Below are 93,086 nucleotides of genomic sequence, written 5' to 3' on the forward strand. Positions count from 1 at the left end.
AACGGCCACTACGCTTGAAATATAAGGCATGAAGTAGGCTACTTTAAAAAAGCTTTTGAAGTAAACCTGCTTGTCTATCAGAATCGCCAGTACCAACGAAATGATCAAGTACGCAGGAACGGTCAGCAGAAAAACAGCATTGTTGCGGAATGACTTCAAAAAAGTTGGATCATGAAATAATTTCTTGAAATTATCCAGTCCAGCCCATTCAAACCCACCGAAGCCCATTATGAAATTCCAATTGGAAAAGCTTAAAATGAACGTCGCAATGATTGGAATTAACACAAGTACTGTTACCCCGATCAACATTGGGCTTACGAATAGGAAGCCCGCTAATGTTTCTTTACGCTGCAAGCTGCTGCTGCGCTTTTTAGTAATCCGGTTTCCCGCTGAGTTAGCGGATGGATTGGAGTTCATATGTCATTCACCTCGACTTCCTTTATGTTGATTACATTATAATTAATAATGATGGTTCTTTTTTAACGCTATTTTGATCACATTATCAATTATTTTGACTTTTCCTAAAAAATTTAAGAAATTTGTGCCCCTTTAGCATTCCACACTTTACAGTAAAAATATTACCCCGGAGTCAATGATCGGACAAAAAAGAAGGGGTTGTCCCAAAGTAGCTTTAGCTACAAGGGAGCAACCCTATTGTTCTCCTAAAAAATATTTTATTAAAAGATCAGCTGGCACAGAGACTAGCCTTGCCCAATCGCCAGCCATTTGATGTCGATCGATGCTTTCTTCAACGAGTAGTAAGCAAGTGAAAGCCACCCGACCTCCAAGCTTGCTTAGGTAAGCCGCGAAGCATGAAGCCCAGAAAGCCCCGTTGTTCTTTAATTGACCAAGCACATTATCTACAATCAGAGGACGGACACCTGCTCGACCTCCATAGACGTGGGGTTGGACTGACCGCCATGCAATCCCGCAACGCTCCCCCGCGGGATTCGCGCGCGTTGGAAACTTCCTCGCTTGTGTTTGTAGTGAAGGTCCGCCGAGAAAGACAATAGATGGAAATCCTCACGTTAATTCGATCTGAATATCGTTTGAAATCAATCTAACTGGAAAAACTCACGCTAAAATAGCTGCTATGGATGATATCAGCCCAAGTACGTAGAATTAACATGAGAAATTCCAGTTATAGCGCTAGGAATGCTATTTTCGGAGTAATTAACATGACATTTTCCTTATATTTTGCTGGGAGAGGGGGAGCGCTTGGCTGCTATGCAATGCCGTAACCGAACCACGGACACGAACCAAAATTACGATTCCCGAATTTACGATCCCCAAATCACGATCCCGAATCACGATCCCCGCGATTAGCACGCGCGTTTGGAAAGGAACTCATCTCTTCATTTGACTAAGAATACCCAAGAAGGGGCTGACTTTCAAAAAGCTAAATCCTAGCGAGTGAATCCCATAGAATGTGCAAAAAAACCTCACAATAAAAATGCACCTCCTAGAATTTCATCGGATAAACTAGAAGTTTATTCCAATGTCTATTCTAAGAGGTGCACTCCAACTGTCAAAGTGGATATAAAGTCGATATGATTGATTCTTTTGTATCCCTATTTCAGATTAAGTAGTGAATGGGCTACTCCAAAATGGCTTTTGAGACAGCCCCCCTACTCCTTTACTATGCTATTGAGGTAGGTGCGCCAAACGGTGAGCTGTATCCACTAATTCCACTAAGAATGCGCTTTGCCTCCTCATCACTCATCGAACCGTATCTTTCCGCGGCATCTACAATTTTCGGGAATAGATGCACATCACCCGCGGTAGCAAATCCCGCTACACCTGGGAAGGATAATACGAAATGGACACAGGCGTCGATGATCTGCTGATTATCGAACGGCTCATACCAGGTTGCATAACCACGCTGTTGCTCTACTCCCCACGGCCCTTTGGCAATTGCTTTGATGACTCGCAAGGCAACATCTTGTTTGCCGGTTTCCTCGATTAATTGGTCAAAAGCCTCTCGGTAATCGGGAAGGGAATACAAGTAATAGTTCAAAGGCAGAAGCACAGTATCAAAGGAATAGCGACGCAGTGCTTCCAAATGTGTAGCTGGAGCTTGATGACCATGGCCTGTAATTCCGATTGCCTTCACGATGCCTTCTTCCTTTGCCTCCAGAACAGCTTCCAAAGCTCCGCCCTTTTCCGTGCATTTATCCAGTTCGTCCACTGTGCCAACAGAATGAAGCTGAAGCAAATCGATATGATCTACCTGTAGCAGCTCCAAAGAACGGTAAATTTGGGCTTTAGCTTTCTCCTTCGTACGTTCGCCTGTTTTGGTCGCAAGAAAAATATCATCTCGGACCTTCGGCATCCAGGGTCCCATTCTTAGCTCTGCGTCACCGTAGCTCGCTGCTGTATCAAAATGATTGACACCATGCTGCAAAGCATACGAGATGGAAGCATCCGCTTCCTCCTGTGTCACTTTGCCAAGACTGGCTGCACCAAACATAACGACCGATCTGGGATTGCCCAGACGTCCCATTCTTCGTTGTTCCATCTTACTTCCCCTCCTGCCAATTTTTCTTATAAAATAAATATAGGGCTACCTGGTAGAGCCTAAAGCGCTTCTCATACTAAGAATGTATTTGGATGTATCGAGCGGATTAACACCTCTGCGAGTCCTTGCTGCATCAACATCAGGAGGACATTCCCGGTAGCTGTCGAATCGGGCTGTATAGGTGCCTCGCCCACCAGTCAATGTGCTTAGTTTCACCGGGAACTCAAGTGAGCTTGCAACCGGGATAAGCCCTTCCACTGTAAATCTTTCGCCTGCTATAACAGGATAATCGAATACAGCTCGCATAAGGTTCAACTCGTTCAATATTTTACCGCTTACTTCTTGGGGAGCTGTAATTCTAAAATGAAGATAGGGTTCCAGCAGCGTTGTCCTTGTATGCGCCAGTCCATCCATAATTCCCATGGGTGTAGCCAGTACAAAGTCCAACGGATGGGTATGCCAAACATGATGCTGTCCCTCCACCAGCGTCACACGAAGATCTGTAACTTCCCAACCCTGCAAGCCCTGCATTAGTGCCTCAGGCACTCGCCTCGCCACCTCATTTTGGTAGCTGTACAGCAAATCCTCCGGCTTAACCTGGGAAGTATATTGAAGTCCGCTGCCGCGAGGGCCAGGCTCAATGTGAAACCGCAATATCGCCCAGCAAGGTTTGGGCATCGTATAAGCCACATATCCATAACCTGTGCCGGATGGAGTTTCTTTGTAAATCACACTTGGCGAGCCGAATTCAGCACGTAGACCGAAACGGCTATGTAGCTGATGGGTGAGAATTTCCAGCTGAATAGGCCCCATGATCTTGATATGCAGCTCCCGCTCCTGCTGATGCCACTGCAAATCCAGCAGCGGGTCCTCGTCAGCGAGCTCCTGCAAGGCAGCTACAAGCTGAGGGTACTCGGCATTGCTTGCCGGATGCACCTGCACGGTCAGCAGCGGAACTGTCAGCCTGTGCTCAGGAGGCACGGAAGCAGCGCTGCCGATAACATCTCCGATCCTCACTCGGCTTAGTCCGCAGACGGCCGCTATATCCCCGGCGTTCAGCACGCCGACATCTTCATAATGGCCTGCATGGATTTTACGAATTTGCGTCACTTTCTCATCCAGCTCTTGCGTAGTATTATGAATCATATCGCGATTCTGAATACGTCCGGCATACAATCGGACTAACGCTATTTTTCCCATTACTTTGTCACGCTCAAGCTTAAATACAACACCGGATAACGGATCTTCCACTTTACCCGATGGAGAAGGCAAGAAGGATAGCGCTGCATCCATCAGCTCCTTTATGCCAATCCCTTTGCTCGCCGCGGCAAACAAGACAGGATAAACCTTCGCTTGTTTTGCCAATCCGCATAGACGCTCATAAAGTACCTGCCGGGGAACCTCTTCCCCTTCTATATAATGCTTCATCAGCTGTTCATCATGTTCAGCGAGTTGCTCCAAAACGGAGTCATAATCCGATTGCTCTAATGAAGGTTCAGTCTCACTCTTTCCATTAAGCGAAAACTCCCACAAGCTGTTTACGCGGCTAAAGCTATCTTCCTCACCCGAATAGCACTGCACAGGAATGGCATTAGGAGTTAATACGGAACGGATTTCGTTAAGCACCCGCTGAGCCGAAGCGCCTGTCCGATCCATTTTGTTAATGACAATTAAGGTGGGAATCTGAAGAGTCCGCAAAGCATTCCATAGTGTTTCCGTATGAGCTTGAACCCCTTCTACAGCTGACACTATTAAGATGGCCCCATCCAGAACACGCAGAGACCTTTCCACCTCGGAGGAAAAATCAACATGACCCGGCGTATCTATTAAATTGACCTTGTAGCCCTTCCATTCGAATACTGTTGTCGCAGCCCGAACCGAAATGCCCCGTTCCCGCTCTACATCCAGCCAATCGGTCTGTGCCGTTCCCATATCAACTCTGCCCAGACTGCGGATTCGACCGCTTTCGTATAACATATGCTCGGTTGTTGTCGTCTTGCCGGCATCAACATGAGCAACGATGCCGATATTCCTCAGCTTCATTTCTCTTCGCTGCGGTCAGTCGCAGGTGGAGGCGTGATTGATAAAGAATCAATCTCTTTACGCCACTCAGGTGTCATATCGACCTGTAGGGCTGCAAGCGATGGCTCCAGCTGCTCCAGGCTGCGGGCTCCGATGATCGGTGCAGTCACACCTGGGTGAGACATAACCCACGCAATAGCTAAAGTTGCCGGATGCAGTTCACGTTCTGCGGCATATTCGGTAAAACGTTCCGCAACATCATAATACAGCTGCTCACCGTAACGTTTGCCGTACATCTCCTGCTCAACGAGCCTGCCTTGCGCCGGTCTTTTATCCTTGCCGTATTTCCCGCTTAGAAGCCCGCCACCTAATGGGCTGTAAGAAATAACGCCTATCTGCTCGGATTCAGCCAATGGCAAAATCTCCACTTCAGCCTGCCGCTTGACCAGGTTGTACATCGGCTGGATGCATTCGAAGCGAGCCAAGCCCGCTTTATCCGAAATACCCTGCGCCTTGGCGATTTGCCAGGCCGCCCAGTTGCTAACCGCCGGATACAATATTTTACCCTGCTGCTGTAAATCGTCCAAGGCTCGCAGTGTTTCTTCCATTGCTGTAGTGGAATCGAAGTTATGGATGAAATATAAGTCGAGCCTGTCCGTGCCCAGTCGTTTCAAGCTTTGTTCAACGGACAGCATAATATTGCGGCGCGACATCCCTCGGGCATTGATATCACTGCCCATTGCCATACTAACCTTCGAAGTGAGGACGATTTCATCACGGCAATCAGCAATACAGCGCCCGAGTATTTCCTCTGAACGTCCTCCCGCATATACATTGGCACAATCAAAGAAATTAATGCCTACCTCTCTGCATCTCCGAAACATTGCTCGCGAGGTTTCCTCGTCTGCGTTTCCTCCGAAAGACATCGTTCCGAAGCACAAGCTGGACACCTGAATGCCCGTTTTTCCTAATGTGCGGTATTTCATTTTCAATAATCCTCCCAAGAGTTTCGCTCTGCGAAACTGACATTATAATGATTAATTAGACAATTGCGGTGCTCCCGGCATTAATTGCATAAATTCGATTCGGTTGCCATCCGGGTCTTTAGCCCAGCATTGGTAGTTCGTATCCTTGCCCATTTTGGGCTCAACATCCAGAGTCACGCCGTTCGCTTTCAAATGATTGGCAATCTCATGAATATCATCTACCTCAAGGCATAAATGATTATAGCCTATAGGCTTCTGCACGGGCTCGACCTTATTCAACCCACCATAAAAGAGTTCAATAAATTGCCCTTCGCATACTTTAAGATATTGAATCCAAGGCTGATCATCCTTATCCTGCAGCTCGAACAATTTCTGAAAACCCAATATATTGCAGTAAAAATGCAAGGATTGTTCCATGTCCTCAACTGTAAGAGCAATATGTCCAAGTCGTTTTATCATATTATCTCCTCCTAAGGTTTCAGCGAAACCAGCATCGTAAGCCTTCGCGCGGTCTTTTTTTAAACAAAATCGATAACGTAAGCGTTCTCTCAGATTTGCTTGGATATAATTCACTTATTCGGCTTCCCTTTTCATTTTATAGAAAAATCTGTTGAAATATAAGGAGTGACTTAGTCTTTATTAAGTTACCTTGAGGTAAGGATGGCACTGAGGCGTTAGTAAGGCAATATATATTCAGTACTTAACAAACCTAAGAATGTTAATTATAATGAGCACTGAATCTATCATGTAACGAAAAATAGTTGGAGGTGCTTTAAAAATGAAATACCGTAAGCTTGGAAACAGCGGCTTAAAAGTCAGCGAAATCAGCTTGGGCAGCTGGATGACCTATGGAGGTTATGTTGAAGACGATAAGTCGGTTAAATCAATAGAGCAAGCCTATGACTTGGGAGTTAACTTTTTCGATACAGCTAATGTATATGAACGCGGGGAAGCCGAGCTCGTTATGGGTAAGGCATTAAGCGCCTATTCCAGAGATTCCTATGTACTGGCTACTAAAGTGTTCTGGCCTATGGGTGACGGTCCTAATGACCGGGGTCTTTCCCGTAAACATGTGATCGAGCAATGCCATGCCAGCTTGAAGCGTCTGAATACGGATTATGTAGACCTTTACTACTGCCACCGCTTCGATCCTGAGACACCGCTTGAAGAAACGCTCCGCGCCCTCGATGATCTTGTAACACAAGGCAAAGTCCTGTACGTTGGTGTTAGTGAGTGGACGGCTGCTCAGATGGTCGAAGCTCTCTCCATTGCGGATAAATATTTACTGGATCGTATCATTGTTAACCAACCGGTATATAACATGCTTAACCGCTATATTGAAAAAGAAGTCATCCCTACCGGCTTGTCCAAAGGGATTAGCCAGGTCGTATTCTCACCACTCGCTCAAGGTATTCTTACGGGAAAATACCGTGCAGGCGCCGGTGTGCCAGCCGACAGCCGGGCTGCAAGCAAAAGCTGGGGGGATGAGAAGCTTACCGAATCCACCTTGGCTAAGGTCGAGCAGCTGATTAAGATTGCCGATGAGCTGAATATTAAAGTTTCACAATTGGCTTTGGCCTGGATTCTGAGACAGCCGAATGTCGCGAGCGCATTGGTCGGCGCAAGCCGTCCGGAGCAGGTTATCGAGAACTGTGCAGCCTCCGGGATCGTGCTGTCCGAGGATGTAATCAACTCCATTGAAGGCATTTTGCAGAACTAGCTGCTGCCCCCAGACAATTCAAGCAAAGGGCGGCTAATCTCTGATTAGCCGCCCTTTACTGTACCCACTTCAACGTTTGCTTCTTGACTTTATTGCTGCCCGATTTGCTACTGAACGACTACCAGGCTTGCTGCCAGACTTGTAAGATGAACGGTTCTTCTGGTTTAAACGGACACTCGCCGTCGATACCTTCGCACCTCCGCCAAACATGCCAAACAATTTCATAATCGGTCCCATTTGCTGAAAAAGACGAATCATTTGGTTGGCTTTGCCCATCATGGATATAATTCCGTCAATCCCGCCGAAGCCGCCCAGTAAGGAAGCACCGGTATTTGGAGTTGCGGCTGCTGAAGCTTCCACGTTTTGTTCCGATTCAATCCGTCCTATCTGCATATCCTCATCCTCAATGAAATTCCTGCTTCCTCTTGACGGTCTTGCAGCGATATTTTTATAGCGCTTATAAGATTTGGCTGGAGCGTTGCCACTGCGTCCTTTGGTTACCGCTTTCCCAGGAGCACGTCCTCTTGATGAGCTTATAGAAGCCTGCTGTCCCCGCATCCGTTTCTTTTTGTCCATCGAGTTCCCTACCTTCTTCAAATGTTTTTCTGATACCTAATACAGGATACTTGTCTCTGCTATACTGTATATGTATGTAGAAGCCATATAAAAAGGTTGGGATACCCGACTAGTACCGATGAAATGTGTGTTTGTTTAGTTGTGATTACAGAATACCTAGCAATACCTAGCCTTATTTCAGCTCCAGCGTTGCGCGATACAGCAGCTGATCCCAGCTAACCTTCGCCCCCAACGTCTCCCCTGCAAAACGAAGTGGTATATACAAATGTCCATCCACGATGACAGGAGCCTGCTCAAGCTTGATCGCCCTGCCGTTTACAATGGCATCCGGTACATCTGGACGCAAAGTCAGCTCAGTTGTACCACGTTTGGCAGTTAATACACGTTCTTCGCCATCCCATTTGAAGTCGGCTCCAATTCGCTCGAAAATACCTCGAAACGGCACCATGGTCACATCCTGCTTAATAAAACCGCGATTTTCATTGACGAATTTTCCATTCACTACTACCTGAACCTGCGGATCATCGTAGCGCTTTACTATTAAGGCATTACTCAGCAATCTGCCAGGAGAGCGCTTCATCATCCCTTCGGCGTACAAGGCTGAGCTGGACCCCCCATCCATATTCATGGCCTCTACCATTCCAAGCTCCACCAGGGCTTGTGCCATATCTACAGCTGTTGCTGAGGATACGGTTCCCATAACCAGCCGCCCCTCCCCATTCACACCAACAAAACTGCGTGTATTAGCCGATCCCGTAATTTTAGGATCATCAAAGCCATCTCTTTCAAAATCTACATCGGCCTGTCCGTTCGTTACCAGCTTCGGACCTGCCCCAATAGCTGTTTCCCACGCTTCTGCAACGGGAACAGCATTCGAACCGCTGCCGTCAGCCACATAGGCTTCTATTTCAACTTGATCGCCCTCATGCAGATTAGGCAGCAAATTTTTATCATTATTTGGACTATGCCCAATATAGATTACATAACCATTCTCAGGAGCAGCGGCGGCACCCTCCGTCAATGACGTAATTCGTCCAGCTTCTATTACAGCCTTCATTCCGCCAGCTCTGTCTATCTGTTGTGCAAAATCACTTGTATAAGCGATAACTTGATCGGCATCATCACCGTAATAAGTATTTACTCCCCATGGATTAACTGTATACACGTTTTTGTTATGTTTTACCTTAAAGCTCAGCTTTGTTTGCATCTGATGAATTTGAGCCGTTTTATCCGTCTGGATACCTAGCGCCACGTTTTCTCCCGATCTCACAAAGCTCCCGGACTCGATCATCAAGCCGTTGGGATGTCTCTTGCTTTCATCCTGCTCATAAGCATCGAAAAATGTGCCGTTAACCCCTGCAACCGCATCACTGCGTTCAATCATTCCGGCAAAGCTTTCCACATAACCGATACCCGCTTCCGCCGTTATTGGCATAACCCGAATATACGGGTCCGACAAGTCAATGGTTGTCCACTGTACGGTAAATTTCTTACCGTTTGCTTGTACCGTAGTTGAGTCAAATACGACAGATTCGCTTGCCTGTGCAGAACTCCCTGTCCATGAGATCGCGAGCAATACAGCTGCACTAGCAGCCGTAATTACACTTTTCTTCCAATATATCATCTTGTCATCCCCGTTCAATCATTTATGAAATTTCAATAAACACCCCTGCTTATAATTGAAAAATAGAGCCTTTGAACAAAAAAAAGACTACGATATCGAATAGTCTTTTTGCTAATAAATTTGTACTGAGCTTCACCTTAGTGCGTATCTACCGTTTTTGCTCAGGCAGTGTTACCCAACCCGCATAAATAGAATAGTAGAAGAAGAACGCTGTAATTAGTCCAAGCACCAGCAATAAAAAACCGAGTTTAGTCTTCTTTTGAAAAAATGCCACGAGCGCTCCGCTAAAAAACGACCCCATCAAAATTAAAAACAAAATGAACAAAATAATCATGAAAGCTGCTGTCTCCTTTTTATCCATCTCCATCATATCAACAGTTAATACTTTACCATTTTTGCAGCTGAAAATCGAATACTAAGGCGCATTGCTTACCTAAATGTTACTAAGTCATATTAATTTCAGTACTTTTCTCGCAACTATGTTTTCCTTATACTGATTAGAGAAGCTGAATTTTGCAGCTATTGGGATTCAATGTGCCCAGCCTGCAGGATGACAGATTCAACCTACTAAAGGAGGTTCATAATGCCTTATCAAGCGAATTCAGAACGTTATCAATCAATGAAATATAACCGGAGCGGGCGATCAGGTGTGCAGCTGCCTGCAATATCATTGGGGCTGTGGCATAACTTTGGAGGCGTGGATACATATGAGAATGGAAGAGCAATGCTTAGAGCCGCATTTGATTTAGGCATTACACATTTCGATCTGGCCAACAATTACGGACCGCCACCGGGCTCAGCTGAAGAAATGTTCGGGTCGATGATGAAGTCGGATCTGGCTCCGTACCGCGATGAATTAATTATTTCCTCCAAAGCCGGATATCGGATGTGGGATGGACCTTATGGAGAATGGGGTTCGAAAAAGTATCTTATTGCTAGCCTGGATCAAAGCTTAAAACGCATGGGCCTTGATTACGTCGATATTTTCTACTCCCATCGTTTTGACCCTAATACTCCGTTGGAAGAAACAATGGGTGCTCTCGACCAAATCGTCCGCCAAGGAAAAGCTCTCTATGTCGGGATCTCCAGCTACACAGCCGAGCAAACGGAAGAAGCGGTTAAAATTTTGAACCGATTGGGTACTCCGCTGCTGATCCATCAGCCTGTTTACTCCATGCTGAACCGTTGGGTAGAGAACGGACTTCAAGACGTACTGCAGGAGCATGGCGTAGGAAGCATTGCATTTTGCCCACTGGCTCAGGGCTTGCTGACGAACAAATATTTAACGGGAATTCCGGCTGATTCCAGAGCCTCCAACCCTACCAGCTTCCTGAAAGAAAAAGATGTAACCGAAGATAAGATTGCGAAAATCCGCCAATTGAATGAGCTTGCCCAGCAACGGGGACAAAGCCTTGCTCAAATGTCACTCGCTTGGGTGCTGCGTGAAGGGCGAGTTACCTCCGCTTTAATTGGTGCGAGCCGCGTCAGTCAGATTGAAGAAAACGTAGCAGCTTTGGCCAACCTGGATTTCAGCAGTGAAGAGCTTGCCAAGATCGATGATATTTTAAAATAAGCACTCATAACAAAAAGCCAAGCTCGCAGTGTATGCAAACTTGGCTTTTTGTATTTTTTGAGGTCGCTCAGGAGCCTTGCCCAACTGTTTGAGCCCATGTATCAAACATCCTCTTTAATACGCCGTCCATCCAGCATCCGCAGTAATAACGGTACCATTAACAAAGCTCGAATCATCCGAAGCAAGAAATAATGCGACCTTGGCGATCTCTTCGGGTTCACCGGCTCTTGGGTTTAAGTTCATTCCGGCCATTGCTCTGCCCATGCCAAACTCATTTGGTTTATTAATGGAGGTGCTGATATTAGTATTTACTCCGCCTGGAGCAATAGCATTACAACGAACACCGAGCGTTGCATACTGAAATCCTACGTTCTTTGTTAATCCGACAACCGCGTGTTTGGCTGCCGTGTATGCCGCTCCTGCCCTTGAGCCCATCAAACCGCCGGCTGAAGCTATGTTAACTATGACTCCACTTCCTTTTGAAGTAAAGATGGGAAGAGCCTTGCGTATTGCTCTCATGGGGCCAGTTGTGTTAATGGCAAAAACTCTTTCCCAAAGCTCGTCTGTCAAGTCAGCGGCTGGAACAAAATTATCCATGATTCCTGCATTATTAACTAAAATATCTAGTGTGCCATAGGTGTTAACTGCCTTGTCAATTAAATTCTGAATGTCCCCTTCTTTTGCAACATTGGCTGCTACCCGCCATTGGATTTAATTTCTTCAACGACCGCATTAGCTGGATCTACATTAATATCGGATACAACAACTTTAGCTCCTTCTTGTGCGTAAAGAATAGCAATTGCTTTCCCCATACCTGAAGCTGCCCCTGTTACCACTGCAACCTTGCCTTGAAGTTTCATTCCAAACCCTCCAATTGATGATCACTGCTAAATGTTACACTAATTCAAGCTTTTTGCCATCTTTACTAGTTCTTCCTCTTCGAGCTCCCTGCCGAAAATGCTGATAAAGGTATCATTTTCTGTCCAGTCTAGCCTTATGAAACTATTCTCAGTTATTGAAGTGACGAGCAATGCTTTGGTTCCGCGGATAAATATTTCCTTACTCGACTCCGGCCCGAATGAACCTGTAGTCAGAACACCATTCTTGTGAAGCTTATAATAAGTTACCCTTAGTAAATGATTCTTATCATTCATATAAACGAGCATCGTATGATCCGTCTTGCTCTCTCCTTGGCGAATCCAAGCTAATCCCTCATCAAATGTATAACCACTTGGCAGATAGGCTGGAACATACATTTTAAAATCAGCGTAGTTCTTGACCTCCTGCTCTTTAAGCTTCAGTTCTGTTAATGTAATCGGTACCGCAACGGATTGATTAGGGGATGCCTCGCTCATTGAGGATGCAATAGATTTGGTCGAGGCTGAGACCAGTGATTCCGTGCCTGGTGCTATCGGCATAACCATTCCGAATATAAAGCCCCCGAATACAAGAGCTGTGATCATAAAACCTACCGAACCGAGACGCTCACTAAATAAACGCCGTTTTTTATGTCTATGTATTCGCTTTAAGACCTGCTCCCAAGCCTCAGGCAGAAGCAGCAGTGTTTCATTGGGATGAAGCGGCACTTGTTGCGAAGGCGTAAGCGTCGCAGCCAATGGTAGCTGCTTACTGATCCGCTGCAGCATAAGCTCTCTCAGCTTGACAACGATCTGCTCCTCATCCAGCAATCGAAAATAACGCCGGTGCTTGGCCGCCCATAAAAAAACGTCAACAGAACTGTTCTGAACAGCCGTTTTCTCCAATAAAGACAGCTCGTCTAGTTCAGAAAGCACTGCCATATAATGCTCAAACAACGTTTTTTGCACTATTACCGGCAATGAAAATACATTTCCTTTAAACAGCAGCATCCATTTCAGGTCCATGTTGCCTCCTATTGCTTGACCTTTAATCCTTCACCGATCTTATTCAATTCCTGCTCAGTCATAGCTGACCGAACAATAATATTGATATCTTGATTATTCCATTCCAGCTCCCCTCCACCCTTCACTGGGGCGGTAAAAGTGCGTATTCCATCCGGGCGATCCGCATTAGCGCTGAAGGATCGTTTGCGGAACAATATCTCCAGTTGTCCCTGATTATCTGCGCTTCCCTGGTAAACCAGCTTAACAGCGCTCGCCTTTGATTCCCCCAAGGTTATATGGACGGTCGCCTCTTGGAGTGTGTAGCCCGAAGGAATGTAAGCCGGAATGGGCATAGCAAACTGTGCTGCAGAAGCGGCCTCCTCCAGTGTAACCTTCACTCTGCGAAAAGCAGATTCATTCGGTAAATCGCGATTGTCCTCCAGCTTGGGAGGAGGGAGCATGTCGTCCGGTGGCGGAGGTGGCGTCTTGGCTCCTTCGGTAGACACATTCTCCGTGCTTCGGACGCTCACGTTAATGGTATTGTTCTTCGCTTTATAAACCATTTCAAACATAGGTCGAAACGCTTCCGTTGTATGCAATGTGCTGAACAGCATAGCTCCAGCGATCAACGAAGCGGCGCTAACCGAAGCCCACTTGGCTCTGCGAAGCCAGACTGCTTTGCGTTGCTCCTTCTGCAAACGTTGCTGCAGGGTACGCCAGGAAGCTGATGGATCAGCATTAAATTCAGTTGGTAAAGGCTCGCTATTTTCTGCGGCTTCGTCAAACAAACGCTCGAACTCCGCATCAAACTCTGACTTATTCATAGCTCATTCACCTTCCAATCATCCTGAAGTTTACGCTTGACTGCTTCTCTTGACCTGAATAATGTTTGGCGGATTTTCTCCTCCGAAACATCCAGCCGTTCAGCCATCTCCTTGTAGGAAAGCTGCTCGACCCAACGCATATGCAGCACTTGCCTGTATATAGGCTTCAATTGTTGTATGTAATGTACAATAGCTTCCTTCATTAGCTTGGCCTCCACCTCAGCTTCAGTTGAAGGATGGATAGTACTCATAAAAGATACGGCATTATCTATATAGACATCATCAGAAAGAAGTTCGTTCCGTTTATTATTATTTTTTCTTAAATAACTTATAGTTGCATTACGCGCGACCGTTCGCAGCCAGGCTATAATTCTTCCTTCTTCAACATCATGGGGGCTTTTTCGGATAAGATTTATAAATGTATCTTGAATAATATCCTCTGCAGCCGGGTGATCTCTAACTATATACATAATCTTAGGGTACACTAAGCGGTAAAATTGATCATATACTTGCTCCTGCAATATCGGGTCGAGGGACCTGATATCGCCGGTTAATAGAACTAAAATTGATTTTGACATAACTCCTCCGCAGCCGCATAAGCCGATTCCTTTATTTCCCAATGGATATTGCCCAAGCTCTATCTTACACTTTTTCATCCATTATTAGGAGATTAATCTCACATTTTGTATATTCAGCATTATTATTTAGAATGAATGGACTTAATGAAGGGTTGTCAATTAGTGGTTGAAAAAAGCGAGAAGCTGCAAGGAGGATCAAGGTACGGTTCATAGAATACCGAGGTTTAGGAGAGGTTTACGCGGTTTGCGCTTCGGCAACAAACCGCGTAAAGATCAGGCTTTTCTAAATACGAGGACTGCGTTGTGCCCCCCGAAGCCGAAGCCGTTGGAGATGGCCAACTGAATCGGAGAAGCTTCCGCCTTATTAGCGACAATATCCAAATCACATTCCGGGTCTGGGTTCTCGAAGTTAATCGTTGGCGGGATAATGCCCTCCATCAAGCTCTTCACTGTAATTACAGCCTCTAGCCCTCCGGCGGCACCGAACAAATGCCCTGTCGCTGATTTCGTAGCACTCACCTTCAACTGGTACGCATGTTCACCAAATACTCGTTTGATTCCCTTTACCTCTGCACGGTCACCAAGCGGAGTACCGGTTGCATGCACGTTGATATAATCGACTTCCTCCGGCTGTACGCCAGCATCCCTAAGCGCTTCCTTCATAGCCATAGAATTGCCTGTTCCTTCCGGATCAGGTGCTGTTATATGATAGGCATCCGCAGATTGCCCATAGCCAATAATCTCCGCGAGAATTGTAGCGCCTCTAGCACGAGCATGCTCCCACTCCTCCAGTACAAGTACCCCTGCCCCTTCTGACATCACAAATCCGTCACGATTCGCATCGAACGGCCGGCTAGCCTTCTGCGGCTCATCATTTCGTGTCGACATCGCCTTCATATTGCAGAAGCCTCCAAAAGACAGTTCATTCACCGGCGACTCCGCCCCACCGGCAATCATCGCATCTGCAGCGCCGCATCGGATAAGATGAAAGGCTTCTCCGATTGCATTATTTCCGGAAGCACAAGCATTAACAGGCGTTGTATTCGGCCCCTTTGCCCCTATTTGAATAGATAGCTGAGCCGATCCCATGTTAGCGATCATCATGGGGATAAGGAACGGACTGATGCGGCGTGCCCCTTTTTCCAGCATAGTTTTATGATTGTCGAGTGTGGTTTGAATTCCGCCAATCCCGGTTCCAATGGACACTCCTACGCGGAACGCATTTTGTTCCGTAATCTTTAAATCAGCATGAGTCAAAGCCTGCTTCCCCGCCGCTACAGCAAACTGTACAAAACGGTCCATATGCCGCAGCTCCTTGGGCTCGAAGTAATCCTCCGGATGAAAATCAGTAACAATGCCGGCTATTTGCGTAGCAAAAGAAGATGGGTCAAACACCTCAATGCGCGAGATTCCTGACTCCCCTTGAACCAGTCGGCTCCAGAAGGATGAAACATCCGATCCGAGGGGGGATATAACTCCTAAACCTGTAACAGCCACACGTCTTGACATATAGAAACAGCTCCTTATTAGAGGTTGTTCAAAAAGTCCAACTTTTGATCACGAAGTAAACTCAGGAAGCTTATTCGACATCGAATCTTGCGTTCACCCTCGAAGTCCGGTGCTCATGTAGGTTTTGCCTACACTCCGCTCCTCCTTCTTCAGGTTCTCGCAACCTTCTCGGTGCTGAAAAGTTGACTTATTGAACACTCATTATTAGTAAGATATTAAAGGCTCATTGATTTGCTGATCCAGTTGAAGCTTCAATAGCAAGCCCGCTTGTACAAGTCCTGCTCCAAATCCGTAGAGCAGCAATCGGTCTCCATTCTTTACTCTCCCATCCCGAATGCCCAAGTCAAGCGAAAGCGGAATCGTTGCAGCAGATGTATTGCCGAACTGCACGAGGCTGTAGAGGGTTCGCTCAATGGGAAACCCACTTCTCTCACATACAGGCTCAATAATTCGCAAGTTAGCGCTATGCGGAATAAACCAATCTACCTGATCCATGCTCCGTCCGCCTTTTTCAAGTAAAGCATTCATTCCATCCGGTACTGTGCGCACCGCCCACTTAAACACTTCCTTGCCATTTTGTACGAGCAGCTTAGAGTCCTTCAGTTCCACCTCATTGAGCTTGTTGGCAATGCCGGTGCGGTAAACATGGATACCTCCCTTGCCCTCCGTTCCCATATGAAAGGCCTCGAAGCTTGATTGCTCTGCATCCTGCTCCACTAATGCAGCACCGGCTCCATCCCCGAACAACACACAGGTTGTACGGTCTGTGTAATCTGTTATCTTCGAAATCGTATCCGCTCCGATAACCAGAATTTTGCGGTGCAGCCCTGATGCAATGAAGCTATGTGCCGTATGCAGCGCATAGGCAAAGCCGGCACAGGCTGCACTCAAATCAATAGCACCAGCAGCCGTCTGTATACCCAGACGGTCTTGTACAATAGCCGCAACACTTGGAAAAGGAAAATCCGGTGTGCTTGTGGCAACAATAATCAAATCAACATCGCTAACGGTCTTATTATATCTGTGCAGCAAATCTTGAACCGCCGCTACGCATAAATGACTGGTATATTCATCGGGTCTGCTAATTCTGCGCTCTCGAATTCCGGTTCGTTGTACGATCCATTCATCGCTTGTCTCCACCATGTCTTCGAGATCTTTATTTCGTAGTATGCGTTCCGGTACATAGGTGCCAATAGCTGTAATACGGGCATGTTGTAAGTACATGGATCAACGCTCCTTTGATTGTTATCTAGTATTAGTACCTAGTACTAATTATAATCAGTATAACTTCCTCAGCTTGTCCTTGTCAATCCGAAAAAACCGGCCCCCTGCACACATCATGTGCTGGGAGCCGGTTCTCTATTAGGGAATATGAATAATGCCATCAAGATCACTTATATCCGATTTATTGAGGAATAACGGCTTTCGTGACGATTTCCCATTCATGTATTTCGTAACCCCTTGCGCCGCTGGATACATAAGGGTCTTGTCTGACCGCTTCCACAACTTCATCCGTTGATTCCGCTATGTAAATAACCAATCCACCGGAACCGTCTGAAAACTTGCCACTAGCAAATATTTTGCCCTCATTACGACCCTTTTCAAGAAATTCAAGATGCTGGGGACGGAACTGCTGGCTTTTCTCAATATTAATGATAGGTAAAAAAACGGCATAATATTTCATCAGAAAATCCCTCCAAAATAAAAGTTTATTATTTAAGACAGCCTTATCCAGGATTATTCGGAGTCGAACAATCCCAGATAAGTACCATAGCCTTCCTTCTCAAGCTCATTCTTTGGTATAAAACGCAGCGCCGCAGAATTAATGCAATAACGCAGTCCTCCCGCTGACTTGGGACCATCATTAAAAACGTGGCCCAAATGCGAATCCGCCTCCCGGCTGCGCACTTCAGTCCGTATCATGAAATGGCTGAAATCCTGCTTATCCTTCACATTTGAAGATACCAACGGTTTGGTGAAGCTTGGCCAGCCGCAGCCGGAGTCGAATTTATCAAGTGAACTGAACAACGGCTCTCCTGATACGATATCCACATATATGCCTGCACCTTTATGATCCCAGAACTCATTTTGGAAAGGAGGTTCGGTTGCATTGTTTTGTGTCACTTCATATTGAATTGGGGTCAGCTTGCTTCTTAGCTTCTCTTTATCCTCTTCAGTATTCCAGTGAGCGGCTATGAAGCTATCACGACCTGAGCCTTTTCTGTACATCTTGTAATGCATCGTTTTTTTATGATGATAGCCCTGATGGTAGTCTTCTGCTTCGTAAAAGGGTCCCGCCTCAACGATTTCTGTCACAATAGGTTTGCTGAAACGTCCGCTTTGCTCCAATTTCTGCTTGGAAGCCTCCGCCAACTGCTTCTGCTCATCACTATGATAAAATATCGCTGTTCGATAGGAACGCCCGCGATCATGAAATTGTCCGCCTGCATCCGTCGGGTCGATTTGCTGCCAGAAAATATCGAGCAGCTTCTCATAAGAGAATAGCTGCGGATCATAAGTAATCTGCACCGCTTCCGCATGCCCTGTCATTTCCGAGCAAACCTGCTCATAAGTGGGATTTACAGTGCTTCCACCCGCATAACCCGAAACGACTCGCTGAATCCCTGGCATTTCCTCAAATGGAGAAACCATGCACCAAAAGCATCCTCCTGCAAACGTCGCTAGCTCGTAACTGCCCTTCTTTTCGGTCTCATCTTTCATCCGTATCCCTCCACCCTATAAGAAATAACTTGCCACTTCTTATCATAACAAGGTTTCAGACATTTTCCAAATGAGCTGCAAAAACCATACGAATGTAAAGATCTGCATATTTACTGCATCGAATGGAAAAATATAACCATACAAAATAAAAGTTTCAGGTGGATGTGAAATGGAAACGTCACTTAAGAAAATCAGTTTTTTGCAGGTCTGTATGATCCTTATGCTAATGAATGGACTTACGAATCATGTCATTGTGAACCCAATGCTACTGGATGCCTCCGGAAGAGACGCCTGGATTTCTGTTTTATTTACCGGGGCCTTATTTCTCCCATGGTGCGCTCTTCTTGTATGGTTCATGAAAAAATCTGGTCAGCAAAAGCTCCAGCCTTGGTTAGCTCGAAAAACAACTCCTATTGTGTCATGGATGATTGTAATTCCGATCTGTCTGCAGCTGTTTCTAATCGGATGTAGTACTGTCTTGCATAGCGCAACATGGACAATAACCAACTACTTGCCTTCCACTCCAAAGCTTATCTTGGTTATTACTTTATGTCTGGTTTGTTATTATTACGCCAAATCAGGCATTAGCATGATTGCCGTGAGCGCGGGAATCTTACTTCCAATCGTCGTTCTATTGGGTTATTTCGTTTCTTTCTCGAATTCCCCTCGTAAAGACTATACTCTTCTGCAGCCTGTTATGGAGCATGGATTACAGCCTGTTATTCACGGGATGCTCTATGCCGGAGGCGGATTTATCGAGATGTTCATGATCATCGCCATCCAGCATCGATTGAAATCCAACCTTCGCGCCTGGAAGCTCGTAATATTGGGGATTATCATGATTTATATTACTATTGGTCCGATTGTTGGCGGAATTACCGAATTTGGACAGGAGGAAGCGGCCAAGCAATTTGAATCCCCCTATGAGCAATGGCGGCTGGTCAAATTAGGCAATAATATCGAGCATGTCGATTTTTTATCCGAGTTCCAATGGCTTTCCGGTGCCGTTATTCGAATCAGCTTCGCCCAATTTCTACTTGCAGAATTATTGCCATTTCCAACTTCGAAGCAGCGAAACCGATTTATACTTTTCATCACTATCTGCTATGGCGTACTCTCTATGATCCCTATTGACAGTTATACCTTCTATTTATGGATGTATCGGTACTACATGCCCATTTCACTTGCGATTGGTTTCTTTTTATCCATCGTCTGCATCACTATCTCTTTATTTTCTAAGACCGTTAAGGGGGAAATTGCATGAATGGGAAGATGCTTGAACCCGTAGAGAGTTGGAATGAGCACAAGATAAGGGCTCTATTCCCTCATTCGGCGGATGTTCAAATCATAAGCTATCGGTTTGAGAATGATATCTCATCCGCTGAAGTCATTCTTTTATATAGCGAAGGATTATGCGAGACCAGTCAAATTGGAGAGGTCGTCCTTCCGGAGCTTGAGCATTTGTTTCGTCAAAACGGGTTTAAAGAACTGCTTCTAGACCGTACTTACGGCAGCTTGCCATTAATACCTCTGGAAGCTAACGCTACATCTGAACAAATATCCGAATTGATCTTTGAAGGGGATCTCCTGCTGCTGTTTCCTCCAACTAATGCTTTATACAAAATGTGCATTTGCAATCGTCCTCAGCGCACTCCGTGGGAATCGAGTACGGAGGTGTCCATCAAAGGACCGAAGGATGGATTTGTCGAGGATATTAGCGTCAATGTAGCTTTAATCCGCAAACGTCTTCGAAGCCCTTCCCTCTACTATGAAACCTACACACTAGGAAAACGGACCAAAACAAAGGTCGGTTTATTGTATTTTCAAGATATCATCGCTCCCGAAATATTGGAAAGAATCCAAAAGAAAATAAGCCAGCTTCAGATCGACGGACTGTTTAGCATCAACCAGCTCGAAGAGACGATTACCGATAACAAGTATTCTCTAATGCCATTGCTTGACTATACAGGCCGGCCAGATAAGGCGGTCAGCAGCTTGCTTGCCGGAAGATTCGTAATCATAGTTGACGGAAATCCGATGGTATTAATTGGTCCTGCTACCTTTTTGCTTATGCTGAAATCGCCTGAAGATCTATACTTTAGCTTCCAATATATTTCATTTGCCCGCTTTATTCGGATATTCAGCTTCTGTTTATCCATTCTCCTTCCCGGAGCTTGGGTAGCACTCTCTTCATTCCACCCGGATCAAATTCCATTCAGGCTTATGGCAACCATATCCTCGGCTCGTATTGGCCTTCCGTTTTCCGGGCAGCTTGAGTTGTTTATTTTATTGTTATTGTTAGAGATCTTTAGAGAAGCAGGCTTGCGTCTGCCGAATTCCCTGGGTCAAACCTTGACCGTTGTCGGCGGTTTAATAATAGGAGATGCGGCCATTCGAGCAGGCTTGGTTTCACCAAGTGTCGTTGTCGTTGGAGCAATAACGGCCGTCAGCGGGACAACGTTGGTCAGCCAATCGTTAAGCGCATCGGTTAGTGTTATTCGTCTTGTGCTTTTTTTCATTTCTTCGTTTCTTGGGATGTTTGGGCTCCTCCTGGGCATAGTGCTGTTAATTGGCTATATGAGCACTCTTCGCTCCCTGGGCGTGCCCTATCTGTCGCCAATATCACCACTTATTATTAAAGATTTGTGGGGAGCCATATTCCGGATTCCTTGGGGCAAAAATAAATCAAGACCACGTTCCTTGCACACCATAGATTCGGACCGACAAGGGGAAGATTAGTGTGAAATTATGGACTAAACTGATTCTCATTTGTATAACGCTCTTGCCTCTATCCGGATGCTGGGATTCCAAGTCTATTCAAAACTTGGCTTATGTAACGGCTCTTGGGCTCGATTTTAAGGATAACGAAGTTAAGGTCTATGTTCAGGTTTTAAACTTCTCGAATGTGGCCAAAAGTGAAAATTTTGAAATTGGTAAAAATGTGCCCGTGTGGATCGGCAGAGGGGTTGGCAAAACCATTACTGAAGCTATGACTTCAATCTATGCGACGTCACAATTAAAGGTTTACTGGGGACATGTCAAAGCTATCGTCTGCAGCGAAGAGATATTAAAACAGAAGGAGACGCTCCGTCAAGCCTATGACGCTATTAACCGTTACCGTGAGGTTCGTTATAACGTTTTGTTATATGGGACGAAACATCCTTTGACCGAAATCTTTACTCAAAAGTCCATATTTAAGCTTTCACCTTTGGATACAATATTGGATACCCCTGAGGATACTTTTTCACAAAGATCGTTTATTCCTCCTCAATATGGTTATAAGATTATTTCAGAAATCAATGAACTGGGCCGCACCCCCATGCTCCCATCTATCTCTGTAACCAAAGATGTTTGGAGTGAGGATGAAAAGGAAACACCGATGTTTCTAATAGACGGGGCCTACTTAATTAATGAACAACTGATTGCACATTGGTATTCTGAAGATGATCTCAAGGGAGTACGATGGCTGCAAAAAAAAATGAAACGATCCCTTATAAATATTCCTGATAATAAAAACCCGGATGCGTCTTTGATAATGGTTAAGCCCCATCATTCTATACAGTATTACTTCGAGAATAATGAATTGCGGTTTAAAGTAAACATTAAAGCTAGTGCGTATGTCGATGAAATGGTATCCAACATCACCGTGAATACGATGAAAAAACAAGCCGAAGCAGTTGTAAGCAATGAAGTCATTTCAACCTATCAAAAAGGACTCCCGCTTCAGATGGACACACTAAATTTGCTTGGAGAACTGTATAGAAAAGACTCGGGGAAATGGTTTGAATTGCAAAAGGAAAACAAGCTTGTACTAAAAAAAGAGACCTTGGGCAAGGTCGAGGTTCATGTGGATATTATGCATACCGGAAAATATAAAGGAAAAGTACATTCTTGAGCTTAATTAGTTAATTATCGGGTTTATCGTCCGAATGGGCGGGGAAGGAACGTGCAATATACAATACCGGCGTTCCTGCAACCGAAATGACAAACTTCAGCACATAGGTTGTCAATAGAATCTGCCACCACACATCAATTGGGAACACTCCGTAGAAGGCGATTGAACAGAATACCAGGGAATCAACAAATTGGCTGAGTCCTGTGCTTCCATTGATGCGCAGCCAAAACTGCCTGCGATCCGGGAACCTTCGTTTTAATGCACTGAATACATAAACATCGAGGAATTGACTGACCAGGTAGGCGCACACACTTCCAAGGGCAATTTGCGGTGCCAAGCCAAATATTTGCTTTAGAGCCTCCTGTGCCAGATCAGTCTCTTGAGGAATGAACACAAGCACCATCTGCATAATGATCGTTGAAGCGAATAAGCTGAAAAATCCAAACCAAACGGCTTGTTTCGCAGCCTTGGCCCCGTATTTTTCATTCAACAGGTCGGTCGTCATATAAATCGATGCATAGATCGAGTTCCCCAGCGTCATGACGATTCCGAAGATTTCGATCGTTTTGACAACCTGAATGTTAGCCAGCACGGTCGCAATACCTACCCAGGCATAGAGCCCCTTACGGCCAAAGAGCCGGTAACTGACTAGAAACAAAGCAAAATTGACGATGACGAATGCAAAACCCCATACTAAATTAAACATTGTAACTACTCCTTAGTTTTGATTACGCGGGAGGATTTCGAACCGCGACCGGCGACAGATTGGCCCGCCAGTTAAGCCGCTTCGGTATTTACGAAAAAAATACCGAAGCATTTATTTTATCACGCTATGTTAAATCCAGCAATGCACAGATTGATCCGTTACATCCAGCCACGCCTCACCATTAGATCCGCTGTAATTAATGCATGACATCTCTAATCTGAAGCCACCTGTGGGCATTTGCAGGCAGCACAGCTAGAAATATAGACGCAGCAACTAGAAGCAGCGGTAAGAAACGTTTTTTCATACAATCATCTCCCAAGGATATATTTGCACTCTGAGTCTCTGATTTTTGTAATTACTAATTAGTCGTTTCGATATACGCGTCCCCTTGGCATCTCCCGCTCGTGCAAGTCAGTACTAATCTCGCATCGTTCTGATTAGAGCTGTCCAATACAAAATCCGCAGTGATATTGTGAGCACTCGAATTGGGATAGCCAAATACAGTTAAAGGATTGGTAACGTGCCTCTGGCAATAATGTTCGAATATCCGTCTATAAGTTCCCAATTAATGTCTCCCCAATTACCTGTTGGTGCGCTATTATTAACACTTATATATACATGCGTTCCATAATGATGTCTGGATTCTACTTGCGAATTCTTAAGGTACTATCCACCAAACAGCTCTCCCTACAGCCCCCTTCACCTAAAAATGCTGAAAGAAGCAAATAAATTTCCGTCTCGCTCCTTTTCTAATTATGTAATTAACTGGAAACAAGGCCGATAATATCATGCTTGTATTTGACTTAATATAGGTGTATCCAACTCTACTTTCCTTGCTAAATCGACTGCCATAATATAGGAATTTTCTGATTTAAGAGGATAGCAATCGGGGTAATGAAATTAAATAAGGGCTTAACTTTAATGTAAAAGGCTCAACTCAAAATCAGTGCATAACCTCCTCCGACCATAAGCTTAAAAAAAACCTGCAAACATGCAGTTGTTTCTAACGAAATTGCTGTTAAGAGGAAAAAAGTGTAAAAGTACAGCAATTTTCACGGAAAATCGGTCCGGTTCAGTGAAGAATGAATAAAAGATGTATCTTTGCATGAATTTTAAGCATAATGCCAATGAAACGGTCAAAAGGATGTACAAATGCAGGTTTTTGGGGTGAGCAACGATAGGGGGCGCACATCGTATGAACAGCCGATCATCTATGAATAGAAAGCAAAGAACTGTAATAATCATCGCTGTCCTGATCGCCTTTGCGGGACTGGTCTCGATGATCCTATGGTCTCTTATGGTTCAAACTAAATGGCATCAAGCTGCGAGCGCTGAGGATTCATTTGCATTATCACTGGATAATGGTGATTTTGTTAGAGGCATTAAGCTAATCGGAGTCACTAGTGCAACGATGGATAAGAATCTGAAGCTGCTCATTGACGGGACGAAAATGCCAACTAAACCCGTTATGGAGCAAAATGCACTTCTTACACTCGAAATCAATGATATGGAAGCGGGAAACGGATACTTGAACAGCGTGTGGGTTAACGATAAATTAGTTCATACCTTCGAGACTAATGCCACTACTTTTACTAAGGTCACTATCCCAGTCCCAGCTCATTTACTGAAGTCCGGTAACAACAAAGTAACGTTTCGATCAGGCAGCTTAGCTTCACGGCAGGATGAAGCCGGGGAGCATGATGATTGGCGGTTTCGCGCCTTGAAATTCGAGCTGGGAGATGGAACGGTGCTGGACGATCCCAATTATAAAACCGCCACCACCTACACAGTCGGGGACGGTCAGGCTGGGGAGCCAACTAATTTATCGCTTTACAAAGATTTCAACTATACGATCAAAGACGAGAAATTCCGTACTTTTTTTTATTTATGGGATACTCAAGAGATATCGGATGGCAGCCATCAAATACAGCTTCTAGCCGACGGTCCCTCCGGTAAAAAAGCAAAAGCAGTGACGGTTCAAGTTGATAACACTTCTCCGACTCTGGAGATTATTACCCCAATAGAGGGCAGAACTTATAAAAATAAAGTCAATGTTAATGTGAAATCTACCGATGAAGGCTCTGGAAGCGGTCCCTTAGTAATTAAACTGGATGGGAAGCTGATTGAACTGCCTGCCGAGATCGACACTACCAAGCTTGCTGTCGGAGAACATAAGCTGGATGTCGCCGCCTCTGATAAAGCAGGCAATGAACGGGACAAATCGGTAACCTTTCGTGTATTGGATGAAAAGCCAAATCCGCCTGTATTGGCCGCTCCGGCAGATTTGAGTACAATTCCATCAAAGCAAACAGCACTTAGTGTACGTGTAAGCGATGCTACGGACGATCCTATGAAGGTATCATTCTATAAAGCAAAACGCTATGACCTGGCTCAGTTAGGCGGCATCCATGAGTCCTATGCCCATGCCGTCGATAGAGAACCTCCGTTAACCTTAATCCCTTCCGGAGAAACGGTTTTGACTCCGCAAGACCGAGAGCTCGTTGCTACTCGCGACGGCAAGTATTTATTAAATAACGATAAGGAGAATTTTCCTTACCACCGATTTTCGTTCAATGTCGGCAGCAGCTTGCCTAAGGATGCAGAAGCGGTATGGACGGGACATTCCCTCCCCGATCGTCTGGTAACAATGTACCTGTGGAATTATGAAAAAGCGGCCTGGGATGATCTCGATTCCAATAAAGGTACAGAGGATTTCACTCTGCATGGCAAGATTATCCCAGCTCATGTCAGAAACGAACGCGTAGAGGTACTAGTTCAAGATAGGATTCCTTCGACCGGTGACTATGATTTTGCATTTGTATGGATGACCGATACGCAGTACTATTCGGAGTCGTATCCGAAAATTTATGATTTAATGACCCAATGGGTCGTTGATAATTGGAAGGACAAGAAATTCAAATACCTCCTTCATACCGGCGATATTGTGAACAACTGGAACAGCAAAGCGGAATGGGAACGAGCCTCTGCGAGCATGAAAACGCTGGATGATGCGCATATACCGTACGGAGTTGTCGCAGGGAATCACGATGTTTATTATGACGTTGGCAACTACGATGAGTTTTGGAAGTATTTTGGCAGAGAGCGTTTTGTTAATCAACCGACCTTTGGAGGAGACTTGAACAATAATCGAGATCATTATGATTTAGTATCCGTTAACGGTCATGACTTTGTTATTGTATACCTCGGATGGCTGATCGATCAAAAAACATTTGATTGGGCAAACGGTGTATTACATAAATATTCTGACCGCAACGCGATCATTGCGACTCATGAATATTTAAAGCCAAGCAAAGCATATTACGGCCAAGGCAAAGGAGTTTGGGAGAAGCTTGTCGTTCCTAATTCCAATGTATTTATGGTATTAGGCGGCCACAATCCGGGTGCAGCTTATAATATTAAGAAGCTTGGCGACCGTACAGTTCTTGAAATGCTCAGCGACTACCAGAATGGACCCGAAGGCGGCCAAGGATTTATGAGGTTTCTACAGTTTGATTTAACAAATAACAAGCTGCTGGTCAATACGTACTCGCCTTATATAAAGAAGTGGAATTTTTTTAAACCAGATGAAGATGATTTCGTCCTGCCGCTTAATCTCAAGCCTATCGAAAAACAGGTCGCCACCGATTACATTGGTATATACGCCCGCACTAATGACCTAATAGGTCAAGTGGAGAATGTCCCAAGCGGCAGCTCAGTTACAGTAACTTACTACGGATTGCAGCCCGATCAACAATACGATTGGTATGCAGTCTCTCAAGATGAATTCGGAGGGCAAAGCAAATCTGAGGTATGGTCATTTCATACAAAGTAAAAGTAATCAACTGCAAGAAACACTAAAAGCGGAGGACTCGTCCTCCGCTTCTCAATCCCTTTTTGTTATGAAGATTTTTTTAAAAAATTATGTTTGAAGTGTATTACAAGATAGTGGAAATGAGCTCGGTCCATAATGATTTTAGCGTTTCCCAAGCGCTTTTCTGAGGTGCCTGAGCAATCGTTTGCCCGTTAGCAAGGGGCTCGGTTATTACAGCAGCAGTTACTGCTGGTTGCAGTATACTTGCATTCAGCTTGGAATCTTGAGATTTAATATCTGCGTTCGCGTCGGCCAGTGCTGCTGAATGCAAAGGAGTCGGGTTGATTCCCAGGTCAGCATAGGTGAGAAAATCTGTATAAACACCATGGACTCCCAAATCCATAAGCTGTTTCACTTCTGCTGTATCATTAATCGAATGCGCATAAGTAACAACTCCAGCTTTAGTTAGAGCCGCAATAAAACCATCGGTAACCCGTTCTGTCGGCATGGCTACCACTCGGATCCCATTATTTTTCACGAAATTAACAACTTCATCAGGTTCCATAGCGCTTAAATAGATCGAAAAAATGACATTTTTAAAAGGTACAATTTCCTTAACCGTCTCCATCATTTCCGGTGAATATATTTCCGGTATAACTCTATCGAGAATTGCGGGATCAACTTTGTTAGCCGTATCCCGGATTAAAGTAAACTGCTGCTTAACCAACTTCGGGTCCGTTTCCTTCGTATCCGTGATAAAATAAACATCAGGATGTTTGTTTAATATCCTGACTACATCATTGAACGAGAGCGGCGTATATTTTTCTAAAATTTTATAGCTTTTAAATTCTTTCAAGGTTAGAGGCTCATCCAGCTTATTCTCAGGAATATCCTGTTCGAATTTTTGCGCCAAATAGCCCATCCAATCATGACGCGCAGCTAGTTTGCCATCTTCGGTTAAGGATAAATCAATCTCGAACACACGTTGTCCTTTATCATAGTTTTGAGTAAATGCTTGTAAACTGTTGGTGTAATCAATACCGTCAATTCCACCTAATGCGTGGGCAATTAAAGGATATCGGGTCCATTCCGGGGGATCGGCTGCATAAGCGGTTGTCATTTTCCCCGGAAGCCATAAAGTTGCCGAGAGCAGAATGGATAAGCAGGCTATCAGTATGTTTCTCATCATCATCCTCACCTTTGTTTTTGGATTTGTTTTCTCTCTATGGATTGGTTTCATAATTGAATTACCCATAAAGTAGAAGAAACTACCACAAAAATTGGTGAAAGTTATGACTTTGCACAAACAAGCTGTAAATTGGACTTTGAGAATCGAATGTCATATAATAGGCACAATTTTAGGAGGTGATTATATTGGGTAATATAGTAAACATCCTATTAAATCGTCATAGTAGTCTTCCTGTGCTAGTTCTTGCTATAACTCTATTGGCAGGCTGCATGTCCAATACTCCGTTACCACAAACAGCTCCGCCATCAGGTGAAGCTCCCGCTCCAGGCACTGGAACCACTAGTCCGGGAACCCCCGGAGCTTCTGCTCCCGGAACCCATACAGCACCTGGCAGCGCACAGCCACCGGCAAATTCATCGGGACAGGCTGCGGATAAACCTTATCGATTTGTAGTTATGGGTGACAGCCGGGGATCCTCCACCGGAACTAACGAAACCACACTTCGCGCATTGATGGAAAAGGTAAAAAAGCTGTCTCCATTACCCGAATTTATTTTATTTACCGGTGATCAGGTGGTCGGCGGTTCGGATGTAGGAAAACAACTGGAGGATTGGAAAAATATTGTTGATGACTATTTCCCAATTACATCCCTGTATCCGGCACTAGGCAATCATGAGCATGATGAAGCTATATTCACGCAATCATTCCCTGCACTTCCTAAGGAGCAGCTCACTGGCTATGGCAAGACCGTATATGCTTTTGATTACGGCAATTCTCGGTTCATCACACTTAATTCCGACCGCACCAACGCGAAAAAGAAATATATTATCGATAAGGATCAGCTTGATTGGTTAGAAAAGCAGCTCAAAACAAGCGATAAAAAACATAATTTCGTTCAGTTTCATGTACCCGCCTATCCCATTGGCGCCCATCTAGGGAATTCATTAGACGGTGACCCGGCTTCCCGGGACGCCTTATGGTCTATTCTCGACAAGTATAAGGTTAGCGCTGTATTTGTAGGCCATGAGCATAATTACAACCGGCGAAAAGTGGACAGCAGCTTTGATGGAAGTGGCTATCAGTTTACAAACACCATTTATCAATTAACGGTTGGCGGTGCTGGAGCTCCCTTATATTCGGGTAATAAAGAAAATAAACAAGTCGTTGTAGGTCCAAAGGCTAGCTACCATTACATGGTCGTGGACGTAGATGGCGGCAAATCGACCTTTAGAGCGTATGATCTTCAGCAAAATGAGATCGACTCGTTTATCGTTGAGCGATAATTCTAGCGAAAGCTGAGCTTATGCTTACGAAGCAAGTTTTAGACAGAAAACTTTCAGGAGGCTAACTGCAAATGAAAAAAGGAGCTCCTTACCGTGATATGGCCATTGCTCAGGGGATGATCGCTATCCTCTTTTTCCTGCTCATCCCATTGGCAAATGCAATCGGCCCGGGAAGCCAACGTTTATCCGGCGTCCTGCATGGTCTTGGAGCATCGCTAACCTTATTAGTCGCAACCTATACTTGGCATGCTTACTATACCTACGCCAGAGGGAACAAGGCTGCTAGAGCTAAGCTGGAGTGGCGGCTGCTTACGACCAACCTGCTAACCTTGGCAACGATAATCGCTGGAAATTGGCTGTATATCGGATACCAGGCTCCTGAAGGAGCTTCGGAATGGTTTAAGCTACACGCTCCTATGGGCCATTGGGTTGTTATGGAATACAAAGAATTTGTCAGCCTCATGACCTTTCCTCTGGGAGTGGCTGCCAGTGTACTGATTCGGAGATTTTCAGAAGGCAGGAAGATGGATGAGATTCGATGGGTGGTCGGTATCTTACTGACCTTCATGTGGTTTTGCTTGTTTATCGGATTTACGTTCGGTCTTGTGTTGGCAAAATGGAAGCTGGCGTAAGGAGGTATGGTTTCGAAGGAGCTTAACTCTGTAAGCCGAATCTTCATGTATTAAGAACTGATGTAAGGAGGTCCATTATGGAAACGGAATATGAACAAGCAGAGTCACAGCAAATCAAGGAAACCCCTCAGAGAACGGAGACATCCAAGCAGCCCCGGTCTGGTGAAGCGGTTGCCGCGATGGCTGCAGTAGTTCTTGGCATGGCTGCGCTTACCGCAGCTCATTGGTGGAGTGCTGCCGATGCTCCTCATGCTAATCCAAAATTGCTGCAATGGGGCTCCTGGCTTCCGAATGGGCATCGAATCGGCCCCTTTGCAGGCAAACAAGCCGCAGCACTTGTTGTGTGGCTCACCAGCTGGCTTATACTGCTTCCACTATTGATGCGATTTGATTTCAAGCTTCGCAAGTGGACTTATGCATTTGCCACCATTATGCTGATTCTGCTTATACTCCTGTGGCCTCCTGTGTATCATGCATTGTTCGGCTGGCCCGCTTAATCAGCACTATTATTAGAGAAGGAGGCGATGGAGTGAAAAGTAAAGGCAGAGGAAGCATATCAGCCTTACCAATAACCATGCTATTCGTGTTAATGCTTGCATGCTTGACGGTTACACTTTTGATGTCCAAACCTCCTCTTACAGGGATTATGGAGCAGAGCTCGAATGTGAACCGTTCTCCAGCATGGACCATTGGATACTTGATCGGACAGCAGACTGTTAAAGAGCCGAGCCGTTTACAGCATCAGCTGGAGGCTCGTAAAGATATTATGTTTTGGGCGGGAGAGGCAAGTCTGGCAAGCGACACGTCAAACAACCAAGCCGCTAGAAAGCCTGCTCCGCGGTCATTTTTCCCAATATGGAATGAGGGTACCGCGGCTTTTAGAGACCAGTATGGGGATTTGTTCCCTCATATCCCGGAGGAACAGCTAAAGGGATATGGCAGAACCGCTTACTTCCTCGACTATGGCGAAGCCCGGTTCTGGTTTCTTAACGCCGCGAAGCTGGATGAGGAGCCATCGGCACAGCTCGATTGGCTGAAGCGAACCGCGGCGGAGAATCCCCAGCTGCACCGGATCGTGCTCCTCCAGAAGGAGCCGGTGCAGCCCGGGGTGTGGGATCGGCTCGCCGAGAGCGGCGCCGATCTCATGCTGATCGGCGCGCGGGTCTACGCGCCGGAAGCCACGGTAACCGCGCAGCCGCAGGCCGGTTACCACAGCTCCGCCCACCGCGGGTGGGCGGAGTGGACCGTGAGCAGCCCTTCGGGCGGGCTGCTCATCGTCCAAGGGCAGGGCAGCCGCCTCGAGGCTGCCCTGCCCTTGGACCCAGCCGGTCGCGCAGCGGACCGGCTCGAGCTTGATGCAGCCGCGCTGCGCCAGCCGGCTGCTGTGCAGGAGCGGGCGCCGATCAGCATCGGCGCCATGTGGCGGTACCATGCGGGTGGACCGGAGGTCCACGCCGAAGTACCGCCAGGGCTTGACCTGACCGGGGAAACCCCCGCCCGGTCAATGGAGCGGCTGCCGCGTCAGGACTGGCGCAGCCCTGAGTACAACGACGCTGGCTGGCGTTGGTCAGCCGCGCCATTCGGCCGCTCCTCGGACAGCGGCCGTAAGAACAACATTCGTACCCCGCTCTCTGCGGAGCTCCAATCGCCAGCGTACTACTTTCGCAAAAGCTTCATTCTGGATGAAGCTGAGGCTTCTGCAGCGATTAAAGAGTGGATAATGCATATTTCATTTGAAGACGGTTATATTGCCTATCTGAATGGAGTTGAAATTTCCCGAGATTCGATCCGTGAAGGGCTTGTCGACTACCGAACACTAGCTGTTCCCCATACTGGCGGATTATATGAAACCGTCTCCCTTGGCAACCACCGGAATCTGTTGGTGCAAGGCGTCAATACTTTAGCCGTAGAGGTTCACACCAGTCATCCGGACTCTCCAGAAATGTGGTTTGACCTAAGCTTATCCTACAAAAAATAAAGCCGCATTTCGACCATCCCGGTATGATAAGGAGAGGAGCAAAGCCCCATGAATAAGAAGGTGAATTTTATTCCGATAGCTCTGTTTCAAAGTTCACGGCATTTTATAAGTACAAGCTTTATATCCAAACGATGGCTGCCGCTTAGCTTATGCATCCTGCTTCCTCTCCTTTCCTTCTGTGTCGGATGCTCTAGCCAAACTAGTAATATACAAGAGCCTGAGCTTCTTGTGGCGCTTTCATTTGCTCCCCGGCATTTAATGATCGATAACCAAAATGATTTTGTTTGGACAAATGTCACCATTAAACTCAATGACAACTATACCTATCAAACCAATATGTTATCGCGCGGCCCTTCCAGCATTCCTCTATCTTCTTTCCATAATGAGCTAGGTGAGTCGTTTAATCCGGAAAAAACTCAACCCCATCATTTAATTCTCGAGGTACTTGAGGGCTTTAATGGGAAGCCAGGTCAGTTCAATTGGTAAATGGTAACAATTTGCTTAAATTACTATAAAGTTTCAATCAAGCGCATTGTCCTGGTTTATGAATGAGACTATACTATTGACATCAATCAAAACCAGAGCGTCTTCATGCATTTTTATAGGAGGATCTATTATGACAGTAGAAAGTAAAAGAAAAGAGCCATTCAGGTACATGCTAACGACTCCAACAGAATGCACATTTGAAATTATTCAGATTAATGGCTATCCCATCTCGGCGAAACCAGCTGAGGCTGCAATTATCGATCTAAGCAAGTCCGGCTGTAAGCTCTATACAAAATTGGACTTAAATGCTGAGAATAATCGGATTAAGCTGCTAGTTAATTTAGCCATTGATGGTCAAGCTATGAAATACCGTGGAACCATTCGCTGGCAAAAGCAAACCGAGCACTCCTTCCATTACGGAATTCAGTTGGAGTTAATCGATTCTGAAATAGACCAGATGCTTGCTGACATCAAAGTTTTGGCAACTCATAATAAAATAGAAGTCGTTTAACGATCTACGATCTATTCCTTCGATGCATTCAAAGACTCGCCTGTCAGCATCTTTATAAAAGCAAGCAGCGCTTGAGACATCCATTTCTTGGGATGTATAATAAGCTGGAGCTCGAACCGAAGAGCCTCATGAGCAAAGGGGACTATCGCAATACTTCCCCGATTCACTTCTTCTTGTGCCGCAATCAGCGGCATGAGTGCAATCCCCAGACCATTAGCAACGCATTGCTTGATCGCCTCCAAGCTACCCAACTCGAAGCCGATTCGAAATTGAATCCCATGATCCTTCAACAGCTTTTCAAAAATCCCCCTATAAATACAACTTTCTTCAGAAACGATTAATTCAATATCATCCAGATCTTGAATCCTCACATGAGCTTGTTTCGTCAGAGGGTGAGCAGGAGGTGCTATCAAGACCAAGGGCTCCTCACGTATTGAAATGCAATGAAGGGTCGGATCCGCAGGATAACGATCGAGCAGCAGCCCCACATCAAATTCTCCGTCCCTTACTTTAGTTAATAAGACGGACTCGCTTTCTGGAAGCAGTTGGACGGTCAATCCCACAATCTGTTGTTTCAACTGCTGCAAATAGCGCGGCAAATAATAGGCAGCTAACGAATCGATGGTACCGATAATGATCGAACCTCCGATTTGATTTGCAATTTGTTCCTTTGACTGATCATACAAATCGAGCATCTGCACAGCCAGCTTCAGAAGCTCTTCTCCAGGCGGGGTCAGCCGAAGCTGTCGACCATACCGCTCTATTAAAGACACACCATACTCCTTCTCCAGCTTCTGAATTTGCATGGTAATACTGGACTGCGCATAACCAAGCTCTTCAGCCGCCCTCGTAAAGCTCTGTCGCCTTGCAACCTCACGAAATGTACGCAGATAGGTCAAATCCATAGCTACTTGCACCTTCCCTTCACAGGTTGTTTACGACTGCTGTAATTCAGAAACATGCAGATTGTTCATTTAGCTGTAAGCCGCCCTTACTCATCATCAAAAATAATGATCATGCTCATCATTTATTATAGATAACTATGATGATTGAATCCATGCTAAAGTATCCATACACACTTAATGAATGGAGTTGGATGCAATGTTACAATCACATGAGCTTCGTGGAATTTATGTTCCTATCATAACACCTTTTAATGCTAATGGAGAGCTTGACCTGGAGTCCTTTGGATCGCTCGCCCAACATTTAATTACCGAAGGTATCCATGGTTTGGTTGTCAATGGAACCACTGGCGAATCGCCTGCTGTTGAATCGAACGAAGTACCTCTTCTAATAGCAACTGCACGTATGGCAGTTGACTCCACTCGACAAATTCCAATAGTAGTTGGTACAGGAACGAACAGCACAGCTTCTACCCTGCAAAAAACCGAACAAGCTGGGCTCCATGGAGCTGATGCTGCGCTAGTTGTTGTTCCCTACTACAGTCGACCCTCGCAGCAAGGAATTATTGAACATTTTCGCAGTCTGGCAGCTGCGGGCCTTCCGGTTATTATGTATGATGTTCCTCACCGTACTGGGGTTGTATTGGAGGTCAATACTGTACGGACTATAATGGAAATGGATCATATTATAGGCCTTAAGGACAGCACTGGCAGTATTAAATTGGTTTCGGAATTATCCCGGGTTGGATCAAAACCAGTTCTGTGCGGGGATGATGAGCATTTCTATGCGTCACTCTGCTGCGGGGCTCAAGGGGGTATGCTTGCTTCAGCCCATATAGGTACTGATCGATTTGTTCGATTGTATCAGCTTTTTATGGCAGGGCAGACGGGCGAAGCCAAGCTTCTGTTCGACGATCTGCTTCCATTAATCCGGCTCCTGTTCACTGAGCCCAATCCCGCACCGCTTAAATGGTTGCTTGCCCAACGGCTGCTAATAATGTCCGATGACTTGCGGCTTCCATTGACTCGCATAAGCACTCAGCTTCAGCAGCAGCTAGCTTCATTACAGACAAAATAAGTCGCATACATTAAACAGCTGCTTCTTCCAATTGTCGCAAGTCGCGTATATTAAACAGTTGCTTCTTCCAATTGCCGCAAGTTGCGTATATTAAACAGATGCTTCTTCCAATTGCCGCAAGTTGCGTATATTAAACAGATGCTTCTTCCAATTGCCGCAGCCTCTCCATAATCCTTCGCTTGCGGTAAAGCATTTTACCAGTCTCCGCTACCTGCTGAAGCGACTCTCGGTTGGAGTAAGCGCCAAATAGAGTTCCAGCTATGGGCACGAGCTGAAATAATTTCTTCATGCCGAAGCTGTCCCGGTAAGCGGAGACAACCTCGCGCCAGCCTTGAAGTTGGCTCATGACCTGGACAGAGATATCTTCGCTATCATATTCAGCCAGTTCTTCAAGAATTGCCTTTTTGCCTACAATGTCGGAAGAAGAGAACTGCAGGCACTTTATGATGAAGGTACGCTCTCTTGCATCCTTTGGATTGAAGCCGTAGCATATTGCCAATTCTTGCAATACCTTCAGTGACAGCCCCAACATGGCGGGTATGTCCGCTACTATAGTGAACAACCCGCCAAATCCGGTCGCCGCTCCTTGAACAGTTGCCATATTTGTTCGGCTTTCCCCTAGCTGGTCCGCTACTCGATCCATCACGCCAAGAGGCAACTCCTTGAGTTCCTTGATCTCTTCGGGTCCCTTGCCCTCTTTATATTCGTTGATCTTTTCAGGTCCCTTGATCTCCTCGTATACTTTGACCTCTTCGTATCCCTTGATCTTTTCGGGTTCCTTGATCTCTTTGTATCCCTTGATCTTTTCGGGTCCTTTGACCTCTTCGTATCCTTTGACCTTTTCAAGTCCCTGCAATTCTTTGATCTCCTCGGTCCAAGGTTCCGCTTGGCGAAATTCCCTTTGAAGCTTGTCCTGAATTGTCTTCTCAGACACAAGGTAATCTCCACCGGTTTGGATAAATCGACCTATTTCATTCAAAGCTAGCTCTATTTTGTCCTGAATTAATTTTGGTGTCCATTTATCCAACAAGACGAAGGGGAGCCGACCGAGTTTCTCCCAGAACCACAAATCTTTTTGTTCTTTTTCCCATCGAATAATAGTTTGAAGCTCCCGCAACAGCTGTTCTTTATTTTCCATTTATCTTTAATCCTCTCCTTTCCCCTTCCAATACGTAAGATTGGCGAAAAAAGGTTCAATTATTAAAACTTGCGTATATTTTGTTTTCTACATCAAAACAAGTAATTGATGCAATCAATCAGCGATCCTCTCCTTTTAGATCAAATCTAACTGGAAAAACTCCCGCTAATATAGCCCACATTACCTAAATATCTAACTTAACGGATAAAACTCCCGTTAATATCACCCTTTTGGGCAATTTCCCCACATACGCACTAAAATAGATGGACGATTTCCAGTTAAACTCCTTTCAAGGAAGAAAAGGGGAATATTAGCTCCAGAAATTCCAGTTAATATGTTAAACAGTGGATAGGAGCTTGCTTTTGGTTTTGACTTTGGTTTGACTTTGGTTTGACTTTGGTTTGACTTTGGTTTGACTTTGGTTTGACTTTGGTTTGACTTTGGTTTGACTTTGGTTTGACTTTGGTTTTTACTTGGATTTTCGCCTTACTCTCGACTTTGGTCCCTGTTTTCGCTTTGATTTCGGCATTGCTCCCTGTTTTCACTCTGGTCTCGGCATCGGTCTCAACTTTGACTTCGGCTTTGCTTCCGACTTTGGTCTCGTCTCTGCTCTCCCTTTTGCTTTAGGTTCTGGCCTTACCTTCGCTCTCGCCTTTGACCTCGCTTTGACCCTCGCCGCTCTCCTCTTCACTTTCCTCTCGGCCTTCCTCTCAGCCTTACTCTCAGCCTTCCTCTTTGCCTTCCTCGCAGCCTTCCTCTTAGCTTACCTCGTCACTTTTCTCGTCGCTTTCCTCTTCAGCTTCGTCTCAGCCTTCGTCCCACATTAATTTCACTTTAGAACCGTTTCAAGCAACTCCTACACCGGCAACTTGACAAGTTCAGGCTAACCGACTAACATCCCTTAATTGTTCAAGCCTTCCCGCTAGAATGAACATCAACATTTTTGCGGAAATATCGGAACCCCCATCGAAGTGCATATGGAACAATAAACAAAATAAATAAAATGCGGAACATTTGATAAGCAACGACTAACGAAACGTCAGCTCCGACAAGAGCAGCAGTAACCCCCATTTCCGTCATTCCGCCCGGGGACATGCCTAGAAATGCTGTCAACAACGACATAGGAAGGACTAGACTGAATGCATAGGATAGTCCTATGGAGAATCCGATTACAGCAACATTACCTAATACGGTATACGGCAGCAGTCGCCTCCAATTGCTAAGGCTGCTCAGTTTTATCCCCAGTCCCATGTATATGCCTAAGCTCCACTGGGCCAACAGTACAAATAAAGAAGGTAGATGCGGCGGCTCCAAGCCTGCGACTGTAAAAGTAGCAGCGGCCAAAATAGGCCCCAGGAAATAGGCTGTGGGGAAACGCAGCTTCACCGCTGCCCAACAGGCAACGGCCACGCCCATAAAAATCAGAAATGAGAATATGGGCCGGGAGAGCAATGCTTCACCCCAGCTCAGCAGGGAACCTATAAGTGTGTTCTCACTGCCTCCATTCGCAATGCTCCCTACCCCCGCACCTCCAGCACCAAGCCCATCAGCAAGTCCATGGACAGCGACAAAGGGGATCACAAATACTACCATAAGCAAGCGGATGGTTTGCATAAAAGCTACTACGGCTTTATCTGCCCCTTCGATTTCTTCGCTCAGCACTATCATCTGAGATAATCCTCCCGGTATACTGCCGATGGCACTGCTAGCCGGGCTCACTCCCGTTTGGCGGGCGGTAATAAAGGCAATACCCAAGCTGAAAGCTATCGTCAGCAACGTAGCTATAAACATGGATGGCAGCTGCGAGGAGATTTGCTTGGCACTGTTCAATGTAAAGGAGAGTCCCAAGCTGTAGCCAAGCAGCAGTAAGCCCCCATTGCGCAGCCTAATCGGCCAAACCAAACTTCGTCGTGTACAAACAGTCCATACCAGAACCGCCGCCAAGGGTCCAAGCATCCAGCTCAGCGGCACATGCAGAAGGGTAAAGAGCATCCCACCCGCAAAGGTGATGAGGACCGTTTCCAATATCCGTTTCATGTTGTATTCCTCTTTTCTTAGAACCTGCAATACGTTCATCGTATACTTTCTGTTATTATATCAAAACAAGGCCGTACAGCACATGAAAGTGTTGTACGGCCTCCTCTATGAACTCATTTAAGCTTTTCTCTAAAATTTCACGAGATCCGCAACCTGCACAGCTTGACCTGTACGAAGTGAACGGTTTCCTGCAATACCTGTAAGTATGGACATCGCACCATCTACATGAGATGCTGCACGGTTGAATCGATCTGGAGCTGGCTCACCGAATAAATCATTGAGCAATACCGGATCTCCGCCGCCATGGCCTCCCTTGCCTTCTTCTACCGTTACTTCATATGGCTTATCAAACAAAGGATGCACAAGAATTTTCTTCCCTGTTACCGCGCCTTCCAGACCTTGTTCGCCACCGGAGTTGACATAGGATTGCTCAACTACGTTCATTTCAATGCGGCCTTTAGTTCCGTTAAAACAAACACGGAAGCCTTCCCAAGGTGCATAAGCGTACAGATTGTAAGTTAGAAACGCATTGCTGCGGTATTTAACCATAACGCCCATTGTATCTTCAATATTGATGCCATCGCCGAATACGCTTTGGTCACGATAATAACCGTCTTCTTTTTCTGCATCCAAATACATAGCTTTCAGATTACCGTTATCCTCCAAGTGCAAAGCGAATGGATCGTTCTTAGCATATTCGCTGCCATGAGCACGGGAATAAAACTTCGTTTCTCCACGTTTCTCGGCATTCTCGCGGCCATAGAACATCAAGTCACCAAGAGCATACACAGTAGCAGGCTGAGTGCCTAACCAGAAGTTCACCAGATCGAAATGGTGAGTCGATTTATGAACCAGCAGACCGCCGCTGTTGCGTTTGTCGCGATGCCAACGACGGAAGTAATCCGCGCCATGCTTCGTATTTAACAGCCATTCAAAATGAACGGAGTTCACATCTCCGATAACTCCATCAGCGATAAGCTCGCGGATTTTCGTGTTATGTGGTGAATAACGGTAGTTAAATGTTACGCGCAGCTGGCGGCCTGTTCTTTTTACAGCATCCAATATTTCCTGGCATTTCACTTCGTCTACAGTCATCGGTTTTTCAGTAATGACATCGCAGCCAAGTTCCATTGCGCGAATAATATAAGTATGGTGAGTACGGTCAACGGTTGTGACAATTACGAAATCCGGCTTTGACTCTTCAATCATGCGGTCGAATTCTTCGGATTTGTAGGTAGGAAGAGGTCCAACACCATGTGCTCCCACTTTTTTATTGGCAAAATCCATACGAGTCTGGTTTACATCGCAAAATGCGACGAGCTCAGAAGTTTCTTTAAAATCCTTGGCAATGGCGGAGTAAAAAAAACTGGCACGGCCACCTGTACCAACGAGTGCATATCTTTTACGAGTTGACATCTATTCTTCCTCCCTTGTCTATGTTATTGTGATTATAGCGCAATAATTATAATAAAACAGCACTATAATTGCTTAAAAAATCTTTTTTTCAACATTTCTTGCAGTCAATATCTGCATAATCATTGGAGGAGCATTTCATGAAAGACAGCCATTCATCCAAGATGAAGCTTGCATTTTCCTCAGATCATGGACTTTTCCATCTGGATCATTCCATTCGCACAGGTCCTTATAATATGACTCAGAATCATTCGCATGACTCCTTTGAAATTTATTATATGCGTGCGGGAGAACGGTTTTATTTCATTAAAGACCGCTCCTATCATGTAAAAAGGGGGGATCTGGTGCTTATTCAGCCTAATGTTCTGCATAAAACAACCGAATCTTATTCCCCTAATCATGAACGGGTATTGATCAATTTCAAGACTGCGTTCGTTACGCGGATAAACAATGAAATTGCCCCGGATTTACTGCAAATATTCGAGGAAGGTCCAGTGCTCCATCCCGATGCCCGTGAATTAATTATTATAGAGTCGATCATGGACAAAATGCTGCGGGAGCAAAAGCAGGGCGAGCCGGATGCAGAGGGATATATAAAACTGCTGCTTGGAGAACTGATGCTGCTGATTAACCGGCATATTCGCCAGACTGACCGCAAAAGCAAAACCTCCGAGCATCCAACCACTTTGCACCGAAAAGTGTCCGATATGGTTGTCTTCATCAATGAGAACTACCGGGAGCCGCTGTCGTTAAAATCACTTGCAGAGCATTTTCATATCAGTCCGTTTTATTTGTGCCGCATCTATAAGGAGGTTACAGGCTTTACCGTTGTTGAATATGTCAATCAGGTGCGTGTGCAGGAAGCCCAGGTGCTTCTGAAAACAACTCGCAGCTCGGTAACCGACATTACGGAAAAGGTCGGCTTTGAGAGCAGCACGCACTTCGGGCGTATTTTCAAAACCTTATGCGGAATGTCTCCGCTGCAATATCGAAAATTGAATAAAACGTAATACCCGGATCTATTATCCTATGCTATTATTTAACCAAAAAGGGCCTTGAGCCAGCATTTTCATGCTGCTCCAGGCCCCTTTTTCACTTTAAACCAACTTACACTAATTGCTCCGGATTTAATTGCTCCAGCTCAGGAATGACAAACCTTCCATCCTTACGGATCAGAACGTCATCGAAATAAATTTCTCCGCCGCCGAATTCTGGCCGTTGAATAAGAACCATATCCCAATGCACAGAGGAACGGTTGCTGTTATCTGCATCCTCATACGCATTACCAGGAGTAAAGTGGATGCTGCCATCGATTTTTTCATCAAACAAAATATCTTTCATCGGCTGCTTGATGTACGGATTTACACCAATAGCAAATTCGCCAATGTAGCGAGAGCCCTCATCTGTATCCAATATCTCATTGATTTTCTTCGTATTATTGCTTGTTGCTTCGATGATTTTACCGTTCTCAAATTTCAGCATCACATTTTCAAACGAGGTTCCCGTATAAATGGTTGGTGTATTGTAGGTAATCACTCCATTTACGGAATTTTTAACTGGCGCCGTGAACACCTCTCCATCAGGAATATTATGTGCTCCTGCACATGGAATAGACGGAATGCCTTTGATCGAGAAGGTCAGATCTGTTCCTGGGGAAACCAGGCGAACTTTGTCCGTCCGGTCCATTAAGGAGACAAGCGACTCCATGGCTTTGGCCATTTTGCTATAATCAAGGTTGCATACTTGGAAATAAAAGTCCTCAAATGCTTCGGTGCTCGTATTGGCTAATTGAGCCATAGAAGGATTTGGATAACGCATAACGCACCATTTGGTGTGATTGACACGCTGATCAACGACCGGACGCTGATATTCCTTCACGTAGAGCTTCATTTGTTCCTCTGGCACATCGGAGGTTTCGGTAATGTTGTCTCCGCTGCGTACAGCTATGTAGGCCTGCATTTGCTTCATACGTTGAAGCTCCAGCCCCATAAGAGTCTGGTACTGCTCCTTTGTTCCGTTAAGCATTAAGCTGCGCGTCACAGCAGGGTTGCGCAGTTCAACAAATGGATGTCCACCTGCCGCATACACTTCTTCAATCAAGCATTTAGTCAGCTCCTGATCGGGCAGTCCAATCATCTCAAGCAGTATATTTTCACCAGGCTGTAAATTTACGGAATAACGAATCAAATTATTAGCCATAGTCTTGAGTCGCGGATCTCTCATTTCACTCATCTCTCCTTTATTCTTTTACTTCTATTCAATGTAACCAATTTTGCTAAAAACATCAAATCTGTTCGCCATGATGTGCTATGTAATAATTTCTTTACACAATAAAACAATCACCCTCAAAACCGAGGATGATTGTTCTGTATGGCCCCATATTCATTTACATGCAACGCTTCGAGCTTAACCTCCGTCGGATCAAATATTAATAGCTCCTCCGGCTGAAATGCATTCGTTATTTCCCGCTCCGCGCTCTCTGGTGAGTCCGAACCGTGAATAATATTATTGCCCTTATCTGTTGCAAAATCACCTCGAATGGTTCCAGCCGAAGCTTCAAGCGGATTGGTCTTTCCGATCATTAAACGGGACATAGCAACAACCCCTTTTCCCTGCCATACCATGGCAAACACAGGCCCGGATGTTATAAACTCAAGCAGCTCGCCATAAAAGGGCTTGTCTGTATGCTCCGCATAATGTGCTTCGGCCTGCGCCATTGTCATTCTCATCAGCTTGGCTCCAATCAGCTCGAAGCCTTTATCTTCAAATCGCTGAACCAATTTCCCTATCATTTTTCGCTGCACCGCGTCAGGCTTAAGCATTAAGAATGTTTTTTCCATTACCCTGCACACTCCATTCTGTCTTGTTATGATCTTGGTAACATTCCATTATTACCCAAAATATGCTTTCTCACTCCTAAGCCTTGCCTGCATAGCTAAAAAAATGTTTACTTATAGGCTCTCAGCAAGCTCCACAGACTCCTTCATATACAAAAAAGCTAAATCAGGCGCATCGCGGCAGCTGATTCAGCTTTCTTTATTTCACTATCATTGTCTTCAAGCAGCTGCTTCTGACACTTTTACAGAACGGCAGCCGGTGTTCCCACGCTTGTGCTTGAGCCTGATGTGCGGGATTGTCCCGCTCCTTTTTTCCCTTGCTGCAATTCATACATTTGATAATACTTGCCGCCTACCGCCATTAACTCATCATGGGTTCCTCGTTCTACAATCTCCCCGCGGTCAAGCACAAGAATTAGATCTGCACTCTTTATTGTCGATAATCGATGAGCGATCACAAAGGTTGTGCGGCCTTTTTTTACAATATCGAGCGCATCTTGAATGACCGCTTCTGTCTCGGTATCGATGTTCGAGGTCGCTTCATCGAGGATAAGAATCGCAGGGTCGAAGGCAAGCGCCCGAGCGAATGAAATCAGCTGGCGCTGTCCTGCGGAAAGCGTGCTGCCCTTCTCAATCACAGGCTCATCAATACCCTTAGGTAAATGGGACAGGGAACGGTCCGCTCCTACATCCCGCAATGCTTTCTCAATACGATCTCTTGTAATTGCCGGGTTGTTGAGCGACACATTAGAAGCAATTGTCCCGGTAAAGAGGAAAGGGTCCTGCAATACGATGCCCATATGGCTGCGCAGTGTTTGGCGAGGTATTCCTCGAATCTCCCTGCCGTCAATCGTGATGCTTCCCGAATCTACATCATAGAACCGGAAGATCAGGTTAAGAATCGAGCTCTTGCCTGAGCCTGTGTGTCCTACAAGTGCCACAGTCTGGCCTTGCCGCGCTTCAAACGATATTCCTTTCAATACAGGCTCACCGTCTTTATAAGAGAACGCGACGTTGTCAAACACAACATTCCCTTTGTAACGAGCCATTTTTTCATCGGAGACATCTTCACCCTCTTCGTCCATTAGAACGAATACACGTTCAGCGCTGACAAAGGCCTGCTCCATGTTCGGAAGCTGGTTGACGATATTAACGATCGGCTGAAACATGCGGTTTAAGAAATCAACGAACGCATAGAGTACTCCAAGGGAAACTCCTCCAACTACGGAGCCAAGCGATATGCCAGAAAAATACCAGATCAATGCGATAAATGCGATATTACGCAAAACGCCTACCAAGTTATGGGAAGTCAAAGAATTCAAATTCAACATTTTGTTCCGGTAATCGAAATACCGCTTATTGAATGCCTCGAATTCCTTCTCCTGCTTCTTCTCTCTGCGAAACGACTGAATAATCGGCATACCCTGAATGGATTCATTAATCATCCCGTTCATTTCCGATAAAGTTGAGCGAATGACCCGATTGTAATTAGCTGCGAATTTCCGGTATATGATGATCCATACCACTAATACGGGAATGATGAGCATACAAATGAGTGCTAAACGTATGTCGAGCAGAAACATAGCGCCGAGAATCGCAAAGATATACAATGTTCCCGAGAAGAAATTCGCAAGTACTGTCACGTACAGCTCCTTGATCGCTTCGGTATCGTTCGTGATCCGCGATACAACTTTACCGGCCGGCAAATTATCAAAATATCGTATCGGAAGTCGGTTTATATGAGCGAACACATCATCCCTCATCCTTTGAATAATACGATTGGCGGAAGCCTGAAGCCAATACCTCTGTCCATAGCTAAACAATGCCGATACTGCAATCAGTGCCAACGATATCAATGCCAGACGAATAACAGACCCAATTTCAGGTTCATAAAATGCAAACAATTGCTCTTTCATAAGCTGCTGTGCATTATATTTCGATACCGTATTATTCTTGGTTATCAACAACTCTAAGGCTCCGTCAGCCTTCAAATTTATTGAACGCTCCCCGTCCTCTTTAATGCCTCCGGGCACAAAGACGAAATCCCGCCCCACTTGAAGGACACGTGCTTCCTTCACCTGCTCGTTCGGCTGTATCCGGTCCCCCCGCTTCCAATAAGCTCCGTTGTAAGCAACACTGTCCACAGCACCAGCATTTACTTCATACCAAGGCTTCTCAATTCCAGCGATATGAACGTCTATAATTCGTTTCGCTATAAAAGGGCCGGTAAGCTCAGTCCCGATTGCAATGGCCAGCATCAGCAATGCCAGCAGAATAGTCTTTTTATAAATTAATGCATATTGCCATAAGCGTAATCCCGGACGCGCTCGCCTTACCGCTTCACGGTCTATTTCCAAATCCAATTCACCACTCATTAATGTTTCCTCCACCTTTCTACTCCAAGCTGTCCGAGCTATACAACAGCAAGCTTCCTTGCCTGCGTCTAAACTGGATTATGCGCCTTCTAACGTTGCTTCTGCCTGCTGCCGCTCCCACTGTTCCCGGTACCAACCGCCTTGAGCCAGCAATTCCTCATGGAATCCTTCCTCAACGATACGCCCTTCATCCATCACGACAATATGCTCAGCATGCCGTACTGCCGACAAACGATGTGAGACGATCAACGTTGTTTTACCAGCACGGGACCGCCGAATATTCGAGATGATTTCTGCTTCAGTCTTGGCATCCACTGCTGATAAAGCATCGTCAAGGATCAAGATTTGTGGATTGCCCAACAGCGCGCGGGCAATGGATACCCTCTGCTTCTGGCCGCCTGAGAGGGCAACTCCCTTCTCGCCTACAAGCGTTTCCAAGCCCTGCGGCAAAAACTCAAGATCTTTACGGAATGCAGAGCATTCAATAGCATCCTCCAATTGATCCTGGTCTCCGTCAGCTTTGGAAAATAATATATTTTCCCGAACGGTACGGGAGAACAGGAACGGATTTTGAGGCACATAGCCGATCCAGCCTTTCAAATCATCAAACGCAATATCCTGAAGCGGCTGTTCTGAGACGGATAACTGCCCTTCTCCTTTCGGATACTCGCGAAGCAGCTGCCTAATAAGCGTCGTTTTTCCACTGCCCGTTCGTCCAACAATGCCCAAAGTCTGACCTCGAAGCAAGTTAATCTTCAAATCACTTAAATTTTTAACTTCCGACGATGGATACTGGAAGGTAACTTGATTGAATTCAATCGAACCGGGTTCTGCCATCCGAATGGGATCAACCGACTCTTCCACATCTGCTTTATAAGATAGAGTTTCGTTTACCCTATCGAGCGACGCATTACCTCGCTGCATAATGTTAATGAGCTCACCAATCGCGAACATCGGCCAAATCAGCATCCCGAGATAAACGTTAAAAGTAACGAGCCCTCCAACCGTCAACTCATTGTGGAACACCAGATAGGCACCGTATACTAAACCCATAAGATAGCTTAAGCCGACAATAATCTTGACCGTAGGATCAAAGAGCGCATCAATTCTCGCTATTGCAATGTTCTTTCCTAATACATCAGAAGTCACATCTCCAAAATTACGTTCTGCTTCACGCTCTTGCACGAATGCACGAATAACACGGGTTCCGGATATCGTCTCAAGCACTCCGTCATTCATGACGCCAAAAGCGTCTTGAGCGGCTTTAAACCGCTTATGAATCCACCCTCCGTATATCTGCATCGTTATAGCCAGAATGGGCAATGGCAGTACTGCCGCCAATGTCAGCTTCCAGGATATGAGAAATCCCATAACACCTATTAAGGTCATGATCCATACTGTAGAGTCAACAAGAGTTAATATACCGAATCCGGCCGTCAACGAGACATCCTTTAAATCGTTAGTGGCACGCGCCATCAAGTCGCCTGTTCGGTTCTTTTCATAGAACGTTGGAGTCATTCGGAGAAGATGCCGCATCAACCGCGATCTTAACAGCCGCTCCACTACGAATGCACCGCCAAACAGACGATACATCCAAATATAAGTGATAAAATAAATGATTACAGCAAGCCCAGCTAATAGAAGAAGCGTGTTCGTAACCAGCCCCCAATCAAGTGCGCCTTGCTGAATGTAGTCGATCATGTCCCCAACGATCTTCGGCGGTATAACCTCTATCAACCCCGCAATAACGAGCAACGGGATCGCAATAGCATACCTTTTCCATTCTAATTTGAAAAACCAACCTAACTTCCCAAGCACTGAAAGCATAATCCTTTTCTCTCCTCTCTCTATGAACAAAAAAACACACGGCGCTACAGCTGTGTGCTTTTTCCTGTTACGGAACGTATAAAGCGCACGCCACGAATGAATCATGACCTGCGCTGTGGTTTCCATCTATGTAAGGCTGACGCTTTCCTCAATTAAGAAACGTCAACACATCCAATTACGGAAGCGGGAGGTCACATTATAGTTATGTTTGCTGAACAGACTAAAATTAGAGCTACGATGATCCATTCTTATTAGTGCTAACATAACGTAATCCCTCCTTCCAAATTCAAACCTTGATCTCAACACTAACAGAACTTTTCAATAAGGGGAATGGAAACTTTGAATATATATGATTATTCCCTCTTGATTAGACTACTTCGTCTTACTTCTTAATTTCAATAGTCGATGTACTCATTAATTCATCTGGAGTGATAACGCCCGATTTCAAATGGATCATTAGTTTAACTTGAACTTTGTAGGTTCCAGGTGGAACCTGACTTCCACGATTATCCAGCAGGTTCCATTCTTCGTTAAATGCAAGCTGCTCATCTATTTTCAAACCTCTTACTATGAGCGCCTCGGTAAATGCTTTATTATTCGACCACCTGTAAACCTCTGCATTATGCTCATCGTAAACAAAAATGTCATATTGTTGCCCGGAGCTGTGCGAAATCTCCAAGTCCTTCCCTGATACGTTTTGAATGGAGAAATCAAGTTTTACTTTTCCATTTTCTTCGAATGACTCCAATGATGTTTTGAAAAGCCCCGCTATCGGTGTTGATAGTTCAGCTTTCTTATTCATGATATCTTTTTCGATTATTGGATCGAGGCTCACTCCTTTTTCTACTTTTATTGGATGCAGCTGTTTGTTTTCATCAGGTTGCTTTTCTACTATCTTCAATTCTAATTTCGACTTCTCTATCGGGGGTTTGCCCGTATTAGGGTGCTGTACATCAGAAAAACCAAATAGTGGCATACATAAAAAAATTACCCCTAACAACAGCTCGTTCACCAAAATGCATCACCTCATAAGTTAGAACGAATTGAATATGAAAATTGTTCCAGTTATAAACATCCGCAGCAAAAAAAATAAATAAACTAAATAAGAATAGTAATATAAGTTTTAATTAACTGTAGTACTTGCACCGGAAATGGCATCTAATTTAGCATTGGGTAATGCTTCGATGAAAGCATTCAAAGCACTGCTGACAAATGAGTCCTTTCGAGTAATGAACTCCGTTTTTATGTGACTGATCGAATCGGGAATCGCATGCATGCGGATAATGCCTTCCTCCTCATGTTTGCGAATGACAGACTTGGGAAGTAGAGAAATACCGAGTCCTGCTGCTATGCCTCCGATAATTGCTTCAAGTGTACCGAACTCCATAATAAGCGGCTGTCTCAACCCGCTGAACTCCAGCCACCGCTCCAGAACATCCCGATAAGAACAGCCTGTGCTGAACACGAGGATCGGTCTAGTAAGAGCCACCTTCAGATCAACTACCGATGAGGCGGACGCTATTATAAGCTCTTCATCGAATACGGGAACGGACTGGAGCTCTGGGTGATCGCATTGGCATCCAATGAATGCCCCGTCCAGCTCGTAGTGGAGTACTTTCTCCATTAGAAATTGCGAATGCCCTGTCGTTAACGATAATTGTACATTCGGGTGCTGCTTGTAATACGAGGCAAGCAGCATAGGCAAGCGGACCGCTGCAGCTGTCTGCGTTGACCCGATCATGAGCGGACCGCTCGGATCGCTGCTTGAGGAAAGGGCTTGGGTCGCCTCGTCCAGCAAGCCGACTATTTTATCCGTGTATGCGAGCAGCATTTTGCCGCTAGATGATAATGTCATTCCCCTATTGTGGCGAAAAAAAAGCACGGAGCCCAGTTCCGATTCCAGCTGTTGAATCCTCGCAGTCACATTGGATTGGACATAGCCCAATCGTAAAGCAGCCTTTGTTATAGAGCCCTCGCGAGCAACCATTTGAAATACTCTCAGATCAGCGCTCTCCATAGTTATAGCCCTCCTTATTCTGTTCGCTCCATATATGAATTAATTCGGTAAAAGTTAGATATCACAAATTATGATAATCAATATCTCTAACAATCATTATACTTAATTCCAAACCTCCATTACAATCAAATCATCACGAATCAGCGGAGGTCTTCATCATGAGTAAATTCAAATATATCAGTCTTATAATACTGACTACCTTTCTAATGGGCATTGCATTTCCAGTCGGAAAAATCGGTATGTCTTATGCTCCTCCTTTCTTTCTGATGGGTATTCGCTTCATACTTGCAGGCGGTTTGCTCGCGATCATAGTAGCCAAGAAACCCCACCCCCGCAGTTGGAAGCAAGGGCTGCAAGCTGCTGTAGTGGGCTTGCTTCAATCCGCCGGGGTGATGGGCTGCGCTTACTACAGCATGCGATGGATAACATCGGGCGAATCCTCCATTATCACCTGTACGAACCCGTTGATTGTCATCGTGCTTGGAACACTGCTTACCGGTGCTGCTTACCGCAGACGCCAATGGCTCGGCGTGGCAGTAGGTTTTATCGGCGTTGTCTTCACCTTCGGCCTTCATATGAACATCCAGCCGGGCACGTTCATAAGCTTCGCAGGCGCCGTCTGCTTCGCTTCGGCCACTTTGCTTATTAAGCGATGGGGACCTGCATTTGATTTATCCGTGCTTGCTTCATATCAGATGTTTGTTGGGGGAGTCGCCTTGCTCATCATAAGTGCCTTTACAGAGCATCCATACTTTATCTTCACCGGCACTTCGGTAACCGTATTATTATTGCTTGTAATTATGTGTTCAATTGTTCAATTCACGGTCTGGTTCAACTTGCTGCGCAGTGGAGATCCCGCGAAAACGAGTGCCTTTCTGTTTTTGGTACCGCTGTTCGGTGTCTTTACAAGCTGGCTACTGCTAGGTGAGACGGTGGAATGGTATGTTGGAGTAGGCGGAGCATTCATATGCGCCGGTATTTTTCTAGTCAATTGGGAGGGTAAGGGAACCAAGGCGGAGAATATGAAAAATCAATTGGCCTAAAGGGGTAAGCCACAGGAGGTTGGTTGTATCTCAGTTTTTAGTGCTAACCAAAAAATCCGCTTCTCACAAGCGGATTTTTCCGATCATATTCCCTCTACTTTATGAAAACCATTTATCCAACTTCTATCTGATGCACTATAACTGACTGCTCCTTAAGCTGGGCCACAATGTCCGGATCGGTTTTCTCATCCGTAATAAGATGCCGTATTTCATCCCATGAAGCGACATGCGCCAAAGATTGCTGCCCGAATTTACTGTAATCAGCCAGTATATAGACTTCATCAGCGATACTGATCATTTTCTGTTTGACTAATGCTTGCAGCTCGTTGAACTCACTTAAGCCGCGCTGCACATGCAGTCCTTTGCAGGATAGAAACGCTTTATCGACATGATAGGTGCTAAGCGAACGTTCAGCTAACGGTCCCACATAAGAAAGCGAACGGGAAGACAACAGCCCGCCGGTGGAAATGACCTTAATCTTCTCTTTCCCGCTTAACTCCATAGCGACTTTGATCGAATTGGTCAGAACGGTTAGCGGCATATCCGGAAGCAACTGCGCCATGTACCAAGCCGAAGAACTGGCATCCAGAATAATGCGGTCATTCTCGTAAACTTGCATGACCGCTTCTTGGGCAATACGCCGCTTCTCATCCGCATTCGTTGTTTCCCGTTCCATGTAAGGTGTTTCCGCCTGAGCCGATTTCATGCTGATGGCTCCGCCATGGCTTCGCAGCAGCTTGCCTTCGCTTTCCAGCTTATCCAAATCACGCCGGATCGTTTCCTCCGTCACTTCGCATATAACGCTTAGCTCAGTTACCCGGATGCTGCCCCGTTCGTTAACAAGCTGTATGATTTTTTGCCATCTTTGCGCTACCAGCATTACAATCCCTCATTTGTATCAAATTACAGACTTATTCCTGAGCAACCGCTTCAAGAACCAATGACCTTTTGGAAGGTAAGGAAAGCTTGCTCCCAATCCTCATTTTGCTCCGGTTGGTACGTATCTACAGGAAATGAATGACGAATAATGTCCCTTGCTTCCTGAATACCGGAAATATGTCCTAGTGCCATATATTGTACAACAAGATTGCCTATTGCACTACCTTCGACTGGCCCCGCCCAAACCGGACGCCCAATTGCATTTGCTGTAAATTGGCATAAAAGTCGGTTATTAATTCCTCCGCCCACCATATGCAGCCCATTAAAGCGCTCCTTGCCTACCAAGCTCTCCGTGCGCTCCAGCACAACGCGATATTGCAGAGATAAGCTTTCCAGCACTATACGGATAATCTCTCCTGGTGTTTGTGGCACATATTGACCTGTACGGCTGCAATAGGCTTGGATCTGTTCTGGCATATGCACCGGGTTCAGAAATGCTGCATCGTCAGGATCTATGAACGCTGCGAAAGGTTTGGCCTGGTCTGCCAGCTCAACAAGCTGAGGAAAGGTTAATCCGAGACCTGCCTTATCCCAAGCTCGCTTACATTCCTGAACCAGCCACAGCCCCATAATATTACGAAGCAAGCGGAACGTACCGTTAACTCCGCCTTCATTGGTGAAATTCCAATCCAATGCCTGCTTCGTCAACACAGGCTCCTTCACCTCGGTACCGAGCAGCGACCAGGTGCCGCAGCTCAGATAGGCAAAATGCTCCTCGGACGCAGGAACAGCCGCGACAGCTGACGCCGTGTCATGCTCGCCCACGGCGATTACCGGTATTGCCGGTACGCCCAGCTCAGCGCATACCTCAGCGGATAGCGAGCCTGCGCTGGTGCCAGCCGCAACCGGAGGCAGCAGAATCGATGCCGGCAGCCTTAGCTGCTCCAGCAGCAAGGAGTCCCACTTGCCCGTACGAGCATTCAACAGCTGCGTCGTGGAGGCATTCGTGCCTTCGCTCAGCATGATGCCGGTCAAAAAGTACCGCAGCAGATCAGGAATCATCAGCAGCTTATCGGCTTGCTGAAGCTGCAGTGATTCATTCTTCTTTAAGGCATACAGCTGATAAATAGTATTGAACGGCAGAAACTGGATGCCTGTCGAGTCAAATAGTTCCTCACGGCTGATCAGCGTTTCGACCTCTTCCATCATGCCTTCGGTATGATGATCGCGGTAATGATACGGATTGCCGAGCAGTTGGCCCGAGGCATCGAGCAAGCCGAAATCGACCGCCCACGAGTCGATTGCCAAGCTTTCTACGGCATGATGCCCCGCATGCCCGGCCTTCACAATACCCTGCTTAATTTCGTGAAGCAGGCGCAAAATATCCCAGTGCAGGTGCTTGCCCACCTGCACCGGATCGTTCGGGAAGCGATGGATCTCCTCAACGGTAAGACGGCGGGGGGCACCCGCGCGGTCTTCACCGTCTCTCAGAGGCTCCAGCTTCCCAATAACTGCACGCCCGCTGCTCGCGCCCAGATCGAACGCGAGCACTGTCGCCGCATCGTTGCTGCTGCGGCTTACCAACTGGCTCCGCCTTTGCCGCGAGCCAGGATGCTTTCTCCATATCCGCTTTGCAGATATGCCTTCATCGGATCAGCAGGCACTCCTTGCTCTTCACGCAACGATACCAATAGTGGAGTCACGTCAATTTCATAAGCGGAACGAACTGCATTCTCAGCAGCCAGAACATCCTGACGTTCCTGTGCTTCGCGTACTTCTTCCAAATTCACTAGCAGCGCTTTCGCGTATTGAGTTTGAACATTTAACACTGAACGAAGCATAGCTGGAATTTTGGGCTCAATAGCGTGGCTTTGGTCGATCATATAAGCAATTTGTTCAGCTGTATGACGAATTCCCGCGTTCGGATCTGCCGCAGCTTCAAGAATTTGATAGAAAATAAGGAATAATTCATAAGGGTTAACTGAACCAACAATCAGATCATCATCGGCATATTTACGACTGTTAAAGTGGAAGCCGCCCAGCTTCTGTTCATCCAGCAAGTACGCTACAATATGCTCAACATTGGTACCTTGGGCATGGTGACCCGTATCGACCAATACTTGAGCTTGAGGCCCAAGCTTGTTAGCCATGTTGAAAGCCATTCCCCAATCAGCAAGATCGGTATGATAGAACGCAGGCTCGAAAAATTTGTATTCAATCAGCATCCGCATATTCGGATTCATGGCTTGATACATTTCTGACAGTGCTTCATGCATCCATGCTTTGCGTTTACGAATATCGGCTTGACCCGGATAGTTTGTACCATCTGCAAACCATAAGCTAAACGCATCTGAGCCAACAGTTTTGCCGATCTGTACGCATTCGAGCAGGTGATCCGTTGCTTTACGGCGGATAGCTGCATTAGAGTTAGTGACGCTGCCGAAAATATATTCATCCTCTTGGAACAAGTTCGGGTTAACGGCTCCAATTCTCACGCCAAGCGAATCCGCATGTTTCTTTAATTTGTCGTAATCATCAACCTTATCCCATGGAATATGAATAGCTACAGAAGGACAAATTCCTGTGTATTTATGAACCTGTGCCGCGTCTTCGAACTTTTCGAACGGATCACGGGGTACTCCAACCGCTTTGAATACTTTAAAACGAGTTCCTGAATCACCGTATCCCCAAGAAGGCGTTTCCACTTCAATGGTTTTCAGCTTCTTTTTCACTTGCTCAAGGTCGATCCCTCTATTTTTTTGCTGCTCTTCAAAAATCGCATAAGCGCGGTCCTGTAATGTCATGGCTAAGCTCCTCCTAATGGTCTGTTCCTGTATTCATCTTCCAAAAAAATGAAGTAAGTAAAGTATAAAAACATGTCCTAAGCGGATCCCACTAACCGAAGTAGCCTATAGCCGTCATTAACGCATTTGCTGGTTGTGTCGCATCCAAGCGGCTGTATTGAACAATAATCGGAACAGAGCTTTCCAGGCTGATGGCATAAGGCACTCCAACTGGAATAGTTTCCCCATTTTTGGATAGCAAGCTTGTGCGGATATGCCGAGTTCGTCGTCCTGGAACAGTCGCCAAAATATCTTCAATAGGCTCTCTGTCTTCAAAATAAATCGTAACCCGAATATCCGCATCCTCCGTTAAACAATTCAACACACAGATGGATTCATGGCTTTCCAACTCTCCACTGCTATGTGGAGGAATATAGGCGTCAGGAATGTACCAAGAAGTACGGCCTTTTGCATGAGAGCCTTCTACTGTCATTGTTCATTAGCCTCCTAATATATAGTTTCCTTATGCAAAAGATTGCGTATCCCACAGCATTCAAGCAATGGGATACGCCACCTTCTAGTAGTACCTTGCTCCGTTTCTTGCTGTTATCTAGTAAATGCCGCAGGAACGCCGCCATCCACGGTCATCATGCATCCCGTTGTTTTCTCTGCCTTGGAAGAAGCGAAGAATGCGATTGCGTCAGCAATGTCTTGAGGATAGATGTTCACAAGCAAAGTTGTTCTTTTACGATAGTACTCTTCAAGCTGATCCGGTTCGATATTGTAAGCAGCAGCTCTCTCATTACGCCAGCCTGAATTCCAAATTGCCGAGCCTTGCAGAATCGCATCCGGCAGTACGGAGTTAACACGAATTCCGAACTCCCCGCCTTCTGCAGCGATGCAGCGGGCCAAATGTACCTCAGCGGCTTTTGCAGTGCTGTACGCTGATGCATTCTTCCCTGCATAAATCGAGTTTTTGGAGCCTACAAACACCATATTACCGCCAATCGACTGCTGTTTCATAAGACGGAAGGCCTCTCTTGCAATCAGGAAATAACCAGTTGCAAGAACGTTCATGTTCAGGTTCCACTCTTTTAACGAGGTTTGGTCAAAAGGACTTGAGGTTGCCAAACCTGCATTGTTAACCACGATGTCTACGCCACCGTATGCCAATATGGATTGGCGGAATGCAGCAGCCACTTGCTCTTCATCCGTCACGTCAATCTTCACAGCTGTAACTCTTGCCTCACCGTACTGGGCATTCAACTCCTGAGCCAGCTTCTCGGCGCCTTCGATATTCAGATCCGCGATTACTACATGAGCGCCGTCCTTCAAAAATTGACGGCAAGTTGCGCTTCCGATACCGCCAGCGCCTCCTGTAATGAAAGCAACCTTACGTGAGAACTCAGCTTCGGCAGGCGCTAATGACAGCTTATACAGCTCCAGTGGCCAGTATTCCACATTGTACGACTCATTTTCGCTAAGTGAAACGAATTGCCCCAATGCCGTAGCCCCACGCATAACGGAGATTGCACGATGATATAATGCTCCGCTAACTTTGGACATAGACCAGCTTTTGCCTGTATTGATCATCCCTACGCCAGGAATAAGAATAACGCGTGGAGCTGATTCGAAGATTTGGTCGCCATCATTGCAATTGCGTTGGAAATAAGCTTGGTATTCCGCTTTGTAAGCTTCAACACCGCTTTTAACCGCTGCTGTCAATGCTGTCACATCTCCTGAAGCGGGGTCCCACTCCACGAACAAAGGCTTCATCTTTGTATGAACGAGATGATCCGGGCAAGCTGCTCCTACTTGAGACAAGCTCGCAGCATCCTTGCTGTTAACGAATTGCAACACATCTGCTGCGTCATCGTAAGTTAAAATCATCTTTTTCTCATTGCTTACAGCGCCACGAATGACCGGCATAATCTGAACAGCAATTTGTTGTCTTTCTTCAGCTGACAATGCTTGATACTTAGCTCCGCCGAACAACGTTTCCTCTTTCACTTTAGCTTCGATAAAGTCTTCTGCCTCTTGAATAACTGCTAGCGTTTTTAAGTAACTAGCTTCAGACGTATCGCCCCATGTAACAAGACCATGCTTCTCCATCAGCACTAGCTCCGCTTTCGGGTTAGCGAGAACGCCTTGTGCAATCATTCTAGACAAGCTGAATCCTGGGCGGATGTAAGGTACCCATACGAAACGGTCTCCATAAATTTCTTTGGCCAGCTCTTTACCGTTATCAGCACAACATAAGCTTATAATTGCATCTGGATGTGTATGGTCAACATGCTTGAATGGAAGAAATGCATGCAATAATGTTTCGATGGAAGCACGAGGATGCTTGCTATCAACCATGCAATGGCCCAAATAAGCTACCATTTCTTCATCACTCATTGTTTCTCTCTCAAATAAAGGACGAATATCCTCCAAATTCAAACCTGTGAAATTGCCTGCTTTCATTGTAGCCAAGTCAGAACCGCTGCCTTTAACATACATAACCTCGATTGATCTGCCGCGGAAATCTGTTATTGTTGTTTTCGTTGAAGTATTGCCCCCGCCCCAGTTCGCAACCGAACGGTCAGTTCCTAACAGATTAGAACGATAAACTAGCTCTTCAAGCCCCCCTGTCAGTTGTGAAGCTTTGCTGTTGTTCCATAAATTGGATGGCATTGTTTGATTTCCTCCCGAATAGTTTTGGTTAATATTGTTTTATGATAGATTCATCATATCATATGTCTGTTTATTTTTGTATATGTATTTTTATTTTTGTTTTTAGTCCGTATTCTGCGATATTTTTGTAGTATAATTTGCTTTGCTTCATTAAATTAACATTATAATATCCCCCTATTAAACTATCTCTATACAAGAACCTCCGGTTCATACTCATACTCTAATATAATATGAAAAGCTTCTAATCGAAGCCCTTTCGAGGAAGATACAAACGTGTCTTAGCGGTGGCTTTTCTTGCAATAATAGAAAGGTGAACCCCCGGTTCGAACTTATACTTTCTAAATATTATTAAAAAAAACTACGCAGTCCGCCTTACCAGCAGATTGCATAGCCTTTTTGATTACATCTATTTATTGAATCATTTTTCTCTTCTGTTATTAGGATGGTAATTGCATTTCATTAAAGAGCGGCTGCAAACTGCCGGCCAAACTCTTTACACTGCTCTTTCTCTTCATTAGAAGGAGTCAACTCAATTTTCAAGCCTTCGAGAACAACCTCAGCTCCCAATTCCTTTAGCTTAGAAACCAGAGTATCAACCGCTGCACCATATTCCGAATAGGAGGAATCGCATGAACCGAAAGCGGCCGATTTTTTATTAGTCAGATCTATATCATCCATCTCTTCATATAAATCAAGGAACTCATCGGGCAAGTCACCGTCTCCCCAAGTGTACGCACCTAATACAACGCCATCATATTCAGTCAGCTCAGATGCACTTGCGTCCATCGAAGACTTCAAAGTTATTTCATGACCAGCTTCACGAATTCCATCTGCAATCGCTTCTGCCATTTCTTCTGTATTGCCCGTCATACTTGCAAAAACTACTATTACGTTTGCCATCTTTTCCGCTCCTCTTAATGAATGATTATAATGTTGTGTTAAAACTCCATTTACAAACAAGGCAGATATTAAGAATGTATTCGATAACGATTCTCACTTTATTGATAATGATTATCAATTTCATTTGTTAATTTAATACATCTGCATGGGAATGTCAAGCTTCAATTAAAAAATAATAAAGATGTAGCTCATCATAGCCATGCTTCATCCAAGAAAGTCAATGAAATAGCGGAAGTATTATTCCTCTGTCACCTGAAAAGCTCAAAAAATAGAGAGACAACGGAACAGCTGATTCCGTTATCTCTCTATTTTTATACAAAGCTTGCCTATTCGCCCAACATAACGGAATTCCGCCTTCCGCTATCGCCTTATATTGGAGGCTGCAGATGGAATAGCGGAAATCTCCGTTCCGTTCAAACTGGCCGTTAGCTTATTCCATCCATTTCATTCAATTAGTCAAATAATTACTATTCCGAGTCTGTTGTTGATATATGCCCTTGGTTGTTTTGGATTAAGCTCACAACCTCATCATAATCTTTTTCATTAACCTGCACCGCTAAAACATAATGAAAACGCTCAAGCTCATCATCCTCACCATCTAGTGAAACTCCTAGTAAAGGTGCATACTCCCCACTGCTCTCCGCATAAACTATAGCTCCAGAACCGCCCGTTCCTGAAGGTGCGATGCCTGCGCCAAGCGGCACAACCAGCTCGCTGTTACCAGACATGCCATCTTCTTGAATCACTCCGATTTCCAGCATTTCAGTATCATACTTTTGCAGTAAGATTCTAACATCCTCTGCTTCATTCTCTGTCCGAAAGTAAGCTTGAATGGATTTTATCATAGTCAATCTCTCCTTTACCTGAAGTTTGGATACACCATCTTTTTACCCATAAAGGAGATCTTGAATACATATTTAAGCCTAATGTGAAAAAATTATAATAGATCTTCGCCTATTTAAACTATTATAAAATTATTCTTATACTATTATAGTTGTGTTTTGCAACAGGATCTTTTATAATCATCCTTACGACTAAAAATGGAGTGACATAACTTGACGTTAATTGACGTGGATCGACTACATACGCTAGGCCAATTTTTAAAAACAGCACGCACCAAGCTAAACCCTGACACCGCCGGCTTTACCGGAGGAGGACGCAGACGAACACCTGGACTTCGACGTGAAGAAGTCGCTCAGCTTGCAGATGTGAGCACCACCTGGTACACATGGTTGGAGCAAGGTCGCAATATCCAGGTATCTGCTCTTGTATTGGATCGAATTGCTACAGCACTTCAGTTAAGCACTGCCGATCGCAGCTATTTATTTACAATGGCTCTGAAGCAAACCTCCTCCATTTTTAATGAATCTCCGCCGGTCATTGATCCGACGCTGCAGCGTATTCTTGATTACTTATGCCCCTGTCCAGCCTTTATCGCTGACCGGAGATGCGATATCATCGGGTGGAATAAAGCTGCCAGTATAATTTTTGGAGACATAGGTCCTTTCAGCAGAGAGGATAGAAATATTGTGTGGCTTTCCTTTATGAAACCTGAAGTTCGGGAAATGGTTGTGAATTGGGAGGATTTTGCGAAGGATTTTCTTACGATATTCCGCAACTATCAAGGACAGTATCATGGCGATCCATGGTATGACGAGTTTATCCAGCATTGCGGTCAAATCAACCCCATGTTCAAACAGCTGTGGCAGAGAAGCGAGCTCCCGGCCGTCCCCAAAACATTGCGTGAGATCAATCACCCTAATGCCGGCAGCATGAGATTCGAACTCACTTCTTTTCAAGTTTATGCTCGTGCCGATCTGCGCTGCTGTGTGTACACTCCATTGCCGGACACTGAGACGGAAGCGAAGCTGGAGCAGCTGCTTACAGCGGTTAGTTAGCCTTATTCGGATTAACGTTGCACGGTTTAAGCTCGACCCGATATTAATTTTGTAACCATATTTGTTATTTGTTCAATTAACTTAAATAAAAACCAGTCCTACACTAATTAAAGTGTTAGGCTGGTTTTTTTCTTGCATTTCTTTGCAAAAAAGTTGACAAAGAGCCCCAATACGAATATGATCATTTTATCGAATTGAATGAATGATTCATTCATTTACATGAAGGAGGAGTTTTACAAGCATGATGACCGATTCCAAGGATCACCTTCGGGACGAACGAAGAGAACAGATCAAGCGGGCAGCGCTCAAAGTATTTGCACAACGCGGCTTGATAGGTACCAAGATGAACATGATAGCCAGAGAAGCGCAGATCAGTGACGGCCTCTCGTACCGTTATTTCAAATCTAAGGAAGAAATCCTTACTGAACTTATTAAGGAGGCTATTGAGGGCTCTAACGAAGCGTTTGCTCTTATCACGAATATGCCTGGATCGCCAATTGAAAAAGTTCGGACCTTAACCAATGAGATTTTGCAGGAGGATAATCATCACTTCATTCTGATGCAGCAGGTGATGTTAGCTGATGAGCTGCCGAATGAAGTTGTAGAGCTGCTTAAGACGCACGACTCCGCGGCGATGATCAATACGTTGACCGCCATAATCGCAAAGGGGCAGCATTCTGGAGAATTCGTTGAAGGCAATCCGAAAGAGCTTGCCATGTGGTATTTGACATCTCTCGTCGGCCTGATGAATATACAAAAGATAGATATTGAAGGCTACCAGCTGCCTGATGCCGATTTCATGATGCGCTTGATTGTGAAGCCTAATCCTATATAGAAAGCAGGTTTATACATGAAAAAGGACATGACGAACAAAACCTTAATCTTGATCGGGTTGCTGCTTGGCCTCGTCTTCTCGGAACTCGATCAAACAGCTGTCTCAACAGCATTACCTACAATTATCCGCGATCTGCACGGGTTGGCGCTCTTCGGCTGGGTAGCGGGAATTTATATGCTGTCAATCACAATCTTCATGCCAATCTTCGGCAAGCTGGCCGATCTCTATGGTCGCAAACGGATTTATCTGCTCTGTGTCGCGCTTTTCATAGCAGGCTCCATTCTATGCGGACTAGCGAACTCGATGACAACATTGCTTATAGGCAGAGGCATACAAGGGATCGGAGCCGGAGGACTTATGCCGCTCGCCATGATTATTATCGGAGACTCGTTCCCTCTCGAACAACGGGCGAAGGTACAGAGCTTGGTCGGCCCGATGCTGATTTTACCGCAGCTGCTAGGACCGACAGTAGGTGGTTATTTCGTCAGCCATATGAACTGGCACTGGATATTTCTGATCAACATCCCGGTAGGGCTGGTTGCAGCCTTTTTCGTCGCCAAAGGTCTGCGTGAATCCGTGAGTTCAGAGAAGAAGCAGATAGACTGGGCTGGAGCATGCACGCTCGTCCTCTCTATGCTGGCTTTACTTTTCGCGCCGGTGCTAATAGATGTAGCAGGCTATACATGGTCTTCTCCCGTCATAATCGCCTTGCTGGCATTATCAGGCGTATTGATCGCCCTGTTCATCCGCATCGAATCGAAGGCTGCAGATCCGATCATTCCGCTTCAGTTGTTCCGTAACCGCTCGGTTGTAGTTCTATCGCTTATCGTCTTCATAACGATGCTTGGAGTTATGGGAGGCATGTCCGGGTTTCCCTTCTTCGCTCAGAACGTGATGGGCATGACTCCTACTGCTTCCGGCTATCTGATGTTAGCCTTCATGGCAGGTGCGATCCCTGCGAGCATATTATGCGGATTCCTGATCACTAAGATTCCTTACAAGCATCTGTTTGTTTCTTCATTTGTCCTGCCCGTTGCCGGTTATCTGGTACTGTCTAGAATCGACGTGAGCACAACCGTACTGTATGTAATCATTGCATTCTTCATATTGGGATTGGGTATTGGCGTATTATTCGGTAGCGACAACCTGATCGTACAGGAAACGGTGGATAAGGAGCATACAGGGGTTGGTGTTGCCACCGTACAGCTGTTCCAATCGCTTGGTGCCACTCTTGGATTCAGCATCTTCGGCAGTCTGCTCTCCCGCAACATTCATAACGGTATCGACCAATTATCCGATCAGTTCCCAGCAGGAACATCGGACTCCATCATGAACGGGGGGATACCGGAAGGGATACCGGCAGACTTGCTGCTTCAGATCAAAACTGTATTCGCCGGAGCGTTCCAGCAAATGTTTATGATAGGAACACTTTTTGCCATTGCAGTATTTATTATATGCTGGTTCATGAAGAAGGAAGTGCTAACCCCTCAGCAGAACCCCACGCATACAGTTATGCCTGGTGAGACAGTATAAGTTATTCATACTAAGGATTACTTTCATTGAGTACATTCTGTCGTTACATGATGTTGTAATTGCGAATCGCGCCCTTTAAGAACGAATATGATGTCATCTCATTCGATTACCCGGGAAATAAGCAAATACGAATAAGAGGCTGTCCCAAAAAGGTATCAGTGAATGAATCAGTCCCAAACTATGTACAAAGACGCCTCCAAACCACCATGTAAGTGGAAATGGAAGCGTCTTTTTTGTAGGAAAATTCCCATCAGAGTGGGGGTTCTAAAATCCAAAAATGAGTCCTGCCGCTTTTTGGATGTGCTTAAGTGATGGGGCGAGAAGCGATGTTCAAAGGCTGCTTTCAATCTAGAGGAGACCATGATTTGTCGTGGCCGCTGCGGAAGGAAAGAAAATAGATGGAAATTGTAACGCTAATCCAGCATGGATATCGCCTGAAATCAATCTAACTGGAAAAACTAACTCTAATAGAGGTGAAATGGTGGATATCAGCCAAAATACGTAGAATTAGCATGAGGAATTCCAGCTATAAGACTTGGAATGCTATTTTCGGTGTAACTAACTTGACATTTTCCTGATAATTGCACGGAGTACGCCAGACTGCCATGCAATGCCGTAACCGAACCACGAACCACGAACCCGGCACCCGCGATATGTACGCGCTGGAAAGCGACCTCATCTTATTCATCACTAAGAATACACAAGAATATGCAAAAAAGCCTTCAACTATTAAAGTGGAATTGAGGGCTCTTTTGCAACCATCCATTCAGGATAAAATGGTGGAGGAGTTGTCCTCAAAATGACTTTTGGGACAGCCCCTTATACTGAATATGCAGCAGATCCACAGTCGCTGCCTTATTTATCTGCATCCCGGTTCCACAAATGCCTGAGCTCCTCACTCGTTTGCAGCAATTGTTCAAGCATGCCCTCGGCTTCCACACGTCCGTCCTTCAGCACGATGATATGGTCTGCATGCGTCAGCGCAGCCTTGCGGTGCGAGATCACCAGGCAGGTCGCCTTTCGATGCTCATAAAGGCGCTCCCACAGCTTGCGCTCGGTCTCGACGTCCAGTGCGCTGGACAAGTCATCAAACACGAGCAGCTCCGCATTGCGCACGAACATACGCGCCGCGGCTGTTCGCTGTGCTTGGCCGCCGGACAGCTTCACTCCACGCGGTCCGATGACCGTGTCCATGCCATGTTGCAGCATGGCAATATCGGGCTCCAGCACGGCAGCATATACCGCCGCCTCAAGCTGCGCTTTATCCTCCTTGAGGCCAAGCAGGATGTTATTTTGCAGCGTGTCGCTGTACAGTCGTGGCACCTGTGGAGTATAAGCGCTGTGCGGCGGAATGAAGAACTCTCCTGGCTGCTCAATCCTCTTCCCGTTCCAACGAATATCGCCTTGATCCATAGGCAGCAGCCCCAACAAGGTGCGGACCAGGGTTGTTTTACCCGAACCTATCCTCCCTGTAATAACTGTAAAAGAACCTTCCGGGATGCTTAGGTTTATCCTCTCGATGCCGCGTCCGGTTTCTGGATAACGATAGGACAGCTCCCGTACCTCCAGCAAGCTAAGGCTTCCGCCACGATCCGCAACATCGGATAGTACTTCTAATCCATTGCTCTTCGCCCACGGCTCATTAGCTTTTGCTCTCTGCCTTACAGCAGCTATTGACTGTTGCACCTCAGCTTGAGCACCAGCCGCCCCAACCTCATCCTCAGTCCGGCCAATTAATGGCTCATCTCTGCTCTGCCGCTTCTCGAAGCCTTCGTAAGCATCAGGCAACTTAGCATCCTTTCTTAAATATAACGGATGAGGTTCCGTTAATTTCTTTTCATCCGTCCCTTGCATTAATGAAGCTAATCGTTCTTTAGCTACCGTGCTTTGCTTAAAGTAGGTTAAAAATTTGCCGAAGTTTTGGATGAACTGCGTAACGAACGTTAAATAGTAGACGAATAAGGCAAAATCTCCGACAGTAAAGCTTCCGTCCCGCATAGACTGTGCAGCGAGCAGCAGTATAAAGCCCGTACCAATATTAACTGTATTGGAGAACACGGAGTCTAGTGATTGCGTCAGCAGCTTATCCTTCAGCATCGCTTGACGACGGTTATCGTTCAGCTTCCTGAACCGATCGATTACCCTGTCTTCAGCCCCGGCAACCTGAATGGATTGCACGCTGTTGAACATCTCGCTGATCGCCCCGGTCACCTGGCTAGTAGCCTCCCGGCTTGCGGCACGATACTTTTGCAGCCAAGTAGTTGACGCCTGAGCAATTGTCACAACTACTACAAGCGGCAAAAACACCCACACAGTCATCGTTGCATTAATTCCATATAAGATATAAAAGGAAACCGCAGCGAAGATTGTCATCCCAAAAGAGTCTACAGACCAGCTGACTGTCTCCTCCACCTGATCCACATCATCGCGAAAGTTGCTAATTGCTTCACCGGGCGAGCACGGAATTGCCTTCGCACCCGGTTCCTTAAGAATATGATTCAGCATATTTCTGCGTAACAGCGAACCGATACGGAAACGAAAGTTAACATCCGTAATAAACCCAAATAATATCATTATCACTCGTCCAAGGGCGGACGCAATTAGCAAAGCGATTAATGTCCACTCACTGAACTCATAAGCTGCGTTACCCGACAGCGTATCGAAAAATTGCTTAGTGATCCAACCCGGCACTATCGGAGCGAGGTAAATGAGAGACCATGCGACAGCATTTAGGACATACAAGCCTATACGGTAACGGGTTAATTTCAATAAGAACGCAAAGGTACTCATGCCAGCATCTCCTCCATTCCAACCTGAAGCATATGGCTGTAGCGGGAATGATTATCTGCCGCCAAGCGGGCTCTATCCCCGAATTCAATCATTCGTCCTTGTTCGAGAATGAGGATGTTGTCTGCCCTTTGTATCGTGGCCAACCTATGAGCAATTACAATACAGGTACGATTAACCAACAAGCGGCTGATCGCCTTCTCCATCTTTTGCTCGGTTGCCGGGTCCAAGCGGGAGGACGCTTCATCCAGAATAATCAAACCGGGATCGGATAGAAACACACGGGCAAATGATACAAGCTGCGCTTCCCCTGCGGATAATCCTCCCCCGCCCGATTCCAAGCGGCTATCAAGTCCTGCCGGCATAGAATGAAACCATTCCCCGAGCCCCAGTTCCTCAAGCACACCGATAATTTTCTGATCTTGAATATCTTCTTGAAAGAAGGTCAAATTATCCCGAACCGTCCCTTGGAAAATTTCTATATTTTGCGTAACCAGCCCTACTCGGTTCCTTAATTCCTGCAAAGTCGTATCTCGAATATCGACCCCTTCCAGATGGATCCCCCCCATGCGCGGATCATAAAAGCGCAGCAGCATTCGTGCTAGAGTTGTTTTTCCGCTACCGGTTCTTCCCAGCACGCCAAGCACCTTTCCGCGTTCCAAACGAAAATAAATATCCTGCAATGTGGTCAGTTCGTCTTCATAGCCGAATTCTACATGATTGAACTGTACGGACAGCGGACCGGCAGGAAGCGGTACACCGACTCCATCTCTTATCGCCGATTCCGTCTGCAGCAGCTCCCGTATCCTCACGATACTGGCATCCGCTTTCTGTAAATCCTCCATCTCTGTGCGGATCTTCTCAATCGGTTTAGCCATCAATTCCGTATAATAAAAGATCATGTACACGGTTCCAAGTGTGATTGCTCCTTGCTTCCACAGCACGGCGCTAATGGCAAACGCCACCGCGCTGCCGATCGTAAACACAACCAATGTTGTAATCCACATAGATGCCCAGCCAAGGAACGCTTTAATACGCAGTGGCAGCCATTCGCGGATTAATGAATAGAACCGGTGCATAACGTAGCCTGTTGCTCCGTTCGCCCGCGTATCTTCAGTCCCTTCCAAATGTTCGCCGAGAAAGCCATAGAAGCGCGAGCTCATCGCTCTCATATTCCCCCAATGGGGTACCGCAAATTGACGTATGTATTGGATAGCATAAATGGCAAAAATAACGAACAACGTCATGCTGATGCCAACAAGCCATCCTTCCCGGAACAATAAAACAAGCATTCCTGCAACCAATAGAAGATTGCTTAACAGAGAAACTACAAAGTTGGAGAAAAAGTTAGCCAGATTGTTAATATCGCCATCCACTTTTTCGATTATGGCGCCGGATGTATGCGATTTATGAAAGGTCATATCGAGCTTCATACAGTGAGCCGCCACATCGCCTCTTAGCCTGTTTGTCGCGACCCAACCTATGTTCTCGCCTATGTAGGTTGCAAGTACCGTTAAGCCCTGATGGATCAATGAAACTACAATAAACAGTCCTGCGGCATATAACAGAGGCTCATTGCTGTCCTGTGTTTTTGCTGTATCAATAAAATAACGAATAATTTGCGGGTTAATCAACTGCATGGCGATGCCAGAAACCAGAAGCACCGATAACCAAATGATGCTTTTGCGCTGAGGCCGCAAATAATTAGACAGCAGTCTTGTATATTCATTCAGCGGTATTTTGCGGTTCATGCTCTCACTCCTCCCTTGAAAAAAAGCGTATGGATGTAACTTTAGTGGATGCTGCAAGCCGCGTCAATGGATTTATTGGAATAAACCTATTATAATGAGATATTTTTCTAATATTCCACGTACTCGACTTATTATGACAATTCATGCTAAGCAACTTGATTTTTCAATAGAATTTAATAAGACATTATACCTAAATTTAGTCATTTAACAAAGTTTATAGTGAAATATTAGTAGATTTGATTTACACTATTTACAATACGATATTTACCTTCGCTTCTATGAATAGACATAAAGAACCATTTTTTACCTTTTTTCACTTCCTACTCATCGCACTTCTTTCCTACCACCATTCATAGCACCCTTATAGCTTTATACCATTAACAGTCCTATAGCACCGTTTAAATCAGTAATTAAAGATGAACCTGCTGGAAGGAGATACGGAAGTTGAAATGGCAAAAGTTATGGTTGTCGAGCAATACAAACCGATTCGTTGTTTATTAAGAACCGTTCTGACCTCTGTCGGACATGAGGTAGTAGTTGAGGTCTCTAACGGCCCCGATGTGCTATCGACCTTTCATTCCTTACTCCCGGATATCATCTCCATGGATATGCGTCTTCCTTCTATGGATTGTTTCGAACTGCTTAAACAAATTAAAAGCACAAATCCTAACACTCGTATCGTAGTCTACTCATCTGATATCCATTCCGCGGATGTCGAAATGGCTATTTCCTGTGGTGCCCATGTTGTATTTGATAAACCGTTTGATATCGATGATTACTTAAAACATTTCCAATGATAGTGTTTACATTTTCTATGTAATGCTTATACGACTCCGTGCTATAATAGGATCATTCATTCAAGAATGGGAGTCGAGTTCGTCTATGTGGTTCAAGAAATACCATCCTATGCGTATAACTACTTTGATTGCAGCCACCGTGCTATTATTATTTCTCGAGACGTCAGACTCCGGAATTGCGCCAATCCGTCCTGTAGAGCTTCAAACTACTCCTTTAACGGATTGGAGCAAGGAAGAGCTTTCCCGCAAGCCCAATGTAATTGTGGTACTTAGCGAAGCCTTTTGGGATCCTACTCAAATCGAAGGGCTCAAGTTTAGCCGTGATCCTATCCCTACCTTCCATGCACTTCAAAATAAATATACGAACGGTAAAATGCTATCGCCGCAATTTGGCGGTGGAACCGCTAATGTAGAGCTTGAGGTGCTGACCGGAAATTCCATGCGTTTTTTACCGGAAGACTCCATTGCTTATGAGACCGTTATAAAGCATGATGTTGACTCTCTGGCCAGTATTTTATCCCGTCAAGGGTATACATCAACAGCCATAACCCCATTTCACAACTGGTATTTTGACAGCTTGAATGTATATCGCCGTTTTGGCTTTACCCGTTACATTAGCATGGAATTTTTTAATCCGAATGAATTCGTGGGACCTTATATAGGCGATCATGCCGTAGCTAAACGAATCATTGAAGAAACCGAGCGAAGCCAAGGGCCTGATTTTATTTTTGCAAATACTATGGAAAATCATTACCACTACTGGTCGAACAAATTCAAACGAAATACCATCAATATAAAAGGCAATGTATCCGGCGAGGCCCTCGACATTTTGGAAACCTATGCGCAAGGAGCTAGCGGAGCCGATTCCATGCTTCAGGAGCTGGTTGAGCATTACAGCCAGGTCAAGGAGCCGACGATTATCGTCTTTTTTGGGGATCATCTGCCTTTTTTAGAGAACGATTATTATGTTTACAAGGAAACCAAGTATATTCAAAGTGAGGACGAGCCGGATTTTTTGCAAAAAACACATAATGTACCGCTGCTCATCTGGAATAACTATTTGCCTGAAGGAAAGGACAATTTATATATAAGCCCATCCTTTCTAAGCCCCTATATACTGGAATTGGCGAAGCTAAAAGGCAGCGATTACACCGATTTTCTGTCCAGGCTGTCGAAGCAAATCCCGATTATTCCGCCAAAGCCCTATTATGAAGCCATGCATATACGCGAATCCGATCTAACTGAGTACGAGCAATGGCAAAATAGGATACTAGCAGGAACAAATACCTCGGATTCCGAATATGACGGCTCTGATGAATTAGCTGAATTGAAGAAGCCATTGGCCGAAACCTTTACATTAGGCTATGGAGATCCGATCATTCAGTCCGTCTCGCCAGAGGTGCTTCTACGGCTGCAAACCGGAGAGAAGCTGATTGCTGATCTATTGAAAAAGACGATTACCATTAAAGGCGGCCGTTTCGGTATAGGCAGTGTAGTCTTTGCGAACGGCAAACCGCTGGAAACATCCTGGCAAACCGAGGAAAGCTTATCCGCTGTAATCCCTAAAGAACTGCTAAGGAAGCCGGGTAAGCTTGAGCTTCAGGTTCGAGTTATGGACGAGAAGGAAAATGTCCTTGCACAATCCAGGTCCGTTGAATTGCCCATAAAAGATAAACAGCCCTGAACGGACATATCGGCTTAGCGATATCCAGTCCTTCGGGGCTTTCCTTTTTTATAAGCTTAGCTTGAGTTATCTTTAAGTCGGATCCAAGGGCTGTGGCTGAGACAAGTGACCTTTACGAAAGCCTGCGGGGGTAATTCCCTTGCTTTCCCGGAATATGCGGGCAAATGTGTTATATGAACCATAGCCTGTTTCCATAGCAATTTCAAGCACACTCATTTCAGTGGATATCAAAAGTCCGCAGGCTTGGCGTATTCGCACATCATGGACGAAGGTCACAAAATTTTGGCCTAAAGCTCTTTTGAACAGCTCGCTTAAATAAGGCACACTAAACCCAAACCGTTCGGCCAATCCGCTTAATGTCAAATCATCCCTGTAATGGTTATGAATATATTGAATAACCTGCCAAACACTGCTTCTCGGCTTCTTTCTAACATATGCATGGGCTGCTGCTGCTTCCTGCAGGCCAGGCTGCATACTTCTTCTGAGCCGGTCAAAGCGAACGAGCACCTCGGTCAGCTTGGCTTTGATTAATGAGTTCCTCCATGGCTCCGCACCTGAATACTCCGCACTTAGCTCCTCTAATACCGATTGAAACCTCCGCTGCTCTTCGGAATCCTCAACTTGAACAAATGACGGTAAATTAGCTTCCGCTGAATTCCAATCTATTCCTGGCAGCTGCTCGGCGGGACTGTACAAATGAATGCCAAAATTGCAATTGAAAAGCTGCAGCGGCGAACCAGGATCTGAATGAATTTCATGGAACTGATATGGCATAACAAGAGTGAATGTTCCCGGAAGCATCAAATGCTTGACGCCATTAATAGTTTCAGAACCGCTGCCTTCAATAACATAGGAAAATTCCAAATAATCATGCCTGTGCGACTCAAAGCCATTGACCAGTTGATTGACTTTAATATGAAAAGGCAGCTCCGAATCCATATTAGGGTAATGAGTTAAGTACTTGGGAACGACGGCCATTTTATTTACTCCCCTTGCCAGCTGAAAAAGTGGGATATCCGCCATAAAAAATGGCATGTATTTTATACGCTTACATTTTACTATAAAATCAAATACCGCAACATACCTTAAATCATTTATTTTGGGAGGCCGTCATTACAATGAGCACAACGGATAAAATCAGACTTGGAATCATCGGAGCAGGCAACATCGGAAACGTTCACATGAATATTTTTAAACAGCTGCCCGAGGATACGGTAATCGTCGCAACAACGGATACCTACTTGCCTCTAGCAGAAAAACGTGCAGCTGAGCATGGAATTCCCAAGGTATATCCAACAGCCGATGAATTGATTGCCGATCCGGAAATCGACGCTGTTATCATCGGAGTTCCTAACCAATATCATGCTCCAATCGCTGTAAAAGCTTTGCAAGCAGGCAAGCATGTGCTGTTGGAGAAGCCAATGGCCATAGATGTACCGTCAGCTCGCGACATCGTACGGGCGCAGCGTGAAAGCGGTAAGGTTCTGATGATTCCTCATCAAATGCGATGGGAATGGCTTCCTCTGCAAGTGAAAGAGCAGATTGATAAAGGTGCACTGGGGCATATTTACAATGCCAAGGTAGGCTGGTTCCGCCGCAAAGGTATTCCAGGCTGGGGCACTTGGTTTACTCAACGTGATGAGTCCGGCGGCGGCCCGCTGATTGATATTGGCGTACATATGCTCGATCTCGGCTTCTTTTTCCTTGGCGACCGCAAGCCTGTGTCCGTATACGGCTCCACCTATGCCGAATTCGGCCCCAAAAAACGCGGCATCGGCACATGGGGCACACCGAATTGGAATGGTCGATTCGATGTTGAAGACTTAGCTACAGCGTTAATCAAAATGGATGATGGCAGCACGCTCTCCTTGGAAGTTAGCTGGGCCGTTCATATGGATACGGATAGCCAGCATTTCATCCATTTGATGGGCTCGGAGGGGGGAGCTTCGATCCGCGGTAATGAAGGCAAGCTGCTTACCGAGACATTCGAGCGTGCAACGGAGGTGTCGCTGACTAAGCCTTCTAATGATGAAGGAGGACGGATACGTGTAAGCCGCCACTTCATTGAATGTATCCGCGAAGGCAAACAGCCTACTACATCGGCATTAGCCGGCTTCACTAACAATTTGATCCTCGATGCCATTTACGAGTCCTCCCGTACGGGACATGAAGTTATTTTGGATTGGACTATTTAATATATTTTTCAACAACTTCTATAAGGAGGCTTGAACCAACCATGTTAAAAGGTCTTACAAGAGCTGGGCTCGGAAGCAATGTGGGCAATATCGAACAATTCATTGAAGCTGCGGCTGCGCACGGCTTTGTTGCTGTTGCGGCAAGCGGCCAGGAGCTGGAAGAATGGATTGCAGCTAAAGGAATAGAAGCTGTCCGCGGCTTTCTGCAAGAGCACGGCGTACAAATCGGCACTATCGGATTATCCGTACAGTGGCGCGAGACAGAGGAAGAATTCGTTCGCGGCCTTGCACGGCTTGCCAAAGACGCTGAGGCGGCGGCGGCTGTAGGATGCACAGCCTGCGTCACTTATGTGCTTCCTTCTACTGATCAGGATGCCGCACATTTTACCGTATTGGCTACTCGCCGTTTGCGTACTTGCGCACAAATATTGGCACCATACGGAATTCAATTTGGCCTTGAATTTGTAGGGCCACATCATCTTCGAACCCGATGGAAAAATCCGTTCATCTGGGGACTGCAGGAAACGCTGGATTGGATAGACGCCATCGGTGAAAGCAATGTTGGACTGCTGTTCGACAGCTATCATTGGTACACTAATGAGCTAGGTGTTGAAGATATACTTCGTCTAAAAGCAAGCCAGATCACTCTTGTGCACATCAACGATGCCCCAGACGTACCGGTAGCGGACGTTCTGGATAACAATCGCCTGTTTCCTGGAGAAGGAGTGATCGATCTGGCAGGCTTCCTTCGTGCGCTGAAGCAAATTGGCTATACCAGAGTTGTAGCACAAGAAATTCTTACGCCTAAGCCGCTTGAGCAACCAACAGAGGAGCTGCTGCAGCGTTCACGTGATGCATTCCGCAACGTATACGCTGCCGCTGGATTAGAGTAAGTAAGCAAAAACGACCATTTCTCGCAAAAGAGATGGTCGTTTTTATTCTTACCTTGCCCTTATTCCACTGCACCGACTGCCTGAAGCCATGCTTTGGCGATCAGAGCATGCCCTGCTGGAGATGGATGTACGCCATCTGGCGCCCAGAACGAGGCTGCAGCACGCGCCGATGCTTGAGCGAATAAGCCGTCCAAGCAAACCAGCCGGGCTCCGAATTCTCTGGCAAGCTCACGAACTACTGTAATTTTCGGATCCAGGTCCTCTCTCCACTGCTTGCGGTCCTCAGGAACCGGGAGAACAAACGGCTCGATAATTACCAGCTTGGCTTCAAGCTTGGCTGATTGTTTAAGAATGTCACGGTATACCTCTTCAAACTGCTCCGTAGAGGTCGGATCGTTTCGGTCATATCTTCTCCAAGTGTCGTTAATCCCTATATAAATGGAAACAACATTAGGCTTCAAATCAAGGCAATCCTCCTGCCAGCGTTTCTGCAAATCCTTCACCCGATTGCCGCTGATACCGCGGTTAACGAACTGTACCTGCTTCTCCGGATATAAGGCAGAGAATTGTGCCGCAGCCATCAGAGCATACCCCTTGCCTAGGTCATCCCCCTTGTCACGATTACGTCCTGCATCAGTAATGCTGTCTCCTTGAAATAATACTACGTCGCCTTCCTTAATCCAAGATTGCATACTAGTTACCCTCCCAAATATGTATAAGCTGCTCACATCCTTTTCCAGTTTAGCATAACAAGGAAAACCAGACAGCGGTTTTTCAGTAAAATTTATTAGCGATTTTATCAAGCTTAAGACTGCTGAATCGGTTGTACAATCACACCGCTGCTTTTTGAAATCCGGATGGCCATTAAAGCAGCAAATAAACATACAAAACCAGCGGCGATAAAAGGAAACGTATAGTTCCCCATCAGCTCTCTCAACAGACCTGCTCCATAAGCTGCGGTTGAAGCTCCGATCTGGTGGGCTACAACGATCCAACCGAAGATCATGCCGGCTTTTTCCTTACCGAACTCTTTCATCGCGAGCTTGACTGTAGGCGGTACTGTAGCAATCCAATCAAGACCGTAAAATACAGCGAACATCAAGAGCGCCATTGGACTGGAATCGAGAGCATACGGCAAGAAAAGCAAGGAAAGACCACGAAGCCCATAATACCAGAAAAGCAGCCAGCGACTGTCAAACCGATCCGATAACCATCCTGAAAGCGTAGTTCCAAATAGATCGAACAAGCCCATCAAAGCCAGTAATCCGGCTGCCATTACTTCGGGAATACCATAATCTCCACAGGCGGGAATAAGATGAGTGCCTATTAAACCATTCGTCGAGAACCCGCAGAAAAAAAAGGTACCAGCCAGCAGCCAGAAGGTTTTGTTCTTTAATGCTGAACCAAGCGCAAGAAGCGGTGTGAGAAACAAATTTCCTTTGAATTTATCAGGTTTGACAAGCTCCTTCGTCCCGTAAGGGGCAACACCAACATCATAAGGATGGTTTCTCATCCATACAGCCACGATAACGATCAGCAGAACCAGGATCGCAACAGCTGAATACACCGAGGTTCTCCAGCCGGCTTCTACTGTAATTTGGGCAAGCAATGGAAGAAACAGCAGCTGTCCTGTGGCAGCACTGGCTGTAAGCAAACCAATAACAAGCCCTTTCCTCTCAACAAACCAGTGATTGGTAACCGTTACGCCCAGTACGTTTGCCATCATTCCTGTTGCAAGTCCCGATACGACACCCCATAGTATTTCAAACTGCCATAAGGAGCTCATTAAAGGTGTGATTGAAAGGCTTAAGGCCAATACCGCCAATGAGGTGACCATCATCCTTCGTATACCGAATCTCTCCAGCAGTGCAGCGGAAAAAGGGCCCATTAACCCGTATAAAAATATTCCTGTCGAGATGACGGCCGATATGGACCCGCGATTCCAGCCATACTCTTTTTCAAAGGGCAGCATCAATATACTTGGCATAGAGCGAATTCCAGCGGATACTAGCAAGGTTACAAAAGCGATGAGCACAACCACCCATCCGTAATAAATTCGCGAAGATTTCATGCTGACTTGCATCTGGTGTTCACTCCATTTCTATTTCTTATTTTAGTTGTACATGCAAATGATGTTGAAAAAAAACTTACTTTCGCTCCAACTGCTCGCTTGTCGACTCCATATTCATAGACAGCTGTTCAGAAGCTTCCAAACCTAAAATAGCATTATATCTGCGATGCAAGCTTTTGGATGCGTTACGAATCGTCTCTTCCAGCTCTTGCCCTTTGGGAGTTGGATATACAAGTACAGTTTTCCCCTGAACCTTCCGTTCTACCAATTGCTTGCCTTCCAATTTATCAATAAATCGCGTCAGCGTTGAAGCTGCAATGTACAATTTCTCCGATAATTCCTTTTGTGTAATTCCGGGCGTTCCGTTCACAAGCCGAATAATGTAACCATACATAGGGGTTAATCCGGTTGCTGCAAATTCTTCTTCCGCCATCTTAGTAATGGCACGACTTAAGCGGTTTGCAGTAAAAAACAAACAATTGTGCAGGAAGCTGTCATCCACAGTAAAACCTCATTCCATTTTTAATTTATATTTTGTATGTACAACTAATATAGGTTGGAATTTGTTAGCTGTCAATAGAAAATCTGTTATATGCGTTAAAGAAACACGACCAGCCCTGCATTTTAAATCGAAATGAGTCGCGTTATGCAGTTTAGACATGATACACTAAAGAACAAATAACTATGAACTGCAAGGGGAATAAAATAATGAAGCTGGTATCATGGAATGTAAATGGTTTAAGAGCATGTGTCAACAAAGGGTTCAACGATTACTTCAAAGAAACAGGAGCGGATATATTCTGTATTCAGGAGACGAAGCTGCAGGAAGGACAAATTAGTCTCGAGCTGGACGAAGAATATAACCAATATTGGAACCACGCTCTTAAAAAGGGCTATTCCGGTACAGCTGTCTTTACTAAGATCAAGCCGCTTTCAGTGCGTTACGGCTTGGAGGAGGACCATGAGGAGGAAGGGCGAGTCATCACTTTAGAGTTTGATACCTTTTATTTGGTAAATGTTTATACCCCTAACGCCAGACGTGATTTGTCCAGACTTGATTTCAGATTAGAATGGGAGGACCGGTTTAGAAGCTACCTCCTTGACCTGGATACTCGTAAACCGGTAATTATTTGCGGTGATTTGAATGTTGCCCACCAAGAGATTGACCTTAAGAATCCCAAGTCCAACCGCAATAACTCAGGCTTTACCTTAGAAGAACGCGATAAGATGACACAACTGCTGGACGCAGGTTTTATCGATAGTTTCAGACATTTCTCACCGGATACGACAGATGCTTATACATGGTGGTCTTATATGCCTAAAGTGAGAGAGCGTAACGTCGGTTGGCGGATTGATTATTTCCTTGTGTCCGCCCGATTGGCTTCTTCATTAATCGATGCCGGGATTGACTGTGAAGTTATGGGCAGTGACCATTGCCCGGTTGTTTTGAATATCACTGAGTAAAATCGTTATTTAACACAGGCTGCCTCGGTTTTATACATAGACTTCTCTACAACCTCTCGGTACAATGGGCTTGAGCGACTCCCGAAATAGACAAGGGGATGCTGCGAATTCCATTAAAGGAGCGAAGCATTATGAGCACTGTCATCTGGACTCCAGCTTTTTTCGAGCATATTCGAACAAAATGTATGAAATACCATTGGGCTGCCGATGCACTCCAGCGATTTCGGGAGCCGAATGCGGAATTTGTAAAAAATGCGCCAGCAGACATCCCTCTCGTGGGAGGCGGCTGGAGCCATAATTACAGCTGCCCTCATGATGGCGCAAGGCTTGTACTTCAGGACAGGCAGCATCATCAATGCCCTGCTTGCGAGACGGTTTGGAGCGGCTCTCCCTGGGATGAAGTAGCCATTGCCAACGAGCACTGGCGCAATAGTATCCGCTGCCGTGATGCTGCGGTTTTATACGGAATCGAGGGTGATCTTGTTTGGGCCGATACCGCCCGCCATATTTTGCTTTATTATGCGCTTCATTATGAGCAGTACCCGCTTCATGATAAGCTTGGGGGCGCGGATCTATCGTCCGGGAAAGTGCAATGCCAGACTTTATCCGAGGCCAGCTGGCTGGCTCCGCTCGCTCAGGCCTTTGCTATCCTCAAGCACAATGGCGGACTCACTGCCGAAGAGCAAGATGAGATTGAATCCAGACTGCTCCGCCCTGCTCTTGATGTAATTGGAAATAACCCTAAAGAAAAATCCAACTGGCAGACTTATCATAACGCTGCCAAGGCGCTAGTTGCAGCTGCCTTAGGTGATAACGATCTCATGGCGGAAGTCGTAGACGACCCCGAAAATGGCTTCCTGTTTCAAATGGAGCATAGCCTTGCCGATGACGGCTTCTGGTACGAGGGATCATGGGGTTACCATTTCTATACCTTGGAAGCGCAAGTGATGATAGCTATCGCCGGTCTTTCTTTTGAAATGAAGCTATATGAACATCCCCGGTTTCAAAGGATGTTTCAGGTTCCGCTTGATTGTATGTTCCCGGACGGGACTTTGCCGGCTGTTCATGATTCAGGAGAGGTTCAGCTGAAGCGTTATTCTCATTTGTACGAATTCTCCCTCGCTCATTTTGGCATGGGAGAACGTATGGTTTCAGAAAGTCAGCGGAACACCTTATACAGCCTGCTTTTCGGAGAAGCACTTGAACAAGAATCGAAGAAACCGACTCAGCAAACGCTCGAATTTGTCGACTTGAAACGATCCGGTATGATCTTCTCAAACTGGGAGTCACCTTCCCAAGAGCAGAGCCAAATGGCAATGATGGACTATGGGGAGCATGGCGGAGAACACGGCCATCAGGACAAGCTCAATATCCTCTTCTATGCCCAAGGACATCCATGGCTGACTGATGCAGGCACGATGCCTTACGGCAATCCGATGCATTTTGGTTATTTCAAGCATACAGTTGCGCACAATACGGTTGCCATTGGGGCCAAATCTCAAGCAAGTGCAGAAGGCATTTTGCAGAAAACCATTATTGAAGGAACCGCTTTTATGGAAACGATTGCTGAAGTGCAAGGAACCTATCCCGGTGTATTCATGCAGCGTAAAATTGTAATGGCCGACTCTCTGCTGTTCGATGTGTTCCATGTCCGATGTGATCAGGCGAGAGATATAGATTGGATTATACATACACAAGGAATACCGCTCACGGGTCAGAATGGTATACGCATAACCAGCGAATTACAAAGTGAAAGCCTGGGTTCAACGGAAGGTTACAACTACTTAAAGGGCATTCAGCTTCTGGATTTATCCGGTTCACAGAATGTGATGGAATGGCAATGGGACCGTGAATCGCAATCAGCCGATAGGCTTGCCCTGTATCTGCTCGATGCTGTTGAAGACGAACAAATTTACCTGGCAGAGTCTCCGGCTTTGTCGAATGTGAAACGAAGAAGTACATTCATTCGCCGCCGCAAGCAGGTAACTGAAACGACGTTTGTCGGTATACTCCATACATTCCGTGAAGGTGAACCGGCCCTTCGCCTGGAGAAACAAGACCTCGATTGGTCTTTGCAGCTCGGGCAAGGAAACGCACTCCGTCTATCGACGGGTTTGTGAAGAAATAAAGCTTACATAAGAAAAATTGTATATATGTACGTGTGGGGAATGGAAAAGGGAGAACGCTGTGGGTTAGCGCAGGAGAATAGCGGAAGTGCTTATTCATTTATCACATGAAAAACTCAAAGAAACAGAGAGATAGCGGAGTGGCTAATTCCGTTATCTCTCTATTTGTGTGCATACTGATCCTATTCACTCCAGATAACGGAATTCCTGCTTCCACAATCACCTTAAATTGAAGAAAGCCGATGGAATAACGGAACTCTCAGCTCCGTTTAGCTCTGTTCAAATCCTTCAGGGCTCACGCAGCTTCTAAGCTTCCGTATAGATGATTCTGTTATTCTTTATCAGCCAGAAGCTTACGGATGCTGATCAATTGTACACATAGACATAAAATTTCAATCGCTGTTGTTAGCTCGGATAAAGTCGGGAACGTAGGAGCTATCCGAATATTCCGGTCCCGCGGATCTTTACCGTAAGGGAATGTAGCTCCAGCCTTGGTTAAGGTGACCCCAGCTTCAGACGCCATGGAAACTACCGCTCTGGCACAGCCATCCAATGTGTTTAGACTAATGAAATACCCTCCGTTCGGTTTATTCCATTCGGCGATTCCCCCTCCGGACAAGGCAGTTTCGAGGATGCTCAATACCGTATCAAATTTGGGTTTTATGATGGCTGCATGCTTTTCCATATGGGCTTTAATATGATCGGTATCCTTAAAGAAGCGAGTATGTCGAAGCTGGTTGATCTTATCCGGACCGATAGTCTGAACGGCAAGCTGCTTGCGGATATAATTCAGGTTGCTTTCGCTGCCTGCCATTACAGCAATTCCGGAGCCAGAGAAGCTAATCTTTGACGTCGAGCTGAACATGAGCACTCGATCCGGGTTCCCAGCCTCTTTGCAGGCAGCTAACATAGGTTTCAAGCGGTCAGGATTGTCTGTTAAATGATGAACCGTATAGGCATCATCCCAAAATATGGTGAAATCCTCCGCACTAGTTTCCATAGACGCCAGCCGATCCACAACCTCATCGGAATAGGTGATCCCATCAGGATTACTGTACTTGGGCACGCACCATATTCCCTTAATTGCGGCATCTTCCCTCACAAGCTTCTCAACCTGGTTCATATCCGGTCCATCCGGCAGCATATCTACCGTTATCATTTCAATACCGAACAGCTCGCAAATAGCGAAGTGACGGTCGTAACCCGGGCTCGGGCACAGAAATTTAACCGCAGGCAGCTTGCTCCATGGAGTCTTACTGCTATACAGGCCGTGAATCATTGCTCTGGATAACGTATCATGCATCATTGCCAAGCTTGAATTTCCACCAATGATGATTTCATTTACGCTAACCTTAAGCACCTTCGCGAACAGTTCCTTTGCCTCGGCAATTCCATCTAGCCCACCGTAGTTGCGGCTATCCGATCCGTCTCTAGTCTTCAAGCTGTCGCTGGAGCTTATGACATCAAGCATCCCCACAGAAAGCTCTAGCTGTTCCGTACAAGGCTTGCCTCTGGACATATCCAAGCTCAGCTTCCGGCTCTTATACGCATCGAATTTACTCTGCAATTCCAAATATAGATCATTTAATTCAGCTGTGCTTAAAGCACTGTAATTAATGGCACCCACCCGGTTGGCCTCCCTCAGCTCATAAAAAATATTTATTAACAGTACAATAACATTTATCAGCAAAAATATCATCAACAAATATATGCTTCGGGACTGGATTTTTATTTCTTAAGTGCAGCTATCAATTGCCTTTCTTTACAGCCAGCTACTTCCCATCATGTATGAATCAAGCATTAGTAGTAGTAATTGTTCCGCTATGGCAAGCAATGCACAACAAACAAAAGAGACAGCGGAAGACCTAGTTCCGTTATCTCTTTTGTTTGTTGCACCGCGCGCAGCTCCCAGCGCGTGGTGTGACGTTGCATGACGGCGGTTAATATCAGCCGCCAATTAAGGTCCATCCCGGATCTTAATTTACCCAAATGCTGTCCATTGACAGCTCCAGCTCCCTGCACATCTCGCGAAGTTCCTTAACTACATTCTCCTTAAGAGGAATGCCATTGGCACTTCTCTCCTGGTAAATTGTATTCTCCTTCTCGCCCGGATATTTCATCCTGTCAGCCCCCTCTACAGTAGGGGCTTCATGTATCTTCCCGATCATCTCATCCATGAGCTGTGCAAACCCGCCTCCGGTAGGGAAAGCATCGATCCGTAAAGCGCAGAAAGCGTGGCTTTCCTGCCCTTTTTTACGGAACATACTGCCTCCGTCTCCTGATAAGAGTCCCGTTAATATATCCGCAACGAGGAGCAGCCCAAAGCCTTTATGTACACCATGTGAAGCTGAGCTGCCTAACGGAAGAATGGCTCCTTTCTCGGCAAAATAAACGTTAGGATCTGTAATAGGCCGTCCCTCGGAATCTACAGCCCAGCCTTCCGGCATGCTTTTACCTTCCCATTGGAGCATATGCAGCTTGTTCGCTATCGCCATGGTCGGCGCCATATCAAGAACAAAGGGTCCTTGCTTATCCCCAGGGGCTCCGAATGCCATTACATTGTTGCCAATCATCCGTTCCTTACCACCAGGACCGGCCACCGTTGAGCCTCCTGTTGAGAACATCAGGCCAATCATATTCTCCCTTGCAGCCATCAGCATATAATAAGCTCCAGCACCGCAATGATTACTGTTATATACAGTCGTCCATCCAGTGCCAAATTCCTTCGCCATTCTTATCGTTTCGCTCATCGCCTTATGGCTGATGACAAATCCAAGACCGTTATCCCCGTCTACGGATGCTGTTGTAGGGCTGCCGGACGATATTTTAATGTCCGGCTTGCTTTGAATGCGACCGGTTTGTATCCCTTTAATATAGTAACCATATAAGTTGATCACGCCGTGTGAATCAATTCCGCGCAGATCAGCATCGACTAATATAGTTGCAGTCAAGTCGGCCTCCGTTTGGGAAACTCCCGCTTTTTGAAGCGCCAACGAAACCAGCTGCTCCAGCTTCTGAGGATTGGCTTTTTGCTGTGCATTATTCATCATACATTATCTCCCTGTCCAGCGATTTGGTTGGTTCATACATCCATGTTCTCCAGCTTCAACTAGCTCGAGAATCGGTAATGTAACCGCTTTATCAGTATACTACTCTCATCCGTCAATTTCATCCATTCTTGCTGTAATTGCTATACGTCCGCTGCAGTTCGTTTCTTGAGCCCCATCTAATCTAACAGTAATCTAACAGCCTGCCGTATACATCAAATAAGCCGACCCTAATATTCGGTCGGCTTATTTGATACTGTTCGTCCTAAATCTCGATATCAACCACAATGCTGTCCAATCGGCCGACTTCCCTAATTAAAGCGGCTACAGCTTGATGATGAGGATTCGGTCCATATGCGGCAAGTGCTTCTCTATCCTCGAATCGTACGGATAAAACGACTTGGTACCCTTGATTTTTCTCCGAGAAGTTAATTCCCGCTTGCAAGTCAACAATTCCAGTCAGGTGGCTTCTTAATGCTTTGAATCGGTCCACTACCTCCTGCAGCTGCTCTTGCGTTGTAGTTTCAGCGAATTTTACAAGTACAATATGATCAATCATGGCGAATCCTCTTTTCAAAGTTTAGTATAGTATTTATGATGTTCTGGATTAGCTGCAGCCTTACTGCTGCTGGAGCTCCCGCTTGGCGAGGACCAAAGCGCCGCTAAGTCCCGCATTATCGCCGAGACCCGGAGGCACAATATAGTCGTCAAGCCCCGATGCCAGTTCCTGCTTCTGCACGTAGCCATTCAACATTTGCGACACCTTATTGCGAATCAAAGGAAATAGCTGCTGCTGTTTCATGACGCCGCCACCCAGAATAATTTTTTCCGGGGAAAGAATATAGATAAAGTTTGTAACCGCTTGAGCCAAATAATAAGCCTGAAACTCCCACACTTTGTCATTCTGCTCAAGCTCGTACCCTTTTTTACCCCAACGCTGTTCTATTGCCGGACCTGCGGCCATTCCTTCCAAGCATTCATGATGGTAGGGACATTTGCCTGCAAAAGAGTCCTCAGGATGACGTTTGATCAGAATATGCCCCATCTCCGGATGAAGCAGACCATGCAGCAGCTTTCCCTCAACAAGAGCTCCCGCTCCAATCCCTGTTCCAATTGTAACATACACACAGCTGGACAGCCCTCGGGCTGCTCCCCATTCGGCTTCGCCCAACGCCGCAGCGTTTACATCTGTATCGAATCCCATAGGAACATTCACATGCTTTTTCAGTTCGCCCAAAACCGGATATTGATTCCAGTGAGGCTTGGGAGTTGTTGTAATATATCCGTATGTACTGCTGGATTTGTTCAAATCCACCGGACCGAAAGAGCCGATACCTATCGCCTCAACGTCCTTCTCCTTAAAATACTGAATCACTTGACCCATCGTTTCCTCTGGTGTTGTTGTCGGAAAACTTACCCGATCTGTAATTTCACCATGCTCATTGCCGATACCGCAGACGAATTTTGTTCCTCCTGCTTCAATAGCTCCCAGCTTCATTAAGAGATGCCCGCCTTCCCATAACAATATATCCAACTTGGCTTATTTAACGATAGCGCATTTGGTCTCATATATTTTAGCATAAATCGTATTATTTGCATTGGCAAATTTCAAAAGCAGGAGCTGCCTCATCTGATCATACTATATCAAGCGCCATTTTTCTGGAAGCTTTAGGAAACTCAGCAGCCAAGCTCTCGATATCCTTTTCGGTTAACTCAATAAAAATGGCCTGAGCATTATCCACTACATGCTCTTCAGACGATGCTTTTGGTATAGCTATAACATCCCCCTCACGAATACACCAAGCTAATAGCAGTTGATACGGAGTAACGTTATATTTAAGAGCAATAGCTTTTACCGTCTTATTATCAATAAGTCCCCTTCTTAGCGAACCGGCCTGTGCCAGAGGACAATACGCCATAACCGGTATTTTGTGCTTTTTGAGCAAAGGAAGCAAATCATATTCGATACCGCGTGAACCAAGATGGTACAGCACTTGATCGGTCATGCAGTGAGCGCCTTTATCGTAGCTCAGAAGCTCCTTCATATCGGCAGTATCCAGGTTGGATACGCCCCATCTTGCAATTTTCCCCTCTTGAACTAATCTCTCCATTCCTTCGATTGTTTCACTTAGAGGGATGCTTCCTCTCCAGTGCAGCAGGTACAAATCCAGACGGTCAGTCCCAAGCCGCTTCAAGCTCGCTTCACAGCTTTTGGCAATTCGGTTAATTCCTGCGTTATGGGGATATACCTTGGATACAATAAATACGTCATCCCTAATTCCTTTAATTGCTTCTCCAACCAACAGCTCCGAATTTCCTTCTCCATACATTTCAGCAGTATCGATCAAGTTCATTCCAAGCTCTACACCCAGCCTTATTGAACGGATCTCTTCATTCCTTTTAGACGAATCATCGCCGATAAGCCATGTGCCTTGACCCATTCTTGGCAAAGCAGTTCCGTCCGATAATAACACAGGCTGCCTGGAAAGGGCGCTACGAATTTTTACAATCTCATTTTCATCCATTATTGCCATAGCTCCAATCTCCCTTCGAATTAGAAAGCATTTTCTCTATTATAACCGAATACCTCATTATCTTTCTTGCTCATAACGACAAAAACCGCCCCTGAGGACGGTTTTGTAGCTGACTACTTCACTTCGCAGTCGATCATTACGTGAATAGTATCTCCTTTGTGCTCATTCCTCAATTGGAATGCTCGTGCAACCTCTGCTAACGGAACAACGTGAGTTATCATTTCCTCCGTGTTAACTAGTCCGTCCAGAACAAGACGCAGACCTTCATCGAAGTAGCGTCGATTATCGATATCGCGTTTAGGCTCCGTGGAAAGAATATCCAGCCTCTTTTTATGAACCTTGAAGAAATCGACCGGCTTATGGCAGGTGCCGATGCAGCCGTACATTACTATACGACCGTTTTGAGCCGCAGCGTTAATGGCATCTACCATTCCCGCTCCTTCCAGCAAGCAAGGAATAACGACGTCAAAGCCGTCCGGGAAATCTGCACCTACAATATCCATTGTATTTGCATGCTCATTTGGAAGCTTGTAAGTATGGGTAGCACCGTATTTCCGGGCCAGTGCCAGCTTCTCGTCAAACAGGTCTGTTACAACCAAATTTCTCGGACTAAACATATTTACCACTTGGGTCATCACTAAACCGCTGACACCCTGCCCTGTGATTAATACATTCTTATTAGGAGAAATATCGCCGAGCTCCGCTGCATGAATGATTCCAGGAAGCACTTCTATCAACGAACCTTCGATTAACGGAAGGTCTTTGGGCAGCACCTTCAGCGAGAATGGAGTGCAGCACACATATTCTGCAAATGCGCCCCATACATACCGCAATGCTACATGATCGCCTTCTTTGACACCAATTACGTTAGGTCCAATTTTATCGATAACTCCCGCTACTTCATGTCCAAGTCTGGTTGGGTACGAAATAAATTCAGGCTCGCGCGCACCACGGAACACTTCAACATCACTACCGCAAATGCCGACCCACTTAACCTTGACACGTACTTCTCCATCCTTGGGCTCTGGAATTAAAGCCCTTCTGACACTAATTTCTCCAATTGCGTCCATTACAGCACACATCTGCGTTCCAGGACCCTCATAGTCTACCAATTCCATAGGCGGTACTGACATTTTTCTTACCATTTGTGTAAATCTCCTTCCGGTCAGCTCTCCAAAGCCGCGTAATTTTATCTATATTGCTGACTTCTACGCCATAACTTCCCACATTCTCTCGCTGACTTCATAGGTTGTCTTTTCTTCATTCAAGCCTCGTATGATATCCTTCACAACTTCCTCCATCAACGAAAGATGGCCTTGTACCGATGCTCCAGCAACATGCGGGGTGATGAGTACATTAGGTAAGGAGCGAATCGGACTATCCGCGACAAGCGGCTCTTTCTCGAACACATCGAGCGCTGCGAAGAAACGTCCGCTGCTAAGCTCGTCCATAAAAGCTTGTTCATCCACTACAGGGCCGCGTGAAGAATTTATAAAGACAGCTCCGTCAGGGATGAGCTGCAGCAGCTCGCGGGTTAGCATTCTTTCCGTAGCGGGAAGCTTCGGAGCATGCACCGAAATAATAGGGCAACTCATAACTTCTTCCAAGGATGCTCTTGTGACGTTCAATGAAGCTGCCGCTTCTTCGGACAAATACGGATCGTAAACAAGCACGTTAACCTGAAACGGCGCTAATAACTTGATGAAAGCACGCGCTGTGGAGCTCGCGGAAATAATGCCAACCGTGCTGCCGGTAAGCTCTCTGCCTTTGAGGCCAAGCTCTCTCCATTGGCCCGCACGCAATGATGCATCCAGCGTCGGCAGATGGCGAAGGGACGCAAGCAATGCTGCAAGGCAGTATTCTCCTACACTTAACGCGATACGGGGAGCTGCTGAGAACACCCTGACACCACGGGAGAAGATTTGCTTGGGAACCAGACTTTTCACCGTTCCGGCCGCATGGCCTATTGCGCGGAGATTGACAGCTTTCTCCAGCGCTTCTTCGCTCAGGCTCGGAGAACCCCAGCTCGTAATAATCACTTCGGCATCGCTTATCATCCCGGCCAGCTCTTCCTTAGTATAATCCTTGCCGGTTTCGTTCCAGGATACATCGAAATGTTCATTTAACAGGGTCCTGCATTTGTCGGAGCAAACCTCCTTCAATCGTGATTCCGGTGAGAGCACCAATGCTTTCTTCTTCATGAGTATAGCTCCTCCTTAGAGTTTTAGTGAGAGCTCAAAAAGTCAATTCGATGGCGAATAGGCTTCCTGAGCTGCTTTGTGATCAAAAGGGGACTTTTCGAACATCCTCTTTAGGGCTGAATTGGAACAACCTGATGCGTACGCATGGATTCGAAACAAGCGTCTATAACCTTCATCACGCGAATGATTTCCCGTCCCGATGCGAGCGGCTCTCTTCCTTCACGGATAGCGTCTGCAAATTCTTCCAGCTGCCAGGTGAAATTGGCGTTCGTTCTTTCACACTCAGCCTGCTTCTCGCCATTCAATAGCAGCTCGTATTCATCCTTTAACTGCATCATGCCGTTAGTGCCGATCAGGTAACGCTCGTAAATGCTGTTCTGTGTCGACCAGATCCGTTTGCCTGTCAAGCCCTCTTCATCTGCTGGCCGGACACCTGCATTAAACGACATAAGTACATTAGCCATTTGACCTTCACCGAAATTGAGCGAGATGGCGACCTCATCCTCCCCGCTCCAGTTCGGGTTATTGGAATGGCCTTGAGCATAAACCGAAATCGGCATTTTATCATAGGCCCATACGATATAATCCAGGATGTGACTCCCCCATAGCGGAATAATGAATCCGCCGATCTTTGATTCATCCTTCCACCAATCCGCTGCCGGCTTATTCATATGGGCCAGCAGCAGCGCATTAATATTAATTAGTCCGCCGATTTCATTAGCTCTGACTTTCTTGATGGACTCCATAACAGGGCTAAAGAACCGCCTGCTTTGACCTACCATCAACGTAACGCCATTTTCTATGGCGGCCAAAGCCATGTCTTCCGCTTCCTTTACATTCATAGCCATAGGCTTCTCAACCAGCACATGCTTGCCGGCACGAAGCGCCTTAATTGAATATTCCGCGTGAAGATCATGAGGTAGCAGCAGCAGGAAAGCGTCAATATCCGGATCATTAACCGCATCATCATAGGAAGTGTAAGTTTTTACTCCTTCCCACTGTTCCGCCTCCTGCCGCAGCTTCCCTTCATCTCGGGTTACTAGTGCAACCAGATCCATTTTATGTGCAAGTTCCCGAACTGCCGGAAGATGGGACTTCGATACACGTCCCAATCCGACAACGGCCAATCGCAATTTTTGCAGCATGGGCCTCTCGACTCCTTCTCTCTATTTATTTAGCGCTTTTTTTATCCTGATAGGCTTTGTTAAATTCATCGATCATCTTCATGTAATTAGCGTCTGCTTTGAACGATTTAACCATTGCATCCCAGGACTCAATTGGTTCTTTCCCCATCATGACTTTAACTTTCATATCGTCCATTTTCTTTTTGAAATCCGGTCCTAATTTCAAATCGATGTCAGACAATAGACCAATCGATACATCAGCTACTCCGTATTTGGAACGCTCGTCAATGATTTTCTTGTTGCGTTCGAACATTGCTTTTGGCATTCCGACGCGGTAGGCCCACAAATACGGGTCATACCTTTCGAAGATTTTACCAAAGGAGCTTTGTGATACACTTTCTTTGACAGCTTGATCTGTTGCCGTTTTAAAACCGTCTACCACTTTGAAATGGATGTCCTTAAGTCCGTAGCAAGCCAATTCAAAGCCTTCTTCGGATGCGCCGTAATCCATTAGAGCCAAGATCTTCTTCATTTTGGCCTCAGGGACCTTTTTCGGAATCAAATAAAGTCCGGCAAATCCGCTGCCTGTATGAACCATTTTACCAGCCGGGCTTGAAAGAAACGTCATAGCTACGAAATCCGCTTTCGGATCAAGCTTCTGAGCACCTTCTGTAGCACGGTACACGCCTTCTGTCGTATCCATCTGGACACCGACTTTTCCCGCTTTTGCCATGTTTTCATAGTCTGTAGTTTTCATAATAGTGAAGTCTTCTGGCAATATTTTATCCTTGTACATTTTGTTCAGATAAATAAGTCCTTCTCGGGTTCCTGGCTCCAAATCAGTGTCAACCAGCTTGCCCCCCACATCTTTCCACTTACCGTTACTGTTGTTGAAAATATCGATAACCTTTTCCCAGTTTTTCCCGTTGTATCCATAGGTGTCAGCTTTGCCGTTTTTGTCCGGGTCCTTTTCAACAAATGCCTTCATTGCGATATAGAACTCATCCATAGTTTCCGGCATCTTCAGCCCTACATTATCCAACCAGTCCTGGCGGATATTGAAAAAGCTGCTGCCATGAAGCGGACGTACTGACGGAAGGATATATTGTTTGCCATCCACTTTTACACTGTCCATAATTTCCTTCGGATAAGCAGCCAAGTTCTTATAATCCTTCAAATAAGGACCCAAATCCCAGAATGCCCCTTGTTTTATCATGTTGATTGCCTGGGTTTGTTTCATGTCTTTAATCTTCATCAAATCGGTCATGTCGCCTGAAGCCAACATAACGTTCTGTTTCTCTTCCCATGCATTAGGTGATGCCCAGGTAATATTCAGCTTCGTATTCGTACGCTTCTCGAATTCCTTCGTAACCGGATTGTCCGCTGAAGGAGGCTCCGGTGTGCTGAACTCAGTGAAAATGCTGATTTCAGTCGGTTTCTCATCTTTCACTGCACCTGCCGCACCTTTATCTGTCCCTGGAGCTGTACCGCCTGAGCAAGCTGACAGGATTGATGCTACCATGATGAATGACAAGGATGCAGGCACCGCTTTACGTTTAATGAACTTCTCTTTTTCTTTCATACTAACCCTCCTAATTCATTTTTAAAAAGATTATCCTTTCACCGAACCCAGCATTACACCTTTGGCAAAATGCTTTTGCAGGAACGGATAAACACATAGGATTGGTATCGTCGCAATTACGACAGCAGCCATTTTTAAAGTTTCGGTAGGGATATTTTGTCCGGCCATCATCTCTGCTGCAGCCGATCCTCCTGCTTGGGTCGAGGAGTCGATCAGCATATTGCGCAGCACTAGCTGAAGAGGCCATTTGGCATGATCATTGATGTATAATACCGCACTAAAGAATGTGTTCCAGTATGCCACTGCGTAAAATAATCCGAATGCGGCCAATGCCGGAAGCGATAAAGGCAGGACGATCCGGAAGAAAACTCCGATATCCGTTGACCCGTCGATAACAGCGGATTCCTCAAGCTCAACTGGAATGCTGTCAAAGAAGCTCTTCATCAATATGACATACCAGCCGCTTGTCAGTACCGGTAAAATCAAAGACCAGATACTGTTGATCAATCCCAAATCGCGAACGAGCAAGTAAGGCGGGATCAATCCCGGACTGAACAAGAGTGTGATAAGAATCAACAGCATGATGATTCTTCTACCCTGCAACCGCTTTCTAGACAAGCCGTATGCCAGAGCGGCAGTTACTACGAGGCTCAACGCGGTTCCGACAGTAGCCAGAAAACCGCTGACCATAGTTGCGTTTCGGAAAGCTGATGTAGACAATAAATATTTGTAGGAATCCAAAGTCCAGCTTTGTGGAAATAAGATATATCCTTGCTTCTGGATATACTCCGTTGGGTCCGTGAATGATACAACAAATACATAATAAAGTGGAAAAAGCGTAATGATCGCTACGATGCCCAGCACTATAATATTCGCTGTATCAAATATCCGGTCACCTATGCTTCGTTTCATTTTCCTCACCCCGTTACCGATATTTAGCGATTAATACACGCCTTCTTCACCAAAGCGTTTGGACAGCTTGTTAGCTACAATAACCAAAATCAATCCGACCAGCGATTTGAACAAACCAACAGCTGTACTAAAGCTGAATTGACCTTGCTGAATACCTAGACGATAAACGTAAGTTTCAAATACATCTGCAACATTGGACACTGCTCCGTTCATCATCAAGAAAACTTGCTCGAATCCCACATCCATAATGTGGCCAAGCTTCAGAATGAACAATACGACAATGACACTTCTAATAGCAGGTAGCGTTACATGCCAGGCTTGCTGCAGCCGGTTGGCTCCATCCATTTTAGCCGCTTCATACTGTTGAGGATCGACCCCGGCAATGGCAGCTAGGAAAATGATCGTTCCCCATCCAGCTTCTTTCCATATATTTTGTACGGTTAACAGCGCCCAGAAATTATTTTCATTAGTTAGAAAATCATATTTGGCAAAGCCTAAACTGACCAGCATCTTATTAACAATCCCCGACGACTGTGACAGCAGCAAAAAGGTAATCCCCGCGATAATAACCCATGAAAGAAAGTGAGGCATGTACACGATGGATTGAATCCACTTTTTGTAGATTTCATTGCGCAGTTCGTTCAATAAAAGCGATAGTATGATTGGAAGAGGGAAAAAGAATAATAAGCTCAGCAAGCTGATAGCCATCGTATTTCGAAATAATAGGAAAAAGTCCTGGTTTGAAAAGAAACGCGCGAAATGCTCAAATCCTACCCAATTACTGTTCATTACACCCATATAGGGTGAGTAGTCCTGAAAAGCAATGACGACACCCCACATGGGAACATACTTGAATATTAGAAAAAACAATAAACCGGGAGCAATCAACAAATAAAGAAATTTGTCTCGTTTAAGTCCGTGCATCACATGCTTCCATCTGCTTTGTGGTACCGTTCTTGCGAGACTGCCCAATTGCAATTCGCTTTGAGCTGCCATGGTACTGCACCTCCCTTTTCAAAATCTCTGTATGGATCTGCTGGAGAATTATTATTCAAACAGCGACTTGGCGTAAGCCAGATCCTCGGCAATGTAACTATCCTTGTTGTCCAGATCCGTGTATTCAGCGGTCAAACATACTACACCCGAATAGTTTCTTTCCTTCACATAGCCGGCAATTCTTGGCCAATGCGCCATACCATGTCTTCCGGTAGTAAAATGACGTTTCCACTCAGCTGTCTTCGCTTCAGGTCCGTTGCTTCGGATGAAAAAGCCGTTTTTCAAGTTGACCATAGCAAGATGAGACCAAACGATGTCCAATCCGTACTCGGGCTGCTGTCCGGCGAAAGCATCATGTGCTGCATCCCAAACTACACCTACATGCTCAGGGTTAATATCCTTCATTAAGTTCATAATTCCATTGGAATCTATGATATAGTTCCCATAATGCTGTTGAACGCCAACCTTCACGCCGTATTTCTCACAAAGTGGTACAAGCTCTTCCAGCTTGCGCTTGGTCCGCTCTTCCGTCGCCTTATAGCCGTCCTGATCTATGTTGATCATGATCCGTATCACTGGCACCCCAGCCTCCGCACATGCGGCGAAGACTGATTCATCAGTTGAAGCGGCAACGCTATATATTTTGACGCCTTGTTCATCGAGCTGCTTGGCGAATTCAGGCAATGATTTGCCGACGGTTTCAGGCTCAACCTGAAATCCTGCACGGATGGGCAGCTCAATGCCATCAAAGCCGATACCGCTTACAAAGCGGCCCAAGTCATGAGCTGACTTGTCTTTCCAATGCTTGACAAAGAGCGAATAAGAAACTTGCTTTTCCAGGTTCTTCACACCAGCACTCCCCTATTTGAACTTTTTAAACATTGACATTAGGCTTTATTGTAGTTAGTAAATGCTGCAAATCCTTGTAGCATTGCTGCGCCAGCTCTGTGTGAACAGGAAGATCGGAGCCCGGCTTGCTTACACTTTCGATGGTGAGAAGCCCGCTATACTCGATTTGCTCTAGCCCCCGGAACACTTCGTACCAGTCAATACCTCCCTGATTGATGAGGCGGTGACAGTAGTAACGCTCCTCGTTGTTGTTCTTCTTGGCAATAACCCGATGATATCTTCCAATATGAGGTACATAATCACTGTACTCGAATGCCCAAGGATATTGGTCGCCCTTCAGCTCCACGATATCTTTGATATGAACATTGTACAGATAAGGCTTTAACCGTTTAATCGTTTCGATTCCATACTCTGTCGGAACTTGATATAAGTTGACGGGATCGAGAATCAGCCCCACGTTGCTGCGTCCAACCGCTTCTACAAAAGCGATGGATGATTCTGCAGTGTCACATAGCGTCCCATGATGCATTTCAATGACTGCCTTAATATTTCGTTCATTTGCCAGATCGGCACATTTTTGAAACCATTTCACGGCTCTTGCAAAATCCTCTTTAGAAACCTCGTCAGAATGCTGGAATCCCGGATTCAGCCTCATCATGCCGCAGCCAATTGTTGAAGCAAAATTCAGATAACGCTCCCATTTCAGAACTTCAGCCTCATTCTCCTCATCCGTATTGCAAGCAAACCCGCCTGCAAACAAAGAAAGATTAGTCGGGATTAATTTATAACCATCCAGCAAGCCTTTAATTTGCTCAGCCCGCTCCTGTGAAATATGGCCATCCTTCAATTCTCCAACACCGCGAATCTCAACACCCTCATAACCGATATCGGCTGCATCCTTCAAAAAATGCTCGATTGTTGAGTCATCATACATGTTTCCACCTAATACAATCGTTGCTTTCATCCTATCCCCTCCGTAATAGCGCTTTCATTTCTATAGGGATATCATAATGGAAAACGAAGACTTATGTCAATATATAAATTAAGTATTATATAAAATATGTTTTTCCCAGATAAAAGCAGCTATTTTTTCATATTTCACTTGATCTTTGTTTTGTTTTTTATTAAATTAAACATATGACTCCAAATAAGTGATGGTTGTCCGCTTGTATGCTATTTGATTGCAAAATTCGAAATATTTACCATTCATCTTGAGTTTCAGGTATAATCGATTTAATTACAGAATGATATGGCGACGGTGAAACTTATGATAATTCCTAGCAAAAGCGATCAAAAGGGCAGTAAAACCAGCATCATCCAAGCATTGCGCATGCACGGCTCCATGCCCCGGATTCAATTGACCAAAATTACTGAACTAAGTCGAGCTACTATTTCATCAACGATTTCCGAGCTTATTGAATGGAATCTCGTGAAAGAGACGGAAAAAGCTCCTTCCACAGGAGGGCGTCCCGCCATTTCACTAGAATTAGTTCCCGGCTCCCACGCTATTATGGGTGCCGATCTGGATAATCAGGCATGGACGCTCGGTGTATTTGATTTACTCGGCAATGTCCTTCACAAGACCAAAATACCTGTCAGCTCCTCCAGACCCGAGGAAGCCGTTCAAGAGCTGGTCGACCACACCTCGAAGTTTGTTCAAGAATTCGATAAAGAGGTTATCCAAATGTTTGGTCTGGGCGTGCCCGGACTTGTGGATACGAGGCTTGGCATTATTAAGAGTGCATCCGATCTGGGATGGTCGAATGTGGATATTGAGGAAATGGTAAGCAAAGGGCTTGGTTGGCCGACTGTCGCTATTAACAGACACCGGGCTCGGGGTCTTGCGGAATGCCGGTTCGGATCAGGGAAAGATTATAAGCATATGATTTATGTCGGGGTAGGCTCAGGCATTGCCGCCGGTATTTTTAACGATCGGCAGCTCGTATCCGGTTCGTTCGGTGGCGCAGGGGAGCTCGGACACATTACGGTAGAACCTGACGGCCCTGTGTGCCCTTGCGGAAATAATGGCTGCCTGCACCTGTATTCAACAGCTTCAGCCATGGAGCAGGAAGCCCGCAGACTGCTTCGCGCAGGTCAAGAAGAAAGCAGCCTAAGAAGGCCAGGGCATGACCTCCAGCTTCTGCGTGCCAAAGATGTTTGCCTGGCCGCGGATCAAGGCGATGAGCTTGCGATTCGCGTCGTTAATCACGCTGCAACCTATCTGGGTATTGCCTTAGCGAATCTCGTCAATTTGCTCAACCCGGAAGCCATAATACTGGGAGGGGCCATCCCCGGCATATGCAGCACCTATGTACAAACCGCGACAAAAGTTATGCAGCAGCGTTCTATGATGGCTCTTTCGGCGGGAATTACGGTTAACACTGCATCATTAGCCGAAATTGGAGGGGCGCTCGGCGCTATCAACTTTGCCCTTGATAGGCATTTCTCTTTTAATATGGTGCAATAAACTAGATTGATTGGCGCTATAAATAAGAAGAACCGTCAGTTCTTTCCCTGACGGTCTTTTTATGTGCAAACTCATACGTGTGTGCGTGCGGAGGGAATCCGGTGTGGGTTCCGACCGCTCTTGAAATCATGTTCCTTGGATTGGTAGTCTTACCGCGGTCATCACTCTTTTAGAAGGATGAGCGGAAGTCAGGTGCGCTATTTCATTGTTTTAACGTTATTATTCGAATGAAACGGAACTAGGATCTCTTATTTAGTTTCAGATAAGGCATTTCAGTCTATAAAAGTCAGAATAACGCATCGTATGGATCTCTGTCAAGAAAGTAGACACTCAAATAAGAGATATCACACAACCTTTTTGTAATACATGGCCTCGTATTGATCCGGTGAAACATAGCCCAAAGAACCATGAATTCTCTTACGGTTGTAAAA

78 protein-coding genes and 1 pseudogene (1 of these 79 cut by a window edge) are annotated in these 93,086 nt (G+C 45.7%); 25 read left to right on the plus strand and 54 right to left on the minus strand.

Annotation, left to right across the window (positions count from 1 at the left end; genetic code table 11):
- The 5 genes from NV381_RS22660 to NV381_RS22680 form a co-directional block, all read right to left on the minus strand.
- Nucleotides 1-417, minus strand: the beginning of a protein-coding gene (locus NV381_RS22660) for a carbohydrate ABC transporter permease (protein ID WP_258215563.1). It extends 522 nt beyond the left edge of the window; 417 of the gene's 939 nt are visible here — the first part of the coding sequence; its start codon is at nt 415-417; its stop codon lies beyond the left edge, outside the window.
- A 1,222-nt stretch (nt 418-1,639) separates the two neighbouring features.
- Entirely contained in the window at nt 1,640-2,518 is an 879-nt protein-coding gene (locus NV381_RS22665; RefSeq protein WP_258215564.1) for an aldo/keto reductase, read from the minus strand.
- 45 nt (nt 2,519-2,563) lie between these two features.
- Nucleotides 2,564-4,561 (minus strand): GTP-binding protein, encoded by a 1,998-nt coding sequence (locus tag NV381_RS22670; protein WP_258215565.1) that lies wholly within the window; start codon nt 4,559-4,561, stop codon nt 2,564-2,566.
- Entirely contained in the window at nt 4,558-5,526 is a 969-nt protein-coding gene (locus NV381_RS22675; protein ID WP_258215566.1) for an aldo/keto reductase, read from the minus strand. Before NV381_RS22675 ends, NV381_RS22670 begins: the two co-directional genes overlap by 4 nt.
- Nucleotides 5,527-5,577: 51 nt before the next feature.
- Nucleotides 5,578-5,985 (minus strand): VOC family protein, encoded by a 408-nt coding sequence (locus tag NV381_RS22680; protein ID WP_258215567.1) that lies wholly within the window; start codon nt 5,983-5,985, stop codon nt 5,578-5,580.
- 319 nt (nt 5,986-6,304) lie between these two features.
- Between NV381_RS22680 and NV381_RS22685 the strand changes: the two genes are divergently transcribed.
- On the plus strand, nt 6,305-7,246 hold the full coding sequence (locus NV381_RS22685; protein WP_258215568.1) for an aldo/keto reductase family protein: 942 nt from the start codon (nt 6,305-6,307) through the stop codon (nt 7,244-7,246).
- Nucleotides 7,247-7,315: 69 nt separating this feature from the next.
- On the opposite strand, the gene NV381_RS22690 is transcribed toward NV381_RS22685, so the two are convergent.
- From NV381_RS22690 to NV381_RS22700, 3 genes are all read right to left on the minus strand, one after another.
- A complete protein-coding gene (locus NV381_RS22690; protein WP_258215569.1) occupies nt 7,316-7,822 on the minus strand; it encodes a hypothetical protein in 507 nt (168 codons plus the stop codon).
- A gap of 172 nt (nt 7,823-7,994) precedes the next feature.
- Nucleotides 7,995-9,446 (minus strand): stalk domain-containing protein, encoded by a 1,452-nt coding sequence (locus tag NV381_RS22695; protein WP_258215570.1) that lies wholly within the window; start codon nt 9,444-9,446, stop codon nt 7,995-7,997.
- A gap of 148 nt (nt 9,447-9,594) precedes the next feature.
- Nucleotides 9,595-9,780, minus strand: coding sequence for a hypothetical protein (locus NV381_RS22700; RefSeq protein WP_258215571.1), 186 nt, complete (start codon nt 9,778-9,780; stop codon nt 9,595-9,597).
- A 249-nt stretch (nt 9,781-10,029) separates the two neighbouring features.
- Between NV381_RS22700 and mgrA the strand changes: the two genes are divergently transcribed.
- Nucleotides 10,030-11,019, plus strand: a complete 990-nt coding sequence (gene mgrA, locus NV381_RS22705; RefSeq protein WP_258215572.1) for an L-glyceraldehyde 3-phosphate reductase — start codon at nt 10,030-10,032, stop codon at nt 11,017-11,019.
- A 114-nt stretch (nt 11,020-11,133) separates the two neighbouring features.
- On the opposite strand, the pseudogene NV381_RS22710 reads toward mgrA, so the two are convergent.
- The 8 genes and pseudogenes from NV381_RS22710 to msrA all read right to left on the minus strand — a co-directional run bounded on the left by NV381_RS22710 (nt 11,134) and on the right by msrA (nt 18,513).
- Nucleotides 11,134-11,879, minus strand: a pseudogene (locus tag NV381_RS22710) (SDR family oxidoreductase).
- A 39-nt stretch (nt 11,880-11,918) separates the two neighbouring features.
- Nucleotides 11,919-12,902 (minus strand): DUF4367 domain-containing protein, encoded by a 984-nt coding sequence (locus NV381_RS22715; protein WP_258215573.1) that lies wholly within the window; start codon nt 12,900-12,902, stop codon nt 11,919-11,921.
- An 8-nt stretch (nt 12,903-12,910) separates the two neighbouring features.
- Nucleotides 12,911-13,705 (minus strand): hypothetical protein, encoded by a 795-nt coding sequence (locus NV381_RS22720; protein ID WP_258215574.1) that lies wholly within the window; start codon nt 13,703-13,705, stop codon nt 12,911-12,913.
- Nucleotides 13,702-14,283 carry an RNA polymerase sigma factor gene (locus tag NV381_RS22725; protein ID WP_258215575.1) on the minus strand — a complete coding sequence of 194 codons (582 nt, stop codon included), beginning with the start codon at nt 14,281-14,283 and terminating at the stop codon, nt 13,702-13,704. Before NV381_RS22725 ends, NV381_RS22720 begins: the two co-directional genes overlap by 4 nt.
- Before the next feature lie 273 nt (nt 14,284-14,556).
- Nucleotides 14,557-15,792 (minus strand): beta-ketoacyl-ACP synthase II, encoded by a 1,236-nt coding sequence (gene fabF, locus NV381_RS22730; protein WP_258215576.1) that lies wholly within the window; start codon nt 15,790-15,792, stop codon nt 14,557-14,559.
- Between the two features lie 204 nt (nt 15,793-15,996).
- Nucleotides 15,997-17,016: a ketoacyl-ACP synthase III gene (locus NV381_RS22735; protein ID WP_258215577.1), complete on the minus strand. Its 1,020-nt coding sequence runs from the start codon at nt 17,014-17,016 to the stop codon at nt 15,997-15,999.
- A gap of 181 nt (nt 17,017-17,197) precedes the next feature.
- Nucleotides 17,198-17,476 (minus strand): YciI family protein, encoded by a 279-nt coding sequence (locus tag NV381_RS22740; protein WP_258215578.1) that lies wholly within the window; start codon nt 17,474-17,476, stop codon nt 17,198-17,200.
- 53 nt (nt 17,477-17,529) lie between these two features.
- Entirely contained in the window at nt 17,530-18,513 is a 984-nt protein-coding gene (msrA, locus tag NV381_RS22745) for a peptide-methionine (S)-S-oxide reductase MsrA (protein ID WP_258215579.1), read from the minus strand.
- 169 nt (nt 18,514-18,682) lie between these two features.
- Between msrA and NV381_RS22750 the strand changes: the two genes are divergently transcribed.
- The 3 genes from NV381_RS22750 to NV381_RS22760 are packed head-to-tail and all read left to right on the plus strand — an operon-like array spanning nt 18,683 to nt 22,408.
- Nucleotides 18,683-19,777, plus strand: a complete 1,095-nt coding sequence (locus tag NV381_RS22750; RefSeq protein WP_258215580.1) for an endospore germination permease — start codon at nt 18,683-18,685, stop codon at nt 19,775-19,777.
- Nucleotides 19,774-21,252 carry a spore germination protein gene (locus tag NV381_RS22755; RefSeq protein ID WP_258215581.1) on the plus strand — a complete coding sequence of 493 codons (1,479 nt, stop codon included), beginning with the start codon at nt 19,774-19,776 and terminating at the stop codon, nt 21,250-21,252. The genes NV381_RS22750 and NV381_RS22755 overlap by 4 nt, the downstream gene beginning before the upstream one ends.
- 1 nt (nt 21,253) lies before the next feature.
- Entirely contained in the window at nt 21,254-22,408 is a 1,155-nt protein-coding gene (locus NV381_RS22760; protein ID WP_258215582.1) for a Ger(x)C family spore germination protein, read from the plus strand.
- Between the two features lie 10 nt (nt 22,409-22,418).
- Here NV381_RS22760 and NV381_RS22765 read toward each other — a convergent pair whose 3' ends face one another.
- A complete protein-coding gene (locus NV381_RS22765; RefSeq protein ID WP_258215583.1) occupies nt 22,419-23,114 on the minus strand; it encodes a queuosine precursor transporter in 696 nt (231 codons plus the stop codon).
- 1,195 nt (nt 23,115-24,309) lie between these two features.
- Between NV381_RS22765 and NV381_RS22770 the strand changes: the two genes are divergently transcribed.
- Nucleotides 24,310-26,946 (plus strand): metallophosphoesterase, encoded by a 2,637-nt coding sequence (locus tag NV381_RS22770; protein ID WP_258215584.1) that lies wholly within the window; start codon nt 24,310-24,312, stop codon nt 26,944-26,946.
- Between the two features lie 103 nt (nt 26,947-27,049).
- Here NV381_RS22770 and NV381_RS22775 read toward each other — a convergent pair whose 3' ends face one another.
- Nucleotides 27,050-28,111: a phosphatidylinositol-specific phospholipase C/glycerophosphodiester phosphodiesterase family protein gene (locus tag NV381_RS22775; protein WP_258215585.1), complete on the minus strand. Its 1,062-nt coding sequence runs from the start codon at nt 28,109-28,111 to the stop codon at nt 27,050-27,052.
- Between the two features lie 188 nt (nt 28,112-28,299).
- Between NV381_RS22775 and NV381_RS22780 the strand changes: the two genes are divergently transcribed.
- The 6 genes from NV381_RS22780 to NV381_RS22805 all read left to right on the plus strand — a co-directional run bounded on the left by NV381_RS22780 (nt 28,300) and on the right by NV381_RS22805 (nt 33,004).
- Entirely contained in the window at nt 28,300-29,397 is a 1,098-nt protein-coding gene (locus tag NV381_RS22780) for a metallophosphoesterase family protein (protein WP_258215586.1), read from the plus strand.
- Nucleotides 29,398-29,468: 71 nt separating this feature from the next.
- Complete coding sequence (locus tag NV381_RS22785; protein WP_258215587.1) at nt 29,469-30,029, plus strand: hypothetical protein; 561 nt, start codon at nt 29,469-29,471, stop codon at nt 30,027-30,029.
- A gap of 77 nt (nt 30,030-30,106) precedes the next feature.
- Nucleotides 30,107-30,526 carry a hypothetical protein gene (locus NV381_RS22790; RefSeq protein ID WP_258215588.1) on the plus strand — a complete coding sequence of 140 codons (420 nt, stop codon included), beginning with the start codon at nt 30,107-30,109 and terminating at the stop codon, nt 30,524-30,526.
- A gap of 32 nt (nt 30,527-30,558) precedes the next feature.
- Complete coding sequence (locus NV381_RS22795) at nt 30,559-32,007, plus strand: hypothetical protein (protein WP_258215589.1); 1,449 nt, start codon at nt 30,559-30,561, stop codon at nt 32,005-32,007.
- Between the two features lie 48 nt (nt 32,008-32,055).
- Nucleotides 32,056-32,493, plus strand: a complete 438-nt coding sequence (locus NV381_RS22800; RefSeq protein ID WP_258215590.1) for a hypothetical protein — start codon at nt 32,056-32,058, stop codon at nt 32,491-32,493.
- Between the two features lie 130 nt (nt 32,494-32,623).
- Nucleotides 32,624-33,004, plus strand: coding sequence for a PilZ domain-containing protein (locus NV381_RS22805; RefSeq protein WP_258215591.1), 381 nt, complete (start codon nt 32,624-32,626; stop codon nt 33,002-33,004).
- Nucleotides 33,005-33,015: 11 nt separating this feature from the next.
- Here the strand turns inward: NV381_RS22805 and NV381_RS22810 are convergent, their stop codons facing one another.
- Nucleotides 33,016-33,909, minus strand: a complete 894-nt coding sequence (locus tag NV381_RS22810) for a LysR family transcriptional regulator (RefSeq protein WP_258215592.1) — start codon at nt 33,907-33,909, stop codon at nt 33,016-33,018.
- Nucleotides 33,910-34,105: 196 nt separating this feature from the next.
- Between NV381_RS22810 and dapA the strand changes: the two genes are divergently transcribed.
- On the plus strand, nt 34,106-34,984 hold the full coding sequence (dapA, locus tag NV381_RS22815; RefSeq protein WP_258215593.1) for a 4-hydroxy-tetrahydrodipicolinate synthase: 879 nt from the start codon (nt 34,106-34,108) through the stop codon (nt 34,982-34,984).
- A gap of 130 nt (nt 34,985-35,114) precedes the next feature.
- On the opposite strand, the gene NV381_RS22820 is transcribed toward dapA, so the two are convergent.
- The 3 genes from NV381_RS22820 to NV381_RS22830 form a co-directional block, all read right to left on the minus strand.
- On the minus strand, nt 35,115-36,122 hold the full coding sequence (locus NV381_RS22820) for an EcsC family protein (RefSeq protein WP_258215594.1): 1,008 nt from the start codon (nt 36,120-36,122) through the stop codon (nt 35,115-35,117).
- 909 nt (nt 36,123-37,031) lie between these two features.
- The gene (locus NV381_RS22825) at nt 37,032-38,159 is read right to left on the minus strand and encodes an AbrB family transcriptional regulator (protein ID WP_258215595.1); all 1,128 of its coding nucleotides are present in this window, start codon (nt 38,157-38,159) and stop codon (nt 37,032-37,034) included.
- A 129-nt stretch (nt 38,160-38,288) separates the two neighbouring features.
- Nucleotides 38,289-39,575: a Gfo/Idh/MocA family oxidoreductase gene (locus tag NV381_RS22830; protein WP_258215596.1), complete on the minus strand. Its 1,287-nt coding sequence runs from the start codon at nt 39,573-39,575 to the stop codon at nt 38,289-38,291.
- A gap of 137 nt (nt 39,576-39,712) precedes the next feature.
- On the opposite strand from NV381_RS22830, the gene NV381_RS22835 reads away from it, so the two are divergent.
- Entirely contained in the window at nt 39,713-40,582 is an 870-nt protein-coding gene (locus tag NV381_RS22835) for an AraC family transcriptional regulator (RefSeq protein ID WP_258215597.1), read from the plus strand.
- A 97-nt stretch (nt 40,583-40,679) separates the two neighbouring features.
- On the opposite strand, the gene NV381_RS22840 is transcribed toward NV381_RS22835, so the two are convergent.
- From NV381_RS22840 to NV381_RS22865, 6 genes are all read right to left on the minus strand, one after another.
- On the minus strand, nt 40,680-41,795 hold the full coding sequence (locus NV381_RS22840) for an aminopeptidase (RefSeq protein WP_258215598.1): 1,116 nt from the start codon (nt 41,793-41,795) through the stop codon (nt 40,680-40,682).
- A 122-nt stretch (nt 41,796-41,917) separates the two neighbouring features.
- Nucleotides 41,918-42,412 carry a nucleoside-diphosphate kinase gene (ndk, locus tag NV381_RS22845; RefSeq protein ID WP_258215599.1) on the minus strand — a complete coding sequence of 165 codons (495 nt, stop codon included), beginning with the start codon at nt 42,410-42,412 and terminating at the stop codon, nt 41,918-41,920.
- A gap of 239 nt (nt 42,413-42,651) precedes the next feature.
- A complete protein-coding gene (locus NV381_RS22850) occupies nt 42,652-44,784 on the minus strand; it encodes an ABC transporter ATP-binding protein (RefSeq protein ID WP_308862154.1) in 2,133 nt (710 codons plus the stop codon).
- Nucleotides 44,785-44,862: 78 nt separating this feature from the next.
- Nucleotides 44,863-46,611: an ABC transporter ATP-binding protein gene (locus NV381_RS22855; RefSeq protein ID WP_258215600.1), complete on the minus strand. Its 1,749-nt coding sequence runs from the start codon at nt 46,609-46,611 to the stop codon at nt 44,863-44,865.
- Nucleotides 46,612-46,993: 382 nt separating this feature from the next.
- The gene (locus tag NV381_RS22860; protein WP_258215601.1) at nt 46,994-47,623 is read right to left on the minus strand and encodes a BsuPI-related putative proteinase inhibitor; all 630 of its coding nucleotides are present in this window, start codon (nt 47,621-47,623) and stop codon (nt 46,994-46,996) included.
- A 111-nt stretch (nt 47,624-47,734) separates the two neighbouring features.
- Nucleotides 47,735-48,628 carry a LysR family transcriptional regulator gene (locus NV381_RS22865; protein WP_258215602.1) on the minus strand — a complete coding sequence of 298 codons (894 nt, stop codon included), beginning with the start codon at nt 48,626-48,628 and terminating at the stop codon, nt 47,735-47,737.
- Nucleotides 48,629-48,786: 158 nt separating this feature from the next.
- Between NV381_RS22865 and NV381_RS22870 the strand changes: the two genes are divergently transcribed.
- Nucleotides 48,787-49,671 (plus strand): DMT family transporter, encoded by an 885-nt coding sequence (locus tag NV381_RS22870; RefSeq protein ID WP_258215603.1) that lies wholly within the window; start codon nt 48,787-48,789, stop codon nt 49,669-49,671.
- Nucleotides 49,672-49,783: 112 nt separating this feature from the next.
- Here NV381_RS22870 and NV381_RS22875 read toward each other — a convergent pair whose 3' ends face one another.
- The 7 genes from NV381_RS22875 to NV381_RS22905 form a co-directional block, all read right to left on the minus strand.
- On the minus strand, nt 49,784-50,551 hold the full coding sequence (locus tag NV381_RS22875) for a DeoR/GlpR family DNA-binding transcription regulator (RefSeq protein ID WP_258215604.1): 768 nt from the start codon (nt 50,549-50,551) through the stop codon (nt 49,784-49,786).
- A 50-nt stretch (nt 50,552-50,601) separates the two neighbouring features.
- Entirely contained in the window at nt 50,602-52,134 is a 1,533-nt protein-coding gene (locus NV381_RS22880; protein WP_258215605.1) for a rhamnulokinase, read from the minus strand.
- Nucleotides 52,128-53,354 carry an L-rhamnose isomerase gene (rhaI, locus tag NV381_RS22885; protein ID WP_258215606.1) on the minus strand — a complete coding sequence of 409 codons (1,227 nt, stop codon included), beginning with the start codon at nt 53,352-53,354 and terminating at the stop codon, nt 52,128-52,130. The genes NV381_RS22880 and rhaI overlap by 7 nt, the downstream gene beginning before the upstream one ends.
- A gap of 91 nt (nt 53,355-53,445) precedes the next feature.
- Nucleotides 53,446-53,826, minus strand: a complete 381-nt coding sequence (locus tag NV381_RS22890; RefSeq protein WP_258215607.1) for a sensory rhodopsin transducer — start codon at nt 53,824-53,826, stop codon at nt 53,446-53,448.
- 113 nt (nt 53,827-53,939) lie between these two features.
- The gene (locus tag NV381_RS22895) at nt 53,940-56,009 is read right to left on the minus strand and encodes a bifunctional aldolase/short-chain dehydrogenase (protein ID WP_258215608.1); all 2,070 of its coding nucleotides are present in this window, start codon (nt 56,007-56,009) and stop codon (nt 53,940-53,942) included.
- 459 nt (nt 56,010-56,468) lie between these two features.
- Nucleotides 56,469-56,909 (minus strand): flavodoxin, encoded by a 441-nt coding sequence (locus NV381_RS22900; RefSeq protein WP_258215609.1) that lies wholly within the window; start codon nt 56,907-56,909, stop codon nt 56,469-56,471.
- A gap of 467 nt (nt 56,910-57,376) precedes the next feature.
- On the minus strand, nt 57,377-57,754 hold the full coding sequence (locus tag NV381_RS22905; protein ID WP_258215610.1) for a hypothetical protein: 378 nt from the start codon (nt 57,752-57,754) through the stop codon (nt 57,377-57,379).
- Between the two features lie 210 nt (nt 57,755-57,964).
- On the opposite strand from NV381_RS22905, the gene NV381_RS22910 reads away from it, so the two are divergent.
- The 3 genes from NV381_RS22910 (at nt 57,965) to NV381_RS22920 (ending at nt 61,175) form a co-directional block, all read left to right on the plus strand.
- Nucleotides 57,965-58,807, plus strand: coding sequence for a helix-turn-helix transcriptional regulator (locus NV381_RS22910; protein ID WP_258215611.1), 843 nt, complete (start codon nt 57,965-57,967; stop codon nt 58,805-58,807).
- Between the two features lie 241 nt (nt 58,808-59,048).
- Nucleotides 59,049-59,642, plus strand: coding sequence for a TetR/AcrR family transcriptional regulator (locus NV381_RS22915; RefSeq protein ID WP_258215612.1), 594 nt, complete (start codon nt 59,049-59,051; stop codon nt 59,640-59,642).
- Between the two features lie 15 nt (nt 59,643-59,657).
- Complete coding sequence (locus tag NV381_RS22920; RefSeq protein ID WP_258215613.1) at nt 59,658-61,175, plus strand: MDR family MFS transporter; 1,518 nt, start codon at nt 59,658-59,660, stop codon at nt 61,173-61,175.
- Between the two features lie 855 nt (nt 61,176-62,030).
- On the opposite strand, the gene NV381_RS22925 is transcribed toward NV381_RS22920, so the two are convergent.
- Nucleotides 62,031-63,965: an ABC transporter ATP-binding protein gene (locus tag NV381_RS22925; protein WP_258215614.1), complete on the minus strand. Its 1,935-nt coding sequence runs from the start codon at nt 63,963-63,965 to the stop codon at nt 62,031-62,033.
- The gene (locus NV381_RS22930) at nt 63,962-65,713 is read right to left on the minus strand and encodes an ABC transporter ATP-binding protein (protein ID WP_258215615.1); all 1,752 of its coding nucleotides are present in this window, start codon (nt 65,711-65,713) and stop codon (nt 63,962-63,964) included. Before NV381_RS22930 ends, NV381_RS22925 begins: the two co-directional genes overlap by 4 nt.
- 449 nt (nt 65,714-66,162) lie before the next feature.
- Between NV381_RS22930 and NV381_RS22935 the strand changes: the two genes are divergently transcribed.
- A complete protein-coding gene (locus NV381_RS22935) occupies nt 66,163-66,510 on the plus strand; it encodes a response regulator (RefSeq protein WP_258215616.1) in 348 nt (115 codons plus the stop codon).
- An 85-nt stretch (nt 66,511-66,595) separates the two neighbouring features.
- A complete protein-coding gene (locus tag NV381_RS22940) occupies nt 66,596-68,194 on the plus strand; it encodes an LTA synthase family protein (protein ID WP_258215617.1) in 1,599 nt (532 codons plus the stop codon).
- 72 nt (nt 68,195-68,266) lie between these two features.
- Here the strand turns inward: NV381_RS22940 and NV381_RS22945 are convergent, their stop codons facing one another.
- Entirely contained in the window at nt 68,267-69,172 is a 906-nt protein-coding gene (locus tag NV381_RS22945) for an AraC family transcriptional regulator (protein ID WP_258215618.1), read from the minus strand.
- A gap of 140 nt (nt 69,173-69,312) precedes the next feature.
- On the opposite strand from NV381_RS22945, the gene NV381_RS22950 reads away from it, so the two are divergent.
- Both NV381_RS22950 and NV381_RS22955 read left to right on the plus strand, forming a co-directional pair.
- Entirely contained in the window at nt 69,313-70,389 is a 1,077-nt protein-coding gene (locus tag NV381_RS22950; protein ID WP_258215619.1) for a Gfo/Idh/MocA family protein, read from the plus strand.
- Between the two features lie 41 nt (nt 70,390-70,430).
- Complete coding sequence (locus tag NV381_RS22955) at nt 70,431-71,282, plus strand: sugar phosphate isomerase/epimerase family protein (protein ID WP_258215620.1); 852 nt, start codon at nt 70,431-70,433, stop codon at nt 71,280-71,282.
- Between the two features lie 59 nt (nt 71,283-71,341).
- Here NV381_RS22955 and NV381_RS22960 read toward each other — a convergent pair whose 3' ends face one another.
- From NV381_RS22960 to NV381_RS22970, 3 genes are all read right to left on the minus strand, one after another.
- Nucleotides 71,342-71,974, minus strand: a complete 633-nt coding sequence (locus NV381_RS22960) for an SGNH/GDSL hydrolase family protein (protein ID WP_258215621.1) — start codon at nt 71,972-71,974, stop codon at nt 71,342-71,344.
- Nucleotides 71,975-72,087: 113 nt separating this feature from the next.
- The gene (locus NV381_RS22965; RefSeq protein WP_258215622.1) at nt 72,088-73,365 is read right to left on the minus strand and encodes an MFS transporter; all 1,278 of its coding nucleotides are present in this window, start codon (nt 73,363-73,365) and stop codon (nt 72,088-72,090) included.
- 64 nt (nt 73,366-73,429) lie between these two features.
- Entirely contained in the window at nt 73,430-73,855 is a 426-nt protein-coding gene (locus tag NV381_RS22970; RefSeq protein ID WP_258215623.1) for a MarR family winged helix-turn-helix transcriptional regulator, read from the minus strand.
- 206 nt (nt 73,856-74,061) lie between these two features.
- Here NV381_RS22970 and NV381_RS22975 point away from each other — a divergent pair, with 206 nt between their 5' ends.
- A complete protein-coding gene (locus NV381_RS22975; RefSeq protein ID WP_258215624.1) occupies nt 74,062-74,817 on the plus strand; it encodes an exodeoxyribonuclease III in 756 nt (251 codons plus the stop codon).
- Between the two features lie 131 nt (nt 74,818-74,948).
- On the plus strand, nt 74,949-76,937 hold the full coding sequence (locus NV381_RS22980; RefSeq protein ID WP_258215625.1) for a heparinase II/III domain-containing protein: 1,989 nt from the start codon (nt 74,949-74,951) through the stop codon (nt 76,935-76,937).
- A 337-nt stretch (nt 76,938-77,274) separates the two neighbouring features.
- Here the strand turns inward: NV381_RS22980 and NV381_RS22985 are convergent, their stop codons facing one another.
- The 13 genes from NV381_RS22985 to NV381_RS23045 form a co-directional block, all read right to left on the minus strand.
- A complete protein-coding gene (locus NV381_RS22985; protein ID WP_419182291.1) occupies nt 77,275-78,570 on the minus strand; it encodes an aminotransferase class I/II-fold pyridoxal phosphate-dependent enzyme in 1,296 nt (431 codons plus the stop codon).
- Between the two features lie 349 nt (nt 78,571-78,919).
- Nucleotides 78,920-79,993 carry an Ldh family oxidoreductase gene (locus NV381_RS22990; protein ID WP_258215626.1) on the minus strand — a complete coding sequence of 358 codons (1,074 nt, stop codon included), beginning with the start codon at nt 79,991-79,993 and terminating at the stop codon, nt 78,920-78,922.
- Between the two features lie 262 nt (nt 79,994-80,255).
- Nucleotides 80,256-80,549, minus strand: coding sequence for a Dabb family protein (locus NV381_RS22995; RefSeq protein ID WP_258215627.1), 294 nt, complete (start codon nt 80,547-80,549; stop codon nt 80,256-80,258).
- A gap of 60 nt (nt 80,550-80,609) precedes the next feature.
- Nucleotides 80,610-81,488, minus strand: a complete 879-nt coding sequence (locus tag NV381_RS23000) for an ROK family protein (protein WP_258215628.1) — start codon at nt 81,486-81,488, stop codon at nt 80,610-80,612.
- Between the two features lie 136 nt (nt 81,489-81,624).
- A complete protein-coding gene (locus tag NV381_RS23005) occupies nt 81,625-82,524 on the minus strand; it encodes an aldo/keto reductase (RefSeq protein ID WP_308862161.1) in 900 nt (299 codons plus the stop codon).
- A 113-nt stretch (nt 82,525-82,637) separates the two neighbouring features.
- A complete protein-coding gene (locus NV381_RS23010) occupies nt 82,638-83,669 on the minus strand; it encodes a zinc-dependent alcohol dehydrogenase (protein WP_258215629.1) in 1,032 nt (343 codons plus the stop codon).
- A 63-nt stretch (nt 83,670-83,732) separates the two neighbouring features.
- Nucleotides 83,733-84,725 (minus strand): hydroxyacid dehydrogenase, encoded by a 993-nt coding sequence (locus tag NV381_RS23015; protein ID WP_258215630.1) that lies wholly within the window; start codon nt 84,723-84,725, stop codon nt 83,733-83,735.
- A 110-nt stretch (nt 84,726-84,835) separates the two neighbouring features.
- Entirely contained in the window at nt 84,836-85,870 is a 1,035-nt protein-coding gene (locus NV381_RS23020) for a Gfo/Idh/MocA family protein (protein WP_258215631.1), read from the minus strand.
- Nucleotides 85,871-85,895: 25 nt separating this feature from the next.
- Complete coding sequence (locus NV381_RS23025) at nt 85,896-87,431, minus strand: extracellular solute-binding protein (protein ID WP_258215632.1); 1,536 nt, start codon at nt 87,429-87,431, stop codon at nt 85,896-85,898.
- A gap of 30 nt (nt 87,432-87,461) precedes the next feature.
- A complete protein-coding gene (locus NV381_RS23030; protein ID WP_258215633.1) occupies nt 87,462-88,343 on the minus strand; it encodes a carbohydrate ABC transporter permease in 882 nt (293 codons plus the stop codon).
- Between the two features lie 30 nt (nt 88,344-88,373).
- Complete coding sequence (locus NV381_RS23035) at nt 88,374-89,339, minus strand: ABC transporter permease subunit (RefSeq protein ID WP_258215634.1); 966 nt, start codon at nt 89,337-89,339, stop codon at nt 88,374-88,376.
- A 51-nt stretch (nt 89,340-89,390) separates the two neighbouring features.
- The gene (locus tag NV381_RS23040; RefSeq protein ID WP_258215635.1) at nt 89,391-90,188 is read right to left on the minus strand and encodes a sugar phosphate isomerase/epimerase family protein; all 798 of its coding nucleotides are present in this window, start codon (nt 90,186-90,188) and stop codon (nt 89,391-89,393) included.
- Nucleotides 90,189-90,213: 25 nt separating this feature from the next.
- Nucleotides 90,214-91,152: a sugar phosphate isomerase/epimerase family protein gene (locus NV381_RS23045; RefSeq protein WP_258215636.1), complete on the minus strand. Its 939-nt coding sequence runs from the start codon at nt 91,150-91,152 to the stop codon at nt 90,214-90,216.
- A gap of 303 nt (nt 91,153-91,455) precedes the next feature.
- Between NV381_RS23045 and NV381_RS23050 the strand changes: the two genes are divergently transcribed.
- The gene (locus tag NV381_RS23050; protein ID WP_258215637.1) at nt 91,456-92,655 is read left to right on the plus strand and encodes an ROK family transcriptional regulator; all 1,200 of its coding nucleotides are present in this window, start codon (nt 91,456-91,458) and stop codon (nt 92,653-92,655) included.
- Nucleotides 92,656-93,086: the final 431 nt, after the last annotated feature.

The sequence above is a fragment of the Paenibacillus radicis (ex Xue et al. 2023) genome (assembly GCF_024722015.1).
Lineage (GTDB): Bacteria > Bacillota > Bacilli > Paenibacillales > NBRC-103111 > Paenibacillus_S.

What these genes read in the sequence shown, in the direction of transcription:
- NV381_RS22665 (WP_258215564.1), bottom strand. Translation starts at nt 2,518, where the DNA reads ATGGAACAACGAAGAATGGGACGTCTGGGCAATCCCAGATCGGTCGTT.
- NV381_RS22670 (WP_258215565.1), bottom strand. Translation starts at nt 4,561, where the DNA reads ATGAAGCTGAGGAATATCGGCATCGTTGCTCATGTTGATGCCGGCAAG.
- NV381_RS22675 (WP_258215566.1), bottom strand. Translation starts at nt 5,526, where the DNA reads ATGAAATACCGCACATTAGGAAAAACGGGCATTCAGGTGTCCAGCTTG.
- NV381_RS22680 (WP_258215567.1), bottom strand. Translation starts at nt 5,985, where the DNA reads ATGATAAAACGACTTGGACATATTGCTCTTACAGTTGAGGACATGGAA.
- NV381_RS22685 (WP_258215568.1), top strand. Translation starts at nt 6,305, where the DNA reads ATGAAATACCGTAAGCTTGGAAACAGCGGCTTAAAAGTCAGCGAAATC.
- NV381_RS22690 (WP_258215569.1), bottom strand. Translation starts at nt 7,822, where the DNA reads ATGGACAAAAAGAAACGGATGCGGGGACAGCAGGCTTCTATAAGCTCA.
- NV381_RS22695 (WP_258215570.1), bottom strand. Translation starts at nt 9,446, where the DNA reads ATGATATATTGGAAGAAAAGTGTAATTACGGCTGCTAGTGCAGCTGTA.
- NV381_RS22700 (WP_258215571.1), bottom strand. Translation starts at nt 9,780, where the DNA reads ATGATTATTTTGTTCATTTTGTTTTTAATTTTGATGGGGTCGTTTTTT.
- mgrA (WP_258215572.1), top strand. Translation starts at nt 10,030, where the DNA reads ATGCCTTATCAAGCGAATTCAGAACGTTATCAATCAATGAAATATAAC.
- NV381_RS22715 (WP_258215573.1), bottom strand. Translation starts at nt 12,902, where the DNA reads ATGGACCTGAAATGGATGCTGCTGTTTAAAGGAAATGTATTTTCATTG.
- NV381_RS22720 (WP_258215574.1), bottom strand. Translation starts at nt 13,705, where the DNA reads ATGAATAAGTCAGAGTTTGATGCGGAGTTCGAGCGTTTGTTTGACGAA.
- NV381_RS22725 (WP_258215575.1), bottom strand. Translation starts at nt 14,283, where the DNA reads ATGTCAAAATCAATTTTAGTTCTATTAACCGGCGATATCAGGTCCCTC.
- fabF (WP_258215576.1), bottom strand. Translation starts at nt 15,792, where the DNA reads ATGTCAAGACGTGTGGCTGTTACAGGTTTAGGAGTTATATCCCCCCTC.
- NV381_RS22735 (WP_258215577.1), bottom strand. Translation starts at nt 17,016, where the DNA reads ATGTACTTACAACATGCCCGTATTACAGCTATTGGCACCTATGTACCG.
- NV381_RS22740 (WP_258215578.1), bottom strand. Translation starts at nt 17,476, where the DNA reads ATGAAATATTATGCCGTTTTTTTACCTATCATTAATATTGAGAAAAGC.
- msrA (WP_258215579.1), bottom strand. Translation starts at nt 18,513, where the DNA reads ATGAAAGATGAGACCGAAAAGAAGGGCAGTTACGAGCTAGCGACGTTT.
- NV381_RS22750 (WP_258215580.1), top strand. Translation starts at nt 18,683, where the DNA reads ATGGAAACGTCACTTAAGAAAATCAGTTTTTTGCAGGTCTGTATGATC.
- NV381_RS22755 (WP_258215581.1), top strand. Translation starts at nt 19,774, where the DNA reads ATGAATGGGAAGATGCTTGAACCCGTAGAGAGTTGGAATGAGCACAAG.
- NV381_RS22765 (WP_258215583.1), bottom strand. Translation starts at nt 23,114, where the DNA reads ATGTTTAATTTAGTATGGGGTTTTGCATTCGTCATCGTCAATTTTGCT.
- NV381_RS22770 (WP_258215584.1), top strand. Translation starts at nt 24,310, where the DNA reads ATGAACAGCCGATCATCTATGAATAGAAAGCAAAGAACTGTAATAATC.
- NV381_RS22775 (WP_258215585.1), bottom strand. Translation starts at nt 28,111, where the DNA reads ATGAGAAACATACTGATAGCCTGCTTATCCATTCTGCTCTCGGCAACT.
- NV381_RS22785 (WP_258215587.1), top strand. Translation starts at nt 29,469, where the DNA reads ATGAAAAAAGGAGCTCCTTACCGTGATATGGCCATTGCTCAGGGGATG.
- NV381_RS22790 (WP_258215588.1), top strand. Translation starts at nt 30,107, where the DNA reads ATGGAAACGGAATATGAACAAGCAGAGTCACAGCAAATCAAGGAAACC.
- NV381_RS22800 (WP_258215590.1), top strand. Translation starts at nt 32,056, where the DNA reads ATGAATAAGAAGGTGAATTTTATTCCGATAGCTCTGTTTCAAAGTTCA.
- NV381_RS22805 (WP_258215591.1), top strand. Translation starts at nt 32,624, where the DNA reads ATGACAGTAGAAAGTAAAAGAAAAGAGCCATTCAGGTACATGCTAACG.
- NV381_RS22810 (WP_258215592.1), bottom strand. Translation starts at nt 33,909, where the DNA reads ATGGATTTGACCTATCTGCGTACATTTCGTGAGGTTGCAAGGCGACAG.
- dapA (WP_258215593.1), top strand. Translation starts at nt 34,106, where the DNA reads ATGTTACAATCACATGAGCTTCGTGGAATTTATGTTCCTATCATAACA.
- NV381_RS22820 (WP_258215594.1), bottom strand. Translation starts at nt 36,122, where the DNA reads ATGGAAAATAAAGAACAGCTGTTGCGGGAGCTTCAAACTATTATTCGA.
- NV381_RS22825 (WP_258215595.1), bottom strand. Translation starts at nt 38,159, where the DNA reads ATGAAACGGATATTGGAAACGGTCCTCATCACCTTTGCGGGTGGGATG.
- NV381_RS22830 (WP_258215596.1), bottom strand. Translation starts at nt 39,575, where the DNA reads ATGTCAACTCGTAAAAGATATGCACTCGTTGGTACAGGTGGCCGTGCC.
- NV381_RS22835 (WP_258215597.1), top strand. Translation starts at nt 39,713, where the DNA reads ATGAAAGACAGCCATTCATCCAAGATGAAGCTTGCATTTTCCTCAGAT.
- NV381_RS22840 (WP_258215598.1), bottom strand. Translation starts at nt 41,795, where the DNA reads ATGAGAGATCCGCGACTCAAGACTATGGCTAATAATTTGATTCGTTAT.
- ndk (WP_258215599.1), bottom strand. Translation starts at nt 42,412, where the DNA reads ATGGAAAAAACATTCTTAATGCTTAAGCCTGACGCGGTGCAGCGAAAA.
- NV381_RS22850 (WP_308862154.1), bottom strand. Translation starts at nt 44,784, where the DNA reads ATGAGTGGTGAATTGGATTTGGAAATAGACCGTGAAGCGGTAAGGCGA.
- NV381_RS22855 (WP_258215600.1), bottom strand. Translation starts at nt 46,611, where the DNA reads ATGCTTTCAGTGCTTGGGAAGTTAGGTTGGTTTTTCAAATTAGAATGG.
- NV381_RS22865 (WP_258215602.1), bottom strand. Translation starts at nt 48,628, where the DNA reads ATGGAGAGCGCTGATCTGAGAGTATTTCAAATGGTTGCTCGCGAGGGC.
- NV381_RS22870 (WP_258215603.1), top strand. Translation starts at nt 48,787, where the DNA reads ATGAGTAAATTCAAATATATCAGTCTTATAATACTGACTACCTTTCTA.
- NV381_RS22875 (WP_258215604.1), bottom strand. Translation starts at nt 50,551, where the DNA reads ATGCTGGTAGCGCAAAGATGGCAAAAAATCATACAGCTTGTTAACGAA.
- rhaI (WP_258215606.1), bottom strand. Translation starts at nt 53,354, where the DNA reads ATGACATTACAGGACCGCGCTTATGCGATTTTTGAAGAGCAGCAAAAA.
- NV381_RS22890 (WP_258215607.1), bottom strand. Translation starts at nt 53,826, where the DNA reads ATGACAGTAGAAGGCTCTCATGCAAAAGGCCGTACTTCTTGGTACATT.
- NV381_RS22895 (WP_258215608.1), bottom strand. Translation starts at nt 56,009, where the DNA reads ATGCCATCCAATTTATGGAACAACAGCAAAGCTTCACAACTGACAGGG.
- NV381_RS22900 (WP_258215609.1), bottom strand. Translation starts at nt 56,909, where the DNA reads ATGGCAAACGTAATAGTAGTTTTTGCAAGTATGACGGGCAATACAGAA.
- NV381_RS22905 (WP_258215610.1), bottom strand. Translation starts at nt 57,754, where the DNA reads ATGATAAAATCCATTCAAGCTTACTTTCGGACAGAGAATGAAGCAGAG.
- NV381_RS22915 (WP_258215612.1), top strand. Translation starts at nt 59,049, where the DNA reads ATGATGACCGATTCCAAGGATCACCTTCGGGACGAACGAAGAGAACAG.
- NV381_RS22920 (WP_258215613.1), top strand. Translation starts at nt 59,658, where the DNA reads ATGAAAAAGGACATGACGAACAAAACCTTAATCTTGATCGGGTTGCTG.
- NV381_RS22925 (WP_258215614.1), bottom strand. Translation starts at nt 63,965, where the DNA reads ATGAGTACCTTTGCGTTCTTATTGAAATTAACCCGTTACCGTATAGGC.
- NV381_RS22930 (WP_258215615.1), bottom strand. Translation starts at nt 65,713, where the DNA reads ATGAACCGCAAAATACCGCTGAATGAATATACAAGACTGCTGTCTAAT.
- NV381_RS22935 (WP_258215616.1), top strand. Translation starts at nt 66,163, where the DNA reads ATGGCAAAAGTTATGGTTGTCGAGCAATACAAACCGATTCGTTGTTTA.
- NV381_RS22940 (WP_258215617.1), top strand. Translation starts at nt 66,596, where the DNA reads ATGTGGTTCAAGAAATACCATCCTATGCGTATAACTACTTTGATTGCA.
- NV381_RS22945 (WP_258215618.1), bottom strand. Translation starts at nt 69,172, where the DNA reads ATGGCCGTCGTTCCCAAGTACTTAACTCATTACCCTAATATGGATTCG.
- NV381_RS22950 (WP_258215619.1), top strand. Translation starts at nt 69,313, where the DNA reads ATGAGCACAACGGATAAAATCAGACTTGGAATCATCGGAGCAGGCAAC.
- NV381_RS22955 (WP_258215620.1), top strand. Translation starts at nt 70,431, where the DNA reads ATGTTAAAAGGTCTTACAAGAGCTGGGCTCGGAAGCAATGTGGGCAAT.
- NV381_RS22960 (WP_258215621.1), bottom strand. Translation starts at nt 71,974, where the DNA reads ATGCAATCTTGGATTAAGGAAGGCGACGTAGTATTATTTCAAGGAGAC.
- NV381_RS22965 (WP_258215622.1), bottom strand. Translation starts at nt 73,365, where the DNA reads ATGCAAGTCAGCATGAAATCTTCGCGAATTTATTACGGATGGGTGGTT.
- NV381_RS22975 (WP_258215624.1), top strand. Translation starts at nt 74,062, where the DNA reads ATGAAGCTGGTATCATGGAATGTAAATGGTTTAAGAGCATGTGTCAAC.
- NV381_RS22980 (WP_258215625.1), top strand. Translation starts at nt 74,949, where the DNA reads ATGAGCACTGTCATCTGGACTCCAGCTTTTTTCGAGCATATTCGAACA.
- NV381_RS22990 (WP_258215626.1), bottom strand. Translation starts at nt 79,993, where the DNA reads ATGATGAATAATGCACAGCAAAAAGCCAATCCTCAGAAGCTGGAGCAG.
- NV381_RS22995 (WP_258215627.1), bottom strand. Translation starts at nt 80,549, where the DNA reads ATGATTGATCATATTGTACTTGTAAAATTCGCTGAAACTACAACGCAA.
- NV381_RS23000 (WP_258215628.1), bottom strand. Translation starts at nt 81,488, where the DNA reads ATGAAGCTGGGAGCTATTGAAGCAGGAGGAACAAAATTCGTCTGCGGT.
- NV381_RS23005 (WP_308862161.1), bottom strand. Translation starts at nt 82,524, where the DNA reads ATGGCAATAATGGATGAAAATGAGATTGTAAAAATTCGTAGCGCCCTT.
- NV381_RS23010 (WP_258215629.1), bottom strand. Translation starts at nt 83,669, where the DNA reads ATGGTAAGAAAAATGTCAGTACCGCCTATGGAATTGGTAGACTATGAG.
- NV381_RS23015 (WP_258215630.1), bottom strand. Translation starts at nt 84,725, where the DNA reads ATGAAGAAGAAAGCATTGGTGCTCTCACCGGAATCACGATTGAAGGAG.
- NV381_RS23020 (WP_258215631.1), bottom strand. Translation starts at nt 85,870, where the DNA reads ATGCTGCAAAAATTGCGATTGGCCGTTGTCGGATTGGGACGTGTATCG.
- NV381_RS23025 (WP_258215632.1), bottom strand. Translation starts at nt 87,431, where the DNA reads ATGAAAGAAAAAGAGAAGTTCATTAAACGTAAAGCGGTGCCTGCATCC.
- NV381_RS23030 (WP_258215633.1), bottom strand. Translation starts at nt 88,343, where the DNA reads ATGAAACGAAGCATAGGTGACCGGATATTTGATACAGCGAATATTATA.
- NV381_RS23035 (WP_258215634.1), bottom strand. Translation starts at nt 89,339, where the DNA reads ATGGCAGCTCAAAGCGAATTGCAATTGGGCAGTCTCGCAAGAACGGTA.
- NV381_RS23045 (WP_258215636.1), bottom strand. Translation starts at nt 91,152, where the DNA reads ATGAAAGCAACGATTGTATTAGGTGGAAACATGTATGATGACTCAACA.
- NV381_RS23050 (WP_258215637.1), top strand. Translation starts at nt 91,456, where the DNA reads ATGATAATTCCTAGCAAAAGCGATCAAAAGGGCAGTAAAACCAGCATC.